The following is a 115,343-nucleotide window of genomic DNA, read 5'->3' as shown; positions in this document are numbered from 1 at the left end:
AGGATAATCCCAAACAGCAAATGCTCGATGGACTTGATAAGTCGCATGTGCTGGTACAGGAACTGTTTGGCGAATTCACCAATAACTGGGAGAAGAGAAAGGGTTACGATTCTACGCCATTTATCTGGAGTGTAGTGAATAATTTTGGCGAAAGACCAGGTTTGTACGGGAAGCTGCAACGTTTTGCCGATGAGGTAGACAGGATCAGAAAAGGCCCTTACAAGGATGTATTAAGCGGTGTAGGAATTATGCCTGAGGGACTGAATAACAACCCTCCGGTATATGACCTGATGTTGGAGCTGGGTTGGCGAAAAGACCATGTAGAGGTTAAAAACTGGTTGAGCGGTTATACCAAATATCGCTATGGAAACTCAAATGCCCATATTGATCAAGCCTGGCAGGGTTTTCTGGAAACCATTTACCAAAGCATACCCGGTTACCAGGAAGGTGCAAGTGAATCGGTGTTTTGTATCCGTCCGGCGCTTGATACGAAAGCCGTTTCCCGTTGGGGCACCCGGGTAAGAACCTATGATCTTCAGAAATTTAAAGAAGCAGCCCTTGAATTTGCAAAAGCGGCACCAGAATTTAAACATTCAGATACCTACCAGATCGACCTGATCAATATCTTAAGGCAGGTTTTGGCAAACGATGGCGAGGAGGTTTTTCAAACCATGGTTAAGGCATACCATGAGAAAAATACCGGGCAGTTTATCAAAGTGTCTGCTCAGTTTCTGGACATGATCCGTTTAACTGACGATCTGTTGTCTGCCCATCCTTATTACCAGTTAAATACTTACAAAACTCAGGCATTAAACCTGGGGAAAACAAACGAAGAGAAAAAGTTGAACATACGCAATGCGATGATGCTGATTACCTATTGGGGAGAGAATAATCCGGCCGAAGATAATCTGCATGATTATGCATATAAGGAATGGGGGGCTTGATGAAGGATTATTACCTGGTAAGGTGGGAGATGTATATCAAATATTTACAGAACCAGCTTCAGGGTAAAAACATGCAGGCTCCCGACTTTTTTTGGTGGGAGCGCGCATGGGTAGAGCAGAATATGGAGCTTAAAGGAGATGGACAGGTTAAGCCCCTATCTGAGGTAGTTGCTGAAATTCTAAAATTGAAAACAGGTGTTCAATAATCTGATGAGACTGATCGCTAACGATATTCCTGCTGTCTAAAATGGCAACAGGAATATTGTACTTTCTGAGCTGTTCAATCTGCTTTGAAGGTACTTTAGGTTTGCTAAGGGCAATCAGAATACCATCTACCCTCAGGTTCATCATGTTTTCGAGAATCTGTCTTTCCTGCTCCGGTTTCTTAAATGACTGACCAAAAATTACATTGTAATTTCTGTTATGAGAAAAGCGCTCGATTTTACTGAGGATGGAACAGTAAAGAGGCTCTGCAATGTCGGGCAGCACAACGCCAACCGTAAAGGTTTTTCCCTGTTTTAAGAATATTGCATTTTGATTGGGATGATAATTCAGCTCTTTCGCAATTTTATTGACCCTCATCGTAGTAACGAGGCCAATACTGGGGTGGCCTTTGAGTGCTCTTGATACCGTTGAAGGATTAATCTTCAGCCGTTTGGCTATATCTTTGATGGTAGGGATCTTTTCCATTTTTTTAGGCGGTTAGCGTAAAACTTTGAGTTGACGATTTTTAAGGTAGAGTGGGTATCCTGACCGCTGGATTTTTTCCAGGTCCCGAAATCAGTGATTGGACTGCCACTAATACTGTTCCAGATCCATTGTGGCTGTCCGGTGCTAAAATAGCTATTATGGTCAATGAGGTTATGACTTCCGGTTGTGGTGTATTTATGGACAAGAACATCTTGAGGTCCTGCATAAACGCGGTTGTATTTGATCACGTTACTATCGCAGTGTTCAGTCAGCCTGATTTCGCCCTCAATTTCTCCAAATGCTCCTAATACGCGGTTGTTCTGGAATAAAGTATTATTCAATATGGAGCAGTTTTTAGTTCCGGAGATGGTGTAATTTAAATAATCACCCAGGTAAATGCCGGTGCGGTAACAATTATAAACCAGGTTGTTTCTAACCGTGGTAGTTCTTGTAGGATAAATATTGCTTTCGCTAATCAGACCGATTCCTCTGTCGCTTTCATAAACGATATTTCTTTCGATCAGCGTATTGGCCCCACCGCAAACATAAATGGAGATTGCACCGTATCGATCGGGGCCCCATGTTTCAGGTGTTTTGGTCATGGTGTTATGGTGAAAAATATTATCGCTGATGACCCCGTTGCGGGCATAGTTGGTGGCTATAGCTCCATTAGGGTTAAGGCCGTCGCCACCAGCTACAATAATCCCAATGTTCTCGGTATCATATACTTTATTATTCCTGAAAATAAAGCCATCTATATTTCCGGCGAGGGTTACGTTTTCACTTGTTCCGGTTTGCGTATCGTGAATGGTACAACCGGTAATCGACAGGTTTGTGATGGGGGTATTGCTGTTCCCGATGGCGAGTATGGCATGTCCGCTTCTGCCCTGGGCAAGTGTCGTGGTGTTTTTGATGTTGTAAATGTTGCAGTTTTTAATAGCAATGTGCTGCCCGCTACCATAAATTGCAATACCTTGAGGATCTGTGTTGACCAAAGCACTGTGTAGGTTGCATATGTCAAAACCATCGATGGTTACCCAACTCATGTTATTGATCGTAACCAATGCCTGCCATCCGGTAACCGCGATTTTGCTGCCATCAATAATTGGTTTTTCTTTTGGACAGCTTTGAAGGCTGATAGGTTTGCCTGGTGCTCCTGATTTGGGGAATTTTACCTGCTGATGGTAAGTTCCGCCGCGCACCACTACCTGATCGCCGGGTGCAGCTTGGTTTAATGCAGCATTAATGGTTTGAAATGGAGCGCTAATGCTTCCGGCATTGGTATCTGAACCATTAACAGATACATAATATTTATGGGACTTCTTTTTAATTTGAAATGTAGCCGCAAATGTTTTATTAACACAGACCAGAGTCTGTGCTAATAAAAATAGGCCTAAAAAACAGTAAAATTTCATGTAATATTGAAATTAGGTCTTGGTTAAGTTATTCGGAAATGATTTTTCTGATCCTGTTGTTGTTTTTGTCCAGTACATAAACGGTTCCGTTCTTGTCTACTGCAACGCCGCCAGGTGCACTGAAAGAAGCCTGCAGGCCAGATCCATCTGTGTAGCCGGCCACATTGCTTCCGGCAAATGTGCTCACCTGATAAGTATTTGCCTGGATTAAGCGGATACTTTGATCAGGATTGCTGGTGCTACCACCGCCGGTTCCGTTGCCTGCGACGTAAATATTGTCGCTGCTATCAATGGCAATTCCCCATGGATAAGCGAATTGCGCCGATTTCGGTTCGCCGTTTAAATAACCTATTTTGTCCTGTTGCCCTGCAACAATGCTTCCCTGCCAGGTACTAGCATTAAATTTTCTGATGACCTGATCGCCATGCGCAGATACAAATAAATTACCTGCATGGTCGAATTTAATCCCTGCAGGATAATTGAGGCCCGAAACGACTTCCTTATTGATGCCCTGCGCATCGATCTGATAAACGCTTCCAGGACTGGAGCAGCTCGCGTAATAGACTTTACCACTGCTTTTGTCAAAAGCAATGCTCCAAGGTGCCTGACTGCCAAAACCCCATGTCTTGGCTTGTCCATCAGGGGTGATCATTCTGATGTCCCAGTTGCCAGGGTCTACGCAATACAGGTTTCCACTGCCATCAATGGCAAGGTCATAAGGCAACAAGAAATTTGCTGCGGCGCCTTTACCATCTGCATAACCAGCGAGAGCAGGATTACCTGCCAGGGTACTCACGTTTCCTTCCGGATCGATTTTACGGATACAATGGTTACCAGGATCAGCTACATAGACGTTGAGTTGGTCGTCTACCACGATGCCGGAACTTCTGTACCAGTTTTGACCGGAAAAGTTAAATGAGGCATCTGTTCCTTTGCCGTTAGCAAATCCGGCGTTACCAGAACCTGCAAGGGTTGTAACTGTCCGTGTGTATTCATAATTAAAAATGGCCTCGCTTGAAGTTTCATTGTTTTCTATCTTCACTTTTATTGGGCCCGATTTTGATTTTTTCGGCACCACTACCATGATCTGTGTAGCGCTGGCTCCAATTACTTTAAGCGGCAGGTCATTCAACACCACAGATATTTTGGAGAGATCAGTAGTAAAGTTGGTTCCGGTAATGAGTACTTCCGTGCCACCACCACCTTTTTTGGGAATAAAATCTGAAATAACGATCGGAGAGGACGGGTTATAACCGTCAGTTTTATCTTTTTTGCAGCCTGCGATCAGGAGCAACATGCAGATCGTGAAGCTGAACAGTCGCGGACGCTCTGCCATTATATTGATGAATCTTTTCATGTAATTCTTATTTAAATACATTATGATGCTTTAATTACCAACCTGGATTTTGTACCAGGGACCTGTCACGGTCGAGCTGGTATTGAGAAATAGGGAAGAGGTACATTTTGTTCTCCCATGCTCTTTTTTGAAATAATGTGCGCTTGTAAAAAGCCGTAAAACCAAATCCAAGTCCGCCGTCGTCTTCATTCACATTCATAGTGTAGATATTTTGATTTTCAGGCGCACCTAATAATAGCCTTCTGATCAGTGTATAATATCTATCACCTTCGAAGCATAACTCTACCTGTCTTTCTTTAAGAATGTATTTTCTCATCAGTTCCTTATTTCCAACTGCGTTAGGATAGACGGTTTCAATACCTGGTAGACCGGCCCTGGTCCTAACCAGGTTTAGGGTTTGTACAACTTCGGGATTGGCAGGGTCATACTCATTTAAAGCTTCAGCGTAATTGAGCAGGATTTCTGCATAACGCATGATGATGAAAGGCCTGTAATTGGTGACATCCTGCCTGATGTTATCAGCCGGGCTTATGTTTTTTAGAAAATTATAACCGGTGATGTTGTTGGTAATTCCCGTGGCTTTAGCGCCAGCTTTACCTGAATAATAAAATTCTATGCGACCAGTACCGTCCACATTGCCGGCTGAGGAATAATAATTCTTATCGTCAACGGTAGGAGCGGGCAATACCGGACGGCCATTGTATTGGATATACGCATAAAAACGGGCTTCCCTGTTGGCATACATGTTCCATTGTCCTTTTTTATGTCCCCAGGTCTGATCGCCATTATTTTCAGCAAAGCCGGTTTCGTTATACTGTGATAATGGATCATCAATCGCTCGGCCATTGTTCATATAGAAAGCATCTACAACATTTTGAGTGGCATTGTAGAGATTGATCCCTCCCGGATTGGGTGACGATGCTTTGGTGTAACCCCAATAGTTCCATGAGTTTCTGGAGAAGAGGATCTCGCTGTTCCAATTGGTTAGGAAAAGATCGCGTACTGAAAAATAGGGGTCAAACCTGGTTCCGCCGTTATCCAGATTGGTAAATAATTTATACGCATTAAGATTCATCACGGCTTTCGCAGCATCTGCGGCAATTTTCCATTTATTTGGATCAAATGATGTCGGAGCGAGCGCTTTTCCATCCTGATTTTTTAGCGAGTTGAATGCGGGATTTCCGTTCCAAAGTGGACTGGCCGCCCAAAGCGCAAGCTGCGATTTTACCGCCAGGCATGAGCCCTTTGATGGCCGTCCATAGTTGCTGGAAGAAGCCCAGCTTACCGGCAAATCAACGGCTGCTTCATCCATTAACTGGTTCACATAGTCTTTGCATTCGTCAAAAGTATTTCTAGGATATTTATTGAAATCTTCATTAAGGGCAAGGGCGCCCGTTAATTTTACCACTGGTCCGTATTGTTTGATCAGCTGCCAATAAAACCAACCCCTTAAGAACTTTGATTCAGCTTTATATTGAGCCTTTAATGCTGAACTCAGCTGCGACTCAGGTACGCTTCCGACATTGGCCTCAAAAATAAAAGTTGAGCGGATGCCGGTATAATAATGGTCCCAATGGTCGTAATAAGCATTTACCGGACTCCAGTTTCCTGCAACCATTTGTCTGATATTTGTACCTGGGATAGAAACAGATGCTTCATCGCTAATGCCGATATGGGCAAAGTCGATTTCGAGTACTGCACCATAAATGTTGTAGAGATAGGATTCTGCATTTGCCCGGTTGCTCCAAAGGATATCAGAAGTAAGGAGATTATCTGGTTTTTCATCCAGGTGTTTGCATGCAGATAGGATACCGGTTAAAAACAATGTTCCTACTGCTATAATGATTAAATATTTCGTTTTCATCATAATTTTTTTAATGCTTATAATTGATCAATACGTCTTTTTAAAGGGATGCTTTCAGTCCCAGGGCAAATGTTCTCAAAGGAGGGTATCCTGCCGCGTTGGCGCCAAGTTCCGGATCCCATAATTTAAATTTGGAGAAAGTAAGTAAGTTCTGACCTGTGAGATACAGGTACACTGACTTGATCGATGCCTTTGTTAGCAAAGCATCCGAAAACCGATAACCTAAGGTGGCTTGTTTTAAGCGAACAAAGCTGCCATCTTTAGACCACCAGGTGCTGGGCTGATAATTATTGCTGTTCTGATTGGAAATTCCCAGTCTGGGATAATACGCATCCTGTCGTGGGTTTTCAACAGTCCACCTGTTTTCCAAACTGGCCAGCATACCCGAAGGATACTGTCCCATGCCTGTAAAAGGTACAATACCGGCTCCAACCGCTCCTTCACCTGTTACAGCCGAACCATTAGCCATAAAAGAGACACCTGAAATGCCCTGGAAGAAGAGGGAAAGATCTACACCTTTATAACCTACCGTAAATCCGGCTCCATAAAGCATGGTTGGAACATCTGATTTTCCGGTATACACCCTGTCGAAGCTATTGATCACTCCATCACCGTTCATATCTTTGTACTTGATATCTCCTGGTTTTAAAATTGCACCAAATTGGCTCGCACTGGCCGCAATTTGTTGAGTAGAAGTAAACAGACCTTCAGCAATGTACATGAGGTTGTCTCCCAATTTCTGTCCGGTTGCTTGTTGATATGCATATAGCTGTTTAGGTTCATCCCGCTCGATGATTTTATTGTTGTTATAGGTGAAATTTCCATAAAGGCGAAGCGATACGTTTCCCATCTTTTCGTTGTATTCTACGTTGGCATCTACCCCCTGATTATTCATCTCCCCTAAATTGGCGAATACCGTTCCCGTTACACCTAAAATGCCTGAGAGTGAACTGCGGGCAATAAGGATGTTCTTTCTTCTTTCTTTATACAGGTCTACTGTGATATTGAGTTTATTAAACAAACCGATTTCTGTACCGAAATTGTCTTTGGTCGCTTTTTCCCAGGTCAGGTTTTCTACACCAAATACACTTTCTGTTACTCCATTAAATATCGTTCCATTAAAGCCTAAACCTATGGAGCTCCCTGAGCCATATTGGCTCAGATAAGGGAACCTTTTCAAGCCAATGCCACTAGTGCCGATCTGATCATTTCCTACAATTCCATGTGATCCTCTGATTTTGAGCAGGTTCACAGAAGTGGATAGGTTTTTGAAAAAGGGCTCGTTCGAAATCACCCAACCTGCCGAAACAGAAGGGAAAAATCCAAACCTTTTACCCGGTTCAAAGTTTTCTGAACCCGTGTAACCTGCATCAAATTCAAGCAGATAACGGTCTGCATAATCATAGGTGGCCCTTACAGCCATACCCTGGTTTTTGTAGGGGATAGAAGAAATCACATCTCCTGCAGAGCTAACTACCCTTGTGCGCATATTGTATAAAAATAAACCGCCAAAATGATGATTGCCAAACCTGCGGTCGTAAGTGACGTTGGTTTCCAGGTACATCTTTTTCTCTGCGCTTGATGATTGTGAGTAACCCAGAAACTGTTCTCCGATTCTTGATTGGTTAAGGATTAAGTTGCCATCAGCATCACGTGAGCTGGCCAGGAAAAGGTTGTTCCTACCTGTTCGCCTGTTGTCGTTTTCACTGTAAGAATCAAACGAGAATCTCGCCATCGCACTTAATCCTGGTACAAGGCGGTCAAGTTTCTGATTGATAGAGAAAATAGACTGTATAGTAGGGCGGAATTCTGTTGCATAACCCGAATTTTGGATATCATTGAGCGGATTGCTTCCTCCATTGTTAAACGGGCCAGCCCACGATCCGTCCGGGTACTGTATCGGAAAAGCGATAGGCGGGGTTAAATAGGCATTATACCAGATTTTGCTGGCTGATAAACCCGGGTACCTGCTGCTCACCAGCATGGCATCAAGGTTCATAGACAAAAGGGTGGTAGGGCTCAGGTCGATATCGAGGTTGGTCCTGAAATCATACCTTTTAAAATTTAAATTGGGGTTATAACCATTTTGTTTGGTCACTTTATAACTGCCATCCTGGTTGTAAAAAGAGGCCGAAACATAGTACCTCACGCTTTGGGAGCCTCCGCTTACATTTAAATTGGTGTTGAAGCCAGGAGCCCAGTTTTTATAAGTTGATTTGATCCAGTTTACATTAGGGTAGAGGTAAGGATCCAGGCCACTTGCCGTTTTCTGGATAATTTCTTCTGAATATATGGGCTGATTGCCATCGTTAATATTGGCTTCATTATAGAGCCTCATCCAGGAAACACCATCCAGCATTTGTGGTGTTTTAGTGAGGCCAGACATGGAGGCTTCGGTTTTTATTGAAATCAGTGGCTTCCCGGCAGTACCCCGTTTGGTATTGATGATCAGGACACCATTGGCACCCCTGGCACCATACACTGCAGTGGCTGAAGCATCTTTAAGTAAAGAAATACTTTGAATGTCTTCCGGGTCGATGTTGTTGTAAGAGCCTCCGAAAGAGCTATTTACATCGTCACGCTGTACGCCGTCAATAATAATCAGTGGTTCTGTATTGCCCGTGAAAGTTCCTATGCCCCGGATAGTAAAAGAGGCATTGTCGTATCCTGGTTCACCGCTTCGCTGCATAGAGATGACTCCAGCTACTTTACCGGCCAAAGAATTTGAAAGCGAACGGTTAGGAGTTTGCATATCCGACATATTGATGGTGCTTACGGCTCCGGTAATGGTTACCTTCTTTTGTTTACCATAACCAACTACTACTACATCCTCAAGAGATTTGTCTTCCTCTGTCAGGCTGATGCTGATTTCTGTCTGCTCGCCCAAAAGTATTTCTTTGGTGATGAAGCCTACGATCTGAATGACCAGCACATCATTTTTATCGGCCTGGATTTTAAAGTTTCCATAAGCATCTGTAGAAGTTGCTTTTTTAGAGCCTTTTACGGATACCGTTGCCCCTGGAATGGGGCTTCCTTTTAAATCGGTTACCTTACCCCGTATTTCCTGACTACTGAAAATGCTGCTCAGTTTATCAACGGCTTTGTCCAGAAGTGAAATTTCTTTTGCTTTGATCATAATGGTATTTCCATCGATAACATAGGTTAAGGGGAGGTTATCCAGGATTTTCTTTACTGTGGTTTCCAATTCTTCATTTTGGATAGAAATGCTAATTGGATTGATCCCGTTGAGAACTTTTCTGTCGAACAGAAAATTATATCCACTTTGATTATGGATCTTTTCTAATGCATTCTTTAATGAGATCCGATTTTCATTCAGGGTAATGCGTTGCCCGAAGGTGGCTGCACTTACCTGCATTAGCGTGAAAAGGAGTATGATGGTGGTCAGGCGCATAATCATCCATATTTTACGGATATAACGGTTTGTTATACCCGATTTGCTGGCATAAAATCTATACATTTTGTTATATTTGGTTTGTGCAGCGGCCGCTTAGGTCAATTTGAGGGCTACTGCAGGTTTTGGTTAGTAATTTTTTTATTAACTGGATGCCAGGTATTATCGGGGGTGTGTCCAGCACCCCTGGTGATTTGGCATGATGGGAAAGTAATTATTGCATCACTATCACCCTCCTTCCTTCTATTTTGAAACGGATATTACTAACAGTTTCTATCCACTTCAGTACTTCCGACAACTTACTTTTTCTCGACACTAATCCATCCAGAACAGGAGTTGTACTTGTTTTTAAGCCAGATTCATAAACAACATCCACATTGTACCATCTTGCAATCTTGCGCATGGCCGAATTCAGATCCTCTCCGTCGAAGATGAAGTTGTCATTTTTCCAACCCAACGTTTCTGCTGTATTCACCAAACGTAAGCTTATGGCACCTGCGGCATCAATGGAAGCTTGCTGATTAGGTTTTAACAGAACGGGCTTTTTATCCTGCGGATTTTTAAAACTCCGAATTTGCATACTTCCTTCAACCAGGGTAGTTTTGCTGAGTGGTTCGTCTGCATAGCTATTGATGTTGAAAGATGTTCCAAGGTCTTCGGCGATCTGGCCAGTACTCATTACCCGAAAGGGCTGTTTCGCATCGTGGATGACCTCGAAATAAGCTTCTCCTGTTAATTCTACCCGACGCTCTTTCTGGCCAGCGAAACTGGAAAGAAATTTTAATGAGGACGCGGCATTTAACCATACCCGGGTCCCATCAGAGAGCGTGATTTGGTACTGACCTCCCTTAGGTGTAGATAGTACCAGTTGCTGTGCTGTTCCTTTCATCGACCCGATTTCGCTGATATCCGTTCCGTCATTATATTCCAGTCCTGATTTATCAACTACTACACCCCCTGTTAAATTCTTTAAATCAAATTTTTGGCCATTTGCCAGGGTTACGGTTGCTTTATTGCTTCCAGGTTGAATGTCATGAAGCGCCAGATGGTAATCAATGGGCTGGGTATGCAGGTAAAAATAAAGTCCTGTACTCAGAATCACTAGCAGTGATGCTGCAATCGCCAGGCTTCGACTTGATATTTTGAATCTTCTTTCTGCAGGTAAGGTACTGGTCATCTTCTTGATCATGAGCAGGTCTTCAAACAGTTCTTCTTCGGTTAAGCCCAGGGGAAGATCTTTATTCCATTGTGCATACCAACTCTCTAAAAAGGCGATTTCTTCAGGTGTACAGTTACCTGCCTGTTTTTTTTGTAAAAGCTTGTTAATTTCCTCTTGTTGCATCATTCTTAGCGAGGGAAGGAGCGTACCTTCCGCATTCAGAAGTTAAAGACGGAGCAGAATAGCTTTGGGGGTAAAGGAATTTAAAAAAAAATCAGAAAGAGAGGAACATCATGGATCCAAGCCGGGTGCGTAATACCCTTAATGCATTGTTTATCGTAGTTTTTACAGTTTGTTCGGAAAGGTTGAGCGCTTTGGCGATTTCCTGATGGCTTAGGAAGTTTTTCCTGCTCAGTTCAAATATTTGGCGGGTCCGTGCCGGTAGGTTGGCAATTTCCTGGTCTATAATGGCCTTTAGCTGGTTTTGTCTCACGAGGTAATCGGTGGTAACAAAGCCTGTTTCAGCAAAATCTTGAATAGATTGGGTATATGATTTTTTCAACTTCTGCTTGGCCAGCAGGTCGAATATTTTGTTTCTAACTGATGTATAAAGATACCCGGAAAGGGTAGTCTTAAAAGTAGTTTCCGCTCGTTTAATCCATAAAGTGGTAAAGAGTTCATGAACCAAATCCCTGCACTCTTCTCTTAGTTGAAGTCGCTTAAATGCATGAATGTATAAAACAGCATGATAGCGGTGATAAATTTCAGCATACGCGAGCTGATCACCGGACTTGAGTAAGTCTGCTAACTCATGATCATTATATTGTTTATAGGGCATTCTGTTTGGAATGCACTAACATACATAAATAATGCATATAGTCAAAAACTATAATTTTGGATGACCACAGGCAATTCTGTGGCAGGAAGTATTATCATCCCGAGGCATTGTCAACGGTTAAATATTTTGATCGGCTGTGTCGGAATCTTCTGAGATATTAGGTGCTCCACAGGGCAAGCCCTTCCAGGCTCCGAAACTATGACTTCCATGCTTCGCCGCTCACTAAGTTCAAGATTAAGCTTATCGGTCTCAAGGTACTGGGTCTTCTCATCTCCAGTACTGTAAAAATGGAGCACCATCGAAGAAAAGCCTTCGGGGTGATGTGTCGGCAATTACCTGTACGAGGTGCAAAAGTACCCGTTTTTAAAAAATATTGAACCATTTTGTAAAACTGCCTGTCTATAATATGTAATTCTGGAAAGGTATCCAGACACTAATGTTACAATAATTTAAACCCTTTTATCTAACAATTATGGAATCGCAAAATGAATCTCACAACGAGGGAAAAGTAGCCCGTTTGATTGAGGAACAAACATCAAAACTGCCATCCGATACCTTTTTATGGGCTTCACTCGCCTCTATGGGTATTTCACTAACATTAAAATGTCTCGGCCATAGGCATAATGCACTATTTGTTGGTCAATGGGCTGCTCCATTTCTGCTATTGGGCATTTACAACAAAATTGTAAAAACCCAGGGCCACGATCAGCAGGACCCCCAACCGTAATTAATAAAACTGGCAAGCAGATGTTATCAATTCGGCTTTTATGCCGAACGTTTCTTGCCATGAGGACTTACTGTTTTTCTATTCACTATGAAATTAAAAGATCCGATACTCAATGTCCTTGGTAAGCAATATGAACCTTCATCATTGATTGAAACAAAATTCGGCAGGTATGACCTTGCCTTCAGGACTGATCATGAAGGCAGGCCTATTTTGTTGTTCATTGGAAAGAAGGCCGAAAATGGAAAGATTGCAGGAGAGCGCTATGCCAGACGACTAAAAATAGAAGGTGGCAAAACCTTAAAGGACCACTGGGAACATAAAGGAAAGGCTTCTTCTTAGCATATCATGATTTGTATGCATGCTTTTATATTTTTCACGGATTATTCAAATGATCTAAAGGTTTATGCCCTGCCACAAAGGGGTGCCCTCAGCAGAGCTTTTGTGGTTATTTGATCAGTGACTTTATCTTTGGTTGAAATTATTGTCGCGTTTCTTAGTCAGACCTCCGTCCAATATAAATCATATCCGAATGCCTTCTTGCGACCAGCGCTATTAAGTTGAAATCAGCTGACACACCTTGTTACATAGTACATCATAATCAAAAGGCTTGTACATCAGTACATCCGCGAGGTTCTTTTTAGTAAGCGCTTGTGCTTCCAACATGGCTGTGATCAATAAAATAGGAATGTCTTTGGTCTCTGGGTCATTCTTAAGTGAATTGCATAGTTCTCTGCCATCTCCCTGGTCAAGAAGAATATCCATCACAATAAGATCGGGTGCAAAGCTGTTAACGGTTGCATGCAGTGCTTCCGAATGATGGATGCATTCCACTTGAAATAATTGATCCTCTAATACCATCCGGATGGCATCGGCATTGCTAGGATCGTCGTCAAGTACTAGAATTTTGTTCATTTGCTTTCATTAGGTAAGTAAATTTAAAGATATTTTTACATAAGGAAAGGTTCGTTGTATGGGATGGCGTATATCTTGGCTAAGATTCCGTACCTGCATAACTTACCAGCCGTATAAGTACTATCCAGTCAGGGATTATACGTAGGAGCCTAATAGTTTTATTTATATAGCGATTTATGAACCGGATTTCACAGTAAACCTATAAGGTTGAGTTAATAAAGTCGAAATGGAGTTAATTAGGGTGTCTACTGCCTGTTCAATATTGCCACCTTTGGCCTGCCTGCTATTTCAATAAATTTATCGTTCATGGACTCCGTGATCAGCGTGTCGGCGGCAAATATGCAGATGGGTCGAAGCAGTTTAGAGTGAATTAAAAATACCGATGTAATCTTTTTGCTAAAATTTAGGAAAATATGCTGAAGTCAGAGGTGAACTTTTACAGTTCACCCTAGTTAAAATTCCTTTACCTATTTATTGCCCCATCATCAGACCTGGCATGTTTTGCTTCATTGGTCAACTGCCCGTTTCCGCATCTCCGCGGATGTCTTTAGGATCGTCCTTTTCAAGGATCGCCGTAAGGTCTGTGGCCTCGGAACCCTCGGTTTGGGCGACCGGACCATCCGAAGGCAGCGATGTGCTTTGATTTATACCGGCGGCTGTTTCGTCTTTTTCAGGTAAACCCATGTTCTTGCTGTTTTCGCTCTCGCCTGGGTTCGTCTGTTTGCTCTCCTGTGTCATCTAATCTGCGATTAAGGTTTGAGATCTCCGGGCTTTTCATCCAGGTATTTTTCCGCTTTTTCCTGCCATTGCTGTCCGTCATCGTCGGGGCTATTGTTCTCCGTAGTTTTAGATTCCAATAATTCAATGAGGGCTTTCGCAGTGGGGCCTGCAGAAAGTGGATTTTGCCCTGTGATGAACAGTCCATCTGTTTCTACGTGGGAAAGGAAGGGCAGGAGGGCTGTTTTAACTTCCGCTCCAAGTTCTTTCAAACGTGTTTGAAGCTCATACGGAACGTTTCCACTGCGTCCTACCAACGTTTCTTCTGTATTACTGAAAGCGGAGATAATCCTTCCTTTTAATAAGCCTGGTCTTTGTCTTTCCGCGCTGATGAGTGCTGCAGAACCGTGGCAAACTGCTGCAACAGGTTTTTCCTGCATCGAGGAAATCCAGGATCAGCAAGCCGCTGTTATTGTCCACCGCCAAATCCCATATCGGTCCATGTCCGCCAGGATAGAATACAGCATCGAAATCATAATGCCTGATCTGATCTAGAACGGTGGTCTGGCTCAAGGCCGCCCTTGCCTGTTCATCATCCTGAAACCTGCGGTTAGAGCCGGTAAGGTGTTCGGTCAATTCGCTCATCGGGTCAACAGGAGGCCTGCCGCCTTTAGGGCTTGCCAGGGTAACTGTATAACCTGCGTCAATGAATTCGTAATAAGGATCAGTAAATTCACCCAGCCATACGCCGGTTTTGCTTTCTGTATTTTCCATCGAACTGTGCGAGGTCAATACCATTAGAATCTTTTTCATATCGTTTTATTTGATATCATCTGGACCAACTTCATTGCCTTCCTCGTCAACTTGCTGGTGTTCGTCCCAGTTGGCATTTTCGCTCTTGCCGTTTTCATTGCCGGATGATTGCTCCTGGGCTGTATCCTCATGCCCTGCATGTTCGTTCTCATCTTTTTCTTTAGGGTCTTCCATCATATTTCTTTTATGTTTAAAGGATAACAAACCTGGCACCACAATGGTTCGAAAAAAAATCATGTAATACGGCAAGTAACATTTTAGGTTAATAGGGCTACTCAATTAAACAGCATGATAGAACTTACCTTTAACTTATTAAAGGATCTGCTTACAGGACAATGTTTGTAGATATTATGGGAGTAAGCATACCTTTAGAGCTTCTACCATTTTAGATAATGTCTTGTATGTTAAGACTACGTTTAACATACCCGGTCACCTGGTCTGCAGCATTGTTTTCTGCCAATCGGTCATGCAGGTGCTGTTCCCAATCTATGACTGCTTCATAGGCGGTGTCTCCACGTCCAAAAATCCCTTTGTGCGAGTCTGGGCCAAGGAAACAGCAGAATGCCTCTCCATCTTTGAACAAAGTTGGCTGGAGTTTTTGCGTTGCGCTGGTTAACGGCCAGTCCTGATAATCAATTTCGATCCTCATTTGCGGATCAATCTGCATCTGTTCCATAACATTGTGGTTATAAGTATAAAACACATTATGGGCCAATGAGGTTTTTGAAATTATTGATTAAATATCCCCTGGCGTTCAAAATACAGCATGTTTGTTATAAAAACCGTGGTGGTGTTCTTACCGATTATAGCCTGTAACGCAAAGCGACGTTTCGGGCTATTGCCTTAATTAAACCTTGCTCATCACTAACCGTGCGCTCCGCCGCATCCCATTCTCCGCGAATATTCCGGGATAAGGTCAGTTCTTCACCATTTAGGCTAATCTTGATTTCTGCAGTCTCTTTGTTGATCATCCTGGTCAGGATCGTGTAAGTGTAGTCTTCACCCTCAAAGGTGATGCGTAGTGGTAAACTCATTGCCCCAAAGATATTAATTTGAAAGATATTGTTAAAAAGAAACTGTTTATTAAAGCAGGGGTAAAGCTACCAGAAAAAGCTTAGGCTGTAAATTCCGGGATTTCGTAATATAAATCATAGCTATTGAAGGCAGGTAGATCGAAAGCGACAGGTATATGGAAAGGCGGATCGGATCTATGTAATAAGATTCGGGTTTTCAACACAAATTCTTTCTTTATGGTGTTATATGTCTGTATGCATAGTCAGAATAGCCCATTTTTAAAGAACAATAAATCTCTTATTTCCAGTGCCGTAATACCTTATTATCTGCGTATTGATCATTGGAATGATAAACAAAAAGCCATTTTACTTACCTCCATAATTGCGCTCGCCCAGTTTTTGCTCCACCTTGGTTCTATGAACAGATATGGTTTTCATCAGGATGAGCTGCTTTATATTACTTTAGGAGATCACCTTTCCTGGGGATATAGGGAAACGCCTCCCTTTATTGCTTTGATGAGCGTTCTGGGGGAAAGGCTTTTTGGTGATTCGATGATCGGTATGCGGCTTATTCCGGCTTTTTTCGCCGGGGCAATTGTTCATCTGACCGGGCTTATGGTGATCAGGCTAAAAGGTCGGTATTTTGCAGTGCTTGTCGCATGTTGTACTGTTGCCTTTTCCTCTGCTTTTCTTGCTACCGGGGCTCTTTTTATTCCCCAGGTTTTCGATGAGTTCTTCTGGCTGTTATGCTGTTATCTGGTGGTGTGTTACCTGCAGGATCCCAGGGATCATCTTCTTTATTTGCTGGGTCTTGTTATCGGGGTGGGTATATTGGTAAAATATACCATTTCTATTTATGTGGCTGGTATGGTTATCGGTTTGTTCCTGAACAGGGAAAGCCGGCGACTGCTGAATGTTAAAAGTTTTTTTGTCCCGTTTTTGATTGCGGTACTGATTATCTTCCCGCACCTGGTCTGGCAGTTTGAGAACGGTTTTCCGGCCTTTCTTCATCTTGACGAACTTAAAAAAAACCAGCTGGTGTATATTGGCCGTTTTGATTTTGTGCTCCAGCAGCTGCTTTCCAATGGTACAGGCCTGTTTGTCTGGTTGGCCGGTTTATACTATATTTTTACTGCTGATAAATTAAAGCGGTATATATTTTTTGTGTCAGGTTTTATGTTTGTGATGTTGGTACTGTTATTGTTCAGAGGGAAACCCTATTATGCTTTTGGCGCTTTTCCGCCGCTGTTTGCCCTTGGTGGGATTTTTTTTGAGAACTTCTTGCGTAAATACGGTAAAGCAGTGAAGATTGCTTTTACAGGAGTTCTTCTCGTTCCAAATCTTTTGCTATCGCTGGTAGTGCTGCCTTATCTGCCGATCGAAAAGACGTCTAAGGTTTTTGAATGGACTTATAGCCACTTTGGGCTGGATTTTCCTTTAAGATGGGAAGATCAAAAGGTGCATATGGTTAATCAGAACTATGCCGATATGATCGGCTGGGAAGAGCTTGCTATTAAAACATCCGCTTTTTATGGGAAGTTAAGCCCATCCCAGCAGCGGCAGACGGTTATTCTGGCAGAGGGTTATGGGGCTGCTGCCGCATTTACCTATTATTCGCGTAAATACCCTCTTCCAAAAGTGGTTTCGCTGAGCAGCAGTTTTGCAATGTGGGCACCTGATCGGATCACCGCTAAAAATCTTATTTTCTTTTCATCAGAACCCGCTCCGCTCTTGCCGGCGCATGTTTATACCAGGTTTGCCTCTATCGAAAATCCTTATTCGAGGGTGTATGGCAGGGGGATCTATTTGATTACAAATGTAAAAAGCGCTACCCTTAAATGGTATGCAAGCGAATGGTCGGAAAAACGTTTCCAGGATTTTGATTTCGGGCTTGAATAACAGATGGGCCAGGCAGGGAGATTTTTTGAATGGATTTAACAACTGTATTTTCGGGATATCGAAAGGTATTTTTCTGATTAATAAGAAAGTTCTTAATGTCTGGATTTGATTTTTTTTGTTAAAATATTAATTAACAGCTTCGAAGAAGCTTAAATGTAAGTGGTATGGAATCGGAAAAGATAAACAGGTTTTTGACTGCACAGAATCAGGCTTACCTAAAAGCCCTGGAAGAGATACGGGCAGGGAAGAAGGTGAGCCATTGGATGTGGTATATATTTCCGCAGTTGAAGGGGCTTGGCAAAAGTGAGATTTCTGAGTATTATGCGCTTGAGGGAATTCATGATGCTACGGATTATCTTAAGCACCCGGTTCTTGGCAGGCATTTGGTTGAGATATCCAATGCAGTTCTTTCGCTCACCGGCAGATCTGCCCATGAGATATTTGGCTCCCCTGATGACATGAAACTGCGTTCCTGTATGACCCTGTTCGCCCGGGCTAAAGATGCCGATCAGGTATTCAAAAAAGTATTAGATAAATATTTTGACGGACAGTTTGATAGCCTGACACTTGAACTTTTAGAGTAGCGGATATGATATCCCTATATGCCGGAATGCAACCGTTTTATATGCAGAGCATTCGGGCTCTGGTAAAGATTATCTTTAGATCCGCCTTCTGTAGGCATAACCAGATCAAGCTGTGAAAACGGGATCCATTCTTCTTTAGGTGTTCCGTCTGCCTTAAAGTGCCCGCATCGGGCGGATGAATCTGCGCCGTTAACTTCTTTAACTGCAGAACGGGCGTCGTTGTTGTTCCGCCCGTGCGGGATTCAGGTAATTTCACGTTTCATGGGGTATTATCAGTGCTTTAGTGCAACAAAGAGTGCGCCTGTTTTCTCCTTCTCCTGCGCAGTTTCAAAAGCTTCGTTAATTTGCTCGAGCGGAAACTGATGGGTAATCATTTTACGTGCATTTATTTTTCCCTTGGCCAATAGGTCGAGGCAGATCTTCATTTCTGGGTAAATATCGCGGAAAGCGTAACTTGCACTTAAAACCAGTTGGATCTGACCTTTTTGTAGCCGTTCCCAATCCAGTGTAATGGGGGTTTTTCCGGCTTCAAATCCGCCGACCACAATTACTTTTCCGCCAATCCTGGTCAAAGTGGTTGCCAGTTCGAGCGTCTCAGCCATGTGTTCTCCTCCTACGCATTCAAATGTTATATCTGCGCCCCGGCCATTGGTGAGCTCCAGTATCCGTGCATTAACATCTTCATTTTTAGAATTGATGACCGCGGTTGCACCAAGCGCTTTCGCAATCTCAAGGGAGGAATTTACAACATCAATAACAAATACGTCTGCTCCGGCTGTTCTGGCTAGTTGCAACTGGCCGATGCCGATAGGTCCGGCACCGACAACCACCACCTGATCATTCACCTGGATTCCGCTCTGGTGCTGAGCATGGAGGCAGACGGCAAAGGTATCGAGCACAGTCGCCTCTTCAAAGCTTACCTCGTCAGGCAGTAAATGGAACTTCGTTGCCGGCCCTGTAACATATTCGGCAAATGCACGGGAAACGGTTTCCATTCGTACCTTGTAGAGATTAGGGCAAAGGTTGTACTGTTGTACCCGGCACCACTCACAGCTACCATCTCCCAATAAGGTTTCGATTACCACGCGGTCGCCGGGTTTGACATTGGTTACCGCACTTCCCACCTCAACTACTTCTCCGGCCAGCTCGTGTCCCATTATTTTGCACTGTAGTTCTGGCTCATGTTTTTTCCAGTGGCGAAGGTCGGTTCCGCAGATACCCGATACTTTTACCCGGGCAAGCACCCAGTCATCGGCTGGGATGGTAACCCGTTCTACTTGTTTAACTTCAAACTTTCCATCAGCTGTTTTCAGTGCAGCAGTCATTAATTGTTCCATCGTTTCTGTTTAAATTATATTTAAGGTTTGCTTTTCCCGCCATTCTGTAATGCAGGTAGGGCAGGGCACCCGCAATTCTTCTTTTGTAAATTTCAATGTGCCATCGGATTGAAGCCCGAAGATCGAAATGTTATCGCTCTGTTCATTGGCCACAAGTAACAGCCCCTCTTGCTCACAGATGTGCAGTCCCCTTGGACTTAGCCCCGCTGCACCTATCCGCTGCAGAAAGAACAGCTGTCCGCTAATGCGCTCTATAGAAAATACTACGATTTCATTGGCGTTTCCGCGGTTGCTTGCATATAAATATGCCCCGTTTGGATGGACTTTAATGTCTGCTCCTTCGGTTTTTCCACTATATCCCTCCTGCAGCAACGATACTCTTTGCAACCAACCGGTCCCGAAATCACCAGTATTGAACATGTATATTTCTCCGGTGAGCTCGGTGATGAGGTAAAGGCGGTCTCCATTGGGGCTTAACGCGAGGTGCCTTGGACCGCTGCCTGCAGGGAGCTGCTGATATATCGATTGTTCGGGGGGAAGCGGGAGAGTAGCTTCCGGACGGTAAGAGAACCTGTACAGACGGTCAGATCCAAGATCGCTGCAATAGAGATAACGGTTATCTTTTGATGGCAGGGCTGCATGAAGATGAGGCTTCTCCTGGCGTTCGGCAACAGGCCCGCTTCCCTTAAACTCCAGCTGCTGTACCACCACTCCCTGCTCGTTTCCCTGAGGTAGCCTGATCACCGTTAAGCTGCCGCTTCCATAATTGGTGATGAACGCGTGCTTGCTGGTGGTATCTGTGCTGATATAACAGGAGCCCTGGCCGCTGAACCGAATGCGGGCAATCAGGTTAGTTTCTTCCTGCAATCCTGTCATTTGGTAGATATGAAGTTCCGAATCTTCCGTTTCTTTCTTTTCAGTAACCGCATAAATAAGTCCTTTTACAGCGTCAATACTCACAAAGGAAGGGTTTTCAATACCGGTTATATGGCCAATGTTTCCAAACCTGTTTTTATCATTATCCCAGCGGTACAGGTGAATGCCAGCATGGGTCTCTTTACTATAGCTTCCGACTACTATTACCATATTATATCAGTTGCAATTGAGGTTTAATCTGCATTCCAACCACTTCGCAGCCTGGTGGCTGAGACAGGCAGTAAGCTACTGCTTTCGCAATTGCTATGGCAGGTAGCATTTCCAAATCTTCTACCTGTCGATATTTTTCTTCGGTACTGTCCATTTGCATGTCGGTATCGACTGCGCCAGGCTCAATAAGTGTGACTTTGATTTTTTCGGGATTGAGTTCCTTTCTCAGTGCTTCGGAAAATCCCTGTATTGCTGATTTTGTAGCCACATACACAGAGCTGCCTTTCTCACGTACATCGGCACTCATGGAACCGATATTTACAATATGGCCTTCGCCCTGCTGCTGCATGCGCGCTATCGCATAATGTGAGCAGGCCAGATAAGCAATCAGGTTGGTCTGTATAATATAACTGATCTGATCATAACCACCCTCGGTAACGCTGCCAAAGCCAAGCGCTGCATTATTGATGAGTATATCGAGCCCACCCAACCGGGCATCCACTTCATCATATAAAACTTTGATCTCATCGCCATTAGCCAGCTCGGTAACCACGCCCTGGCAGGAGCCTGTTGAATCTCCATTTTTCGCTGCGGCAATAGTCTCATCAAGCTGCTCGCGATTTCTGCCACAGATGAGGCAATTGCCACCAAGGGAGGTTAACAAAATGGCGATCTCTCTACCTATCCCGGTTGTACCACCGGTGATTAAAATGCGTTTTCCGGATAAGGCTGTACTGCTACCCGTGTTGATCTCATTGAATCCCATAAATTAAAAATTAAGTTTTTATATATCCTTACTCAATCAACAATTTTAAATAAAAATGGTGTTGAGGCGCACCCCCATCTAGAGGCTTAAAACTGAATAAAATAGGTTCAAAGTGCTGTCTAAGCTGTTTTTGCCTTTTCACTGAGCGGTAGATCGGGTATAATTACTTTGTAAAACAGGTATCTATCGCCCGGCACAAATGCTTTGCCCTGAGCTTCCACCATTGGGCAAAGCCTGACCTGATCAGAAAAAGCATTGGGTTATGCGCTGTCTCGTTTTTGGACCGTAAGCAGGACGCTAACAATAAAGATAACCTGGGCCATGGCATCTGCCAGATAAATTTTGGATATGGTGCCATGGAGCGCATAATAGGTGTCGATGAGCAAAAAGGAAAGCGCTGTCATCACACTAAGCAGTTTCGGACCGGGGTTTTTCGAAAGCTGTAAGAGGAGCTGGATGCCAATCGTAGTGGATAAAAGAGCTACCATTTTGACCAGCCAGATATCGGTTTTATAACCGGTTACTGCCATGAAACTCCCGATATGGATAATTGGCCATATACCGGTGAGCAAATAGTAACTTCCCTGTGCAATAAACGTAGATTTTCTCAACATCTTTTTCTGGAGGTGGCGCATATACTCTATATTAAATAACAATGATGGCCTGTTCATTATACAAACAACTGTTTGAACAGGATGGTTTTATAGTATTGGTTTGCTTTCCTCGGGCGGATTTCCAAATGATGGGACTTGGCAGCTCTGAAGTGCAAGTGTCCCTGGACGTAGAATTACTTTTCAGGCAGCATGGATTACCTGTTTTAGCAATAGGTTAAACTTGAGAGGCTGAAGATTGTTTAATGCTTATGTAAGTGCCTAAGTTAAACAGCATGCGCCGGTTTTTCGCTTCATGGAAATCGGTTGCTTTAAATAGATAGGTTGCACTCTAATCAAACACCGATGAAAAAAAATCACAATACCCGCGCACATCTTAACGCTTGTTTATTAGCGGTATCCCTGTTATCCGCTTGTAGCCAAAAAGCCAGAGATCAGGCCATCAAAGCAGATCTGACAACTAAAGCTAAGGAGGATGTAAATTTTGCCGGCGCCCGTTTTTCAGTGGAAAAAGGTACGGTAACCCTTACCGGCAGTTGCCCCTCAGTAAAATCCAAGAATCTCTTGATGCAAAAGATTAAGACTATTCATATAATTGACAGCATAGATGACCGTTTGGTTATCAGACCGGTAACGATCGGTCCGTCCTTTTCGCTCAGTCAGCAGGTTGACAGTATACTCGCCGCATATCCCTCAGTCATTGCAACGGTATCTGACACAACTGTTGTGCTCACGGGAAAAGTACCGGCAACGGCGCTGGAGAAAATGGTGTCGGCTGTGGGGAAGGTATATCCGAATGTGAACACAGAGCAGTTGATTCCGGAAGTTAAATAAAGACTTGCCGCTGGATGAAAATAAGGAGCTCTAATGTCCCTTGGATCTTTACGCCGGCTATTGTTGTCTAAAATTCTACCATGTGGGCCTTACAGCACCAGATAAGCAGCTAAAGTGCCCAACAAGTCAGTTACAGTAGGCTCAATCAGATTAAGCGTCTTGAGTCTGTATCATAATATAGAATTGTCATCCTGAGCTTGTCGAAGGGCCTGCTTTAAATGTCTTACAAGGCGTTTCGACAGGCTCAACGTGACAAATTCGAAGTGAATTACAAATATGATACAGCCTCGGTTGATTAATGTTTTTCAATCAGGATTTCCATTTAATGGTCACTTTCTGATTGCCAGTCAGGCTATAAATGATGCTACCAGCTTCGGCCTGTTTACCTTTGATCGGCTCTTTATCTCTTGCTGTCCGGATTTCAAATTCCGGCAGTTTTGCCCGACTCTGTTTAATGATCCTCATTTCGCAACTTAATCTTTTATCGCCCAGAATGGTAAATTCAACTGATCTGTTTTTAACTATTTTGTAATTAATGAGGGGATAGTCAATATAGATCATAAAAGGCTGATCCGGAACTTTATAATACTGTCTGGGTACGATACCAAAGGCAATTCCGGAGCCATAAACTTCCTGACCAACTTCTCCTGATTTTTCCCAGCCATCGTGGATATCTTCAAGTGGAACCCACAGGTTGCGGTCCACTTCTCCGGTTTTGACCTGTTCTGACAGCATCTCTGCGGGTAGCCGGGGCGGATAATAGGAGGAGATTCTGGTTACGGTATAGCGCACGAATTCTGCAATCAACAATTGGATGGAAGGCAGTATTTCCACATCCTGCGCCTCAGCAAGGTATTCAAGTAATCCGGCGTGCACCTCCTGTTCCTCGTATGCTGCTGTGTAGGGCGCATCACTAAGCGGGAAAATGGCAAAGAAGGTCGGAAAATTTTTGCCGTATCCATAGTTACAGTCCCAAAGTTGCACATTTTTAAAAATGGAGGCGATAAATACATAGCTGACCTTCAGGTATTTCTCTTCTTTTGTTTCTTTGTATAATCTGAGCATTGCCTTTGCGGCAAAAGAGGTGTTGTTGGCCTGATAAAAAATTTCGAATCCCATGCCAATGAGTTTATCGGCAGCCGCCCTTGCTTCCTCGAAATAACGCTTTTCTCCGGTGAGTTTCCATACCTCGAGCATCAGGTGTGCGTAGGCTCCGGGCACATCTTTTTCTCCGCCTTCTCCTGGTTTAGTTTCTGCTTTTATTACTTCCAGGTTTTCCATCTTATAGAAAACCGGCCATTGGTAATCAAAATGCTGTGCCACTTTTATTGCGTAGTCGATCGAATCGAGCAACAGTTTTTTGGCATCCTCATCCCCGGTACCGGCAAGTCTGGTCAGGTTGAGTAAAGGGTGGTGCAGGTACCATGCGTCCATTACACCCTCTTGTTTCTGTTCTTCAGATCCATCGAGGTCACTTTTTTTCGCAGGTAACCACCGCACAACAGTTTTTAATTCTGTATCATAAAATGCCGGTACGCCATCTCTCATCTCCTGAACAATGGGGTGGGGGGCGTCCTTCCAGTGGCAATATTCCATTAAGGGAATCAGCACAGCCATCTGTACCATCAGTTCGGGCGGGGTTTTATAGTCGCAAACATATGCGTTGAGATATGGGTGTCCGCCGGCAAATGTCCAGCAGCCTTTGTGTGCCGCCAGCCCGTTTAATCCTTGCTCTGCTGTTGCAGGCCAGTCGTGATAAACGGCTTCCGGTTTTGGTATCAATAGATAAACGGCAGCGAGATATTCGAGGAACTGGCTGGTCACCTCAAAATTATCGTTTGGAACCACTTCGCTTAAGAGTACAAAAGCATCCGAAATGGTTAATTCTTTTTCTTCCGGCACCGGTGAGTCGATTGCAGGTGGAAGTGAAAATCCAAGTTCAGGCCATTTTCCTCCAACAAGTTCTCCTGCAGATGTTTTAGTTTCCTCGCAGTAGGAGGCTAGGGCGGTAAGGTTCTGAAAGTAAAATACCGAAGCTGAATGCGGTGCTGGCAGGCTGAAAAATAGGAGGCCTGACCTGGTGCCCACCTGCTGCATATGCACAGTACCTTCCCCGCTTATCTTTCCATCGCTGTTGAAAGGCAGAATATCTTTTGGCCAGAATGGGATAAGCATTGGTTGGTTGCAGACCATTGTGGTGGTATAACGGAAGATGGACTGCCGGGGATCAGGGAAATTGATTGTTGTCCGGAAAGTCGCCGTCAAGGTTTTGGCTGTAATCATCAGGCCATTTTCCTGCTCCTCTATGTTTTTCACTACCAATGGATCATTGGCAGTAAAAACCAGACGGAAACTGACGCTTTCTTTTTTTGGATAGGTGGCCACAAGCCATAGCGAATCGCCGGTGTTAAAAAGCTTGAAGCTGTAATTTAGGTACTTGAGCGTAGTAATCGGCGCTTGGTGATTCAAATCAGCTTGGGCAACGCTTGCCCATGTGGAGACTGGATTCATAGTTGTTTAATTAATTGGAAATTGATGCTTCAATTGAATAGCAAATGTCATCTTCTGCTATGCACGAGGTATTTCTATCAGGTCAGGTTTTAAGGTAGGCCCCGGGTTCTATAGCGTGTATCCTTGATGTATTTTAACTGGCATAGGGATCGGTTAGTATCATTTTTAGGCAAAGTGCCTTTTAAAATCTTCTTCATTTTATCGTCTAGGGTCATAATCAATAATATTCATCCACTAGGTAAACAGTTATGGGATTGCAATGGTTTATTCCCAGTTACTCGCCTTTTCATTTTAGGTATTAATCTGTTGATACCGGTATAAATACGCCTGGACCATTTATTTATAGAAGATGGCAAGTAAGGTTTTTGATCAATTTGCAGATTATTTTACGATTTCTAAACAGAAAAAAGGCCTTGGGTGAAGCCTCGCTTAACACTTGGGTGGATATTAGATTTTTCCGGAGGACCGAGTGTCCCGAATCCTATGTCAACATCGGATCAAAGCAAGAAAGGCCGGCCCATAACTATTCAATACTGCTTCTGTTGATAACCATCACCCATCACAATGATCAAAGGTCGGATCCGGCTTAGACTAACCGTTGTTCCACCAAGACTTTTATATAACATAGGGTCAGGGTCAGCTGAGATCTTTATGCTGCGACCGGGATAAAATTGCAGTGACCCAAGACGCCACTTGCGCTACTTACCTATGGTTTCTCCCACGCGGTCAATGAAGTTATGGATGTCAAATGGTTTTTTTATGAATCCGTTAGGTTTGCAGTTCATATGCACGTCAGAGAAAGATGCATGTGCCGACATGATCAATATTGGAATATGTGCGGTTTTATTATTGGCTTGTATTTCCCCGCAAAGCTCCAGTCCGTTCCCATCGGGTAGCATGACATCCATTATGATCAGGTCAGGGGAGCTTTTAGCGATCTCACCACGGAAAGTGGCCGCATCTGGGCAAAGCTTCACTTCGTATTCCTCCTCGCTTAATAAAATCTCGATAATTTCCCTGATGTCATCATTGTCCTCAACCACCATTACTATTTTGCTCATATATCCGGCATTTTTCTTAACAACCTAAAATTTAGTTTTTTGTTTGCCGGACCGCTTTACAAACTGAAAGAAAAACGCGTATACAGTTATGGAATGATATCGCGGATATCAGTTTTTGTAATCTGGTAGCCATGCATAAAGATTAAAACGTCTTTTTGTGGTGATGTAAGTCGGGCAATGAGACGGTATAAGTATATGCTTATTTCCTTTATTTGTCAGAGAATAAAGATTGTTGAGGACAAATGTCTTACCTGTGCCGGCAGATAAAAATTAATAATGGAAGCGATTGTCTGTTTTCAAAGCTGGTAATGTTGATTAGAAGGGGTGCTGTCCGAAAAGGCTATCAGATCTTTTTTATTCAGGCACCTGATCGGGAAGTCTTGCCTTGCAGCTGATTCAAAGATTTTTGTTTTCGGACAGCCCTAACCTATATCATTATCCGAGCTTACCTAATAGTGTTTGCCCACGTTCAGTGTGTTCCTGAATGGTAGCCAGCGCAAGTGCGGTAACGTGCTTTACATGTTTGTCTGCACTTGCATCCCTTAATGCAGACACCGCATCTTTTAGTTTTTTATGCGTATCAACCTGGGCCTGCATAAAAGCACGGTCGAAAGCTCCGCCGGATAGGGACTGTAGTTTGGACAATATTGCCTTTCCTTCTTCACTTGGGGCTGGAACCGGAGTACCCATGTCCTTTAGGATCGTGCCCATTGTCTCTTGTTCAGCTGCCTCAAACTTGGCAAAAAGTTTTACCTCGGCATTACTGGCCTTTGTTAATGCAAGTTTACTTGTCTGCAACGAGGCAGTCCCTAAAATTGCAATCCTGGTCTGTAGCGGTGCATCAGCTTTTTGTGCAATTGCTGCAATGGGATTTAATAGACTGCCAGCCATTGTGCCGCCGGCTCCGAGAACAATTGCGCTTTTGATTGTCGTAGTCAAAAAATGCCTACGGCCATTTAAGTTATTTGTTTTCATAAGTTTCGGTATAAGATGTAAATAACTTAATAAACAAGAGCCAGGATATAAAGGTTTAGTGGAAAAAAAGATTTACCGGCCTGCAACATGGAAAAAAAATGTAGCTTGAGTTGAAGATATCCAGGATACTTGTACCCGGTTATACGAAAAAATTATTACACCTGTCTGCATTTCGTTAACCGAATAACAGCAAGAATAAAAGGCCATAATCATTGGATATACAAGTTTATGCAAGCAATACATGAGGATTCTCATTGATATAGCGATGTATATGAAAATTTGACCGATGCTCTATTTCGGTCATCTAAATGCATATCCAAAGCGTTTATTAAACATTCGGGGTTTTTGAATGGTTTTATACGGTAGTTTGGGTTAAAAGGGATAATAGTATTAAAACAGTTATGAAAACGGAGTTTAATCTTACAAAGTTCTATCAACATGCCTATGATTGGGTGATCAGTTATGGTCCGCGGTTGATAATTGGGGTGACGATACTTTTCTTCGGCCTTTGGCTTATCCGCTGGGGACTGAACCGGGCTCGTATGGGCATGCGCCGGAAAGGTGTAGATCCGACAGTCAAGCCGTTTCTTTTAAGTCTGATTGGGGTAGCGCTCCGGGTACTTTTGATTATAGGAGTGATGCAGATCATGGGAATACAGTTAACGCTCTTTACAGCAATTATTGCATCGTTCGGTGTTGCCATAGGACTCGCCCTTTCCGGTACGCTTCAGAATTTTGCCAGCGGAATCATCATACTTTTGCTTAAGCCTTTCGTAGTAGGGGATAATATCATCACCCAGGGGCTAGAAGGAACCGTGACCGCTATTGAGGTATTTTACACTGTGGTCACAACTTTCGATAACCGGGTTGTAATTGTGCCTAATGGAAAGCTGTCAAACGAGGTAATTATAAATATCAGCCGTGAGGGGCGGCGCCGCCTTGATATCAATCTGAAAATGCCAAATGGGGTGAACGTTAAGGAAGCCAAACGGATAATCAATGGCTCAATTGATAAGGAGGCCAATATTCTTGCAACTCCGGAGCGCCGTATCGGTGTAGCCGAACTTCAGGCCGACGGATATCTGCTAAGCGTAAATGTATGGGTAAATGCGCACGGGTTTCAAGATACCAAGCTTTCTGTTCAGGAAACCATTCTTCAGGATTTAATCGATTCGGGACTTAAGCTTCCGGGAGTGTAACGCTACATTTCCGGACCGGGTAGCAGATGAGAAATTGCAGGTATTCGCTAATCACAAAACTTCGCCTGCTTCAAGGCTGTTTATTATATGGTTCCAACCGGCTAGCGCTGGTAAACGGAACTGAAACCATAGAACGAATTTAACTTTACCACATGACGATTGCTTATCATGCCTCACACGAACAGTTTGCACCCAGTAGCCTTTTGGAATACGTCAGGCTAGCAGAAAACGCCGGATTTGAGGCGATATCATCTTCAGATCATTTTCACCCCTGGAGCGAGAGGCAGGGGCAGAGTGGCTTTTCATTTGCCTGGCTTGGGGCTGCGCTACTGGCAACCGGTCTTCCTTATAGTATGGTCTGTGCACCAGGACAACGTTACCATCCGGCTATAGTAGCACAGGCGATTGCTACGCTGAATGAAATGTTTGATGGCCGGCTATCTGTAGCTTTAGGTAGCGGCGAGGCATTAAATGAACTTATTACCGGAGATAAGTGGCCTGAAAAACAGGTCAGGAATGCCCGGCTTTTGGAATGTCATCAGGTGATCAGTAGCCTTTTGAACGGGCAAACGGTTTCTCACCGTGGACTTGTTTCAATTGAGAATGCAAAACTCTATACCCTGCCCGGCAAAATGCCTATGTTGTTTTGTGCCGCAGTAAGTTTGGAAACCGCAAAATGGGCCGGAGAATGGGCCGATGGTCTGCTTACCACTCACCGCCCCAAGGCTGAAATGCAAAAAATTATTAATGCCTTCCGGGCAAACGGAGGCGAGGGAAAGCCGATCTACCTTAAGGTTCAACTGTCTTATGCAAGGAACCAGGAGGAAGCCGTTTCGGGCGCCTTTGATCAGTGGCGCGGAAATATTTTTCAGGGCAGTGTGTTGGGAGAACTGCCGACTGTTGCGCACTTTGACGCTGCAGCTGAACTGGTACAACAATCGCAAATGCATGATTATGTCAGGATTTCATCCGATCTGCTCGAACATCAACAGTGGATAGAAGAAGATATCAGCCTGGGTTTTGATCGTATTATCCTGCATAATGTAAACAGGAACCAAAAGGATTTTATTGAAGATTTTGGAAAACAGGTGTTGCCTCAGCTTAAAAATAAATAGCTGTTTTAAAGTCTTAATATTTTATCAAAGAATTACTAACTGGCTGGTTCGTGCAAGGCAAATGGAGAATGTCCTCCGCCTGGCAAATAAGCTGATCATGCCGCTATTTTTGGGTATGTAATTGCTAATCTACGTTGCATGAAGTGTGCGGTAGATGCGAACGTATTATCTTGTATAATAGGTCAATATCAAAGGGTTTTTCTATATAGCCGTCAAAGCCGTCTTTTGCGTATTTCTCCCTGATATTTACATTACAGCTTAAAGCAATTACCGGAAGATGGGGATATTTTGCTTTTATTTTTTGGCATATATCCACGCAGTCTTTGTTAGTGAGACGGATATCCAACAAAACTACATGAGGCCTGTTCTTATCAATCATATCAATGATGTCGTCATCACAATGTAGCATGGGGATGACCTTAAACCCTTCCATTTCAAGAGCTGTTTTAAGAACATCCAATATCGATTCGTCGGTGTCCTGCACCATTATAACTTCTTCCATACACTAATGCACCATTTTAGGGAGGCCTGATGCAGATATAAAAATAGAGATAATTAATAAAAAACAAGAAAAAACTACCGGTCAATATTTAATGAGTACGATTACTATTATGTTCAAGAGCTTTGTTCTCAAGACTGGAATAATTAGGCGTATAGAACAATAAATAAAGGTGCTTCCATTGATCCCGTTACTTTTCAGCAATAAGCCGACAGATACCGCCATGACAGCAATTGCCACAACAATAGAGATCAATATCAAACAATTGTTAAAGGAAACGGATGTTCCCGAGACCCCACAGCCAAATAGTTATTACTTAAATTAAACCTTCTGTGTCGACAGCGTGTGGATGCAAACATACCTATTGAAGAGGCTGCTGATCTGATCGCAGCAGGAAAGGTTTTACATTTTGGTCTGTCTGAAGCAAATATCACTGCCTTTTGTAAAGCTCATACCTAAGGTAGTTGCCGGGAAACATTCTATCAGTTTAGGTGTTTTACTTACATCCACTAACTTAAAATCTTAAAATGGGTATATTGAAAGATCAGCTATTCTGTGTAATGGGTGAGCGGGCAGATGACGGCTATGTAATCTATGATATCGAGCAAAATAAAATATTGTATCAAAATACAGCTTTTGAAGATATCCTGGGATCAACTGCAGATTTGATTAAAGCTGACCCTCGGCTCTTAATGAATTTCATTCATGCAGATGATAAAACCCATTTGAAAATGAAGTTGGCTAAATTAAGTCTCCAGGATTTTGTTAAGGTAGACTTTAGGGTAATCAACGAAGGTCAGGAACAGTTTTTCCGCACCTCAATAGCCATGGCAAAGTGGGCAGAAGGAAGGATAGCTTGCGTTATCGTTGAGGATTCTACGGTAGCCTATCACAATAAAATTCATATAGAGCAGATTAATGCGCGTAAAAATGTTACCCTGGAGGTACTCAGTCATGACATCAAGGAGCCCTTGGGTATGATAAAAATGATTGTCTCCTCGCTGGAGAAAGAGGTCACTCCAGGAGATATCAAGCTCGGGCAATCCTTACAGTTTATCAGGGAAATGTGCGAACGCAATCTGAAGCTGATCAGGAGCATGGTAAATCAGGAATTCCTCAAGTCGTCTGTTATTGAACTTCAAAAGAAACGAGCAGACCTTGTCTGGGAAATTCAGGATGTGATCAGGTTTTATAAACGTTCAAATCTTTCAGATTCAAGACAGTTTGACTTTAGCTCATCGCAGGATAAAATATATATCGCCATTGACAGTATGAAATTCATGCAGGTCATCAATAATCTGATTTCAAATGCGATTAAATTTACGAATTTTGGTGGACAGATAGCTGTGGAGCTTCTGGATAGAGGTGATTCGGTAAGGATATCTGTAAGTGATAATGGTATCGGTATTCCCGAGAGCATAAGATCTGGTATATTTTATGCGGATAAACAAGCTTTACGTGATGGATTGGATGGTCAGCCTTCCGGTGGACTTGGCCTGGGAATTGCGAAGAAAATAGTGGAACTCCACAACGGAACCATTTCGTTTGTAAGCGAAGTGGATGCAGGGACAACCTTTTTTATAGATCTTCCCAAAGAACTATCCTGATGATCCAGTATAAAAAATAAAGGAAAATAACAGTCTGAGCGTAGTCGAAGACTTCTTGAGGTTGATCAAACGCAAATAAATGCCTTTCGATTACGCTATCAATGACATATATTATATATATCTGATAATAAGTGTTTTATGTGTTTATCATTTAGGATCTATTACTTGTAAATTCAGTTCCAGCGCTAGCTTTTTTAGGTATTTTTCTTTTTGTTTGATCATTACCGCTTCGTAATTAGCTACGCCCTGATCAACAAACTCCTGCCCTTTAACCATCAACCTCCAGTACTGTACAGCGATTTTTCGGGCTACGGCCTTTATCGCAATCATTGGGCCCTTGCGTCCCTTAAGTCTTCGTCCAAAGGCCCCAAATGAAATCTTCTTGCTCTTTAGTAGGCTCTGGGCCAATAGCCTGAATATCTGGCCTGCGTTGGGACGTCCTTTTTTCTTAGGCCTTTTATTGGCTTTTCCCGAATGGTTCTGGCCAGGAGAAAGCCCGAGCCAGCTCGTGAAATGTTTTTCAGAAGGCCAACGCTCAAGGTCTGTTCCTGTTTCGCTGTAGATCTGCAGCCATGAATAATCGGTAATACCTGGCAGTACCGTTGCATCCCTGCCTCCGAACAGATCCAGCATGTGTCTGCCGAGTTCATCAATCTGTGGCTTATGGTGCCGTACCGGTTTGCGTGGCCCAGCTTCACGATGGTCTTTATCCTGATTGATCTTACACAGTATATCGTTAAGGGCAGCGTCACATTCTCTAATCTGCATCTGGTAAAACTGATAAGCCTGGTAGGCCTGCCTAAGGGCAAAAAGTCCGCGCTCAGTATAGAAGCCTTCAAGAGCGGCCAGAATCTCGGCTGACTTCTTTTTCAAGATACTCCCATGGCACAGTGAAAGCAGTCTGTGTGGATCACGTTCACCTTCTAATATAGCATGGATAATGGAAATGCCGCTAGCACCCTGTATCTGATCGAGCACTTCAGGCAAACGGATGTTCATTTCGATCATTGCTTTCTGCATATGGTTGATATGCATGGACGCACTGCGCAGATGGTCCTCGCGTAGACGCTGATAACCTCTTACTTCCTTCAGCTCGCCCTGGGCAACAAAGCATCGGTTCAGCAGACCATAGCTATGCAGCTGCTGGATCCACTGGCAGTCCTTAACATCGGTCTTGCGGCCGGGAACTTGGCGGGTCTGGCGCCCATCAACCAGCCATACATCAAATCCATGTTCTACAAGGATATCATATAAGATGACCCAATAGGAACCGGTGGCTTCCATGGCAATGGTCTGGGTACCCTTTTCTATCAGGTAGGACGCTGCTGCTCTAAAATCACCGGTAAAGGTGCCAAAAACCTTTACCTCAGAATAGCCGGGGCTGATGTAGATGTTCCTTGAACCGATATCGATCCCCGCGGAGTTGTTGTGGATAATTTCCATATCAATGACGATAAGTATATAAAACCTTATGCCCAACGGGATGAAAATACAAGGCAGGCTATCATGCGGGCAACCAATAATGGTGCTCCAAACTCCAATACCATCTCCGAAGGAACCATACTACCATGCAGGCAAAAAGCACTATACCGACAAACAGCCAAACTGCATAAGGCTTAATAAAGTTACGAATCTGTCATCAACCCTCCATTGTATTTGAAAAATTCTAACCTCTACCATTGACAGATTCCTATAGAAAGGTCGTCATTGCGAGGAGGAACGACGAAGCAATCTTTCCTGCTAGTAATCCTGCTATAAAGATTGTTTCCCCGAAATCGGGGCAGGCTGTCGGCTGAAAAGCCTTCTCGCAATGACGATAATCTGAGGATATTTATCTCCTTAAAATCTCATGTCATTTATATTGATTTTTATTAAATTATCCCTCAAGATGACATCTTTTTTCGATTTATCCTTTAACTTAAAGGCGATTTTGTGATTCCTAATGTTATTTAAATAGCCAAATATCCTAACAGACATCCCTATTTGCAGTTTCCCTATTAAGCAGTTCCTGTCGTTTGTCCTTAATATTTCTAATTGTTGATTGTCCTCCTCAACATCAATCTGGAAATTCTTTCCATTAAAAACGCGGCGGGCAGGAATATTATGTTAGCTTTATACAATACCAATTCAATATGTCTTCAACTAATCTATCTACCATTGCATCGGACAACTGATAAAACCGATTCAGAAGAACTGATCATCGCAAACAGGGAAATAGCTTTTCAGAACGAAGAGAAAGAGAACCGTGCAGCGGAACTTGCTATAGCCAACAAGGAGCTTGCCTTTCAACACGAGGAAAAAGAGAAAAGAGCCAGCGAACTCGTCATTGCAAATCAGGAACTGATTTACCAGAACCGGGAGAAGGAGGAACGTGCTGCGGAACTTGCAATAGCCAACAAGGAACTTGCCTTTCAGAACGAGGAAAAGGAGAAAAGAGCCAGTGAGCTCGTCATTGCAAACCAGGAACTGATTTACCAGAACCGGGAAAAGGAGGAGCGTGCAGCGGAGCTTGTTATCGCTAACAAAGAGCTGGCCTTCCAGAACGAGGAAAAAGAGAAAAGGGCCAAAGAACTTCTTACTGCCAACAGGGAACTACAAGAAGCGCAGGAAGATATCCGCATGCTGAATGAAGAACTGGAGCAGAAAGTTATTGAGCGTACTGCACAACTCGTGGAAGCGAACAAAGAACTGGAATCATTTTCTTATTCCGTTTCGCATGATCTTAGAGCACCCATCAGGGCGATCAATGGATATACAAAAATAATTGATGAAGATTATGGAGACCGATTCGATTTAGAGGGCAAACTTGTCCTGCAATCCATAATTGATAATTCAAAAAAAATGGGACGGTTGATTGATGACCTCCTTGCTTTTTCCAAACTCGGTAGAAAAGAGGTTGCATTTGCACAGCTTGACATGAATGACCTGCTGGAAACGGTACTTCGGGAACTCGTCCCGGTGGAGAACGAAAGTATGCCCAAATTTAATATCAGTCTATTACCTGAAGCCAAAGGGGATAAGTCACTGATTAAACAGGTGTGGATTAATTTAATCTCCAATGCCATTAAGTACTCTGGGCAAAAGAAAAACACAACTATCCAGATCGGGGCTACTTCAGAAAACAACATGGTTACTTATTATGTAAAAGATGAGGGTGCAGGCTTTGATATGCAGTACTACGACAAGCTTTTTGGTGTATTCCAGCGCCTGCACGCCCAGGAGGAATTCGAAGGTACGGGCATCGGTCTAGCGATAGTACAAAAAATAATATCCCGGCATAATGGAGCCACATGGGCCGAATCAATACTGAACGAAGGCAGCTGCTTCTATTTTAGCCTGCAAAAAGCCTCTTATATTTAAAACAATGAACTACGATAATATTGAAATACTATTTGTGGAAGACAGCAAGGACGATGCGAACCTAACCATACGCGCACTTAAGAAAAGTGGATTTACAAATAAGCTTCACCATTTAACGAATGGAGCGGAGGCGCTGGATTTCTTCTACTGTAAAGGGATTTACAGCAGCAGGAATCAGAACGATCTACCCAAATTAATCCTGTTAGATGTTAAAATGCCCAAAGTGTCAGGAATACAGGTTTTGGAAAAAATCAAGTCAGATCCGCACCTTAGGTCTATTCCCGTAGTTATGCTTACCTCCTCAAACGAAGGTCCGGATATAGAGAAATGCTTCGCGTTGGGTGCGAACAGTTATATTGTAAAACCCGTTGATAGTGACAATTTTTTTAACGCCATACGAGAGATTGGACTCTATTGGATGGTATTGAACAAGCTTCCAGGTTAATAAAAATGGCTGCCCCCTTAAAAATACTTATTGTTGAGGACAACAAAAGTGATGCTGACCTGATCTGCCGGGAAATCAAAAGATCCGGTATCTCATTCCATGTGGAAATTATACATACCAGACCAGCCTTCGAACACGCACTGCTGGTTTTTAACCCGGATCTGATTCTCTCCGACTTCTCTCTTCCTGCTTTTGATGCTGTCACGGCGTTCAGGATTAAACAGCGTGAATACGCCGATATCCCATTTATTATCATATCGGGTGTCATCGGCGAAGAAAATGCAGTCGAGCTCATTAAAGAGGGCGTAACTGATTACGTATCAAAGGAGAAGCTCTTTACCCTTCCGGTAAAGATAAAGCGTGCTTTACAAGATTCGCTTGAGCGAAAGGATAAACTGCTCACCTCCGAAAAATTACGGATCCAAACGCAGGAGTTGCTCATATCAAACGGGTTGCTGATCGCCGAACGCGAGAAGGTAGAATCGGTAAATCTTAAACTTTTCCAGCTGAACAGAGATCTTGAACTGCGTGTGGAAAAGCGTACCAAAGCGCTTGCCGAAAGTGAGCACCAGTTTAGGAGCATGATGGAAACGATTCCGCAGATCGCCTGGACAAATTCTCCCGAAGGAAAGGTGATTTACTTCAACAGCCGCTGGTCTGATTATACAGGTTTGTCTGAAAAAAGCAAAGGCGCGCTGAGGGTTAACAATCTCATTCACAAGGCAGATCTGAAAGTTAGTTTGGGCCTTTATAACCTAATTCTTGAAGGGAATGCGGGTGGAGAATTTCAGAGCCGAATCCTTCGCTCTGACGGGGAGTACAGATGGCACCTGGTAAGACTGATGCCGATCCTTAACGAAACAGAAAAAATTGTGATGTGGATAGGTACAGCTACAGATATTCATGAGCTAAGGCTTCTCCAGCAACAAAAAGACGATTTTATCAGCATTGCAAGTCATGAACTCAAAACGCCGATTACCGCTCTTAAATTATCCCTCCAGATTTTGGATAAGATCAAAAACGAACCTTCTTCACCACGCTTTCCTATGCTGATCGCACAGGCAAATAAAGGGCTGGAGAAGGTAAACGCACTGATCGAGGATCTTTTGAATACCGGGATGGCAAAGGACGGGCAGCTTCAAATCAACCAAAAAAGGTGTAGCCTCGCTGAATGTATCGATGACTCCTGTAACAATCTGATAAATGACCTGGTTTATTCAGTCGATGTACAGGGTGATACTACTATTGAAGTTTACGCCGACACCGTCAGGATAAGCCAGGTGGTGACTAATTTTATAAACAACGCTATAAAATATGCTTCAAAGTCCAGCAAAATAAAAATTCTAATCGAAAGACAATCTGATGTAGTTAGGTTATCGGTAATCGACAAGGGGCCAGGTATCAGACCTGAAAACCTCAGTTATTTGTTTGACAGATATTATAAGGTCGACAGTACTGGCGGTACCCATTCAGGACTTGGACTTGGGCTTTACATCTGCGAAGAAATCATCAAAAAACATGGTGGTCAGATCGGCGTGGACAGTGAACCTGGCGTAGGTACGGCGTTCTGGTTTACTTTGCCGGTTTTTGAAAATAAGCAAGAATTTACAGACAGTTTGCCGGATCGGGCATCGGTACATGCCCAGGCAATGCTTACGCCCAATGACTTGCAATTACGATCAAAGGGATGAACAAAATCATCAACAAGCCTTATGGCATTTATGAAGGTGACGGGTGTTTTAGAATCCATCACCTTTTGTTTTAAATAGTTTTTTTACCTGATTTATCCATTTACTAAAGGCATTACTTTTTTGCCTATCAATTGTATGGCACTGATCAGTTGTTGATGTGATAATCCGGCGTTATCCATCTGAAAGGTAAACCTGTCGATCCCACCCAGCGCCTCACTATGCCTGATCAATTTTTGGGCAACCTCTTCAGGACCGCCCACAACAAGTACTCCTTCATCACTAATGGCCTGGTTAAACCCGGCTCTCGTAACAGGTGGCCAGCCACGTTGTTTTCCGGCTTCGGTCCAAAGCTTGGCATAGCCAGGATAATATTCCTCAATTGCCAGTGATGTGTTTGCCGCAACATAACCGGGAGAATGTAGTCCCACCTTCAACTGTTCTGGTTTAAAGCCAGCATCTGCACCTGCCTTACGGTAGAGGTCTACCAATGGACGAAAACGTGCGGTCTCGCCCCCGATAACGGCAACCATTAATGGAAGCCCCAGGGTGCCAGCCCTGACAAATGATTCAGGCGTTCCGCCGACGCCTAACCAGATCGGGATGTTTTGCTGTAGGGCCCTTGGATAAATGGGTTGGTTGTTCAATGCGGGCCTGAACCGACCAGACCATGTTACAAATTCCTGGTCTCTGATTTTTAAAAGGAGATCTAGTTTCTCCCTGAACAAGGCATCATAGTCCTCCAGGTTGAAGCCGAAAAGGGGATAGGCATCAATGGCTGATCCTCTTCCAACCACTAATTCTGCCCTTCCTTTTGAGATGAGATCTAACGTAGCAAATGCCTGGTAAACGCGTACCGGATCCGACGTACTCAGCACTGTTACTGCACTGGAAAGGCGGATCCGTTTGGTCATTGCTGCAGCGGCTGCCAGGATTACTGCCGGGGCTGAGTCCAGAAATTCTTTTTTATGGTGTTCTCCAATGCCAAAAATATCCAGTCCTGCCTGATCGGCTACATTAATTCTCTCCAGCAACTGTTCCATTGCATCAACGCTGCTGAGCGCGTTGCTTCCGTACATTGCAGAGGCAAAACTATCAATTCCTATTTCCATGATGTTTGTTTCTTTTTATATTGATTTGACCATTTATGAATTCATACCAGATACCTCAGCTGATAAATAGTGCAACTGCGTAATTTCATTTTTGGAAATACTGCCGCTCTTTTTTCGTCATCGAAGCGATTGCCAGATGATAAGAATCTTTTACCATCAGTAGTATCTTCCCATCTGGCATATCTGTATCAAATTTTATACTGATCCATGATTTATGACTCAGGTTAATGGGTTTTTCAATCGCGGCATATCTTTCCTTTAGCTGCTCAATCCTTTCCGCTGCGCATCTGATCGTAATGCGGTCAAACGAGTCAATATCGAAAAGGCAGAACATTTTCTTACCGGCGTAAAATACCAGAATTGCTTTCGAATTTTTGAAGAAAGCATTAAAGGGCATCCCTTCCACAGACTGCTCAAATGACAAACAAAACTCACGAAATTGCTCAATGTTCATCCTAATCTATTCTCTATTCATGCCCGCGGGCATCATCTTCCAGGTCATGTATTTCGGCCTTGGTCAAAGAGGCTACCACCAGCTCATATGATTTTTTTAATAATGTTTTGATGAGTTTATCTGGCACATCTTTGTTAAAATGGACACTGATCCAATGTTTTTTATTCATATGGTAACCAGGGGTGATACCCTGGTATTTATCCTGGAGTATTTTTGACTCCTCAGGGTCACATTTTAAAGTGCAAAAATCAAACTCGTCTACATTGAAAAAACAGAACCATTTTTCTTTCACATAAAAAGCCAACAGGTTCCTGTCATATTCAGCACTTGCCTTTGTAAAAGCCATTTTATCGGTAACGCCCTCAAATGAAAGACAATATTCCCTTAAGGTTTCTGCATTCATATCATTTTAATTTTTAATTCCTAAATGCTAATCCGTTTTCCCCTTCATCGTATAATAACGGCCAAATGGTCGCCATTAATATGGGCTTATGCCCAGATACGGCATTAAGTTAAGGCTGCTCTTTTGATGTAAACCAACGATCTAATTTATGATCATTAATGGAATCAATTATTCCCGCTCTGCCATTATTTTAGATCATTAGGTATACTATGGTCTGGAATTTTCTCTTATACAATATTTTTTGCTTCATCGAATTTCTTATCCATCGGTCGGATAAAAGACCAGGTGGAATGAATTACCCGCCACTGTAAATCTACTTCTTTTTGATAAACTTCGATGCAGTTATATTCCATGTCTATGAGTGTGGTTTTTGCGAATACCTGAAAGGTAAGCACGGCCATGTCATGGCCCATTTGCACACGGGGACTACGAAAGTCAAAGCTGTCGGCAAACAGTTTGCCTTTAATCGTTTCCAGAAACCTGGTAATGGTAGAATGGTCGTCTACACGTTCGGTAACAACGGCGTCAAAATAAGTGAAGCTACGCTTGGACCACAGTTGTTCGTATCCAGAAGTGTCACCATTGAACCATTTGTCAAGTGCTGATTTTTCAAGGCCGATGATATGTTCAGCAAGCTTGCGTTCCTCTTCTGTATAATGTTGCTCGTAAGCAGGTTTTTCTGTTGTCATGGTCATTCTGTTTATCTACCTAATCAGTTTTACGAAAACGGATAATCTGTATATCCTTTTTCACCTCCACCATACATCGTCGCTGGGTCTGGCTGGTTCAGTGCTACATTTTGCTTAAATCTTTCAGGAAGGTCAGGGTTGGCAACAAAGGATGATCCATAGGAGATCATTTTGGCAATTCCCTTTTCCAGCTCTGCTTCGCCGGTTTCTCTATTATAGCCGGCATTTGCGATAACCAAATGATTACTTAATGTACCAAAGGTCTCAATCACGTTCTTAGGGTAGTGAGGATGGTTGTCAAGCGGAAACATCCCATTCATCAGATGGACATAGGCCAGCGGCAAGTCATTTAATGCTTCGATTAAAGGACTGAATTGTGCCACAGGGTCGCTGTTCTCAATATTGTTATAATAGATGGTTGGCGATAGTTTGATTCCCACCTTATCGCTGCCAGATGCACGGACCAGTTCCTGCATCACTTCGATTACAAAACGGTTCCTGTTTTCCACACTTCCACCATATTCATCATGGCGTTTGTTTGCACTTTCTGATAGAAACTGATTAGGCAGGTATCCGAATGCAGCGTGTAATTCTACGCCATCAAAACCGGCTTCCAGTGCATTAGTGGCCGCCTGTCCATACTCTTTTACAATCTCTTTAATCTCCTGGTTAGATAACTCGTACGGCGTTTCATAATCTTTCATCCCCTGGGAGGTAAAATGCTGCTGACCTTGTATACCGATTGCAGATGGTGCAATAGGAAGGTTCCCGTTTTTATCCACTGAATGTCCGACACGGCCGGTATGCCAAAGCTGAGCATAGATAATACCACCATGATCATGAACAGATTGGGTTACTTTCTTCCATGCTTCAATCTGCTCCTGGTTATATATCCCAGGTGTGTATGGACTACCGATTGCCTGTTCAGATATATTGATGGCTTCTGTAATGATCAGCCCTGCACCCACGCGTTGGGTATAATATAATACGGTTAGATCCTGTACAACACCTTCGCTATTTGCACGGCTCCGGGTCATCGGCGCCATTGCAATGGCATTTTTTAGGCTTTGCTGCCCTAAGACTACTTTTTCTAATAATTTCATGTTTTCTACTCGATTTTACTTAACGGTGCTAACACCAATGATTTATTTTAATATTTGATAATGTCCCTGCCTTAAATTAATCCACGATCCTGGCAGTAATGTTTTACGCTTTCTTCAACAGTTGGCAGTTCTCTGGAAAGTTCTTTTTGTCGTTGGGTGGTATTTCCCAGGTACCCGGTCAATGCCATTAAGTTAAGTGCCATTGTTGTTAGTCTGAGCTTGTCGAAGACCTTTTAAGTAATCGAAAAACAAAAAAAACTTTTGTCCTTCGACAGGCTCAGGATGACAATGTTTTTGTTTTCTCCTTAACTTAATGACATTGGGTATCCGGTAGCACCGGCCACCAGGACTTCCTTTTGATTGATTTTTTTTAAAATTATCAGCTACTTAATCAATCAAAAGGATGACCTTACCGTTTATGCCTCCCGCTGTTAAGAAATCCTGTGCATCAGCAGCTTCTGCAAGCTTAAATGTTTTAGAAACGATGGGTCTGAACTTTCCGGCCTTTAACAGTTCGATACCCTGTGCCAAGGTTTGAGCGGAAATGGTTGAAGCTACAAAACTTGCTTTCACCTGGTATTGGCCGGCAAGTTCCTGTGACGGTGGTACAACAATGCTCAGTAATGTTCCGCCTGGCTTTAATGCCTGAAAAAGCTTTGCCTGTGCTTCGCCACCCGCAGTATCTGCTACCAGATCCACATCCTTAACCACTTCCGTCACCTCCTGAAGTTTGTAATCGATCACCTCGTCTGCCCCAAGGCTTTGTGCCAACTCCACACCTTTTCCAGATGCGGTTGCAATCACATAAGCCCCGGCTGCTTTAGCCATCTGTACCATGGCACCACCGGCTGCACCGGCTCCGCCCTGAATCAATACGCTTTGCCCCTTTTTCAATTTCCCGGCTATAAATAGTACCGACTGTGCAGTGCCTATGTTTACTCCAATTGATGCGGCCTCCGCAAATGATAGTCCTTCAGGCTTTAGCAGTACAAAATTTTCATCTGCTTTCACATACTCCGCATAGCCATTTGCCTTAGCCAGCACGATGACTTCATCACCCACTTTAAATTTTGTTACATCCTTGCCAACGGCGGTTACTAATCCTGCTGCTTCACCACCAGGAATAAATGGCATTTCCACAGGGCGGATAGTCTTCATAAAGCCCATTCTGATCTTAATGTCTATTGGGTTTACAGCTGCTGCCTTAACCTGTACCAACACCTCATTTCCATTTTGGATTAATGGTGCCGGAACTTCAACCTGTTCAAGAACAGCTGAACTTCCGTAATCTCTGTATTGTATTGCTTTCATTATTTTGAATTATAATATGAATTAATCAGTATAGCCCTCAACACCGCTTGAGTAAAAGGTGCTGAAATCAACTTTATTTAATTTTATGTGTTTTTGGTGCGGCTAACAAAGTCCGGATTGGCGAGAAAGCCCCTTAACTGAATGAAAATCTTCGATCCGTTCTCATGAACAGGTGCAGTTACCTTTTTTCATGCGCATACTGTTCATCGTTGTATATTCCGGGAATACGCGGATAACCCAGGCCCTCGGGACTTGGTGAGGTGCCTTCGGTTACGATCATGCCACCTCCCGAACGCTGTGCATAGTATATGGCCATCAATTTATTCGGAAGGTTACCTATAATAGCCCTGCACCTGGTTATAGGTGCCATAACCAGGTGGTTTTTTAGCTTTAAGGAACCTTTCTTAAAAGGGATAAATAACTTTTTCATTTTTGCTATACTAACTATACAAACAAAAGTATAGGCTATTAACTGGGTAAAATAACCCTAAAAGGCGGAAGAATAGTCTTATCCGACGAGAAGTGAATTGAAATCGGATTGGTAACCGGCTAAGCTGTGTAAGAGAATTTTTTTGGTGTAATGCCATACTGCTTTTCAAACAGTCTGCTGAAATGGCTAAGGTTTGAAAATCCCAGTTCATAGCCAACCTGGGAAACTGAATGTCTGGCTTGCTTTAAAAGAAAAGCAGCCTCCTCCATTCTTGCCCTTTGGTAATAATTATAGATAGTATCTCCAAAAGTCTGCTTAAAGAGCTGCTTGAGTTTAGTCTCGCTCATCGAGGCAATATTAGCTAACTCACCGATAACCGGTGGAGTGCTGAGATCACTTAAGATTTCATTACGAATGAGCAAAAGTCTTTCTGCATCGCTGCTGTTGATGTTCTTAAATGTAGTGGCTTCCCTAAGCGACAGTTTGCTAAAAAGCAGGTACATTAATTCCTGTACCTTGATCTGTACATAAAAACCGTTTAAGATATTGTTCATGTCAACAGACACAATGTTTTTCAGCAGTAGTTGCATTTCGGGATCCAGGTTCTCGAAAAAGAGAAAGGAGGCTTCCTCTGCCATAATGGTCTGCAGTATATTATTGGGGCTTTGTATGGACAGGATAGCCCTGAGTCTGCTGGCTGTAATTCCAACAACCACATACTGGATGTTGCTGCCTGCTGGAAAGCGGATTTCTGTGCGCAGGTCATTGGTTGACAGGAGTATAGAGGAATCATTTTTTTGTGCAAAAGGTATGTTTTCCTCGTTATTATATTTTACCTCAAGGTCTTCCTTATTGTTATAAAAGAAAAGAGTACGCACATCATTGGCCTCGTTAGCAGGATTCCTCTTAATAATGAGATCTTCCTTCAGGATGTACCGATGAATGGTTAATTTAAAATCGTTTCCAAATCCGACCTTGCGCACATATCCTTCTCCCAATGCCTTGGGGATTTCCAGTAAACCGCCCCTAACGGGCACATTAATCTGTGCTGCAAACAATGTAATAAAGTCAAAACCTGGAGCGGCCGTAAATTCAAAAATCATAGTTAGAATAACCAATTATAGATTCGAGCTAGGGTAAAGCTATTAAAAATACATTGCTTTGTCTTAATATTTTAGTTTTTTGATTTCGATTAACCTCCATATAATGCGCAGATCAATCAGTTATTCACGACCGTATTGATAAATAATGCCGGTATTCAAAACTTGGTTGATATTTCAGATAAGAGTTTGATGTTTTAAACAAACTGGAGTGGTGATCTGTTGCTTGAAAACTTAAGATGAATAAGGGTGATGGGTGCTTGAAAATGGGGATGGCCATAAAGCCATGACCCCATTTATCTGAATTTATGCTGTTTCAGATACCTATCTGTTTGAGATGTTATGATGCAACAATATCACCTGTCTTTTGAAGATCTGCCATATTGATAATCGTTGGGCCTTGATCGATGCTCAGGTACTCAACTCTACTGCCCTGGAACGCCCAGTTTGCCAGATCTATCACCCGGATTGTGCGGTCTCCTTCGGTATGGAAATAAAATTTGGTTTCCACAAGGTCGCTTGCAACCGTCCACTCGGTATATTCTGCGGGGTTTTTACTTGTAGGATCAATGATAGTGCCCAATGGGATATCAAATGCATCAAGAATATGGAATGCCTGAAGTATGGCATCCTGATTGGTGTCTACCGGTGAGGAAAACTGCGAGTAGGCCACCGCGCGGATAAAACGTGATGGAGGAGTGTAATCTCCCGGAAGGCCGAGAAAACCAGATCCCTGTCCGGCGGGAAAGATCGAAACTGTTTTGGCCGGGTCGACAGCACTTTTAAGTTCCCATGATACGATGTCTGTCGCGCTGAGGTTTACATAGTTACTCAGGTTGGTCAGGTGCCAGTTGTAATCAGGTGAATTGGTGAGCACACCTACCGGGTTTTCAAGAACACTCAGGTTTCCCCCAACATATTCGATCACCAGCACATTGCCAAGCCGATCATGTACATTATAATGAAGGGGGAGAGCAGCACCCGTGCCGCTGGGGTTACTCGAGTTTATCTGGATCTGTGTTACCGCACTTTTTACTTCATCTACCGTGGTACAGGTCGATAATAGATAGGTAGGAAGATCGACAGAACACATGGAGTTAGCCGAATCTTCCGGAGCAACCTGCTGATAGCCTGCATAATTTACAAAGTAAAACGCGCCAACACACAGTCCTTCCGAATTGATTCCATCAATGATCCGCTCCAGTCCGAGCCCGTTCAGGCCGGTAATGGTATACAGTGAAGACCATGTTTTTCCAGGCAATCCCTGTACCCCGGTCCCGGTAAATTGAACCTGTTTTGGGATGACCAGTGCCTGTGACTGAAGTGGTGTTGCAAATTCCATTGTGCGGCCATAGATGGGCGCGCCGCTAGTTGTTCTAAGTTGAATTCCTGTGCACATAATTTTTATATATTTTTTAATACAAATACTGAATGTTTTATAATACGTTCAGGTAATGTAAAATACAATGTTTTTTGATAGAGAGCCATGTTTCTTTAATACAGAGAAGCATATTTCGGTATCATGCATACTTGAAAAGATTTAGCCTGTTCGCTTTTGGACATAGGTTATTACCCCCTTGCCCACATTAAGGTATGCTTATGGATTATTCATTGATATTCATTGGATCAATATCTATGTGATTCTTTTTATTCATTGTATGTTTCCCTTTGTATGTAGCTTTATTATTGCTGCCTCATTCTGCAATTCATTCGTTTCGGCTTTAAAAATTAAAGTAAGTTAATATAGTGTTTACATAGGGCGAGTAGCTTTGCCACCATTCTAAGGGACCAGGAATATAAACTAAAACGGTTTAATACCGATTACTAATTTTTAATTAACATGAAAAAACCTTTACTGCTTAAGCGGAAGTTTTTGCTATGCGCGTCATTGGCCAGTATTTTATCCGGTGCAACCTCAGTACCTGCAAATGCTGTGATTTATTGGGGTAATGCAATCCATTCCATAAAAAAGCAAGGCACAGGAACCATCAGTGGTAGGGTCGTTGATGAAAAGGGCGACCCGCTTCCAGGTGCGAGCATACTGATCAGGGAATTAAACAAAATTGTGCAGAGCAAACCCGATGGTAGCTTTAGCGTAAATGTTCCTGACGGAACCTACAATATTCAGGTAAGTTTCATTTCTTACACGGCTGTAAACCTGAATAAAGTTGTGGTGAAAAGCAACGAAACAATCACGCTGAATGTAACCCTTAAAGGGGAGACTGGAAGTTTAAACGAGGTGCTTGTTGTGGGATATGGTACACAGAAGAGGGAAAATGCAACCGGCGCTGTTGACCAGATTACGGCTAAGAGCATTGAGAACAGACCGATTACCAACCTTACACAGGGGCTTCAGGGACTTCTTCCTAATCTAAATCTGAAAATGATGGATGGTAAGCCCACACAGTCACCAAGCTACAATATCAGGGGTACAACTTCCATTGGCCAGGGTGGTAACGCGCTGATCCTGATCGATGGTTTTGAGGGAGACCCGAGTTTGCTTAACCCTAACGATGTTGAAAGTGTCTCTATTTTAAAGGATGCTGCCTCTGCGGCTATTTATGGTGCAAGAGGTGTTTTTGGGGTTGTGCTGATCACGACTAAAAAAGCTGAAAAAGGACGCACAAGTATTTCATATTCATCCAACTATGCTATTAAAAGCCCGCTACAGGTTCCAGATTATGTAACTGATGGTTACACCTGGGCAAAAATGTTTGCCGAAGCTTTTGTAAATGGCGATGGTGCTTTTCCACAGAATGCAAATAAAACCCAAAAATTCTCACAGGCATATTTGGATGAATTTAAGAAAAGAGTAGAATCTGGTCAGCCTTACAATCAGATTGAAGTTAACCCCACTACAGGAGAATACACTTATTATGGTAGCACCGATTATTATGCCGAATTGTATAAAAAGAATACTGCTGCCTTTGAAAATAACCTGTCGGTAAGTGGCGGTGGTGATAGAGCTTCATTTTTGGTTTCAGGTCGTTTCTTAAATCAGGGCGGTTTGTTTAGATACAACAGCGATGATTATGACATGAAAAATATCCGGGCAAGAGGTTCTGTTCAGGTTTTTCCCTGGCTGAGTATCGAAAACAATGCCGATTACTCTGTAATGAATTATCACAATCCAATTAACGTTGGTGAGGGTGGCGGTATATGGCGTAACATTGCCGATGAAGGAAAACCAACAATGCCTTTATTTAATCCAGATGGATCATTAACTTTTGCATCTGCCTATACCGTAGGTGATTTTATCTATGGCAAGAATGGGATTGACACCCGACGCCAGGTTTTTAGGAACATTACAGGCTTAAGGAGCAATTTTTTAAACAATAAATTAAGGGTTAATGCTGATTTTACCTTTCGTAATACCAATAACGATATCGACCAAAAAAGAGTGCAGGTGCCTTATAGCAATGTACGCGGGGTAACGGCCTACGTGGGTACAACCACTAACGATCTGTTGTTCGATAAGCGTGAAACCAATTACCTTGCCACTAATATTTATGCCGAGTTCGAAAACCGTTTCGGGGCTGATCATTATTTAAAAGTAATGGCAGGTTACAACTATGAGCAATCTACTTATAACCGTGTTGCCATTCAACGTAATGGGATTATTTTTGAAGATGCCACAGACCTCAACCTTGCTTTGGGTCAGTCAATTAATACGGAGGGGGGATACGAACAGTGGGCAATTTTGGGTGGTTTTTCCAGATTAAATTACGCTTTTAAAGATCGTTACCTGGTAGAGGTTAATGCACGCTATGATGGATCTTCGAAATTCCCTTCAAATCAGCGTTATGGATTTTTTCCATCAGTTTCAGCAGGATGGCGGATTAATAAAGAGCCTTTCTGGAAAGTATCCGATAAGTTTATTTCTGATTTAAAATTAAGGGCTTCTTATGGATCCCTTGGAAATGGTAATATTGCTTCTTATGCATTTCAGGAAATCTTCAATATCAGCCAATCTAATGTTATTCTGAATGGTGTAAAACCACAAACAACCAAAATTCCGGCAGTACTGCCAGATGGCTTAACCTGGGAAACCTCTACAACGACCAACTTCGGTTTGGATCTGACCATGCTTTCAGGACGTTTGACTTTTACAGGTGATGCTTATGTCCGTAAAACTACTGATATGTTTACTTTTGGCCTTACCCCACCTGCAGTGTTTGGTGCAGATGTTCCAAAAGGCAACTATGCAGATTTAACAACCAGGGGCTGGGAAGTTTCGGTAGGCTGGAATGATCGGATCGGAAGATCAGACAAGCCCTTTAGATATAATGTGAGGCTAACCCTTTCTGATAACAAGACTAAAATCGATAAATACAATAATCCGGATAAGTTACTGAGTGATTACTACGAAGGACAGACTTTGGGAGAAATTTGGGGCTATGAAACCGAAGGTTTCTTTATTGATGATGCGGATATAGCAGCTCACGCGAAACAGGATCCACAAATGAGGGCGTCTCCATCGGGCAAATGGTTCGCTGGCGATATCAAGCTTAAAGACCTGAATGGAGATGGTTTTATCAACGTAGGTGAGAACAAGGTAGGTAAATCTGGAGATAGAAAAATCATCGGAAACTCGGCGCCGCGATATCTTTATGGCATTAATCTGGGGGCAGATTGGCATAATATCTCATTTTCTGTGTTCTTTCAAGGGGTAGGCAAACAACAATGGTACCCAAGCACAGAAACTGAAATGTTCTGGGGGCAGTATAACAGGCCATATAACAATATACCAACTTTTCATTTGGGCAATATGTGGACACCACAGCATACTGATGCCTATTTCCCAAGAACAATGTCGAGGGCTGCATCAAGCAATACCAATCGTACACTTGGTGTGGCACAAACGAAGTACCTGCAAAATGTGGCTTATCTAAGGATGAAAAATCTTCAGGTGGGATATAACCTGCCAACCAAATGGATAAACAAGATCGGTGCACGCAGTGCGAAGGTGTTTTTCTCAGGCGAAAACCTATTTACTTATTCGCCGATGTACAAGATTGTAAAACATACCATCGATGTAGAAAACGCAGTGCCTTCTGATCAGGACCTGAATCCAAACAGTAAAAATGGTGATGGTTACAACTATCCTTTGATGAAGTCTTACTCTTTTGGATTAAACATTGGTTTTTAGGCGATTGATTACTAAATAATAGAAATGATGAAAAAACAATATATCTGGATTCTTTTGGCCTGCCTGGCTTTGGCGGCCTGCAAAAAGTTAGATCAGCAACCAGAATCTACAGCCTCTAAAAAAGCAGTTTTCGGGACAGAGAACGGGCTTAAATTATATACCAATTCCTTTTATGGTATGGATTTTCTTCCCAAAAATTCTACCAGCCAGGATGCCATGTCCGATTATCTTGCGGTGAAGTCTGTGCCTGACTTTATCCGGGAAGGTGGTTTTGCCGCCAATAATAGCTCTGGCTGGACCTGGAGGGATTTAAGGAACATTAATTATTTTATAGAAAACTGTAATGATCCAGCTGTATCGCCAACTGTTCGCAATAACTATCTGGGGATAGCACGTTATTTCCGTGCTTATTTTTATATGGAAAAAGTAAAGCGTTTTGGCGATGTGCCCTGGATTAACAAGCCCTTAGATATTGACGATCCGGCATTAAATGCAGGCAGAAATAAAAGAGAGCTGGTGATGGATTCAGTACTGGCCGACATCAATTTTGCCTGTGCAAACATTCTGGCTACCAATGATGCCAGTCGCACCACGATTACTAAATGGGTAGCTTATGCCTACAAATCCCGGATCTGCCTTTTTGAAGGTACATACAGGAAATACCATACCGAGCTAAGTTTGGATGCAACTGCAAACAAATGGCTGGAAGATGCTGCCTCAGCTGCCGATGAGATTATTAAAAAGGGTGGTTATTCACTCAATACGGCCGGAGGTGCTGGGGCATCTTACCGCCAGGTATTTACCAGCAATACGCCATTAACAAATGAAGTACTCCAGGCTGCTGTTGCAGATGTTAACCTTGGCGTATTGAATGAAGCCAATTGGTGGTGGACTAGTGGTACCTACGGTGCAAAAGCAAGTTTTACCCGTACCTTTATTAATACCTTTCTAAAACTGGATGGCACACCATATACCAATGATCCGGCATATCGTACAATGCTGTTTAAGGATGAGGTGAAAAATCGTGATTTAAGATTAAAACAAACCATCCGTTTAGGCGATTATAAAAGAATAAGTAGTGGACAACAGATACCTGCACCACCAGTTTTCTCTTATACCTTTACAGGTTATCAGCCGATTAAATACACCCTTGATGATACTTACTTTGATGCTGGAGCCTTAAATACCAATGCAATTGCATTATTTCGCTATGCAGAAGTGTTGCTCAATTACGCAGAGGCAAAAGCTGAGTTAGGCACGCTAACAGACGCTGAATGGGCTTTGACTATTGGTGTGCTACGATCGAGAGCCGGAATTACCGGAGGTTTAAGTATCAAACCAACCTTTGCCGACCCTTATTTAACGGCCAATTATTTTCCAGGGATTACTGATGCCACCTTACTGGAAATCAGGAGAGAACGTGGCATAGAGTTAAGCCTGGAAGGACTACGTTATGCTGATTTAATGAGGTGGAAAAGAGGCCCTTTGATGGAACAGGAATGGAACGGTTTCTACGTACCTGCTTTAAATACCCCTATGGATTTAAATGAAGATGGTATTCTGGATGTTGCGTTTTATCAGGGTACACGCCCAACACCTGGAGTAGCTAGCGTAACTTATGTTGATGTTTCTGCAACTATTGGTGCTGCTGCCAATTCGCAATTGTTAAAGAACGGCAGTTCAGGCGAACTCACCTGGATGAAAGAAATTCCACGGAAATGGAATGAGCGAAATTATTATTATCCAATTCCGTTAAGCGATCTTCAACGAAACCCTAACCTGAAACAAAACCCAGGATGGGAATAATGACTGATTTTACAGATAAATAAAGATGAAAATAAAATTATTATTAGCTGCAACCTTGTTATCCTTTACCACATTGATGGTGAAAGCGCAGCAGATTACCGTTGGTACCTTTAATATCCGTTACGATAATCCTGCCGATTCAGGTAACTTATGGGTAAATAGGGCACCTGTTGTTTCTAGCCTTATCCGCTTTCATAATTTCGATGTACTTGGAATTCAGGAAGGTTTAAAGAACCAGTTGGATGATATTTCTAACGCCCTTCCAGAATACGCCCGATATGGCAAGGGAAGAGATGATGGTAAGGATGGAGGCGAGCATTCTGCTATTTTTTATCGTAAAGACCGTTTTAACTTACTTAAAAGTGGTGATTTTTGGCTATCTGAAACTCCTGATCAACCTGGGAAAGGATGGGACGCCACCTGCTGCAATAGAATTTGCTCATGGGTGTTCCTTGAAGATGTACAAACCAAAAAGAAGTTTTACACCTTTAACGTGCATTATGATCACCAGGGGGGTATTGCCCGCAAAGAAAGCAGTAAACTGATATTAAAAAAGATTGCTGAAATTGCCGGCGCTGCACCAGCATTGTTAACCGGCGATTTAAATGGCGGGAGAGACAGCGAATGGTATCAAAGCATCGCGACTTCAGGTGTTTTATCAGATGTATATTCAAAAGTTAAGTTTCCCTATGCTAATAATTCATCCTCAAATGGGTTCCGTACTCCACGTGGGCAAAGTGTAATTGATCATATTTTTATGAGCAAGCAATTTACAGCAACCAGGTGGGGCATTTTGACTGATACTTATTTTGGTAAGTTTCCTTCAGATCATTTTCCGGTATTGGCAGAAGTTGAACTGAAATAGTAAAAACTTACTTGCCGTTGCATTGCGGTATACGAGTTAAAAGGAGGTTGTGTCATAATATAGTTTGTCATCCTGAGCTTGTCGAAGGACCTGTTAAATACGCTTTAAGGTGTTTCGACAAGCTCAACATGACAGCATCTGAGGTAAAACGCCTTTATGATACAAGCTCCTTTTTTTGTATGATCTTCTAGCCAAAATTTAACCGCTTTCCTTTATCTTTGCGCGAATTTAATATTCCCAATCGTGATTAATGTAAATAACATCTCCGTTTCATTTGGCGGAACCACCCTTTTTAGTGATGTAACCTTTTCGATAAACGAGAATGATAAAATCGCCCTGATGGGTAAAAATGGTGCAGGCAAGTCGACCATTCTAAAAATCATTGCCGATGTAGCTAAACCTACTTCTGGTAGCGTAACAGGTCCGAAAGAAGCTGTAATTGCGTATTTGCCGCAGCATTTACTCACGCACGATAATGTTACTGTTTTTGAGGAAACCATGAAAGCTTTTGCAGAGGTGAACCAGATGCAAAAAGAGCTTGACGAGCTGAATGAGCAACTTACTATCCGTACCGATTATGAAAGTGATGATTATATGAAGCTTATTGAGCGGGTATCGGAATTGAGTGAGCAGTTTTATTCGATTGAAGAAACCAATTATGATGCAGAGGTAGAGAAAGTGTTAAAAGGCTTGGGTTTCGAACGTAAAGACTTTACCCGTCAAACTTCAGAGTTTTCAGGTGGATGGCGCATGCGTATTGAATTAGCCAAAATTTTATTAAAAAAACCTGATCTTATCTTACTGGATGAGCCTACCAACCACATGGATATCGAAAGTATTCAATGGCTGGAAGATTTCCTGATCAATTCGGCAAAGGCCGTGATGGTAATCTCACACGATCGTACTTTTGTTGATAACATTACCAATCGCACCATTGAGGTAACCATGGGTAGGATTTATGATTATAAGGCCAAATACACCCATTACCTCCAACTGCGTGCCGAGCGCCGTGTACACCAATTGAAAGCATACGAAGAACAGCAACGTTTTATTGCAGATAACCAGGAATTTATCGATCGTTTTAGGGGAACCTATTCTAAAACCTTACAGGTACAATCGCGTGTAAAAATGCTCGAGAAACTCGAAGTAATTGAGATCGATGAAGTGGATACTTCAGCATTGCGGTTAAAATTTCCACCGTCGCCACGTTCAGGTCAGTATCCGGTAATGGTAGAAGAGCTTACCAAAACTTATGGCGATCATGTTGTTTTTGAAAAAGCATCTATAGTGATCGAACGGGGGGAAAAAGTAGCTTTTGTTGGTAAAAACGGCGAAGGTAAATCGACTATGATTAAAGCCATTATGGGTGAGATTGATTTTGAAGGTGGTTTAAAAGTAGGGCACAATGCTAAGATTGGCTATTTTGCGCAAAATCAGGCCGCATTGCTGGATGAAAACCTAACGGTATTCGAAACCATTGATCAAATTCCGTTAAGCGACGGCTCAATAAAAATAAAAGACCTTTTAGGCGCCTTTATGTTCAGTGGCGATGATACCACTAAAAAGGTTAAAGTACTTTCTGGTGGCGAGAAAACCCGTTTAGCCATGATTAAACTGTTGTTAGAACCTGTAAATGTATTGATCCTGGATGAGCCTACCAACCATTTGGACATGAAAACCAAAGACATTATTAAAGATGCATTGAAAGATTTTGATGGTACTTTGATTTTGGTATCGCATGACCGGGATTTCTTGGATGGATTGGCACAAAAAGTATTTGAATTTGGTAATAAACGTGTTCGCGAACACTTTGAAGATATAAAAGGATTTTTAGCCTATAAAAAAATGAATAGTCTGAAGGAAATTGAGCAAAGCTAAATAGGGTTTCAACACTGATTTTGAAGAGCCTATATCATAAGAAAGATCGTCATTGCGAGGAGGAACGACGAAGCAATCTTTCCTGCTAGTGATCCTGCTATAAAGATTGCTTCGTCGGCTGAAAAAAGCCTTCTCGCAATGACGTATCCCGAGGATGACAACCTGAGGGTTTTACAAACCTATCCTGATCTGAAAAAAGAGGACTGGATGATCGGAATAGAAGGAGGGGACTACATTTACAGTTTTGAGGGCAATTTTATTTTTATCACAGATGATATCTGGAGTTTTAATTTAGTCGCAACTCAGCCGGTATTGAAATTGTTGGCAGGAAGAATCAGAGCACTCAAACAATCAGGGCTTTGAAAAAGATAGAAGGATGAAGAAATTGACTAAGGGAAAAGAATCATTTAAGGATCTTTTCCCTTTTTATTGTAAGCTAAGGAACAAGCGCAACAATTTCTTCCTCAGTGGCTCCTACATGACTAACATCTGTTTGAGTGGCCGCAAAATGATCGATGGTTAAATTTGGTGCTTTGCCCATTACCAGCGTATGGCGATTGGTATTCCCTTTTAGTTTTAATGTACTATTATCGAGAATTTCAGTATATAAGCCCTCACTACTGGTGTTAATTTCAGCAAAGGCACTTCCCTTAAGAATGATCTGGAGAAATTTAGTGCTGAGCTTTGCTTGTGTTTTCACCACAGCATTTTGATCAGCCTCAATGCGGTAAATCTCGTTTACATAAACAATAAGTTTACATGTTTCTTTACTGAGCCCGGTAATGCGGAGCACTTCTCCCTGCTGGGTAACTTTCGTACTTCCTGCGTTATCATCTGCATAAGCTATTCCAACCGTTGGTCGCTGCACCAACATCAACTCCACATTTCCCTTTATCACAATTTTTCTAAAGTTTTGAATCTTATTATACATTGTTTCTGTTTTTTCTGTTGCCTTTAAGCTTGTTGGAAGGATAGCCATTAAGATAATTACGGCAGATGCCATGGCGATTAGTGTTTTAATTGAAGTTTTCATTGTCTTTTTTATTTAAATGTTAAATTCGTTAGGTTATAGTGGTGTGCTAATGAGAATCAGTTTGCACCAATATTATTCAGTTTCGTGGTTAACCAAGCTGGTGCCAAAAAGCAAATGTTCCCTTAATCGCTTTGTAATTGGTTATTTTTGTTTATTGTTGGTTGTGGCATGTTCATTTCCGAACAGTGCTTGTGCGGGAGCGAACAGTTTTTAGGGATGGAAAGTTGAATGGAAGTCGGGTTGCCTCAAAAAATCATTTATTCGGCGCAGTAAGTCAATCTGGAAAATAGCAGGTGCCATGCTATTTAAATCGTTAAGTACAAATAGATTGTATTCGTTATTTTATTAAAATTTAGGGTATATTGAGTTCGTAGTTTTGAATAAAAATCACGATGTCAGTAAAAATTAATCGCCAGACACAGCAGAAATTTCAACAATTATTCATCATTATCCTCGCCTGGATGATGACTGGGGTTATAATTGCTGTTTTTGAGGATCTTGTACTCCATACCCGAAATTCTTTAGGACCAGTGCCTGGTTATACCTTAATTTCATCGATTGTACTAAATGCAGTTATTGGTCTTTTTGGGGCACTGTTAGGTGGGAGTTTACTGGTATTCTTTATAAATGTAAAATACAACGATAAGCCTTATGGTTATACCCTTTTAATTGTAGCAGGATCGTTTTTAGGGATTATTTTAATCGTAAATGAGATACTGAGCCTCTATGAACTGGGCGATTCGAAAAGATTTTTAAAAAACGGATTGGTATGGGCCATTGTGGTTTCCATTACACAGTTACTGCTACAGATAAACAGTAAGTTTGGGCAAGGGATTTTCTGGGATATTATTAGGGGAAAGTACAATACACCTAAAGAAGAATCACGAATCTTTATGTTTCTCGACCTAAACTCATCAACCGCCATTGCCGAGAGTCTCGGCGATAAAAAATACCATGAATTACTAAAAGATATATTTATAGATATTACCAATCCTATTTTAGAAAATAGGGGAGAAATATACCAATATGTAGGTGATGAGGTGGTAATTGCATGGCGTTATGATGAAGGATTAAGGAACAATAAATGCATCAATTGTTTTTTCGATATTAAAGCACATCTATTTTTTCTGAAGGGTAAATACCACGAAAAATATGGCTTACTACCTTCTTTTAAAGCAGGTATTCACTGTGGAAAGATTATAGCAGGCGAAGTGGGGATTATAAAACGGGATATTACCTACTCCGGAGATGTGCTGAATACCACTTCCAGAATCCAGCATATGTGTAAGGAGTTTAACCAGGAGATGCTGGTATCGATAGTGCTAATTGAAGAACTCCAGTTAACAGACCGTTATACCACCCAAATGTTAGGTGCAATTAAACTCCGCGGCAAGGAAAAAGAAATGCAGCTCGTAGCTGTAAAGCCTGTTTATACACGCTAAGTTTAAAGTTGTAAATCCTCTTAACTACAGCGCTATAAATACTGTAATAATTTCTTTACTAAAGAAGCAGGACAGAGCAGGTCGCTTCTTTTTTTAAATTATTATAGATTGGCTTGATTAACCATTTATAAACCCCTATATGTTTTGTTCCCATTTAGGAGCAATGATATAGCTTGAGCCATCTATTATGTTTGTTTTTACCAATCTGATTAAAACTTCGGGATCTAAAATATTATTCCTTTGTTCTGCAATGTGCGCCGGAGTACCAGTTTTTGCTCAATATGTAGAACATAAGGGGAATGATGTTACCTCGCCGCTACATCTGTTAAAACCAGCCTATGTTACACCTTATGGTGAAACAAAAATGGCAGATATTAAAGTATCGCTGGATCGCGTTTTTAACTACCTGGATAAAACGACCCCTTTCGAACTGATAGATAAGGTTTCGGGAAAAGTGGTTTCGGATTTAAGGAAAGCAGATTCCACTTCGATATTTAAACCTGGAGACTATCGTTTAACGAGTTACGAATGGGGCGTTACCTATACCGGTATGTTAGAGGTTGCTACTGCCACAGGAGATCAAAAATTTAAGGAATATACCGTTAAGCGGGTGAATTTTTTGGCAGCCGTTGTTTCTGCCTATCAAAAATATTTAAAAACAAATAAAGGAGCGGTAACACCTATTCGTTCGGTCATAGATCCGCATGCATTAGACGATGCGGGTTCTATTGCGGCTGCAATGATTAAGACCCAACGAACAGGAGAAGTGAAAGCCGATCTCCGACCGGTTATAGATCATTATTTAAATTACATCATGACCAAAGAGTTCCGTTTGAAAGACGGTACACTGGCCAGGAACAGGCCACATCCCAATACACTATGGCTTGATGATCTTTATATGAGCCTCCCGGCCATTGCCCAAATGGGTGTGTTAACCGGAGAGGCTAAATATTTTGACGAAGCAGTGAAACAATACAGGTTATTTGCCGAACGGATGTTTAACCCGGAAAAAGGTTTGTATATGCACGGTTGGGTTCAGGATATGGACCCTCATCCCCAGTTTCATTGGGCGAGGGCCAACGGCTGGGCACTTATGACCAAGATAGAACTGCTGGATGCCTTGCCTGTAAACCATCCCGATAGACCTTACCTATTGAAAATGTTAAAAGCACATGTAAAAGGCCTGGCAGCTTTGCAGGATGGAACAGGTTTTTGGCATCAGCTTTTAGATCGTAACGATTCTTATTTAGAAACCTCAGCTACCGCTATTTATAGCTATTGCATTGCCCGTGCAGTAAACAAAGGCTGGCTTGATGCCAAAGCTTACGGCCCTATGGCGCTATTGGCCTGGAATGCCGTAAGCACTAAAATAAACGCAAACGGTCAGGTAGAAGGTACATGCGTAGGTACAGGGATGGGTTTCGATCCTGCGTTTTACTATTATAGACCTGTAAATGTTTTTGCTGCGCATAGTTATGGCCCGGTGCTTTTGGCGGGAGCAGAAACTTATCGGTTATTACAACAACACCCCTTCGTAATAAACGATAGTTCAGTACAGATGTATAAATAACAACACTACTTTTAATCAAAATAACGATGAAATATATATCCTGTTCATTTCTTTTTGCCGTTTTTACCTGCATGCTTGTGTTTAATCATCACCCTGGTTACGCACAGATAGGTAAACGTTTTCCTTCAGAAAGAAAAGTGCTCAAAGATCCCGTTACAGGTGTTGTGCTTACTTTTCTAACCACTACGCCTGCCGGAGATTCGAAGATTTATCAAACGCATAACCAGTGGACTGCTGATGGGCAATGGCTCATCTTCCGGTCGGGAAGGGTTAAAGGAGAGGCAATGGCAGTAAATGAGCAAACGGGAGATCTTATTCAGGTTACCGAAGGTGGATACACCGGGATGTTGAACGTAGCCAGAAAATCGATGAAGCTCTATTTTATGCGGAATATTGATTCGGGCAAACGCGTAGTGAAAATTATAGAGGTAGATCTGGCTAAGGTGTTTGCAGATAGTAAATCTGGAAAAATGAAACCCGTATCGGCTTATGAACGCATTTGTGGAACTACACCCGAAGAAATTGGTGCAGGTGGCGATATGGCACTTGATGGTGACGAAAACTGGGCTTATTTCAGGGTAGGTAAGGCAGAAGCGGCTAAACATCTTGCGGCAGGAACTAAACTCGAACCAAACTTTGGGCCACGGAAAATGGGCGCTGGCCCTTCGGGTATTGCAGGGATGAATATCCACACCGGCGAAATTAAATATGTAGTTTCCGTTCCTTTTCAGATAGGACATATACAAACCAATCCCTGGCTTGCCGGCGAAATTATTTTTTGCTGGGAAACCGGAGGGAAATCGCCACAACGAACCTGGACCGTATTGGCTGATGGAACAGGATTACGGCCGTTATATCCGGAGGCCGATTATGAATGGGTTACCCACGAAGCCGTAATTTCGCGAGATGAGGTAGCCATGGCCATTATGGGGCACAGGCCTATACCCAGAACAAGTGCGGTATCTGCGCCGCAAACTGGGGTAAATGGTGCTAATCCCGGACAAGAAAATGCCTGGGGACCATCGGGTACACGTGAAAAGCCTACCGGGCTGGCCATTGTAAATTTAAGAACAAGGGAAATGAGAATTGAAGGGCAAACGCCAACGGGTAGCGGGCTTTGGCATGTAAGCGGTTCGCCAGATGGCAAGTGGGCAGTTGGCGACGATTTTTCGAGAAGCATTTATCTCATTAACAGGAAAACACATGAAATGAAATTGCTTTCGGCAGGACATAAGCAAACAGCAGCAGATCATCCGCATCCTACCATGAGCCCCGATGGTAAAAAAATCGAAATTCAATCTGCGATGTTATCAAAAGATAATCGTTCTATGAATATCTGTGTAATTTCTATACCAGAAGCATGGATGGATACTAAAAAGCATTAAACAAAGCATCATTATTCTGGATAATATGCAACTACGAATTGCAGGATAGCCTTAATATGTTGTCTTATTTCTTGTACTATTAATATTTTTTTTGATTAGAAATGCCGCGACTAATTTTTTTTTAAAGGCGCTTAGTCTTGTTTAAAACGATTTACCTATACTGGATATGGATATAATCTTTTTATGATAATATTTTATAGTAAAAAGACAGGATAGTACAGGATGGAAATTTTGTTCCACCTTTATATATTTAAGAAATAATTCACTAACCAAATAACTTTTTAACCAACTATTTAATTAACGAACGTTAATACGATTCTATGCAATAAAAATCTACTCACCCCTTTAAGTCAGTTTACGCATTTTTAATTTCTAATTGATTTAGATCCATAGCTTTTTATTGCCCAGTATTTAATGGCCGTTTATCCAATGAAATTGCTATGAGTAAAATTTTACAAAAATTTTTAATCGTTAATTTAACGATTATATTCATTCTCAGCGCTTGCCGGAAAAAAGAATTTGATGAGTTCTATGGCCGTCCTGAAACATTAGCCGATCCAATTTATCAACAACTCCAGGCCAAAGGAAATTTTACCAGATTTTTAGATTGTATAGATAAATCGGGCTATAAAGAAACTTTAAGTACTGCAGGTTCTTGGACGGTTTTTGCACCAACAGATGCGGCTTTTACCACCTACATGTCTGAGAACAACTTAACCGAAATAAATGCCACGCTGGCTTCGGCAATTGTACGTTATTCAATGACTTACGATGGAGAGAAAGTAGAACGTTTAAGCGATAACTTAACGGCAAAAGGTTTTGTTAAAAATGTTGGTTTTAGGCGACGTACCGTTTATTACGATTTTGTTTACGATGGCGTAGACAACGATGGTAAAGCGATAAAGGTAATTGCGGGTAACCGTAACGGACCTTATTTACCAACCGATTTTAATAATAAAAACCTGCCCTTTTTTCTTAGTCCCTTCGTCACTTTTGCTGGCATTAGTGCTTTAGATTATAATTATTTTTATCCAAATACCGAGTATACCGGAAAAAATGTTGGCCCGGGAAAAATTATCGAACAAGATATTGTAGCCGAAAATGGCGTCATCCATATTGTAGATAAGGTGCTTACACCGCCACAAAGCATCGATCAGTATATCAGCACTAAGGCGCAGTATGGCGCTTTTAAATCCCTTTTGGATAAATATGTAAGCTATAACTTAAATACTGATATTACCCATCGCTACCAGGTGTTAACAGGTAAGAGCGATAATGTTTACGCTAAAAACTATAGTGTATTGCTTGGTTTTTCGCCTAATAACGAAAATTACCTAAAAGAAGATGCCAACGATGCACAGATTGGTATGTATACCATTTTTGCACCAACTGATGAAGCCGTAGAGGCTTATGCAAAGGTGCTGTTAAAATACTATGCAAAAAACAGGTTACAGCCCGGAAATTATAAAGCACAGCTGAACGAACTGTTTTCTTTAAGGTCCGATATCATCAGGGATTTTATCAATTCTCATTTATACAGAACTACCGTATGGCCAAGTAAGTTTAATACGGTTAACAGCTTTTTAGGCGAAGCCACTAAACTTACGCCTGCAAATGTGGTAGACAAACAATTTTTAAGTAATGGATTGTTTTATGGCGTAAATGCTGCCCAAAATGCCAATGTATTTTCGACGGTTTACGGAAAAGTAAATCTAGATCCTACCTATTACATTATGAAACAGGCGCTTGATGTATTGGGTTATGCCATTCCGATCAAAACAGCCTCTTTAAAATACATTGTTATTCCCATTCCTGATGCCACATTGGTCAGTTTAGGATTTTCATACGATCCCTTTTATCCTTCATCACCTATCAGGGGCGACCTGAATATTTTAAGGCGACTCTTGCAAACGCATATTATCCCATTGGGCGACCATGCGGTACCAAATTTTGCTACAACAGCTGGTATTCTGGAAACTCAGGGTGGCGAATACATTAAGTACAATAACGGTTTTTTCTCTTCAGCAGGTACAGAAGATCTGCCAGCAGTTGCAGATAAAAGTATTAAGATTGATTCGGTTGCCACAGCTGTTAATGGTGCTGATGCTTATGCCGCTAAAGTACTCATGTATACGGTACTCCCGGTAAGCAAGCATATCGAAAAATACGGTACTTTAACAACCGATCCTTATTATTCTTTCTTTCAATATCTTAAAAATAACGTAACGCTTTATACAGCGGTAACAGGTGCAATTCAGGGGGTTACCGATGGAAGCGCTTACACTGTTTTTATCCCAACCAATGCGGCTATGCAAGCTGCGGTAACCGCCGGATTATTGCCAAAACTAGCCAACGGAACACCAAACTATACGCCAACAGATGCCGCAGATATTAGCAAGGTGGCTAAATTTATTCAATACCATATTATTAAAAGTACGGTAGCAAGCGATGGACAGAAAACGGGTTCTTTTGAGAGTTTGCTTAAAAATGATTCGGGCGATGCGGCTAAGGTTACTGTATTTACCAATACCACCAATACACTCACACTAAGAGATGTAACCAATACTTCTGTTAATGTTTTGCTTGGTACAACCGATAGAAGCAACGTGTTATCTAACAGAACGGTGATTCACCAAATCAATTCTTATTTAAAATATCAATTCTAAACCGAGATGACTAAAAGATATAATTATAGTTTTTTTATTTTACTATGCTGTTTGTTGGTATCATCCCTAACCCATGCACAACAAATTAACTATGTAAAGGGTAAGGTTATTGATAAAAAAGATAAACAGCCTATTATAGGTGCATCTGTTGTAATTGTTGATAAAGATAAAAGGGTAATTAAAGGCGTTTCGACAGATATTGATGGAAATTATTCGTTGCCGGTAGCAGATAAAACCTATAGGATATCGGTTTCATATATTGGTTATAAGTCTTCGGCGCCAGTTAATATCGATAAGGCAGTGATCAATTTTCAATTGGAATCGGCCGATAACCAGATGGATGAAGTTCAGATTGTTTCGAGGGCAAAAACAAATAATGGAAGTGGTATGACGATTGATAAACGCGATCAGACTTCGGCTACAGTTACCATCGATGCCAAAGAACTTGAAGACCTCCAGTCAGCATCGATTGATCAGGCCCTGCAAGGCCGTATGGCTGGAGTTGATATTACCGCCAGTACGGGCGATCCGGGTGCGCCCATGCAGATCCGTATCAGGGGTACATCTTCCATCAACGGTGCTACCGATCCGTTAATTGTATTGGATGGTATGCCATACGATATTACCATTCCTTCTGATTTTAATTTTGCCACATCTGATGAGAACAATTATGGTCAGTTATTAAATATTGCCCCATCTGATATTAAAGAAATTAGTGTACTGAAAGATGCGGCAGCCACGGCAGTATGGGGATCGAGAGCAGCAAACGGGGTATTGATTATTACTACAAAAAGAGGTTCAATTGGTCCGCCAGCTATTTCCTATAACTTTAAAGGTTCATATTCTAAACAACCAAGTCCAATCCCAATGTTGAATGGTAACCAATATTCATCACTTGTTTTGGAAGAATATTATAATGCGGGCCGTCAGTTTTCTACTTCGGAATATGCAAAACAATTTCAATATGATCCAAACGATCCCTACAATTATTATAACTATAGCAACAATACCGATTGGCTATCAGCCATTACCAAGATAGGTTACCTGCAAGATCATAACCTCTCTATTTCTGGAGGTGGTGAAAAAGCCCGGTACCGTGCCTCAGTAAATTATTTTAACCAAACAGGTACTACCATTGGCACCGATTTAAACCGGGTTTCGGCAAGGGTAAACTTAGATTACATGGTATCGAACAAAATCAGGTTTAGTTCTGATATTTCTTATACACACATCGATCAGAACGGACTTTTTACACAAAATGTTAGAGATGTAGCTTATACCAAAATGCCTAACCAGAGCATTTACGAGTACGATGAGTATGGAAATTTAACTTCAAACTTCTTCAGCCCTGCGGCAACAGCACAAGGATCTTTCCTCTATAATTTTGACAATAAAAAAGTAACTGGAACTTTTAATCCATTGGCTATGGCTGCTGCAGGCAGTAACCACCAATTGGGTGAGCGTATTACACCAAAATTTAGTTTACAGTACGAAATTTTACCAAGTGTGCTGCGTTTAAACGGAAGTTTTATGGTGAACATTAACAACACCAAGGTAAAAACTTTCCTTCCTCAAATTGCAACAGGCCGCCCTTACACCGAATCGGTTGTGAATACAGCTTCAGATGCTGATGGCGATTCATTTACCATGAACACCAGTATGACATTGGCCTATACACCGAAATTGAACGATAGACACGATATCATAGGTTTTTTACGCTTCGATAGCGAAGATAGCCGCAGAACCGGGCAGTACTTGTTTTCTACCAATACGGCATCATCGTATTTATCCGACCCTTCGGTTGATAGCCGTACCAATTACACAGGTTCTGCAAGCTCATCACTAGGCCAAACCAGGTCGGTCGGCTTATTGGCTAACGTTCAATACAAATTTTTAGACCGTTACATCATCAACGGTAGTATCAGGGGCGACGGTAATTCCAGGTTTGGTGCCGCTAACCGATATGGTCTTTTTCCTTCAGTTTCTGGCCGTTGGCGGATCTCTGGCGAACCTTTTATGAAAAAGGCAAATAAATATGTCGATGATTTTAGTTTAAGGGCCAGTTACGGTAAAAGTGGTAACGTGCCGCGTAACGATTATTCTTACTTTAATATTTATCAGAATTACGGTTTTAGTTACCTGGATAATGCCGGGGTATACTCTACCAATATGGAATTAACCGATTTAAGATGGGAAACTGTTACTCAATCCAATCTAGGTATTACCTTGAATCTCTTTAAAAACTTAAATATCGATTTCGATTTATACCGTAAACGTACAACCGATCTGTTTTATCCGGGTTTACAGGTGCCGAGTTATAACGGTTATGGTGGGGTTGATATGAACGTGGGTACAATGGATAACCAGGGCTGGGAGGTAAACCTGAATGCCACCGTGATTAAAAAGAAAAAGATAAGATTAGACCTCTCTTTCAATATTGCGCATAATGAAAATGTGATCCGTGAGGTTTCACCTTTATATCCAAGAGAAAACAAAGCTAAAGTAACCAGCAACAATGTATACAAAGTATTTGTGCAGGAAAATAATCCTTTCGGGTCGTTTTATGGCTTCAAATTCAAAGGAGTATATCCTGATAAAAACGCAACAGTTGCATTGGATGAGAATGGAAACCAGATTGTTGGGCCGAACGGCGATAAAATTTATATGCGTTTTGCCTATCCATCAATCGATTATGTTTTCCAGCCGGGGGATGCCATGTATGAAGATATTAACCATGACGGGAACATCGATTATAAAGATATTGTGTACCTGGGTAACGGTAACCCGAAACTAACAGGCGGATTTGGATCTAACCTAACCATCAACGGAAACCTTCGTTTAGGCTTTAACTTCACTTTCCGTACCGGGTACGATATTATTAACGGCACTAAAATTAGCACCACCAATATGTATGGTTTTAATAACCAAAGTACAGCTGTATTGCGCAGGTGGAAAAAAGAAGGAGATGTTACCGATATGCCAAGGGCGATGTATGGTACAGGCTATAACTTTTTAGGTTCCGACCGATACATTGAAGATGGATCATTTTTAAGATTGAGCTCGGTGGTGTTAAGGTACGATTTTGGCAAAACCTTTATGAAGAGATTGGGTATGAAATCGCTTACCACCAATCTTACCGTTCAGAATATTTTAACATTTACCAAATATACTGGTCAGGACCCTGAAGTGCCAATTAAATTAAATGGATCGAACACGGTGATAGATAACTCTACTACACCGCCAATTAAGACAATTACTTTCGGTTTAACTGCTAACTTTTAATTCAAAACTGATGAAAAATATTTTATATAGCGCTTGTTTAGTAATGATGCTGGTGATGAGCAGCTCGTGTAACAAATGGCTCGATCTTCAACCCAGAGATGGGATTACAAGACAGGAATTCTGGAAAACGAAAGAAGATGTTTTAGCAGCAGTTTCTGGTTGTTACACCTCTTTACTGGCGCCTCCTCCGGGTATTGGTGATAAATCTTTATTGGAGTACATGTTTATGTATGGCGAGCTTAGGGCCGATATGATTGCTGGCGGACCTAGTATTACGACAGAAGAAACGGATATTATTAATGTAAATATTACCCAGGATAATACAACTGCAAGATGGGCAGCATTTTACCGTACCATTAACTATTGCAATACGGTGCTCGATTTTGCTCCTGGCGTTAAAGCTACCGACCCCACTTTTACTGATGCAGCATTAAACGGTTACGTGGCAGAAGCACTTACCTTAAGAAGCTTAATGTATTTTTACCTGTTACGTACTTTTAGAGATGTACCATTAAAATTAACCGCCACCGTAAAAGATACCGATTTACAGGATCTGCCAAAAACCAAACAGGCTGATATTTTAAAACAGATTGTTGCCGACTTAAAAAAAGCAGAACAAGGAGCGGTTACCACTTATGGTAGCACCAGGTTTGATAAGGGAAGGGTAACCAAATTTACCGTAAACGCTTTGTTAGCCGATGTGTACCTGTGGATGGAAGATTATCCGAACTGTATTACCGAGTGTAATAAAATCATCAGTTCGCAAAGATTTGCCTTGGTTGGCGCAGCTGGCTGGTACAATAATGTGTTTTTTAAAGGTTCATCCATCGAAACCATATTTGAATTTGACCAGGCGATAGAAAACCCATTTTATAATTTATTGGTAAATAGCAAACGACGTTTTATCGGTTCCCCATTTTTGAGTACCGAAATCTTTATTCCGGATGATGTTGATCCGGATAATAACTATGACATCCGACCAGGATCTTATTATAATTCGGCTTTTACCATCCAAAAATATGGCATAGAAAATCCATCTTATGTAAAATGGCAGGCTTATCGTTATTCCGATATCATGATGATTAAAGCCGAAGCATTGGCTTTAACCGGCGGCGGTGTAGAAGCTTTGGCATTGGTTGATGAACTGAGATTAAGACGTAACGCTGTAAATGCTACAAAATCTACTGTAGACCCTTCAGAAACAGAAGCTTTATGCGATTATATTTTGGCCGAACGTGCCAGAGAATTTGCTTTTGAAGGCAAAAGATGGTTCGATCTTTTACGCAATGCCAAACGCAATAACTATAGCCGCATTGATATTCTGTTAGATCTTGCAGCCAAAACAGTATCGCCTACACTTCAACAATCGGCCATTACCAAATTTAGAGATCCCAATAGCCATTACTTGCCGATTTATCAAAGTGAGTTATTTACAGATCCTAATCTTGTACAAAATCCATTTTATACTAAATAGAATAAGTGATATGAAAATGAAATTAGACATCCGGAAAATTACCTATTTGGTCATATTCAGCGCATTGATAATCTTCGTGATTAATGCCTGTAAAAGAGAAAGTTTAACATTAAGTACCACTGACGATGTAAACATTACCGGATTTTTGGAAAAAAACCCCGATAAATTTTCTTTGTTTACCCAAATTTTAGAAAGATCGGGTACAAAAGGATATTTGGCAGCTTATGGTAAATATACCATGTTTACGCCCGATAACAATGCAGTGAACGATTGGTTGAAAAGTTTAAATAAAACAACAGTCGATCAATTATCAGCCGCAGAGCTAAAAGACGTTGTTCGTTTCCACGTTTTACCAGATACCGTTGCCACAGGTAAATTTACCGATGGTAAGTTAACGCAGATTACCCTTTATGGTCAGTATCTGCAAACAGGCGTTACCTTTAAAGACGGCGTAAGTAGTTATATCATCAACAAACAGGCATTGATTACCCAGTCGAACGTTCGCGTAGGCAATGGAATTATCCACGTTATCGATCATGTGTTAATCCCTTCAACTAAAACACTGGCTTCAACCATCGAAGGCAATAACAGGTATAGCATTTTTACCCAGGCCTTAAAAGAAACCGGTTTTTACGACTCGTTAAACTATGTACAAGCTGTAATTCCCGACACTACACGTCGTTTTCAGACGGTAATTCTAGAATCCGATTCGGCATTACAAGCTGCAGGTTTTAACAATTACGCTGCTTTAAAAGCCAAACTTTCAAAAACAGGCAATCCGAAAAGCCATGCCGATAGTTTGTGGATGTATGTAGCTTACCATATTTCAACAGGGGCAAGTTATACACCAGATATTGTTTCTTCGCCTTCACTGGCAACATTAGTGCCTAGTGAAATTATAACCACAAAATTAGTGGGAACGAAAATCTTATTAAATGATGATGAATTTAACGGCGTAATTGAACCCGGCGTAGAAGTAAACAGAACTTTTAGTAATGTTACCACCTCAAATGGGGTTTTACACGAATCGAAAGGTTTTTACAAAATTAAACCAAGGGTACCTACAGGTGTTTTCTTCGATATTGGCGATCAGCCGGAACTAAAATTACTGGCTGCCTGGCGGGCACCCGGACAAACCATTCAGCTTTTACAAAATGGAAAGTTAATTACAGCAGGCATCAGGCTCGATGCTTACAGAGCAGGCACAATTGGTCCTGTTTATGCCGTATCGTCAACACCAATCGGTGCATCTGATGGTAGGAGTTATGCCAACAGAGATGTAATTCAGTTTAACCCAACCACCAGTAATACTTTACGTTCTATCTGGATGGAAATCAGAACTCCTATGCTGGTAAAAGGTAAATACAAAGTTTGGATCTGTTATACCTACAATGGCTCCGGACCGCTTACACAGGTTGGGGTAGATGTGGGCACAACACAAGAACAGTTACTGCCAAACCTGGTCGATTTTGCCCAAACATTAACCAGTTCTGGTGTGCCTACCGCCAATGCTGCTTTGCCTTCTGCAGATGGGTTAATGTTAACCAACGGTTTTAAACGCTACATGGCTACCACTGCCGAAGTAAGTAATGGTGTAAATGGTTTACAGCCCATCGCACAAAATAATTTATGGTCGGTTATGGTCGGGAAATTGGCTGGGGTAGTCGATATTAAAACAACAGATAAACACTGGGTAAGGTTTACTACGCTGCGTGGTAATGGAAGCGGGATTATGAATATGGATATGATTCACTTTATTCCAATTGACGATGATCAGAACTATCCAAGATTTAGTCCGTCGGGTCTGATTTATAAACGCCCATAACCAATTGAGCCATAGAACTAATAATATAAATAATGACTAGAAAATATATAATATACGTTGCCCTGCTCAGTATCAGTACAGTTTTATATTCCTGTAAAGATAACCTGGAACTGCATAACGAGCTTACCAATGTAGATAACAGTTTAGACCTTGCTCAAAAGCTCGATGCCCAGGCCAGCCTAAGCATTTTTAACGGTTATGTTAAAACTACAGGTTATGATAAGGTGCTTGCAGGTGCACAAAATTATACGGTTTGGGCACCAACCAATCAGGCTTTAGCCAATTTAGATGCTGCAATTGTTTCTGATCCCGTAAAATTGAAAGATTTTGTGGCCAACCATATTGCACTGTCTACTTATCCATTAAATAAAGAAGGCGATACCACAAGGTTAAAACTGCTTAATAATAAGTTTGGTGTTTTTACCAGCACTAAATTCGAAGAAGGCAGTGTTGCTGGCGCTGGCCAGTTTGTAAAAAACGGGGTATTGTATACCGTAGATCAAGCTGTTCCAACCAAACAGAATATTTGGGATTACATGCTGAGCAGTACTGATGGGGCTTTGCAAAAGAACTACATTAATAACCTGTCGGTTACCGTTATCGATACCGCAAACGCTATTGTTATTGGTTATAACGCATTAGGTAATCCAATTTTTGCACCTAATCCGCCAATGATATCCAGAAATACTTATTGGGTAAATGTAGCCGATTTGAGAGATGAAAGTCAGCAATACACTTATTTTATATTGCAGGATGCTGCTTTTACAGCCGAATCTTCAAAACTCGCTGCCTATTACCCAAGTGTAGATCCGAATTTAAATGCTTCGTTCTTTATGGTTAAAGATTTAACCATAAAGGGTGTTTATCCAATTGAAAAACTGCCAGATACACTTATTTCTTTAAAAGGTGTAAAAGTACCAATCAATAAAGCCAATATCATTCGCTCATACCGTGCAAGTAACGGGATGGTACATGTGGTAAATGCTTTGCCTTTCCGTTTAAAAGATAAAATACCTGAATTTAAAATCGAGGGCGAAAAACCACAGTTCATTAGTGCTGCACGAACACTTTTATACCGTACAAAGCTTGATAATTTAGGAAAAACCTTTAACGATATTGAGGTTTACGATCACAAGTATGCAGAGTTTGGGGTGTTCTATGTCAAAGCCAATTTACCAGTGGTAAAATACAAAGTTTACGCAAGGGCCATTTCTGGTTTGCCGGGCGATCCGCAGGTGGCGGCATTTACGCAGCGTTATTTCTTTTTTAACCCTGCCACAGTAAGTTATACGTTGTTTTATACCCATCTGGTAAATCCCTTAACCTATAACGAAACCTATTTAGGAGAATATACGCCAGCACAGTTTGGCAATTTTCAGGTGAGGTTAACCGCTGCAAACAGTACGAGTGTAAATGTAAGTACACTCATATTGGATTATCTCCGCTTCGAACCAGTTTTACCTTAATTATGAATCTTGCTTTCAAAAAAAATACTATGTATAATTTTACAACGATAAAAAAAGTTTGGGGCATATTAATTTGCTTACTGGTGTTTGGCTTAGCTGCACAGGCACAGGAAGTGGATTCGATGAAAACCGAAACAGATACCACTACCGTAAAAGTAAAAGTCCGGGCAGTAAAGGGCGAAAAGATCAGGGGAGTTGTGCTCGATGGGAATACCAATAAGCCTTTAGTGGGAATTAATATTACTGTTACTGGTTTCAACGCTGCCATTACCGACGAAAAAGGAAGGTTTACTGTAGTCGTACCCGATTATAAGGCCAGCATTATTATTTCAGGTAATGGTTTCCAGACTAAGGTGTTACCCGTTTACAAAGAAAAAGAAATCAGAACCAAACTTTACCCTTTGTCATTTACCTCGGTTTACAACGAAGTAGTTACCCCAATCGGCACAATTTCTCAGGCACGGGCAATCCCTGCCATCAGTAATGTCAGTTTGCAAGGCAACTGGGCCAGTAACTCTGAAAGTGTAATGAGTTACATTCAGGGCAGGGCAGCAGGAGTTAAAGTTACCAGGCGCTCCGGAACACCCGGTGTGGGTGCCGATGTGCTCATCAGAGGGTTTAACTCTTTGTATGCTACAAATCAGCCTTTATATGTGGTTGATGGAATGATTTTCGATACCAATAATTATGGCACTTCGCTTATTAAAGGTCATGTTAACAACCCGCTACAATTTATAGATGTCAGGGATATTGAAAACATCAGTATCATTAAAGATGCAGCTTCGGCGGCAACTTATGGCGTAAAGGCGGCAAATGGAGTGGTATTAATTACCACCAACCGTGCACACGACCTGGCCACCAATATCGATTTTTCTGGCTATGCAGGTTTCAATTTCAAACCTAAAAACCTGCCTGTAATGGGGGCTGCTGATTACAGGTTATACCTTTCAGATATCTTAAAAAGCCAGGGTTTGAGCAATAGCGCTATTGCCGCAAAGCCTTATATGAATGATAGTGCAACCAATCCCGATTATTTTAAATACCACAACGAAACCGATTGGCAGAATGAGGTATTAAAAAGCAGTTTCGACCAGAATTATTTTTTAAAGGTAACCGGGGGTGATAATATTGCCAAGTATGCTCTTTCTGCTGCTTATGCCAGAGATCGGGGCGTAATTGATAGTACCGATAATTTGAAATACAGCACACGCTTTAATAGTGATTTAAATCTGACTAAAAAATTGCAGGGAAGCACCAGTTTATCGTTTACCTACACCGAGCAGCGTTTAAAAGACCAGGGAATTGCTCCAGTAACCAATCCGCTGTTTTTAGCTTTGGTTAAATCGCCTTTTATGGCCAGGAATGAAATAAATTCAACCGGAGCCGTTTCACCAAATTTAGCCGATTACGATACCTTACAGGTGAGTAATCCGAGAGCTTTAATTGAGAAAGGACAAAATTTGAAAAAGGCTTACCGATTTTATGGTAACATCAATTTCGATTTTACTTTCAACAAAAACTTTAAATTATCTAACCTAAGTGGGGTAACTTACGATAAAACACAGGAAACGCTTTTTATTCCACGAAAAGGAGTAACCAACGATACGCTTTCCAATTATGTAGGCGATAGCCGTTTAGGTACACAAGTAGGCAGATTTTTTAATGTGTTTAACGATCTGCGCTTAACTTACGATCAATCTTTCGGTTTATACAGCAAACTACATGCAATTGTAGGAACACGTTACTCGCAGAGCGAAAGTGAACAGGATTATGCTTTGGGTTTTAACTCTGCAACAGATGAACTGATTAGTATTGGGAACAGTAATGCTGCTTTTAGAACATTTGGCGGTGATATTGGGAAATGGCGTACACTAAACAATTACCTGTCTGCAAATTATAGTTATGCCGACAAATACCTGGCTAATTTTTCGATGGCCGTTGATGGTTCTTCACGCTTTGGCACAAAGGCCGGTCAGGGTTTCTTAAACTTCGACGATGGTTTGAGGATTAATGGGAGTCGTTATGCCGTTTTACCCGCCATTGGTGCCGCCTGGATCATCTCTTCAGAGCAATTTATGCGAAATTTAAACCGGGTTGACCTCCTGAAATTAAGAATGAGCTATGGTTTAGTTGGAAATGATGATGTAGGAAATTATACTGCCAGAAAATATTATACCTCTCAGAATGTATTGGGTATTAGGGGGATCGTAACCGGCAATTTTGCCAATCCGAATCTCCAATGGGAAACCGTACGCAAGTTTAATACCGGTATAGATGGCTCCTTTTTTAGTGAGCGTCTGAGTATCAGTTTAGACTACTGGAGAAACAGCACGAAAAATATGTTAAGCTATCAGTTGCTGAGTGTTGTTACCGGTACAGCTTCCTTTATCAACAATAATGGTGGTATGCAGACGAATGGTTTAGATTTAGCCCTAAACGGCCGGATTTTAAATAAAGGATTAAAATGGGATGCGGGTTTAACCATTGGTACTTCGACCAATAAAATGACCAGTTTACCTGATGGGAATTCGGTTGTAACCAGTTATGCAGGTGGTGCTTATATCAGTCAGGTTGGTCAGTCGGCCAATCAGTTTTATGGCTATAAAACCAACGGGGTTTATACGACCAATGCAGAGGCCGCAGCCTCAGGTTTATCCAGCCGCAACAGTTTGGGGGCGCTGGTACCATTTACGGGAGGCGATGTTAGATTTACCGATAGCAATGGCGATAAAATAATTGATGATGCCGATCGTGCCGTTATTGGTAACCCAAATCCAGATTTATTTGGAAGCTTTAACAACACCTTCACCTACAAAAACTGGAGTTTAGATGCCTTGATCACTTTTGTTAGTGGTAACGATGTTTACAATTATACCAGAGCCCAGTTAGAATCTGGAAGCACTTATTACAATCAAACGCCAAACATTAATAACAGATGGAAAGGTGATGGACAGGTTACATCGGTACCGAAAGCGACCTATGGCGATCCGGTAGGGAATGCCCGTTTTTCTGACCGCTGGATAGAAGATGGCTCTTATTTACGTTTGAGAACCGTTAATGTAACCTATAATGTACCCTTAAAACTGAAAGCCATTAAGTACGCAAAAATTTATGCTACTGCTAATAACCTGTTTACCGTAACCAATTACTTAGGCTATGATCCGGAATTTAGCAACTCCGGAACTTTATTTAGTCAGGGCGTAGATACCACACTTGAACCTCAGTTCAGGTCGTTTCAACTAGGCGTTAGAGTTGGATTATAATTAAGAAAGATATACTCATGAAAATGAACATAAATAAAAAAATTGCATCCCTTTTGCTATTGGGTATTTTATCAGCAGGTTCGTGGTCTTGCAAAAAAATGCTTGATGTACCAACCGAAGATAAGTTAGATAGTGTAAATGCTTTTAAAACAGTATCTGATGCAGATGCTGCGGTTATCGGTATTTACGGTCAGTTTTTGGGGCTGGAAAAACTATATATCCTGCAGAATGAGTTGCGTGGCGATTTAATGGATGTTACCTCCAAATCAAGTACCGAATTGCAGGAACTGTCATCACATACGGAAACGAAAAACAATCAATATGTAGATCCAAGACCATATTATCAGGTAATTGTGAATTGTAACGATGTGCTCAAAAACTTTAAAATGATGGTCGATGATCGCCGGATGAGTGTTGATGATTACAACAAACGCTACTCAGATATTGCCACATTAAGAAGCTGGATTTACCTGCATTTAGGTATTCAATATGGTAGCATACCTTATATAACCGATGCAATCGAAACCGTAGATGATTTGAAGAACCTGGCCAATTACCCTAAAACACCATTTGATCAGCTATTGGATAAATTAATTGCCTTTAACGAAAGCCTGCCATATAAAGAAGCTTATGCTTATCCAACAGGAACTTCCCTGCTGGTTACCATTGATGCTAACAGCACGCAAAAGTTGTTTGCTTCAAAAGCCTTTTTGTTAGGTGATCTTTATTTGTGGAAAGGGAATTACATTAAAGCAGCAGAAAATTATGCCAGGCTGATGAATGCCGAAAACAATAACGGGAATGATAATTTTAGGTTTAATTTTTATAAGATCAATAACTCTGGAGATCCTGTCTATGCTAATTTAGCCATCTTATTTAGCAGAAGCGGACAAGATCCTACGAGTTTAATCAATAGTGTGGATGCAGGCTGGAGGGCTATTTTTGGCTTACCAACAACATCAAGTGCATGGAGTTCAGAATGGTTTTGGTCTATGCCTTACAATACAGCATTTAAGCCTGTAAATCCAATGATTGATTTATGTTCGCCACTAAAAAGTTATCAGATTAAGCCCTCACAGGCCATAAAAGATCTTTGGAACAACCAGATTACCACTGGCGGTATTCCATTCGATCCAAGAAGCAAATTATCGTTCAATACTTCTGCTATGGGTGATGAAATTACCAAACTCACCGATAATGGCGGTAAATGGGGCATTTACAGGGCACCTCTATTACATCTTCGTTTTTCGGAAGCAGCCAATAGAGATGGACAGACTAAATTAGGTTGGGCATTGTTAAACACTGGCATTAGGAATACTTATTATGTAGGTACGTTTACAGCTGGCGCGCAGGCACCTGTTTCAGTAGCCGAGTTAAATACCATGATTACGCCTTATCCGCAAACCTCTCCTTATTATTTCGATGCCAGAAAAAATAACGATGTTTCGGGTACCTGGTACCGTAACTGTGGCATTAGGGGTAGGGCCGTAGTAAATGCTATCGATGTGAGTTACCAGACAGATATGGTTGGCTTAGAAGGTAAATTAATTGATGAGGCTGCACTGGAGCTTGCTTTTGAAGGTAACCGCTGGCCAGATTTGGTTCGTATTGCCCGCAGACAGAACAATCCGGCATTTTTAGCTGATCGCATTTATCAAAAGCTGTTAAAAGCAGGCAACCCTAATGCAAGCCTTACCCGACAGAAATTAATGGATCCAGCCAATTGGGTCCTGCCTTTTGACTGGAAATAAAAAAAATATAAAAGGAGGTTGTATCATAATGGCGATTTCACCTCAAATGCTGTCATGTTGAGCTTGTCGAAACACCTCAAAGAGTACTTAACAGGCCCTTCGACAGGCTCAGGATGACAAATCTATATTATGGAAACAACCTCTTATTATTTTTAAATGACTTCGAGGCTCAAAATCTGAGCCTTGTACGCTGCCGGTAGAATCAGGTTTCTTAGCGGTTTGTTCAGCCTGAGCTTCCTGCTTATTTTGTATAAAGTAAGCACGGGTTTAATTGCTTTTCCATTCCCCAGCTTCAGCAATTCATTCACTTTAAGGGGAACGATGAGGACTTGTATTTTTCGCATTAATGAATATCTCAGAAAGCCCAGGTGTTTTTTGTACTGGTCATAAAGATCATGAGAAAAGCAGCTATAAATCAAATTTTCCTGTAGCTGTTGTTCGTGCATCATTAGCCATACTGCAAAATTAGTAGGGAGGCCATTTATTTCCATGCGATACCCAACTTGATAGAAAGTAGAAAATATTTCTTCTTTTTCTGTTAGTGTGAGTTTTCTTTCCAACACTTCAAAAGCGCTGATGGAATAGTTAATCAGCATAAATAGTACATCTCTATAGGCCCAATCTGGAATTTTAGCACTTCTTGCAGCTTCAACATGCTGATGGATTATGGTAATCTGATCTATCGCAGCGTTTGCTTCCGTTAAAGAGGAAAACACGATTTTTTGCGCATAGGCAACTGTAGAAAACAATCTTCCCAACGGATCTTTAGGTAGTTTACCCGTAAAATATAACCAATCAACAGCTTTATTCAGGCTAAATTCTGCCGCGGCGCCAGCAAAAATAAAAAGAACAACAACTGTATTGCCCCATATTTTCCTTACAATAGAATGTTTATCTACAAAGTCCATAATCCATAATGCTCTTCAAATATTTCAATTTTTTTGATGTTGATGCGGCATAGTATCAGTGGGATAATGCCGATGATGCCGAAAGAACAGTCTATTACTTGCCAAAATACTGGGATTTGACGAATGTTCCCGGCAATTAATGCCAATGGAATAATAGCGAAACAGCAGATAATACCAAAGTCGATTACCCATTTGTTTTTTACAGGGTCTTTTAATGGACCGATAAAAAGTATGGCCAACATGATATGGGCAAAAGCCAGCCAATCTGTACCATAACTTAAAAACGGATAACTAAGATTAGTTGTTTTAATGGCTTGATAAACCGTTCCAAGCCAGATTTGAAGGTTGATTGGTAAAACTTCGCGGTGTTTAACCAGATAAGCCATTTCTGTTTCTAAGGGGAAAGCGGTTAATCCGCTTATTGCCAGTCCGATAATAATCATACAGACATAGGTTTTTGAATGTAACCTTAATTTTTGTTCTTCGGTATTCATAATTGATTGCCGATTAAATAATGGTGATTTTCAAGTTATTATAAGCCCGATGAATAAATTGCTTCATATTTCTATGTTTTGTAAAGTGCTTTGTATTTCAAAGTAAATGCTAAAAATTGAATATTCCAAAAAAAGTTAAGATTTTGATAAGAACCTCGTTTCGATTATTAATATTCCTTTAAAGGTCTACTGAAGACATTTTTCGTTCATAGCCGTCACCCTGAATTTATTTCAGGGTCTATCTAGCAGGAAAGATGCTGATCCCGAAGCTTCGGGACAGCAAGACGATCGCGTTAGTTTCACAGGCTTAAAATTAGTCAGTATGAATAAATTTTAACCAAACTGAGGTTAAGAGGATTTTTTTGTCTTGTAATGAGATTGGAAATAGAAGATAGGTTGCACTTAAAGATTGTGGAATAGCAGGCTATTTGCATGGATTTGCACAAGATAACTTTATGTTTTAAAAAGCAAAAGAGCCAGCATCGCGCTGGCGCTCTTGTTATCATTAACTAAACTAAATCAACGCACTGCTTCGAGCAGCTGTTTCATTCGTTAAACAAATATCTGTCACATTGACAATTAAAACGAAGGCGTCTGCTAAATACGGAAAATGTCCTGTTGGGTAGGTTTTTGCGGAATTTAATTCTGTCGGTAGTTTTAATTATACTGTTTGCCAAAATTTTGTTCTTTTTTTTACGCTCCGCTTAAGGGTTTAATGAGAGAGTATTTATATATTTGAATATTCATTATAAACTAAGCCTAGAAAAGAAATAAATAGACTAACCACTATAATGGAATTATACACCCCTGACCAAACAGATAGAGATATTTTAACACTTTTACAAAAGGATGCAAGGCTAACCTATAAGGAACTGGCCGCTATGCTCCATCTTTCAAAATCGCCCATTCAGGAACGTGTAAAACGCTTAGAACGTTTAGGATTCATTTCTTCGGTAGTGGCATTAATTGATCCCAATAAATTCGAGAACTGTATGATATCCTATTTACAGGTTCAGCTTACCAATCACTCTGTTAATGCCTTCAGGTTATTTCAGCAGGAGGTAAGCAAACTGGATGAAGTACTGGAATGTTATCATACCACAGGAGGCTTTGATTTTATGTTAAAGGTTGTTGCAAGAAATATGATCGCTTATAATGATTTTCTAATCAACAAATTTGGTCGTTTGGATAATATCGGTACCCTCAATAGCTCACTTGTCATTACGCAGGCAAAACGCGAAACCGCTTTACCTGTATAACAAGATCATTAAATTTATAAACCAAAAAAGCACCCCGCGTTTAAATCGGAGTGCTTTTCTGCTTATTCCAGGTTATATTGCCACGTTGATCTGTACATTGATATTACCACGGGTAGCTTTAGAGTACGGACAGGTTTGATGCGCCACTTCAACTACTGTTTTTGCTTCTTCGTAGGTAAGTCCGGGTAAAATTACATTTAACCTTGCCTGAAGGCTAAAACCACTATCAGTCAAAGCCAGATCAACTTCTGCATCAATTGCAGCATCCGCAGGAAGTGCAATTTGAAGTTGAGGAGCATTATGTTTCATTGCGCCAATAAAACATGCAGCCCAGCCTGCAGCAAATAACTGTTCAGGATTTGTTCCTTTTCCAGCACTGCCAGGAGATGATAATGCGGTGTCAAGCGCTCCATCGCTACTTTTTGCAAAGCCCTCGCGGCCACCACTTACATGAACTTTTCCAGTATAAAGTACTTTGTTAATGACTACATTTAAAGTATTTGTTGATTCAATTGCATTTTGATTTTCCATTTTTTTTGAAATTTTATTGTGAATATTTGAATTTATGAGATGTTATTAAGCCATCATTGCCACCTGGATAATGGCGTCTGCAAATGCTTTAGGTGCTTCCTGCGGAAGATTATGCCCAATGCCACCACTTAAGTTGTAGTGTGCATATTTGCCTTTAAACTTAGCTGCATAATTATTTGGATTGCCGTGTGGAGCACCATTGGCATCACCTTCCAGTGTGATGGTCGGAATGGTTATTGCCGGAAATGTGGTCAGTATTTTTTCATATTTATCATATCGAGATTCTCCTTCTACCAGCCCTAATCTCCACCTGTAGTTATGGATTACAATGGAAACATGATCTGGATTATCCAATTCAACTGCTGACTTTTCGAAAACGGCATCAGTGAACTTCCATTCCGGAGAAGCGGTTTGCCAGATCAGTTTCGCAAAATCTTTTCGGTTAGCTTCATAACCTAAACAACCACGTTCTGTAGCAAAATAGAATTGATACCACCATGATAATTCTGCTTCTGGCAACAAAGGTTTTTGGTTTAGCTCCTGGCTTCCAATAAGGTATCCGCTTACCGAAACCATTGCTTTACAACGCTCAGGCCATAATGCAGCTATAATGTTGGCCGTTCTTGCTCCCCAATCAAACCCACCTATTACTGCTTTATCTATTTTTAAGGCATCCATCAAAGCAATAATATCTGCTGCAATAGCCGATTGTTGTCCATTTCTTGGCGTTTTTGCTGAGAGAAACTGCGTACTGCCATGGCCGCGAAAGTGTGGAACAATTACACGATATCCTTCTGCAGAAAGCAAAGCTGCTACATCAGCATAACTATGAATTGTATAGGGCCATCCGTGCAGTAGTATAACTGGTTCACCATCTGCGGGTCCGCTTTCTGCATAACCCATATTTAATACACCTGCATGAATTTGTTTTGTGGTATCGAAGGATGTATTGCTATGCGTGTAATTGTTGCTGGATTTGTTCTCCACATTTTCTTTTGCACTCAAAAGGTTTAATCCTCCAAGTTCGGCAACGGCAACAGTTAGTGCGGCTACACTTAAAAAGCGCCTGCGGCTATAATTATTTTGATTTTCCATAGTTCTAAATTTTGTTAACAATTAATGTTTTACTCCCTTAGGTATGTCAAAATTAATGCGGTTAGAAAGAGGGGATTAGCCTTTTCGGGATGAAATAGACAAATTAGGTTTTGACCTATACATTGTTAGCCCTGAGCAGGACTGGAATTGAATCCAAAGGCGTGGTTGCCCCGTGTAATATCAAGTTATTTATATGTTGTCAGTCTGAGCTTGTCGAAGACAAAAAATATTTGCCATTCTACAAGCTACCATTGGCGGGTTTAAATGAGGTGATCGTCTTCAGCGTAGGCGGGAATCTTAAAGCATTTGCACTACGATTATCTTCGATGAGCATTTCGTGGTTCCCAATCATTTACCAATGACAGATTCTAAAATTGGCGTCATCTCGACCGAAGCAAATGCGGAGTGGAGAGATCTTTGAACTATGTTTATTGGGAAGGTTAAAGATCTCTCCACTGCGGTCGAGATGACGATTTATCTTACCTGTCACCCAACTCCTTTTTTTTGCTAAAAAAACTGACCTCTGGGAATGACGACCCTCATAGCCTATCATTTGCAAAAAAAAACTGTCATTTATATTGATTTTTATGCAATAAATTAAGCCTCAGAATGACAGTGTGTTTTTTGTTTTCTCCTTAATTAAAAATCAGTTGCATAATTACTTTCTTACGGTTCAACATCAGTGTGTTAAAATCTTGAACTGTAATTTGGAATAACTGCTGGTATAATGGAGCCATAATTAATGGATAGGAAAGGAGCGAAAAAAGATTCATTAAGAAATGTGCCGGCTCTGTTTTTTCGATCGTACCTTTTTCCATTTCTTGCTGTACTTCTTTTAAAAATTGGTTAACCGGATTTGTTTGGATATTGCCCATAAGTTCTTTGCCCAAAGTATTAATTTCGGTTACCAGAAATGTTTCCTGATAGGGAAAAGCAATCATATCTTTCAAAAAAACAGTGATCAGGTGTTCAACTTTCTGCTTAAAAGGCATTTCAGATTCCATGCATTCGTTAAGGCGTTTACTTAGACCCTGCATCGTTTCCTGAAATACTGCTGCAATTAAGAGATCTCTTGAACGGAAATAATAGTGTAGTGCTGTTCTGTTTACACCAGCTGCGTCAGCTATTTCTTGCGTGGTCGCATGGAGCTTGCCTTCGGCAAACAATAACTTTTTAGCGGTATCTTTTATCAGTTGTTCTGTACCTGTATTTTTAAGTGGCATTTTTTATGAATGAAGGCTGTTTTTAATCATACTGATCTGGCTGTTTATGCCAATTTCTTTAATAAAGTGCTGATCATGCGAAATGACCAAAAGGGTGCCGTTAAAGTTTTTTACTGCTGAAGTTAATATTTTCAGACTCTGAATATCGAGGTTATTGGTGGGCTCATCGAGGATAAGCATATCAGGTGCTTGTTTACTTATTGCCAGGCAACATAAAGCCAGTTTCATTTTTTCGCCACCGCTTAATCCTATACATTTTCTATCAAACATTTCCCGGCTAAATTGTGAATAGATAAGCAACGATTTTAGTTCATGCTCCTGTAATCCATCATGATTATATTTTTGTACCTGTTCGTAAAGGCTGAGATCGGGCTTTATCATGGTATAATCCTGATCGAGATAAAGATATGAAAAATCCGGGCTCATATATTGACCTTCGGTAGGTTCTACAGCCCCGGTAATGATCTTGAGCAAAGTGGTTTTTCCTACACCATTATCTCCCTCAATATGCAAACGGTCTCCAGATCTTACCTGAAAAGTTAGCGCTTTCCATAAAGCGTTGCCATTATAACTGTAGTTAATGTTATTCGCATCAATCAGGATTTTACCGTGATGAAGATTGGAAGCAGCTATATTAATATGAAGTTGCTGGTATTGCTGTATTTGCGATCTGGTTTCCCTGATATGCTCAGCAAGATCTGATATTTTCTCGTGATGGGCATCCAATACCTTAGCTGTACTTTGCTGCGCTTTACTTTTAAGTCCACCAGCAACAATACGCGGCAACGAATTACTTAGTCCTTCACTTTTACCTTTTGCTTCCTTTTTTTGACGTTGTTCGGCCATATCTCGGGCTTTTTGCTGACTCTGCTTTAAAGTTTTAGCCTGCTCTTCTAGTTTTGCTTGTAAAGCATTTACTTTTTCCTGTCTTTGTTCCAGATAAAAGTCGAAATTACCACCAAAAACTTCTATTCCGGTTTGGCTAAGTACTAAAGTTTTGTTGAGGAGATTAAGCAGCGTTCTATCATGGCTAACGGCTAAAATTGTTGCTTTATGCTGTGTAATCAGATCGTATAACATGCCACGGCTGTTAGTATCCAGATGATTGGTAGGTTCGTCAAAAAGAATAATTCCGGGCTGATGAACCTCAATGCCTGCAAGAAAAACTTTTGTTTTTTGGCCACCGCTTAATGTTCCCATTAATCGATGCGCACTAAAATGCCCGATGCCCCATTTCGCCAGGGCCATTTCCAGTTTTTCTTCAACTTCCCAATCATCATCCAAATCTTCAAAATAACCTGCATCTACACTTCCATTAAGAATGGCCTGCATAGCATTGAGTTTTACATCTATCTTTAATGCTTCAGCGATAGATAAATGATCGTATTGGCCAAGGTGTTGGGGTACATACCAGGAACTTTCCGGGCGGATAATTTCTCCTGATGTGGGCAAACTTATACCTGCAATAAGCTGCAGCAAGGTCGATTTTCCCATGCCGTTAAGCCCAACCAAGGCTGCTTTTTCACCTTTACCTACTGTTAAATTTAATTCGTGGAAAAGCTTTTCTCTATCAGGATGGACATAACTAAGTGATCTGATGATTAAACTCATATTTTTTATTCTTGAATGCTAAAAACAAATTCGTTGCAAATATAATTATTTTAATATTTTTGTTTAACAAAATTGTTTAAATAAAAAATTAACTCTTCAACCTGATTTAAAACTAGTATTGTCTATTTCAGCGCCGAATCTGTCTGGTTCAGGCTTGAAATTGTTTCGCTACAAGATTTGCGTGATTACTTTAGGTAAAAAATGAAGAGGCGTATATGGTTTAGATTGGGATGCAGCCATCATATTCTTTTAAATTTAAGCGTAATAAATTATTATTTTTGATTATTCAGCCCACCTTAATTAGCCAGACTAAAAATTGATATGACTAAAAGCCCTTTAAAGATTTCACCTGCTATTATCTGGGTAAGTTCCATTTTTCTTGGGCTTTTATCTTCTGTTCCGCAAATAGCTGAGCATCATTTTAATGCTGCCGAAGCCGCTGTTAATGCTGGCATCACCTCAGTGTTTGCCTTGTTAATGTGGTATTTAAATATTTTTATGCTCTCGCGAAAGAGCAACAAGCCTGGCAAACAAGGAATTTCCTACTCCAGGTTATTTAAAAGTCTTTTAATTGGTATTGGGGTTATGCTTTGCCTGGCGTGGATTCAGCAATTGATCCTTTCGCACATTAATTTTGGTCCGGTGATGTTGATGGTCGAGGTAAGGGGGATATTGATCAATTTAATTTTTTATATGTTCCTCCATCTGTTACAGCAAAACTACGAAAATCAGCAGGTGAACATGGAATTGGAGAAAATCAAAAATGATAGTTTGGGCGCTCAGTACGAATTGCTTAAGCAACAAGTTAATCCTCATTTTCTTTTTAATAGCCTCAATACACTAAAGGCTATGGTCGAAACCGGTGATGAAGAAGCCGTTGATTTTATCCTTAAGCTCTCTAATTTCTATCGGTATACGCTTGAGAGCCGTAAATTAGACCTGATTCACGTTTCGGAAGAAGTGGAAATACTGAATGCTTATTTATTTTTACAAAAGGCAAGGTTTGATGGCGGCTTCACCTTTACTTCTACTTTAAATGAAGAAGTATTACACACCTTAATTCCACCCTTTACGCTGCAGCTGTTAATCGAAAACTGTATCAAACATAATGTAGTTTCGTTGGATAAACCTTTGCACATCAGTTTATATGCGCAGGAAGGGCAAATTGTTTTGGAAAACCCTATACATTTAAAAACAGCCGATAACAACTCATTGGGTGTAGGGCTGAAAAATATTACGTTGCGCTATCAACACCTTCTGGAAAAGCCAATTGAAATTAGTAATAATGGCCAAATTTTTAAAATTAAACTCCCATTAATTCATGAACATCATCATCATTGAGGATGAGCTGAAAACAGCTAAATCACTCGAAAATATAATTTTGAGCCTGAGGCCCGATGTTAAAATAGTAGGGCAGTACCAGAGTATTGAAGGATCTGTAAAAGCATTATCAGAACAGCCACAGCCCGATTTAATATTTATGGATATTCAATTGGCAGATGGATTATGTTTTGAAATATTTAAACAGGTCAAAGTAAATAGCCCCATTGTGTTCTGCACGGCCTTTGATGAATATTCGTTAGAAGCTTTTAAACGCAATGGGATAGACTATGTATTAAAACCATTTTCCAAAACAGATATTCAGGAGGCCTTTCAAAAGGTAGACGGTTTGCAGAATTTTTTTCAGCAAAAGGTAATCCCCGATTTAAGTAATTTATTGATAAAATTGAGCAGTCCAGCAGGAAAAGAGAGCTTTTTAGTGTTTAAAAACCAAAAATACACCACTGTTCAAACCGAGAATATTGCTTTCTTTTATATTAGGAATGATGCTTCGACCATTATGTGCTTCGATAAACAGGAGTTTGCATTAAGTCAATCTCTTGATCAGATTACGGCATTGGTATCGTCTAAACAATTCTTCAGGGTCAACCGTCAATATTTAGTGAACTTTAAAGCCATTAAGGAGATAGAACATTATTTCTTAAGGAAATTGTTTGTTAAACTGGTGATTGAAACTCCGGATAAGTTGCTGATTAATAAAGAAAAAACGCCTGCTTTTCTTTCCTGGATGGAAGATAGATAAGAAAAACCCATCTTTATTTGCTTTATGGTAACAAGCCTGGTCAGAAACGGATATCTGTTTTCTGGCCTTTTTATTTAGGAATATCCAGTCAGTACTTCTGTCTTACTTACCGGCTTCCTGTCTGGTTCTTCCGCTAATTTGTCTGCTTCAGCTATTTTTGGCTAATCTGAGCACGCACACCAGCTTATTTTTGATCAAAAAAGAATAAGAATTATGAAAACACTAAAAAGAATAGCGATCGTAAATGCGGTCATTGTAGCGGTAATAGCACTTAGCGCATTTATTTGGGCTGGATCTGCACAAGAAAAAAAAGTAGAACAGCCTTTTAACGGAAAAGGCTTTGCCGTTTTGGAATTATTTACGTCTGAAGGATGTTCGAGCTGTCCGCCAGCAGAAGAACTATTGGCCAAAATAGAGAAAGAATCTAATGGGAAACCAGTATATGTGCTCGGATACCATGTAGATTACTTCGATAATTTAGGTTGGAAGGATGTTTTTGGAAGCCCTGAAAATACAAAAAGGCAAAAAAAATATAGTGCCTGGCTAAATGCACAGGTTTATACGCCTCAATTGGTAATTAACGGTGCTCAAGAATTTATAGGATCAAATGAAAGTGACGTGAGAAACGCTATTAACAAACAGCTTCTGAATAAACCGCATACAGCCAGTTTAGCCTTCGATACCAAAAGAGATGGAGAGGTACTGACCATAAATTACGAAGCGAAAGATACCCAGGCTAGCGACGATCTCCTTTTTGCACTGGTACAAAAGAGCGGTAGCACCGATGTACAACGTGGGGAAAATGCAGGACTTAAATTATCCCACGTCCAAGTTGTACGAAAAACCTTAACACTGTCGCTAAAGGATGCAAAATCTGGAACGGCAGTATTCACTATCCCTAAAGGCAGCAGTGCCGAAAAATGGGAAGTAATCGGCATGGTTCAGGGTAGAACAACAGGCGTAATTTCAGCAGTAAACGCATCAGCAACTTTTTAGTCATACTTATCATCATGGAAAATCATCAAAATACCACAACCAACAGTTTACTGGTTGGATTGGCAACGTTAATGTCGACACTTTTTCTGGTTAGCCCTCCATTTGAAAAAAATCCACAACAATGTGAAATGGTGCAAAGCATCGGAAAGAAAAAGCAGAAAGGACTGGAGAATGAGCCAGTTGTATAACATCAAATCTAGTCACCATCCATAAACAATTTTATTAGCTAGGAGGTCGCCATATATTTGGCGACTTTTCTGTTTAAAAACAATACGCGCTGCGCTTTCGCCACAAGCACATAGAGTGACAGCGTGTTCACTGCCTTTGACGTTTAGCTTTTGTATGGATTAGAATTCTGTGCCAGGTGAAATTTCTTATACCTTAATTCGATAATTAAGCTGCTGAAAATGAAAGAGCGTGCTTCACACTGCTCTCAAAACCAACCTTCTGGTTAGTAATTACACTCCTTTTTCATCCTTGCGAGGAGAAACAACAAAGCGTAATTTGCTTATTAAACCAAAAATAATCGAATTTAGGTTATTAGGAAACGAGCGGCTTGTGGTTTTGGCAATTACAGCCCCGCTTTTGGTTCGAGTTCCGATGAAGGATCGGAAGCTCTTCCCGACAATCGGGTTTATTTAACCTGGACTACTGCAAGAAACTCAAATCTTTCATCAACCAGTAATAAAAATCGGCTATTGTAAACAAACCATTGTTAACTAAACCCGACAGTAGCGAGCATCCCAATTATTTCAATCGGGATAAAGCGAATGGCGGGGCTACAGCACCCATGAAATGTTGCCCTTTCATTTCCTGAAATTAGAAGGATCTATACTTAATAATTGAACTCGATGATTAGCTACTGAAAATGAACTATCGTGCTTCACGCTGTCCTCAAAAACCAGCCTTCAGGTTAGTTACGCTTCTTTTTTCGTTCTTGCGAGGAGGATCGACGAAGCGCAATCTCTTTCTGCAGCTGATAAAACCCATAAAAATAATCGAATTCAGGTTTATATAATAAAAAAGGCGCTACTTGCGCCCTTTTTATGTGAAAAACTGATTTAACTAGAATTTATTCAAACCTAAACAGCAGTTAAATTTGAATGTTGGGTAGGGTAAAGTTTTTGGAACATCAGGTAGGTTGTTGTAACTATAGCAAAGGCTATAATGGCATCGGTAGTGGCTAGAGGACCGATCACAATTAGTTTTGAGCAGAAAGCAAAAATGATATCAAAGAATATCCCTGCAAATACCCATTCTTTTAACCTTAACAATTTGTTGGGGATCAGTAGAACCGTAATTCCGGCTAATTTAGCAACACCAAGTACATAAATAAAGTACGCTGGATATCCCAGTTCTAATGTAATGTCCCAAACAATGGGGTTTTTTGTGAGTTCACAAATTCCGCTGGTGCCAAACCATAACGAAGTTAGTGAGGCGCCGATCCAATAAATGGTTTTTGTTGTTTTAAGTGTCATAATATTTTTTTTTAAGTGTTACCCAAAAATGTTGCATAAACATTCCAGAAACCAGTTGAATGGATCTGAACCAGACAAATTAAATCCTGAGTTAGACAATTGAACCAATTTTATCGCCCCACAACAGCAAAAAGTGTTGGGCCAACCATAAACAGTTTACGTACAGTGTGGTTTGCAATCGCATTTATTTCCATTGGGATGGAAGCTAAATTTTCCTCACTGGTAAAACTTCAGGGCGATTAACCCGCATTTACATTTGTTACAGCACAAATATTCAACATATTCAGGACCTTGTTATGGTCGTATATTTTATTGGGCGGATATCTATTTCCTATACCTGATTTTAAATAGGTGAGGAATTGGGTTAAGGAAATCTTTCTGTAGGCGTAGGGTCAATTTCATTAAATTATAAAGAAAACAAAGGCATTGTCATCCTGAGCTTGTCGAAGGACAAATATTTTTTGTTTTCGACCAGTAAAGGTCTTCAACAGGCCATCAATTACGTATTTACAAAATCGGTCGTCATTTCGACTGAAGCGCAGCGAAATGGAAAAATCTTTTAACATAGCTTAAAGATTTCTCCACTGCGGTCGAAATGACGATACTTCCAAACCCATTATTTAATTAAGCTTACTGTGTTTTATGGAATAAATTACTCTGCGATTGACAGATTTCTATACAGGGTTCGTCATTCCGCGCAGGCGGAAATCTTAAAGCGCTTGTATTAAGATTATCTGCGATGAGCACTTCGTGGTTCCCAACCGAGTTGGGAATGACGATACCCAGAGGCTATTCATTCCTTAAAACCATTTCATTTATATTGATTTTTATACAATAAATTAAGCCTCAGGATGACAACTTCTAATGATATAACTTCTCCCCGCAAAAAAAAAAGCGACATCACTGTCGCTTTTTAATTCTTTTTGTTTCATTATTTTATTTTGCCAATGCAACAGTTTGCAATGCATTTGTATCTGGGTTACTCATTTCTGTTGTGAGTGCAGCAAATCTGTCAAGATTTAATTTTGGTGTTTTACCCATTACCAAAGTATGTTTTTCAGTAGCACCGCTCAGTTTTAAATCGGCATTATTTTCGATTACAGTATATAAACTTTCTGTATCAGAATTGATTTCTGCAACCGCATTTCCACTTAAAAATACCTGAAGATATTTTAAATCCAATTTGCCAAGCGTTTTTATAACAGCATGATCAGATGCCTTAACCCTGTAGATATTATTAACATACAGGGTAATTTTGGCCACTTCTTTATCTTCTGAACTGATTTTTAATGCATATCCATCCTGGATTACTTTTACTTTGCCAGTATTGTCATCATTGTAGCTAATACCTTCTTTCTCTCTTTGAATTAAGGTAACTTCTACATTTCCGCTTACGATAACCTGGTTAATATTTTTAGGCGCAGAAACTTTGGTTGGTTGTTTCTCATCAGCCATTACGCTTGTAGAGAAAATAGCAGAACTTAAAACGATAGCTGCTAATACTGATTTTGTTAGGGTTTTGATTGAGGTTTTCATAATGCTGTTATTTATATATTTTCAATTAATATTTTGTGATTGTTTTGTAGATAAGACGCCCTTATCCCAAAAACGTTGCAGTAGAAATGCCGCTATTATACCAACACAGCTAAATTGTCGACGAACTGGATTTAAAAACTGCTCAATGGCCGATTTATTTTTGGATTCGATTGGCATGAGCTTCTGTTTATTCAGTTTTCCTCACCATCGCTGATTCTGTTAATACAAACTTAATGGTCAGATTTTATATTATCTTTAAACAAGAATTCTCAAATGCTCACCTGTAAGTTATTCAGTTAATTAGGAGAGAGGGAAATCTTAAAATTTAATTTTTTTGACCAAATGATTTGAATAATATGAGAAGTACAAAATCTAGCTACCTGGCTTTTTTTATTTGCCTGATTTATATCGGTTTTTGTGGTTTTATGTCTGATAAACAAGTATATCCACGTTTAGGTATTGTATCTGGTTTAACACAGGATAGTTTGGCTTATGCCTCAGGTTTTAAAATGATTGGCGAATCGGTTCCGAAGATGCTTTCACCTGCATTAACAGATGATCAGTTTAATGCTAATTTAAAAAAGATTAAAGCTGCAAAATGTAAAGTATTAACCTGTAACCTTTTTTATCCGGCAAGCATGAAAATAGCTGGACCCGATGTAGACGAGTCAAAGGTTTTAACCTATACTGAAACTGTTCTTTCAAGGGCTCAGCAGGCCGGAATTAAGTTTATTGTTTTGGGAAGCTCTGGTGCAAGGAGTATTCCGGCAGATTATAATATTGTAAAAGCAAAAACTGATTTTATTAGTTTATGCAAAAAACTGGGGCAAATTGCAGGTAAATACAAGGTTGTAATCCTGTTAGAAAACCTCGAGACTACAGAAACTAACTTCATCACTTCGTTAAAGTCGGCAGCGGAGATCGTAAGGGAGGTTGATCACCCAAATTTCAGGCTTAATGTTGATATATTTCATATGATGCGGGAAGGAGAATCACCAAATGAAATTGTTGCAGCTGGAGAACTGGTTGCATTTTCGGAGGTTGCCGAAAAACAAAACCGGTCATTACCTGGTGTTATGGGCGACGACTTTAGGCCCTATTTAAGAGCCTTGCATAAAATAAATTATAGAGGTTTCATTTTTATGGAAGGAAGCATCAAAAACGCTGCTACCGAAATGCCGCTTGCTTTCAAATATCTTTCTGCTCAGATTGCGGAAGTATATTCAGAAAAGAAAACAGATTAATTTATTTCTCATCCCTCTTAAATATAACCTGCTATTATTTAGATAATGACACCAGCGATTGCATGCTTAATTTTTCTGCAGTCTTATCAATATTTGGTAAACGCATTTTTGCCACGCTGGTTTCAACAGTTAAAGATGGGTTTTCATTTTTAGCAAGTGAAGCGATGTCTCTCACGGTGCTCGATAACATTTTAAGCGTAAGCATAAATTGACGGTCGATATTCCTGATTTTTTGAAGATCGACGTTTGGACTAAAGTGTTCTATATTTGAACGTTCACTTTGGTTGAATTGGATGCTATCTAAAAGAACCAGTTTGTCTGTAATTTGGGTCAATACTTCATCCGAAAGATTTAACCCCTGTATGCCTATTACCCTGTTGTTTTTTACATAATAATCTAAGCCATTAAAACTAATGAGGCTTAAGTTATTCCTGTTGATGATGTATTCTGCTTTTGGAAGGTTGTTTTTTGAACGATTTTATTAAATGCACTGCGCTGAGCAGCTAGTCGTTCAATCACATCGTTTCCATTCAATCTGTCTATATTCTCGAAAATATCAGGTTTTGTTTGTTTGTTTTGAGCAAGAACACCAATAGATAAGCAAGAAAATGAGGTGATTAAAAGAAATCCTAGAGCGGTTGATTTGGCACTTTTCATGCAACAAAGATACATTCATTATTGCTTAAGCTAAACTTTTTGTATGTTTAATATTACGTTTTTAGATGGTTTTTGAAATTTATTTGATGATAAAAGTCAATTTTTTATTTAACTGTTATTTAATACTTAAGAAATACACATAATTGTGTGGCTTTGCAGTTTGAAATTTTCTGAAGCCGAACTTGTAATTAAATTTTAATTCTACGTTTTTTTGTGCTTTGGAAATAGATCAATACTTTTGATTTTACGATATCTGGTATCGCCCCATTATTGATGATTCAACTCGACTTTTTCTTTAATCTGCCTAATGGCGATATCATGCATTTTCAGCTTATCCAGCTTTCCAGAGATGAGCCGTGGACTGTGCTCGACCAAAATCAGGTATTGGCAAGGATAGCAAAAGAAGAGGAGGGATGGAAACAATTGTCAGGTAAGGCCTTATCTGAAGAAATATTACAAAATATAGGACTGTTTATTGACCGGCAGCAGTATCAAAAATTGCCGAATGAGATTAAATTGAGATGGCCAAAGCTTGTTGAGGAAATTATAGTGAAGTCGGATTCTGAATATATGGTAATCTGCAAACCTTTTGTAAATTTCAGATCATTCGAAAAAATGTTTGAAAAATTTGTACCAGCCATGATAAAGGATGAGTGGGTAATCAATTTTAAAGTTTACAGTCATGATTTTGATGAGGATTTTTTTAAGCTACTTAGCCGCAAGGATGAAAAATCCAGTTATCAACCTATTCAAAAATGGTAATTATAATTTTCCTTTATTAGATTGGTATGGCCTAAGTTTTATAGGAGCGTTACTATAATGTTAATTCTGCACCGCTAACTATATGTATTTTTGTTGCGGCAAGTCCCCTTGCTGTAAGCTCGATTTCAAATGAAACTTCATCATTGAGCCTGATTTCTTCCTGGAGATCCAATAAAAAGAATTGAATTTCCTGCTCATTTTCATCTTTAATAATACCATGTCCACCATTTTGGTCTACACAACATATTTTACCCTTCCTCATCTTAATCTGTTTAGTAAAGATTTTACATAATTCATCAATGAAAAATTATGTAGTATTAGAACGGATATGTAGTAATAATATTGTTACATTTAATAAAAATAAGTAATAATTTTTTCTTATACGGAAAATTATGTTAAGGGGTGTTTTTATGTCAGACCAATTTGATTGTTAAACAGGGATAGTTTGTTCAGTTTTTTTATCTTCAGATTCTATTATTAATGCATTTAAGGAAATATTGATGCTTAAAGTATAAAAACCTTCTTCGTCAATTCCTGCGGTCATTTCGGCATTTTGATGGTAAGCATATTTTAGTCGGTTACTGATATTATCCATTCCTGAGCCAAAGCCTACCTTGCTTTTTATCGATCTCGGTAAATTACGGCTTTCGATACGCAGTTTGCCATCAAAAGTGTAAACATCTATAGTAGCCTTATTTTCTATATCATTAAGGTTTCCATGTTTAAACATATTTTCCAAAATAGTAAGTAAAACAAGTGGAATTAATTTAATTTCACCAAGATCAGGCCCGCTGGCAAGCTCAATATAAATTGCGCCTTGAGTAATACGATGCAAACCGATCAGGTTTTCGCACTGCGAAATTTCCTCACTCAGGTATACGTAGCCTTCATTGTGCTGAGTATTAGCGGCAAAACGCATCATATCAGAAAGATAAAGCATTACTTTGGCATCTTCAGGAGAGTAGGCACTTAGTTTTTGGTGTACAAACTCAAATGTATTAAAAAGCAGATGCGGATTAATCTGTGCTTTCATAAAAGCATTCTTAGACATCGCTAGTTCCTTATCCATTTTTTCCTTATCAATAAGCATTTGAAAACGCTGTTTTTCAATACGGGATTTCTCTGATTTTTCTCTGATGAACCGTTTTAAGAAATAATAACCTGTAGAAAAGATAAGGAAAAACGAACCTCTGTAAAGTACCCTAGATATTCTAATTCTGAGACTTGGCATTTTTCCTGGTAAAATATTGGTGTAAGTATTTAACAGAATGTCAACGCCAGTAACTACACCCAAATAAATCAAGATTGTCAAGATAACAACTAACGGAACCTTCCATACGGCTCTGTTAGGGAACGCTGTTGCTTTTTCTATCAGCAACGCATAGGTGTAAAATAAGGTGATATTAATAGCATAATGAATAGCATAGTTGCCGAATGTTCCTAAAATACCGGCAAAAAAAAGGACCATAAGAGTTTCCCAGATTATAAATACAGACCAGGCAATTAAGTGTATCCGGTAAGTAGACAACCAGTTCTGTAACATACTGTTACTCCATTTTAACCTATTCATAAAGACTTATTTACTATTTGTGTAACAACTAAAGTTATAGAGTGCTATCGCCGCTAGTTTTCGAAAAAAAAACAATTATGAAAACTCTAAAATTAGCTAAAAGAACACTTTTTGTATTTAAAAAACAATTTATTGGAAATGCCGGAAAAACTACAGTTACCTCAGACCCAACTACTTTAACAGTCACTGTAAGCACGGGCATAATTTAATATCTAGTGAATGTTTTCGTCAGTAGCCGTTATTTTTTACGGCTACTGATGATTAATCTTTCAGAAATAAAACTTTTAAATTCATTATAATAAATATCACCAACGGTAAAGCTAATGTGGTTGTTCATGGTAATTCGGTTACCATCCACATATAAAATCTTATCAATGGCAACAATATAACCACGGTGTAACTGTATAAAGCCATTTTTAATGCTAAGCTGTTCCCGAACATCTTTTAAGCTTAAGTAAGCAATAATTACTTTTTCTACGGTATGTATCTTGATGTAATTGTGAAAACTTTCAAAAGCAATAATATCTCCATATTTAACCATTACCGCACGGTGTTCCTCTTCTTTATTTTTAACCAGAAAGTAATCTTCGTTGGCACCACCGGTCATTTCCTGTCCAAAAAGACGGGTAATGGTGGTGGCAAATTTGGCGTAGCTGTATGGTTTAAGCAAATAAGCATCTCCTGCAGCTTCAAAAGCATCAAAAGCGTATTCCTGGTGAGAAGTAGTAAAGATAAGCTTTCTGGTTTTGGAACGGATGGCCTTGGCCAGTTCCAGGCCAGAAATCTGGGGCATTTCCACATCCATAAAAATTACATCGACCGTTTCTGAACTCGTTAAATCCCTTAAGGCAGTAATTGGATCAGTATACTGCTGGACCAGTCGCATATTTGGAGTATCCTCAATATATTTTTGTAGCCCCGTTAAGGAACTAAACTGGTCATCTATGGCTATGCACTTAATCATCTTCAAAAATCTGTTTCTCTTATAACGAAATTACGCCTTTTCGTACCGAAAAGGATACTATCTGTACGGATTAATTTTAAGTCTTTTCCTTATTTACTAATTTAAGGGAAATGTGTCAATTAAATTTACAAGATGCGGGCAATAGCTACAATCCATAAAAATACCTCAGAATACCTATAAAAAATATACTCCGCCTTTAATGGATTTGCTAATTAAATTATAAGTTTTAATCAAGCTAAGAGCGCAGATTTGTACGTTTTGTTACAGGAATATATATACTCCTACAGCCCTGTAGCGGGAGCTGTCTATTTAGCATTTTCATTTTTGCATAGCTACCTTACTACGCGCTGTACTGATTATGTTGGCTAAACGTCATTTATATTCATTTAAACAAGACTTGGTTTTATTAAAGATATTTTTGCAGCATAGATTTTATCCCTTTAATTTATGGCTGATCACTTATTGAAAAATGTACTTTATTCCGTTCTCGATCTTGCAACCGTTTTAGACGGTTTTACTGCTGCAGATACCTTTAAAACAAGTCTCGATTTAGCTAAACAGTCTGAAACTTTAGGTTATGCACGTTACTGGTTTGCCGAACACCATAACATGGCTGGTGTAGCCAGTTCGGCAACGGCGGTGCTTATTGGTTATATTGCTGGTGGCACCAATAGCATCCGTGTAGGCTCCGGAGGCATTATGCTGCCCAATCACGCACCCTTAATTGTTGCAGAACAATTTGGTACATTGGCTTCGCTTTATCCCAACCGTATCGATCTGGGCTTGGGCAGGGCACCTGGAACCGATCAGGTTACGGCAATGGCCATCCGCGGCGAAAACTTTAGTGCTGTTCATAGTTTCCCCAGGGATATTGACAAACTACAACAGTTTTTTTCGGCTGATAATAATCGTGCTAGCGTAAGAGCCATTCCGGGCGAAGGATTGGATATTCCGATCTGGATTTTGGGCTCGAGTACGGATAGTGCACGCTTGGCAGCAGAGAAAGGACTTCCTTATGCTTTTGCCAGCCATTTTGCACCGGCCTATTTTGAACAGGCAATTTCCATTTATAGAAATAACTTTAAACCCTCTGCATTTTTACAGGAGCCTTATGTAATGGCCTGTGTAAATGTGGTTGCTGCAGATACCGATGCAGAAGCAGAACGTTTATCAAGCTCAGTAAAGCGCATGTTCTTAGGTGTAATTACAGGCAAAAGAGAATTGTTAAAGCCTGCAGTTGATGATATTAATGCTTATTGGGATCAGTTGGAAAAAGAAGCTGTAGAACAGATGCTGTATTATTCTTTTATTGGTAGCGCCGAAACCATTAAGGAAAATTTAGAAAATTTTGTTGCAAAATATGGCGTAAACGAGGTTATGAGCACCTCGCATATTTACGATCATCAGGCAAAATTGGATTCGAATAAAATTTTTGCAGGGTTGTTTGGGTAATTGCAAGTCATATCAATCGCGTCATGTCCCGCTGATATCGCTGATTTACGCGGAACCTATTGCATTTTACCATTAAGCAATTAAGGACATTAAGACTCTATTGTAAATATCCGCGGCAACCTAATTAAATCTGCGGGAACTCAATCGCGTCATGTCCCGCTGATATCGCTGATGCGCGCAGAACTATTGCATTTACCATTAAGCGGTTAAGGACATTAAGACTCTATTGTAAATATCTGCGACAATCTTCTTAAATCTGCTGGAACTCAATCGCGTTTTGTCCCGCTGATATCGCTGATTTACGCAGAACCTATTGCATTTTATCATTAAGCAGTTAAGGACATTAAGACTCTTTTGTAAATCATCTGCGGCAATCTTATTAAATCTGCGGGAACTCAATCGCCATATGCTTCCCGCGGATATCGCTGGATTACGCAGAACCTATTGCATTTTACCATTAAGCAGTTAAGGACATTAAGACTCTATTGTAAATCATCTGCGAGAATCTTCTTAAATCTGCGGGAACTCAATTGCGTTTTGTCCCGCTGATATCGCTGATTTACGCAGAACCTATTGTATTTTACCATTAAGCAGTTAAGGACATTAAGACCCTATTGTAAATATCTGCGACAATCTTAAATCTGCGGGAACTCAATTGCGTTATGTCCTGCTGATATCGCTGATTTACGCAGAACCTATTGCATTTTACCATTAAGCAGTTAAGGACGTTAAGACTTTATTGTAAATCATCTGCGAGAATCTTCTTAAATCTGCGGGAACTCAATCGCGTCATGTTTCCCGTGGATATCGCTGATTTACGCAGAACTATTGTATTTTACCATTAAGCAGTTGAGGACATTAAGACTCTATTGTAAATCATCTGCGGCAATCTTTTTAAATCTGCGGGAAAATAATCATGTAATGTTTCCCGCTGATATAGCTAATGCGTGCAGAATCCTTTCCATTCTCCATCTTACATTTTCCATCCCTTATCATCTACTCTTTAAGATTTATTAATACTAAGGGAACATTGGGCTCTTAGCTTTGCCCTTATAAAGCGGCATCCCTTGAACAATTCATTATTTTCATCTTTACAGCTTGGAGACCATCAGGCCATGGAAGAAATTTACCAGAACTACTGGGAGGATGTTTTTGATACTGCCTTTAAAAAAACGGGGGATGAGGCACTTGCACAGGATATTACACAGGAAATTTTTATATCCCTTTGGGAGAACCGTGCAGCAATTAACCTAACTGGAAGTCTTGGAGCTTATCTGCATGGCGCTGTAAAATATAAAGTGATTAATTATTTCAGGTCGGGTAGCGTTAAGGAACAGCATCAAAGCTCACTTACAGCCCTAATGAATGAGCAATATCCTGCTGCAGCTGATGATAAACTGATTTTAAAAGAACTTCATTTAGAAGTTGATGCCGCCATTGCACTTTTACCAGAAAAAATGCAATTAGTATTCTCCATGAGCCGAAAGCAAGAAAAATCCATCAAAGAAATAGCTTCAGAACTTGATGTTTCTGTTCAAACCGTAAAAAACCAGATTTCTTCAGCGTTAAAATTGCTCAAAAAAAGTCTTTCCTATATACTATTCATTGCGGCTTTAATCGGCTTAACATAAAGTTAATTTATAGATAACATTTTTGGTTAGTACCGATCTGCTTTTCAACTGACATGTATTTAAATGACAGAAGAACAGGCAAAGGAGTTGCTGCAGAAATATCTCGATAAGCGAGTAAATCCGCAAGAGCTAAAAAAAGTTGAAGAGTGGTATGCCACGCTCAATCAGGAGCGTATTGAATTGGCAGCCGATCGGAAAGCAGCGATAGGGGAACAAACGCTTGTTCGCCTTCAGGCCGCTATGCGCCAAAAGCCAAAACATGATAAAGTATTCAAAATCCAGTCTTTTGTCAGAATTGCTGCCACTGTACTCCTCATCATTACACTGGGAATAAGCATTTGGAAACTCAATACCAAAGTGAAGCCTGAAAATCAGGTCACCGTAGTTACGGGAAATACAGACCGGAAGCGCATTACTTTATCAGATGGTTCAGTGGTTTTATTAGGTCCGTCTGCAAAACTTTGCTATCCAAAAGCATTTGCTTCAAACAACCGCCAGATCGCATTAAAAGAAGGCGAAGCTTTTTTTGAGATTGTTCATCAGGAAAAAAGGCCATTTACGGTACACACCACATCTGGGGTCGACATCAGTGTACTGGGTACTTCTTTCAGCGTTAAGTCGTATCGGGCCAGTAAACACATCGAAGTTGCGGTAGTTACCGGAAAAGTGGCTGTAAGCAACAAAAAAGGAAATCTGGGCACTTTGATCAAAGATGAGTTTTTAACCTATGATAAAAGTGCCGGTAGGGTTGCCATTGGCAAAACCAAAGCTATGACCTTTATCGAACTCGCTTTTGACGGTGCAAGCTTAGAACAAGTCATTAACAAACTCCAGTATGTGTACAGCATCAGGATTTCGCTGAGCGATAGTGCTTTGAGCAAACTTAAAAGTACAGCCGTTTTCAGTAGCAGGCAATCGCCGGAAGAGATTTTGGATATCATCTGCAGCTTGCATCACCTTAAATTCAACGGATCAAAAAATCATAAAACATTTAATATATACAGATGAGATGAGCAGGTAATATAGAGATACTTAACGGTACCAGTTAGACTGGCCACCGAAATCTTTCTTTCTGGCGAAAGAGCCAGTGTAATTAAAAGCTTTAAAAAAACAAATCAAACAAATGAAACCAACCTCCGCTAAGAGGATATCAGCTCTTTATAAGATCATGAAATACTCATGTTTAACATTTTCAATCCTCTGCATATTTTGCAGCTCAATCCTGGCCTCGGCAGGTATGGCGCAAAAGCTAGAGAAAACTACCGTCAGCATTACGATTAGCAAAGGCCGTAAGATGACCGAAATTATCAAAGAAATCGAGTCGCGCACCGGACTTAGCTTTGTGTACAATCCCGATCAGTTACAACAGAAAAACACATTTGTAAGCGGTGATTTTACCACAGAGCCTGTAAGGTCACTATTGGATAGGCTTGGATTACAGGTTTTAGAAAAAGGCGAATATGTTATTTTAAACAACGCCGTTCAGAATAAACCAGACCGGATTATCACCGGGATTGTGCGCGATTCAACAGGTTTAGTACTTCCTGGTGTTTCGGTGAAGGTACTGGGTACGCAAAGCGGAACAGTAACCGATGGCAATGGTGCTTATCGCATTGAAGTAGGTGCTGATGCGGTATTATCGTTCTCTATGATCGGTTACCGTACCAGAGAGGTGAAAGTTGCTGAAAATCAGATGATTAATATGGTGCTGAGCGAAGAACGTTCGATGCTTGCCGATGTGGTGGTGGTAGGTTATGGAACACAAAAGAAAGAAACCTTAACAGGTGCAATCAGCATTGTTGGACTGGATAAACTTTCTTCACGTTCACTGAATAGCGTAGGAGAGGTATTGGCCGGAAAATCTCCTGGGGTAATGGTAACTAACGAGGGTGGTGATCCAACTTCTGCTCCACGCATCAATATCCGCGGTGCGGGAGGTATTAACGGAGAAAACGTATTATACGTTATTGATGGATCTATATTTTCGGGCACACCACAGCTCAATCCTAATGATATTGAATCTATTTCGGTGTTAAAAGATGCATCTGCAGCCATTTATGGTGCCCGGGCATCAGGAGGAGTGGTATTGGTCACCACCAAAAAAGGGAAGAGCGGTAAAATGCAGATTAGTTTCGATGCCAAACTGGGACAACAAAGCGCATGGAAGAAATTAGAGCCATTAAATGCGCAGCAACGTGCACAGGTCGCCGCAACTGCAGCCAAAAACGGTGGTACAACTATATTGCCGGCTTTCGATCCTACGAAATATCCTGATGGGCAGATTACCCGCACCAATTGGATGGATGAAGTTTTTAGAGATGGAATGTTACAGGATTACAATGCCGCAATAAACGGTGGTAGCGAGAAATCTAATTATTACCTCAGTTTCAATTACCGTAATGCAGAAGGCATTGTGCTAAATACCAAAACCAAACGCTATAATTTTAGGATCAATACCGAGCATGAGGTAACCAATTGGTTAAAAGTTGGCGAAAACTTATCGTATAGCAGCACCAATGGAAATGGCGCAAATACGAGCAGCGATTATACGGGGGCCTTACTTTCGGCTATTTATTATCCAACCAACGGAACGCCATATAATGCCGATGGCAGCTTTGCCGGTTTACCTGGCGGACAATATGCAGGCGATTATGGCGATATTGTGAATCCGGTTGCCGATCTGCAACGTATTGATATCAACAATCCTGTAAATGTGCTTGTGGTTAATCCTTATGCCAACATTAAACTTGCAAAGGGTTTAACCTTCAGGTCTAACTTAAGCATAACTAAAACCGATGCTGCATTTAAAAGCTTTACACCAAAAAGGCCTGAGGTAGGAAAGCCGGTATTAAGCAATAGTTTACAGGAAAGCAGCAGTCGTGCCAACGATTTTCTTGCTGAGCAGGTTTTAAGTTATAAAGTAACCTTTGGAAGTCACCAATTAGATCTTACCGGTGGTTATTCTTTCCAGAAAACTAAAAGCAATAGCTTATCAGCTTCAGGAGCAGGTTTTGATGACGAATCGCCTCAATACAGGTACCTGGTTAACGCAACAGTTATTCAACCCTCTGTTAGCGGTATGTATGAACAGGCACTTTCTTCATTATTTTTAAGGGCCAATTATAATTACAAAGAAAAATATCTATTGTCTTTAATCGGCCGCCGTGATGGATCATCGCTGCTTAGCAAAAATAACAGGACGAAAAATTACGGGTCAGCTTCGCTCGGTTGGGTTGTAAGTAAAGAAGATTTTCTTAAAAACGCAACCTGGTTAAACGAACTGAAACTAAGGGGCAGTTACGGTATACTAGGTAATTTAGGATCGCTTAATGCTTCAGCAGTAAATCCATTGTTAAGTGCCACCCAAAGTTATTTCGGGCAAACACCAACTTTACAGAATGGTTATGTACAGACTGTTTTGGCTAACAAAGATTTAACATGGGCAGAATCAAAACAAACAAACTTTGGTCTTGATATGGCAGTTCTGGGCAGATTAAGCCTTAATGCTGATTATTTTATTAAAGAAACCAATAAGATGATCTTAACCAGGTCGCTACCTGGAACAGCGGGTTTAAATACGCAGACCATTAATGCAGGTATTGTAAAAGATAAAGGCATAGAACTGGGTTTAACTTATAATAGCGATAAAAATGCAGCATTTACCTATGGCGTAAACGCTACTTTAACCAAAATTAACAACAAAGTACAAGAACTGGCACCGGGATTGGAAAACATTGCTGTGGGTACCAACTTCCGTAACGAGCTTGCGCCGCTTACCATTAGGGTTGGCCAACCTTTGTACAGTTACTACGTGTTAAAAACGGATGGTCTTTTCCAGAGTCAGGCTGAAGCTGATAACTATAAAAATGCTAAAGGAACTAAGATTCAGCCGAATGCAAAAGCAGGCGATTTTAAGTTTGTTGATCTCAATGGCGATGGATCTATTGATGGCAAAGACCGTTATTTCGCTGGCAGTGCTTACCCTGATTTCTCTTACGGACTGAGCTTTAATGCAAGTTATAAAAACTTCGATTTCAACATTTTTGCGCAAGGTGTACAGGGTAATAAATTGTTTAATGCGGTAAAACGTACTACTTACAGTGCGAGTGGACCATCTTACAATAAACTTGTTGGGATCCTCGATGCCTGGTCACCAGAGAACCTAGGTGGTAAAGTGCCGATTATTTCAACAAGTGATGCCAATGGGAACTTTAATGCTTCCGATTTTTATATCGAAGATGGTTCTTACCTGCGTATCCGTAACGTAACCTTAGGTTACAGTTTGCCAAAAGCGCTGACTAATAAATTAAAAACCGGAGTGGTAAGAATTTATGCTACGGCAAACAATCTCTTTACCATTACTGATTATTCAGGCTTCGATCCGGAAATCGGAATGGATAACAACGGATTGGATGTTGGTCGTTATCCTCAGGCACGAAGCTTTATCCTTGGTTTAAGTGTTAATCTCTAATCACAAAACAACAATGAAAACAAATTTAAAATATATGGCATTTGCCGCACTTGCTTTTTTCTCTTCCTGTACAAAAGAGCTTGATATTGCACCAGAAGGATCTCCATCGGCACAAAATTTCTGGAAAACGAAAGAAGATGCCATAAAAGCAGAAGCTGGGATGTATGAAAATTATAATGCAGAAGACTTTTACGGTCGTGGGATGTTCTGGTTTATCAATGCCAGCGATGATATGGTTACCGGACGTAACAAACCAGAGGCTGATAATATCAAAAACTTTAACCGTACCTATGTTGGCGGAGGTTATACCGAAACCCAATGGAGCATGCGTTATGCCATCATCAAACGCGCCAACGATATCATTATCAATGTGCCCGCCATCCCAATGGATGAAGCCCTGAAAAAGCAGATTATTGGCGACGCTTATTTTAACGCCGGATTGGTTTACTTCCAGTTGGCCGCCAATTACGGTAACGATAAAGCTGGAGTGCCGATTGTAACACCAGAGAGTGATCCTTCCCAGCCCATTGCCCGTGCAAAAAATGTGAATGAAAACTATGATTATATCATTTCACTTTTATTAAAAGCTGCCGATAACCTTCCCTTATTTTCGGCAATGAAACCTGCCGATTATGGCAAAGCGCACAAAACTGCTGCATGGGCTTACCTGTCTAAAGTGTACCTGTACAAAAAAGATTATGCCAATGCCGCTAAATATGCTGATATGGTCATCACTTCAGGTCAGCACGATTTAGTGAACACAGGTTTTGCAGATGTATTCAAAGCAGCTAACAACTGGTCAAAGGAATATATCTGGTCGGTGGTGTGTACGCCAAGCGGTGGCGGAACAGGCTGGGGCAGTAAGCTCCCGGGCGTAATGTTAACCAATAAAGCCTGGGGTATTTACAATGGTTGGGGTTATTATCTGCCAACTAAAGAACTTTACGATTCTTATGAAACCAGCGATCAGCGCCGTGAAGCCACTATTTTAAAGCCTGGTGATAAATTTATGTTCTTTGGTGCTGAACGTAGCTTTACAAAAGATGCGGGAGCGACTTCAAACTACCAGTTTAAAAAATATATGGAGCCGTTTTCATACGCTAATCCAATTCCAACGCATGTTAATCCTAACGGCGACAATGGTACAACAGATTTAAATGTACCCTTAATGCGTTATGCTGAAGTATTGCTAATCAAAGCAGAAGCTGCAATTAGCCTGAGCGGTGCAGGTGCCGGCGATAGCGAACTGAACAAAATCAGACTACGTGCAGGTTTAGCCGCCAAAACAGGAATGACGATTGACGACCTTAAGCGCGAACGCCGTAATGAACTGGCCGGAGAATGGGCTGATCGTCACCGCGATTTGGTAAGATGGGGCGATGCACAGGCTGCTTATGCAAAACCTTTGCACGATTTTGATGGGAGCGTAATCTGGCCAGCCAGAACTTTCAACCCACAGGTACACAATGTATGGGCAGTACCGCAAAGAGAAATTGATAACAGTGCTGGTGTAATTAAACAGAATGAGGGATGGTAAAACCGAATAAACTGATCCTCTTTTTATTATTGGGTTTAGGTGTACATTCAGTTTCTGCGCAGCAGAAACTGAATGCCGGTAACGGACACAGTCATAATGATTATAAGCAGCAAATTCCTTTATTGGAGGCTTATTATGCTGGTATGGGATCTATCGAAGCAGATGTGTTTTATCGTAATGGAGAGTTGTTTGTTGCACACGACAGCAGCGAAATCACTTCAGGCAAAACATTGAAAAAATTATATATCGATCCATTGGTGGCATTTTTTAAAGATCATGCCAACCATCCTTATGCTGATCCGAAACAAAAACTTCAAGTGGTAATCGATATAAAGGAGGATTATGAACACGTCATTCCGAAATTACTGGCCGATTTAAAAGGTAATGAATTTGTTTTCGATCAACAGATCAATCCTTCAGCCATTAAAATTGTAATGAGTGGAGCCGTTCCACCCGCCGAAAAGTTTAAGGATTATCCATCACTCATCAGTTTCGATGGACGTCCTGCAAATCAATACACAAGTGAACAGTTAATGCACGTTGGGATGATCAGCGATGATATTTCCCATTATTCGGTATGGAACGGAAAAGGCACTCCAACACCAACCGATTTAGAAAAAATGAAAGCGGTAATTGCCAAAGTACATGCAATGGGTAAACCTTTCCGTTTTTGGGCAACCAAAGATAGCCCGAACAGCTGGAAAGAATTGGAACATATGGGCGTTGATTGGATCGGTACAGATCATCCGGTATTGCTAAAAGATTTTTATCAAAACAGGGCTAAGCTCGAGTACAGCAATCCGAAGGCATATCAGCCTTATCAGCCAACTTACAAAAGCGACGGATTAAAAACCAAAGCCAAAAATGTAATTCTTTTAATAGGAGATGGCATGGGGCTGGCACAGATTCAGGCAGGCTTGAGTGCTAATTTTGGTCAATCCAATATCATCACGATTAAACACCTGGGCCTTTCACGTACTGAAGCTTCCAATTCAGATTTTACTGATTCTGCAGCAGGTGCAACGGCTATGGCTACAGGGCATAAAACCAATAACCGCTACATCAGCGTCGATTCTACGGGTAAAGCACTTCAATCTATTCCTGATATTTTAGCTCTTTATGGTCTTACAAGTGGGATCATCAGCAGTGGCGATATTACCGATGCTACGCCTGCAGCATTTTATGCTCATCAGCTTGAACGATCCATGACGAAGGAAATTGCAGCCGATTTTCAGAACAGTCATGTTGATGTTTTAGTTGGTTCGAAACGCAAAAGTTTTACCGAGAATCCAGATCAAAAACTGATGGATAAAATTTCGGCCAGGGGTTATGCACTGCAGAAAGACCTAAAAAGTTTTGTTGCCTCAAATGCAGCTAAACAAGTAGTACTTTTAGACGATTCTGCTACCCGGAAAATATTGGAAGGCCGGGGAGAAATGCTGAAGACTTCGTTCTTAAAAACGGTTGAATTGCTCTCGAAAAATAAAAAAGGATTTTTTATCATGGCAGAAGGGGCACAAATCGATCACGGCGGGCATGCAAACGATTTGCCTTTCGCGGTAACCGAACAACAAGATTTCGACCGCCTGGTGGGTGAAGCCTTAAAGTTTGCCGATTTGGATGGGGAAACGTTGGTAATTGTAACTGCCGATCATGAAACCGGAGGACTGTCGCTCCTGGATGCCTCTTACAGAAAAGGAACCGTTCGGGGTAATTTCAGCACAGATGATCATACCAATATCATGGTGCCTGTATTTGCCTATGGTCCCGGTTCGGAAGCCTTTATGGGTGTATATCCTAACCATCAGATTTTTTATAAAATCATCGAAGCTTATCGTTTAAAGAAAACTCAATAATAAAAATGCAATAGGTTCTGCGTAGATCAGCGACATCAGCGGGAAACATGGAGCGATTGGTTTCCCGCAGATTTAAGAAGATTCTCGCAGATGATTTACAATAGAGTCTTAATGTCCTTAACTGCCTAATGGTAAAATGCAATAGGTTCTGCGTAAATCAGCGATATCAGCGGGACATGACGCGATTGAATTCCCGCAGATTTAAGAAGATTCTCGCAAATGATTTACAATAGAGTCTTAATACCCTTAATTCCTTAATGGTAAAAAATGCAATAGGTTCTGCGTAGATCAGCGACATCCGCGGGAAACATGGAGCGATTGGTTTCCCTCAGATTTAAGAAAATAATCGCAGATGATTGACATTCATGTCTTAATGTCCTTAATTACTTAATGGTAAAAATGCAATAGGTTCTGCGTAGATCAGCGATATCAGCGGGACATGGAGCGATTGGTTTCCCGCAGATTTAAGAAGATTCTCGCAGATGATTTACAATAGAGTCTTAATACCCTTAATTACTTAATGGTAAAAATGCAATAGGTTCTGCGTAGATCAGCGATATCAGCGGGACATGACGCGATTGAATTCCCGCAGATTTATGAAGATTCTCGCAGATGATTTACAATAGAGTCTTAATGTCCTTAACTGCTTAATGGTAAAATGCAATAGGTTCTGCGTAAATCAGCAATATCAGCGGGAAACACCGTGAGATTGCTGATTTTAATAAGATAGCCGCAAATGTTGTGTTACTGAATTTACCACGGAAAAGGTACACAAATTGATATACCGTCTGATTAGTATGCCCGTTATTACCGTAATTTTACCCTTTTTGCATCTGACAATAGGAATTGAGGCCTGCATTGTTAACATTTGTACAGCCTATCTTAATTTGCCTATGTATTACAGCTGTGCAATTGTTGATGATGAACAGCACGCGATTGATGTACTTCACGACTATATTGCAGGTATCCGTTTTTTAAAACTGTTTAGCGCCTTTAATAATCCCTTTGATGCCTTAAAAACAATTAGTGCCGGAGATAAAATCGATTTTCTTTTTTTAGATATAGATATGGATGGAATGAAGGGTACTGAACTATCCCAGCATCTCCGCTCGAAAGCCAGGTTTGTGATCTATGCATCCGCCCAACTCGAAAATGAAGTGAGAAAAATAGATTCTTGCTTTGAATGTTATCTTGGTAAACCGATTTCAATGAAACGTTTTGCTGATACCATTAATAAACTGATACGACTTAATAATTTGCCGATAAACAATTGAAAATAGCTTATGATCGAACTTACATACGTTTTTGAACAGGAATTTTTAGAAGATGCATCTTATCAGTTAATTCGGGCCAGCACGGAAGATCCATGGTTGGTGCTGTCTGGATGTAAAGTGCTGGGTATTATTGATGAAGTGGAGGGCAGCTGGACTCAGATAGTAGGTGGAGATATTCCCCCAGTGGCAATTGAAGGGATGGGGGATTTAATTAACATGCAGCAGTTTACCTGGTTGCCAAATCTGATTAAAAAACAGTGGCCAAAATATGTGCTTGATGTGGTCGTAGAGAATGTAGACCGTTATGAAATAATTTGCCATAAAGAAGCTTGTCCCAAACGTTTTCAACAACGCTTTATTTTAGGTATCCATGCCCTGGCTCAAAGAGAATCTGCCCTTGTTTTTAAAATACGGTGCTTTCAGAAATCAGATAGTTACGAGGTGGTTAAAGCTCCGTCAATTGATCGCTACGTTTAATTTCTTATCGTATTTGCAATTTAAGGATAAAACAATTTTCTAAAGTATCGGAATAGGTTGCGCTTCCGATACTAAAATCCTATTGAGTAAGTTTCTGGTTTCGTCAAAAGCAATCTGAACAATATTTGTATTAATTCTTGTTTGTTTTAAGGGTTGATGTCCATTAATATTTAAATTTGGTCCGACAAAACTCTTCCACAACATGACCTTTGTAGAAAAATTGCAGGCCTTACGCCAATTAATGGCTGCTCAAAAAGTAGATGCTTATATGATTACCTCGGCAGATCCTCACATCAGTGAATATTTACCAGCACATTATAAAGCTATTCCTTTTGCTTGTGGATTTACAGGCTCAGCTGGCACAGTGGTCATTACCCAGGATTTTGCTGGTCTGTGGACTGATTCGCGATATTTTACGCAGGCAGAAACACAATTAAACAATACTGGTTACGAATTGGTAAAATTGAAAGTGCCACATACGCCCGAATACATCGATTGGTTACTCGAAGTTTTGCCAAAGGGCGCAAAAATAGGCTTTAACCATCAGCTCATTACGGTGGCATTAGCCCTCGAGATGCAGAGTAGTTTAACTCAGCGTGAAATAGAAATCATTGACGTTGATTTTATCAGCACTATTTGGCTGGATAGGGTAGGGCTGCCACAAGCAAATGCCTTTTTAATTGATGAGGAAGCTGCGGGGTTTGCCATTTCTGCTAAAATAAAACAGGTAAGAGCTGCATTAAAAATAAGTGGGGCAGATTATCATTTAATTTCATCGCTCGATGACATTGCATGGCTTTTTAACCTAAGAGGAAAAGATGTAGACTATAATCCTGTAACTTTAAGTTTTGCTTTAATTGCACCTGCTGAGGTTAAACTCTTTATCAACAAACAAAAGTTAACGCAAATTGATATTGAAACCTTAAATAATCAAGGTGTTATTTTATTTCCCTATCAGGATGTAGCTCAAACGCTAAAAGATCTGCCGCAGGGTGCGCAAATTTTTATCGACCCAAAACGTACCTGCTTCGGCTTGTACCAGTGTTTGCCAAGTAGTTCCAAAATAATTTCAGGCATTAATCCAAGTACACATCTAAAGAGTTTAAATAATAATACTGAAATTAATCATATCCGCAAGGCGATGTTAAATGATGGGATAGCTTTAACGAGGTTCTTCAAGTGGATGGAAGATCATTTGGGAAAAGAAAAGATTACAGAATGGTCTGCAGCAGAGAAATTGGAAGCGTTTAGAGTAGAACAAACATCTTTTGTTGGTTTAAGTTTTAATACCATAGCTGGCTATAATGCAAACGGTGCATTGCCACATTATAGCGTAACAGCAGAAAGCAATCAGGAAATTTTAGGTGATGGTTTGTTTCTTGTCGATTCCGGAGGCCAGTATTTGTATGGTACAACCGATATTACCAGGGTAATTCCTATTGGTAATTGCTCATCAACCCAGGCCGATGATTACACCTTGGTGCTCAAAGGCCTGATTGAAGGTTCTAAACTGATTTTTCCAGAAGGTACCAAAGGTTATCAAATCGATTCCATCTGTAGAAAACCTTTGTGGGAACACGCCATAAATTTTGGTCATGGAACCGGTCATGGTATTGGTTTTTTTCTGAATGTACACGAAGGACCTCAGAATATTAGCCCGGCTAATGTAGATGTCGCCTTTAAACCAGGTATGGTAACCTCCATTGAGCCTGGAATTTATCGTCCGGGTAAACATGGTGTACGCCTAGAAAATCTGGTTTTATGTATCCCCCAGAGCAATAGTGAATTTGGTAATTTTCTCACTTTCGAAACCTTAACCTTATGTTTTATCGATACCCCGATTATCAATAAAACACTTTTGGCCCCAGATCAGATTGAGTGGTTAAATCAATATAATCAAATGGTGTTCGAGAAGCTTCAGCCCCTTTTATCTGATGAAGAAGCTGAATGGTTGAAAGTGAAATGTCAGCCTATTTAATCATTGCTATCCTGAGCTATAATTTATTTCATAAAATAATATAAATTACAGGGACGTTTTAAGAAGGTAATAGTCTCGAGGCATCGTCATTTCGACCGTAGTGGAGAAATCTTTTAAATTTTATTTAAATAATTTGGTTCAAAGATCTCTCCATTTCGCTGCGCTACAGTCGAGATGACGACTTTTCTATTGGTATCTGTCAATGGTACGGAGCTGAATTATTTGTCTCGTGAGCAGAATCGAAGGATAGGAAAGCAAATCCTGCATGTCAATCAGTGTCAGTCGCGCTTTCCGCTATAGCCCTCATTTCATTCGGGGCTGCCGCTGCAATCACGTTTAGGTATTCAGTGTAGTGCCAATGGGTTGGGTTTCCCTCAGTCGCATTAATTAAATCTGCGCGCTTTGCGTAATTACAAACTGATCGTCATACCTCACAGCCAAACTCCCCGTAAATACACCAATTCTTTACCGATTTTGCGCTATTTTTAAGTTCACTGCTTGCTTTATCTTTTAAATTTTATTTTTGATTTAACCACATCCCTAAATTTCCTTTGTTATCATGATTATCAAACTAAAAAAGAAGAGAATTTTATCCATAATAACTTTTAAAGCAATATTTTGCTGCATTTTATCTTTTCTAAATATTGAGGTAGTTCTGGCCCAATCGCCTTGGATTGCTTTAGGTAAAAAGCCATCCACTTTGGGTTTGGAAAATGGTTTTTCGACCTATAACGCCGGGGCATTTAATCTAAAGCTCGTTAAGTCGTCACAAACAGTGGCAGGTCTACAGCCTAAAATGGTTAAAGATTTCGATTTTGTACCCAGTGATAGTTTAAAAGTGCGCAGTTCAGATGGCTTGTACCATTTGGGCGATATCAATTTAAAATTACGTTATACTGGCGAGGAGGCCTGGAAAAGCTATAGCACAGCCGCAAAAAGAAGCCCTGTGAAGAATATTCCCATGGGTAAAAATGTGCTTGCCGCTGCTGATCTTGCTTCAACACTTCCGGCTGATATCCCTTTGCAGGTTAAACGGATTTGGGAGATGTTGAACGGAAAGCTGGTATTGCGCTTTGAACTGAAAAATAAGACGAATAAAAACGTAGAAATTGGTGCGCTGGGTATCCCGATGATTTTCGATAATATTTTAGAAGGCCGAACATTAGAGCAAACCCATGCTAAAAATGTTTTTTACGATCCCTACATCGGAAAAGATGCAGGTTACTTGCAGGTTACCCGGTTAAGTGGTCATGCACCTTCTTTGCTTGTTACGCCATTGGGGCATACACCATTTGAGGCTTACAACCCGCTTAATGATGACCGGACACCAAGAGGTATTGCCTTTGAAGGCTTTTACGAATGGATGGTGTACAGTAAAGCCTATGCCGAAAATGAATGGAAAAATGCCGAGCAATGGAATACACCAACTTCAACTTTTTTAAAGCCAGGCGAAAGCCGGAGTTATGCCCTTCAGTTTATCCTCTCAGGAGCAGCGAAAGATATCGAAAACAAGCTGATTGAAAATAAAAGGCCCGTAGCGATCTCAATTCCAGGTTATGTACTGCCGAAAGATGTAGAAGGGAAATTATTTATTAACTATCCTAAAAAGATTAAAACCATTCAGGTTCAACCCGAAAATGCCCTAAAAGTAATCGCATTAGGCTCGACCAAAAATGGTTGGAAAAGTTATACTGTAAAGGGAAATACCTGGGGCAGAGCAAGATTGTCTATTACCTATGAGGATGGTTTGGAGCAAACGATAAATTACAAGGTAATTGAAGCCGAAAGTAATGTGATCGCTAGTTATGGAAATTTTTTAACAACCAGACAATGGTTTAACCAGGCCGATCCTGTCTTTAAAAGAAGTCCTTCTGTGATTACTTATGATAATGAAAAACAGCAACAGGTAACACAAGACAATCGGGCTTGGATTGCTGGTTTAAGCGACGAAGGCGGGGCCGGATCGTGGCTTGGTGCAATAATGAAGCAATTGGTACAACCCAAAAAAGAAGAAGTTGATAAACTGAAACAATTTGTAGATAGTGTAATGTTTGGAGGAATACAGCTTAAAAGCGGTACCCAGAAATATGGTGTAAAAAAGAGCCTGTTCTACTATGCACCAGATTCGCTTCCTAAAGATACCTATGCCGCAAATATCAATTTTAAAACATGGTCTGCATGGCCAAAACAAGAAGCTGATAACCTTGGCCGGTCTTATAATTATCCGCATGTTGCGGCGGCGCATTGGGTAATGTACCGATTGGCGCGTAACTATAGCGGCCTTGTGGAGCAGCAGAGCTGGAAGCAACATCTTATTGATGCTGCTGAAACAGGTATGACTATGGTTAATATTGCCCCTTATTACGCGCAGTTTGGCCAAATGGAAGGTACAGTCTTTTATCTCATCTTAACCGACCTTAAAAATGAAGGATTAACAGAAGAAGCAACCAGGTTAGAAAATGAAATGAAAAAGCGCGCCAATCACTGGAGTACTTTACAATATCCCTTTGGTAGTGAAATGCCTTGGGACTCTACAGGTCAAGAAGAAGTTTATGTATGGTCGAGCTATTTTGGCTACCAGGATAAAGCAAATGTAACGCTTGATGCCATATTAGCTTACATGCCCGTGGTGCCGCATTGGGCCTATAATGGCAACGCCCGCCGATATTGGGATTTTCTTTATGGAGGTAAGCTTTCGCGTATTGAGCGGATGATCCATCATTACGGTTCAGCACTTAATGCGATTCCGGTATTAATGGATTATCGTAAACATCCGGATGATTTTTATCTTTTGCGTGCAGGATATGGTGGGTTGCTGGGATCGATCTCCAATATTACCCAGGAGGGTTTTGCACCGGCAGCATTCCATGCTTACCCATCAACCTTAAAAAATGATGGCATTACCGGCGATTACGGATCTGGTTTTTTTGGCTACGCGGTTAACACTTCATCCTATATATTACAGCATCCCGAATTTGGTTGGTTAGCTTTCGGTGGTAATTTGAATAAAACAGGCAATACCATCAGTGTTAAATTAACAACGGCAGCTAAATCGTCGGTTTACGTTGCATCTGCAGGGCTTTGGATTACCCTTGATGCCGGCACGATTGATGAAGTTGATTACAACGTTTCAAATGGCGAAATCCATTTAAAATTGAACAAAGCAAGTGATTATACACCCAATGCTGTGGTAAGATTGACTCAGACTGCAAAAGTTAATGGTGTGGGTATTTATTCGGTAAAAGGTACTAATAAGAAGGAGAGGGGAGCATATCAGTTTCCACTTGCAAAAGAACATATAACTGAAATTATACTTCAAAAATAATATCAATTCATTCCTGTCTAAGCCTCGTGAAATAAATTTTACGAGGCTTTTTATTGTTAATAGTTTTGATAATCAATTAGATGTATGTCTTATAAATATTGTAAATTGATATAAGATATTTATATTGATTGTATTCTAAATTATTAAAGTTAAATATTGAAGTTAATGGGAGTGTTTTATAGATCGAAAACCATTGACTTTGTTTTATTTATAGCTAGATAATTACTTTATATTAAGCAGTTTAAAATTTTGTATTTTAGTATAATATGAAATTAAATAGTAATATAGTCTATTTAAATTGTTGGATCATCCTCGTTCTTAGCGAAGATGCGGTGAGAAAGGATTTTATCGCCATCAACCTTGGAATTTGATTTTGCCACGAAAGCATAGATTAACACGGAATTTGGGAAATTGTCTTTCTGCGGCTGTGGCTAAAGTTGGTGATTTGTTTTAAAGATTCTTCGCTGCGCTCAGAATGACAAAGAAACTCCACAAATGTTCCCTGTCTTCCGTGTTTCCGTGGCTAAAAATTGTTAATGCTATCTATAAACTTTTTTAATCACCATTACAATGTTTAGATTTTACCCTTATTTTTCGCTAACCTGAAATTTATTGTGATTTTTGTGCCATAACCATAGCTTATTATTTGCAGATATGAACCATATTTTATCCATTCATTTTAATTCTAATGTAATGAATATGGCTTTTTGGATATTTGCTTAACACATGAAAAATATGTTTGAAAAGAAAGTTTACCTCCAACGAAGAGCGGCATTAAAATCAAAGATAAATTCGGGAGTATTACTCTTTTTGAGTAACGAAGAGAGTCCGATGAATTATAAAGACAATACCTACCATTTTAGGCAGGATAGTACCTTTTTATATTATTTTGGGATCAGTGAACCATCATTGGGTGCTATTATCGACCTTGATGAAGATCAGGTAATTCTTTTCGGTGATGAAATGGGAATTGATGATATCGTGTGGATGGGCAGACAGAAAACATTGGAAGAAAAAAGTTTGGATGCTGGCTTGACCGAAGTTCTGCTTTTAGCTCAGCTCGATACCTATCTTAAGCAATATCAAGAGCAAAAACGCAGCGTTCATTTCTTACCTCCTTACCGCTCAGAGAATAAAATTAAATTGGCCAGCTGGCTTAATTTGCCTGTTAATCAGCTTAAAGAAAAAGCATCACTTAGTTTTATTAAAGCGGTAGTGGCGCAACGGTCGGTCAAATCAGTTGAAGAAATTGAAGAGTTGGACCGTGCAGCAGCAATATCGGCCGATATTCATTTAATGGTGATGCAGCAGGCAAAACCCGGCATGTACGAACGCGAACTTGCCGCAAAAATTCAAGGCGCTGCATTGGCTTCGGGCGGTAACCTGGCTTACCCGGTTATTTTGACGGTTCGCGGCGAAATTTTGCACAACCATTATCACGGTAATCAGTTACAGGAAGGTCAACTGGTGCTAAACGACTCTGGGGTAGAAACTGCCTTAGGTTATGCAGGCGACCTTACGCGTACTTTTCCGGTAGGTAAAAAATTTAGTGCAGAGCAAAAAGATGTGTATGATATTGTACTGAATGCTTATACCCATGGCAAAAATATGTTGGCACCGGGTGTAAGGTATTTAGATGTGCATTTGGCTTCGTGTAAAATGCTGGCACAGGGTTTAAAAGATATTGGCCTGATGAAAGGTAATATAGACGATGCGGTGCAGGCCGGTGCGCATGCCATGTTCTTTCAATGTGGAACAGGCCATATGATGGGCTTGGATGTACACGATATGGAAGATTTAGGTGAGCAATATGTAGGTTATACCGATGAACTGACTAAAAACACCACCCAGTTCGGGTTAAAATCGTTAAGGTTAGGCAAAGCGCTCGAAGCAGGATATGTATTAACGGTAGAGCCAGGTGTTTATATTATTCCTGAACTGATAGACCGTTGGAAAGCCACCAACCAGTTTGCCGAATTTATTAATTACGATAAATTGGAGCAGTTCAGAAACTTTAGCGGCATCAGGGTAGAAGATGATTTCCTGGTTACCGAAAATGGAAGCCGGATGTTGGGAAAACATTTGGCTTTAAGTACCGAAGAAATTGAATCGATTAGAAGTGGGGCTTATTAGTAATAACCTTAGTTCAATTAACATTTACACATTGTGATCATTTTTTAACCTCTTTTTCCTAACTCGATCGTCATGCTGAACTTGTTTCAGCATCTTTTATAAAGGAAAGGTGAAAAAATAACATAGACCTTTAAACAACTGATATTTTCGTTTTGGAGCGCAGGGTTTTTCGATTTTTTTAAAGTGAACTCCTGCCATCCGCTTTATCCCGATGAAAAATCGGGATGCCCGCTTCTGTCAGGGCTAGAAAACTGGGGCAGAAGCGTTGAAACTGAAACCGGTAATGAGCAGGAACCAAGGTTAAATAAACCTGATAGAACGGATGCTCCCGATTTTACATCGGAGCAGGAGGGATAGCAGGACTGCCCTAACCGATGAAAAGCTGCAATTGCTTTTCAAATTAATAATACGCTATTGGATATGATAACCAGCAAAAGATGAGAAAATTAACACCTTTATCCTTAACAATGATTTTAGTATTGTTCAGTACAATACTTTTTGCGCAAAACCCCAAAAAGGTTTACACTTTGGCCGATACCTTAAGGGGAAGCCTAAATGCCGAACGTAACTGGTGGGATGTACAGCGTTACGAACTTTCTGTTAAACCCGATTATAATGATAAAAGTATAACAGGCTCGAATAAAATCGTATACAAAGTGGTGCAGCATAATAATGGCAGTACCCGTATGCAGATCGATTTGCAGGAGCCATTAATTATTGATAGTGTGCTATACAACGGAAGTTCAAAAGTAAAATTCGAACATGTTGGTAGTGTTTGGTATGTGCATGTTCCGGCGCAAAAATTATCGGCCCTGAATAATGTCCATATTTTTTACCATGGAAAGGTACATCAGGCCAAAAGAGCACCTTGGGATGGCGGTTTTATCTTCACCACCGATTCACTTTCGCGTCCGTGGATGACGGTGGCCTGTCAGGGCTTAGGTGCTTCCGTATGGTATCCGAATAAAGATCATCAAAGCGATGAACCTAATTTGGGTGCATCTTTAACGATGACCGTTCCTGATTCATTGGTAGCGGTAGGGAATGGACGTTTGGTGTTCAAGAAAGATAACCACGATGGCACCACAACCTATCAGTACAATGTTAAAAATCCGATCAGTAATTATTGCATCATCCCTTACATTGGCAAGTACGTTAATTTTAAAGAGAAATATGCGGGCGAAAAAGGGGCGTTAGATGTGAATTATTGGGTGCTCGATTACAATTATCCAAAGGCGAAGACCTACATGCCCGATCAGGTGCATAAAATGATGAAAAGTATGGAGCATTGGTTTGGTCCATATCCTTTTTACGAAGATGGTTACCAGCTGATCGATGCTTCGCACACCGGAATGGAACATCAATCGGCTGTGTCATATGGCAATGGTTATAAGTTTGGCTATAGAGGCAGAGATATGTCGGGCGATGGCTGGGGCTTGAAATGGGATTTTATCATTATTCACGAAAGCGGGCACGAATGGTTCGGCAATAACATTACCACCAACGATTTGGCCGATATGTGGGTGCATGAAGGATTTACCAACTATAGCGAAACACTTTTTGTAGATTACATTTTTGGCAATAAAGCCGGGAATGAATACAACTTTGGAATTAGAAAAGGCATCCGAAATGATAGCCCTATTATTCCCCCTTATGGTGTAAATGCACAGGGAAGTGGCGATATGTATCCAAAAGGAGGGAATATGCTGCACGCCATCAGGCACAGTTTAAATAACGACGAACTTTTCAGATCGATATTGCGTGGACTCAACCAAACCTTTTACCATCAAACGGTAAACACCGCTCAGATTGAAAATTATATTTCTAAAAAAGCAGGTTACAACTTTTCAAAGGTTTTTGATCAGTACCTGCGTACCGTGCAAGTTCCTGCATTCGAATATTA

The 115,343-nt window shown here is 40.8% G+C and carries 93 protein-coding genes and 1 pseudogene (2 of these 94 running past the window's edge); 47 read left to right on the top strand and 47 right to left on the bottom strand.

Translation table 11 applies throughout. From position 1 onward, the window contains the following. Positions 1-1,150 (top strand): annotated as a pseudogene (locus QF042_RS17225) (alpha-N-acetylglucosaminidase) (it extends 919 nt beyond the left edge of the window). Here QF042_RS17225 and QF042_RS17220 read toward each other — a convergent pair. The 7 genes from QF042_RS17220 to QF042_RS17190 all read right to left on the bottom strand — a co-directional run bounded on the left by QF042_RS17220 (position 1,092) and on the right by QF042_RS17190 (position 11,679). Beyond that, complete coding sequence (locus tag QF042_RS17220; RefSeq protein ID WP_307530612.1) at positions 1,092-1,634, bottom strand: LacI family DNA-binding transcriptional regulator; 543 nt, start codon at positions 1,632-1,634, stop codon at positions 1,092-1,094. The pseudogene QF042_RS17225 and the gene QF042_RS17220 sit on opposite strands and share 59 nt — an antisense overlap. Next, entirely contained in the window at positions 1,604-3,049 is a 1,446-nt protein-coding gene (locus QF042_RS17215; RefSeq protein WP_307530610.1) for a right-handed parallel beta-helix repeat-containing protein, read from the bottom strand. The genes QF042_RS17220 and QF042_RS17215 overlap by 31 nt, the downstream gene beginning before the upstream one ends. Before the next feature lie 28 nt (positions 3,050-3,077). After that, positions 3,078-4,406 carry an IPT/TIG domain-containing protein gene (locus QF042_RS17210; RefSeq protein WP_307530608.1) on the bottom strand — a complete coding sequence of 443 codons (1,329 nt, stop codon included), beginning with the start codon at positions 4,404-4,406 and terminating at the stop codon, positions 3,078-3,080. Between the two features lie 34 nt (positions 4,407-4,440). After that, complete coding sequence (locus tag QF042_RS17205) at positions 4,441-6,273, bottom strand: RagB/SusD family nutrient uptake outer membrane protein (protein ID WP_307530606.1); 1,833 nt, start codon at positions 6,271-6,273, stop codon at positions 4,441-4,443. A gap of 37 nt (positions 6,274-6,310) precedes the next feature. Next, complete coding sequence (locus QF042_RS17200) at positions 6,311-9,748, bottom strand: TonB-dependent receptor (RefSeq protein WP_307530604.1); 3,438 nt, start codon at positions 9,746-9,748, stop codon at positions 6,311-6,313. A gap of 148 nt (positions 9,749-9,896) precedes the next feature. Further along, on the bottom strand, positions 9,897-11,027 hold the full coding sequence (locus QF042_RS17195; RefSeq protein ID WP_307530602.1) for a FecR family protein: 1,131 nt from the start codon (positions 11,025-11,027) through the stop codon (positions 9,897-9,899). Positions 11,028-11,115: 88 nt separating this feature from the next. Then, complete coding sequence (locus QF042_RS17190; RefSeq protein ID WP_307530599.1) at positions 11,116-11,679, bottom strand: RNA polymerase sigma factor; 564 nt, start codon at positions 11,677-11,679, stop codon at positions 11,116-11,118. A 472-nt stretch (positions 11,680-12,151) separates the two neighbouring features. On the opposite strand from QF042_RS17190, the gene QF042_RS17185 reads away from it, so the two are divergent. Together QF042_RS17185 and QF042_RS17180 are read left to right on the top strand one after the other, a co-directional pair. Further along, positions 12,152-12,406, top strand: a complete 255-nt coding sequence (locus QF042_RS17185) for a hypothetical protein (protein ID WP_307530597.1) — start codon at positions 12,152-12,154, stop codon at positions 12,404-12,406. Between the two features lie 87 nt (positions 12,407-12,493). Next, positions 12,494-12,745, top strand: coding sequence for a hypothetical protein (locus QF042_RS17180; protein ID WP_307530595.1), 252 nt, complete (start codon positions 12,494-12,496; stop codon positions 12,743-12,745). A gap of 213 nt (positions 12,746-12,958) precedes the next feature. Here the strand turns inward: QF042_RS17180 and QF042_RS17175 are convergent, their stop codons facing one another. From QF042_RS17175 to QF042_RS17145, 7 genes are all read right to left on the bottom strand, one after another. After that, complete coding sequence (locus QF042_RS17175) at positions 12,959-13,318, bottom strand: PleD family two-component system response regulator (RefSeq protein WP_307530593.1); 360 nt, start codon at positions 13,316-13,318, stop codon at positions 12,959-12,961. Positions 13,319-13,831: 513 nt separating this feature from the next. Continuing rightward, complete coding sequence (locus QF042_RS17170; RefSeq protein ID WP_307530591.1) at positions 13,832-14,056, bottom strand: hypothetical protein; 225 nt, start codon at positions 14,054-14,056, stop codon at positions 13,832-13,834. Positions 14,057-14,067: 11 nt separating this feature from the next. Beyond that, positions 14,068-14,307, bottom strand: coding sequence for a hypothetical protein (locus QF042_RS17165; RefSeq protein ID WP_307530589.1), 240 nt, complete (start codon positions 14,305-14,307; stop codon positions 14,068-14,070). A gap of 58 nt (positions 14,308-14,365) precedes the next feature. Then, positions 14,366-14,848: a hypothetical protein gene (locus QF042_RS17160; RefSeq protein ID WP_307530586.1), complete on the bottom strand. Its 483-nt coding sequence runs from the start codon at positions 14,846-14,848 to the stop codon at positions 14,366-14,368. A gap of 6 nt (positions 14,849-14,854) precedes the next feature. Next, a complete protein-coding gene (locus QF042_RS17155; RefSeq protein WP_307530584.1) occupies positions 14,855-15,085 on the bottom strand; it encodes a hypothetical protein in 231 nt (76 codons plus the stop codon). 148 nt (positions 15,086-15,233) lie between these two features. Then, a complete protein-coding gene (locus tag QF042_RS17150; protein WP_307530582.1) occupies positions 15,234-15,524 on the bottom strand; it encodes a hypothetical protein in 291 nt (96 codons plus the stop codon). 127 nt (positions 15,525-15,651) lie between these two features. Continuing rightward, complete coding sequence (locus QF042_RS17145) at positions 15,652-15,819, bottom strand: hypothetical protein (RefSeq protein ID WP_307530580.1); 168 nt, start codon at positions 15,817-15,819, stop codon at positions 15,652-15,654. Positions 15,820-16,116: 297 nt separating this feature from the next. On the opposite strand from QF042_RS17145, the gene QF042_RS17140 reads away from it, so the two are divergent. Continuing rightward, on the top strand, positions 16,117-17,760 hold the full coding sequence (locus QF042_RS17140) for a glycosyltransferase family 39 protein (RefSeq protein WP_307530578.1): 1,644 nt from the start codon (positions 16,117-16,119) through the stop codon (positions 17,758-17,760). Between the two features lie 164 nt (positions 17,761-17,924). After that, positions 17,925-18,344, top strand: a complete 420-nt coding sequence (locus QF042_RS17135) for a DUF1810 domain-containing protein (RefSeq protein ID WP_307530576.1) — start codon at positions 17,925-17,927, stop codon at positions 18,342-18,344. Positions 18,345-18,616: 272 nt separating this feature from the next. On the opposite strand, the gene QF042_RS17130 is transcribed toward QF042_RS17135, so the two are convergent. The 4 genes from QF042_RS17130 to QF042_RS17115 form a co-directional block, all read right to left on the bottom strand. Then, positions 18,617-19,681, bottom strand: coding sequence for a zinc-binding dehydrogenase (locus tag QF042_RS17130; RefSeq protein WP_307530574.1), 1,065 nt, complete (start codon positions 19,679-19,681; stop codon positions 18,617-18,619). Positions 19,682-19,690: 9 nt separating this feature from the next. Next, complete coding sequence (locus tag QF042_RS17125; protein WP_307530572.1) at positions 19,691-20,767, bottom strand: lactonase family protein; 1,077 nt, start codon at positions 20,765-20,767, stop codon at positions 19,691-19,693. 1 nt (position 20,768) lies between these two features. Next, the gene (locus QF042_RS17120; protein WP_307530570.1) at positions 20,769-21,533 is read right to left on the bottom strand and encodes an SDR family oxidoreductase; all 765 of its coding nucleotides are present in this window, start codon (positions 21,531-21,533) and stop codon (positions 20,769-20,771) included. Positions 21,534-21,793: 260 nt separating this feature from the next. Next, entirely contained in the window at positions 21,794-22,204 is a 411-nt protein-coding gene (locus QF042_RS17115) for a hypothetical protein (protein WP_307530568.1), read from the bottom strand. A 285-nt stretch (positions 22,205-22,489) separates the two neighbouring features. On the opposite strand from QF042_RS17115, the gene QF042_RS17110 reads away from it, so the two are divergent. Continuing rightward, positions 22,490-22,978 carry a BON domain-containing protein gene (locus QF042_RS17110; RefSeq protein WP_307530566.1) on the top strand — a complete coding sequence of 163 codons (489 nt, stop codon included), beginning with the start codon at positions 22,490-22,492 and terminating at the stop codon, positions 22,976-22,978. Positions 22,979-23,287: 309 nt separating this feature from the next. On the opposite strand, the gene QF042_RS17105 is transcribed toward QF042_RS17110, so the two are convergent. The 3 genes from QF042_RS17105 to QF042_RS17095 all read right to left on the bottom strand — a co-directional run bounded on the left by QF042_RS17105 (position 23,288) and on the right by QF042_RS17095 (position 27,525). Beyond that, a complete protein-coding gene (locus QF042_RS17105) occupies positions 23,288-25,489 on the bottom strand; it encodes a hypothetical protein (RefSeq protein ID WP_307530564.1) in 2,202 nt (733 codons plus the stop codon). Between the two features lie 698 nt (positions 25,490-26,187). Then, a complete protein-coding gene (locus QF042_RS17100) occupies positions 26,188-26,550 on the bottom strand; it encodes a response regulator transcription factor (protein WP_307530562.1) in 363 nt (120 codons plus the stop codon). Positions 26,551-26,985: 435 nt separating this feature from the next. Next, positions 26,986-27,525, bottom strand: a complete 540-nt coding sequence (locus QF042_RS17095; protein WP_307530560.1) for a DUF4142 domain-containing protein — start codon at positions 27,523-27,525, stop codon at positions 26,986-26,988. Between the two features lie 485 nt (positions 27,526-28,010). On the opposite strand from QF042_RS17095, the gene QF042_RS17090 reads away from it, so the two are divergent. After that, positions 28,011-28,724: a mechanosensitive ion channel family protein gene (locus QF042_RS17090; protein ID WP_307530558.1), complete on the top strand. Its 714-nt coding sequence runs from the start codon at positions 28,011-28,013 to the stop codon at positions 28,722-28,724. 152 nt (positions 28,725-28,876) lie between these two features. After that, positions 28,877-29,839 (top strand): TIGR03885 family FMN-dependent LLM class oxidoreductase, encoded by a 963-nt coding sequence (locus tag QF042_RS17085; protein ID WP_307530556.1) that lies wholly within the window; start codon positions 28,877-28,879, stop codon positions 29,837-29,839. A 124-nt stretch (positions 29,840-29,963) separates the two neighbouring features. Here the strand turns inward: QF042_RS17085 and QF042_RS17080 are convergent, their stop codons facing one another. Then, positions 29,964-30,341, bottom strand: coding sequence for a response regulator (locus tag QF042_RS17080; protein ID WP_307530554.1), 378 nt, complete (start codon positions 30,339-30,341; stop codon positions 29,964-29,966). A 524-nt stretch (positions 30,342-30,865) separates the two neighbouring features. On the opposite strand from QF042_RS17080, the gene QF042_RS17075 reads away from it, so the two are divergent. Next, complete coding sequence (locus tag QF042_RS17075) at positions 30,866-31,945, top strand: PAS domain-containing sensor histidine kinase (protein WP_307530552.1); 1,080 nt, start codon at positions 30,866-30,868, stop codon at positions 31,943-31,945. A gap of 147 nt (positions 31,946-32,092) precedes the next feature. Here the strand turns inward: QF042_RS17075 and QF042_RS17070 are convergent, their stop codons facing one another. Next, positions 32,093-33,388: an IS110 family transposase gene (locus tag QF042_RS17070; RefSeq protein ID WP_307526004.1), complete on the bottom strand. Its 1,296-nt coding sequence runs from the start codon at positions 33,386-33,388 to the stop codon at positions 32,093-32,095. 591 nt (positions 33,389-33,979) lie between these two features. Between QF042_RS17070 and QF042_RS17065 the strand changes: the two genes are divergently transcribed. From QF042_RS17065 to QF042_RS17055, 3 genes are read left to right on the top strand one after another with little or no spacing between them, the layout of a single operon-like run. Next, on the top strand, positions 33,980-35,305 hold the full coding sequence (locus tag QF042_RS17065; protein ID WP_307530550.1) for an ATP-binding protein: 1,326 nt from the start codon (positions 33,980-33,982) through the stop codon (positions 35,303-35,305). 4 nt (positions 35,306-35,309) lie between these two features. Further along, complete coding sequence (locus QF042_RS17060) at positions 35,310-35,750, top strand: response regulator (protein WP_307530548.1); 441 nt, start codon at positions 35,310-35,312, stop codon at positions 35,748-35,750. 5 nt (positions 35,751-35,755) lie between these two features. After that, positions 35,756-37,441, top strand: coding sequence for an ATP-binding protein (locus QF042_RS17055; protein ID WP_307530546.1), 1,686 nt, complete (start codon positions 35,756-35,758; stop codon positions 37,439-37,441). A 92-nt stretch (positions 37,442-37,533) separates the two neighbouring features. Here QF042_RS17055 and QF042_RS17050 read toward each other — a convergent pair whose 3' ends face one another. The 10 genes from QF042_RS17050 to QF042_RS17005 form a co-directional block, all read right to left on the bottom strand. Continuing rightward, positions 37,534-38,550: an Atu2307/SP_0267 family LLM class monooxygenase gene (locus tag QF042_RS17050; RefSeq protein ID WP_307530543.1), complete on the bottom strand. Its 1,017-nt coding sequence runs from the start codon at positions 38,548-38,550 to the stop codon at positions 37,534-37,536. An 85-nt stretch (positions 38,551-38,635) separates the two neighbouring features. Then, on the bottom strand, positions 38,636-39,004 hold the full coding sequence (locus QF042_RS17045) for an MmcQ/YjbR family DNA-binding protein (RefSeq protein ID WP_307530542.1): 369 nt from the start codon (positions 39,002-39,004) through the stop codon (positions 38,636-38,638). A 13-nt stretch (positions 39,005-39,017) separates the two neighbouring features. After that, the gene (locus tag QF042_RS17040; RefSeq protein ID WP_307530540.1) at positions 39,018-39,407 is read right to left on the bottom strand and encodes an MmcQ/YjbR family DNA-binding protein; all 390 of its coding nucleotides are present in this window, start codon (positions 39,405-39,407) and stop codon (positions 39,018-39,020) included. Between the two features lie 227 nt (positions 39,408-39,634). Continuing rightward, positions 39,635-40,096, bottom strand: coding sequence for a hypothetical protein (locus QF042_RS17035; RefSeq protein WP_307530537.1), 462 nt, complete (start codon positions 40,094-40,096; stop codon positions 39,635-39,637). Between the two features lie 29 nt (positions 40,097-40,125). Further along, positions 40,126-41,199 carry an alkene reductase gene (locus QF042_RS17030; protein ID WP_307530535.1) on the bottom strand — a complete coding sequence of 358 codons (1,074 nt, stop codon included), beginning with the start codon at positions 41,197-41,199 and terminating at the stop codon, positions 40,126-40,128. A gap of 71 nt (positions 41,200-41,270) precedes the next feature. Next, positions 41,271-41,402 (bottom strand): hypothetical protein, encoded by a 132-nt coding sequence (locus tag QF042_RS17025; RefSeq protein WP_307530533.1) that lies wholly within the window; start codon positions 41,400-41,402, stop codon positions 41,271-41,273. Between the two features lie 184 nt (positions 41,403-41,586). Further along, positions 41,587-42,510 (bottom strand): NADP-dependent oxidoreductase, encoded by a 924-nt coding sequence (locus QF042_RS17020; protein ID WP_307530531.1) that lies wholly within the window; start codon positions 42,508-42,510, stop codon positions 41,587-41,589. A 178-nt stretch (positions 42,511-42,688) separates the two neighbouring features. Beyond that, a complete protein-coding gene (locus tag QF042_RS17015) occupies positions 42,689-42,940 on the bottom strand; it encodes a hypothetical protein (protein WP_307530529.1) in 252 nt (83 codons plus the stop codon). A 119-nt stretch (positions 42,941-43,059) separates the two neighbouring features. Continuing rightward, positions 43,060-44,043 (bottom strand): helix-turn-helix transcriptional regulator, encoded by a 984-nt coding sequence (locus QF042_RS17010; RefSeq protein ID WP_307530527.1) that lies wholly within the window; start codon positions 44,041-44,043, stop codon positions 43,060-43,062. A 337-nt stretch (positions 44,044-44,380) separates the two neighbouring features. Further along, entirely contained in the window at positions 44,381-45,439 is a 1,059-nt protein-coding gene (locus QF042_RS17005; protein WP_307530525.1) for a choloylglycine hydrolase family protein, read from the bottom strand. Between the two features lie 441 nt (positions 45,440-45,880). On the opposite strand from QF042_RS17005, the gene QF042_RS17000 reads away from it, so the two are divergent. From QF042_RS17000 to QF042_RS16980, 5 genes are all read left to right on the top strand, one after another. Continuing rightward, on the top strand, positions 45,881-49,189 hold the full coding sequence (locus tag QF042_RS17000) for a TonB-dependent receptor (RefSeq protein ID WP_307530523.1): 3,309 nt from the start codon (positions 45,881-45,883) through the stop codon (positions 49,187-49,189). A 24-nt stretch (positions 49,190-49,213) separates the two neighbouring features. Further along, positions 49,214-50,995, top strand: coding sequence for a RagB/SusD family nutrient uptake outer membrane protein (locus tag QF042_RS16995; RefSeq protein WP_307530521.1), 1,782 nt, complete (start codon positions 49,214-49,216; stop codon positions 50,993-50,995). A gap of 25 nt (positions 50,996-51,020) precedes the next feature. Continuing rightward, the gene (locus QF042_RS16990) at positions 51,021-51,860 is read left to right on the top strand and encodes an endonuclease/exonuclease/phosphatase family protein (RefSeq protein ID WP_307530519.1); all 840 of its coding nucleotides are present in this window, start codon (positions 51,021-51,023) and stop codon (positions 51,858-51,860) included. 243 nt (positions 51,861-52,103) lie between these two features. Next, on the top strand, positions 52,104-53,738 hold the full coding sequence (locus tag QF042_RS16985; protein WP_307530517.1) for an ABC-F family ATP-binding cassette domain-containing protein: 1,635 nt from the start codon (positions 52,104-52,106) through the stop codon (positions 53,736-53,738). A 138-nt stretch (positions 53,739-53,876) separates the two neighbouring features. Continuing rightward, complete coding sequence (locus tag QF042_RS16980; RefSeq protein WP_307530515.1) at positions 53,877-54,101, top strand: hypothetical protein; 225 nt, start codon at positions 53,877-53,879, stop codon at positions 54,099-54,101. 73 nt (positions 54,102-54,174) lie between these two features. Here the strand turns inward: QF042_RS16980 and QF042_RS16975 are convergent, their stop codons facing one another. Then, complete coding sequence (locus QF042_RS16975; RefSeq protein WP_307530513.1) at positions 54,175-54,771, bottom strand: GIN domain-containing protein; 597 nt, start codon at positions 54,769-54,771, stop codon at positions 54,175-54,177. Positions 54,772-55,163: 392 nt separating this feature from the next. On the opposite strand from QF042_RS16975, the gene QF042_RS16970 reads away from it, so the two are divergent. From QF042_RS16970 to QF042_RS16925, 10 genes are all read left to right on the top strand, one after another. Beyond that, a complete protein-coding gene (locus QF042_RS16970; protein WP_307530511.1) occupies positions 55,164-56,213 on the top strand; it encodes an adenylate/guanylate cyclase domain-containing protein in 1,050 nt (349 codons plus the stop codon). 187 nt (positions 56,214-56,400) lie between these two features. Beyond that, complete coding sequence (locus QF042_RS16965; protein ID WP_307530509.1) at positions 56,401-57,783, top strand: glycoside hydrolase family 105 protein; 1,383 nt, start codon at positions 56,401-56,403, stop codon at positions 57,781-57,783. 26 nt (positions 57,784-57,809) lie between these two features. After that, positions 57,810-59,168, top strand: a complete 1,359-nt coding sequence (locus tag QF042_RS16960) for a hypothetical protein (protein WP_307530507.1) — start codon at positions 57,810-57,812, stop codon at positions 59,166-59,168. Between the two features lie 440 nt (positions 59,169-59,608). After that, positions 59,609-61,834 carry a fasciclin domain-containing protein gene (locus tag QF042_RS16955; protein WP_307530506.1) on the top strand — a complete coding sequence of 742 codons (2,226 nt, stop codon included), beginning with the start codon at positions 59,609-59,611 and terminating at the stop codon, positions 61,832-61,834. A gap of 6 nt (positions 61,835-61,840) precedes the next feature. Then, complete coding sequence (locus tag QF042_RS16950) at positions 61,841-65,116, top strand: SusC/RagA family TonB-linked outer membrane protein (protein ID WP_307530505.1); 3,276 nt, start codon at positions 61,841-61,843, stop codon at positions 65,114-65,116. Between the two features lie 10 nt (positions 65,117-65,126). Then, a complete protein-coding gene (locus tag QF042_RS16945) occupies positions 65,127-66,590 on the top strand; it encodes a RagB/SusD family nutrient uptake outer membrane protein (RefSeq protein ID WP_307530503.1) in 1,464 nt (487 codons plus the stop codon). A 10-nt stretch (positions 66,591-66,600) separates the two neighbouring features. Next, entirely contained in the window at positions 66,601-68,415 is a 1,815-nt protein-coding gene (locus tag QF042_RS16940; protein ID WP_307530501.1) for a fasciclin domain-containing protein, read from the top strand. A gap of 32 nt (positions 68,416-68,447) precedes the next feature. Beyond that, positions 68,448-69,881, top strand: coding sequence for a fasciclin domain-containing protein (locus QF042_RS16935; RefSeq protein WP_307530499.1), 1,434 nt, complete (start codon positions 68,448-68,450; stop codon positions 69,879-69,881). 29 nt (positions 69,882-69,910) lie between these two features. After that, a complete protein-coding gene (locus QF042_RS16930; RefSeq protein ID WP_307530497.1) occupies positions 69,911-73,144 on the top strand; it encodes a SusC/RagA family TonB-linked outer membrane protein in 3,234 nt (1,077 codons plus the stop codon). 23 nt (positions 73,145-73,167) lie between these two features. Further along, a complete protein-coding gene (locus tag QF042_RS16925) occupies positions 73,168-74,895 on the top strand; it encodes a RagB/SusD family nutrient uptake outer membrane protein (RefSeq protein WP_307530495.1) in 1,728 nt (575 codons plus the stop codon). A gap of 152 nt (positions 74,896-75,047) precedes the next feature. Here the strand turns inward: QF042_RS16925 and QF042_RS16920 are convergent, their stop codons facing one another. Continuing rightward, positions 75,048-75,803: an oxygenase MpaB family protein gene (locus QF042_RS16920; RefSeq protein ID WP_307530493.1), complete on the bottom strand. Its 756-nt coding sequence runs from the start codon at positions 75,801-75,803 to the stop codon at positions 75,048-75,050. Beyond that, complete coding sequence (locus QF042_RS16915; protein ID WP_307530491.1) at positions 75,791-76,297, bottom strand: hypothetical protein; 507 nt, start codon at positions 76,295-76,297, stop codon at positions 75,791-75,793. Before QF042_RS16915 ends, QF042_RS16920 begins: the two co-directional genes overlap by 13 nt. Positions 76,298-77,088: 791 nt before the next feature. Between QF042_RS16915 and QF042_RS16910 the strand changes: the two genes are divergently transcribed. After that, a complete protein-coding gene (locus QF042_RS16910) occupies positions 77,089-77,556 on the top strand; it encodes an Lrp/AsnC family transcriptional regulator (protein WP_057934832.1) in 468 nt (155 codons plus the stop codon). A gap of 72 nt (positions 77,557-77,628) precedes the next feature. On the opposite strand, the gene QF042_RS16905 is transcribed toward QF042_RS16910, so the two are convergent. The 4 genes from QF042_RS16905 to QF042_RS16890 form a co-directional block, all read right to left on the bottom strand. Next, positions 77,629-78,087 carry an organic hydroperoxide resistance protein gene (locus tag QF042_RS16905; RefSeq protein WP_307530489.1) on the bottom strand — a complete coding sequence of 153 codons (459 nt, stop codon included), beginning with the start codon at positions 78,085-78,087 and terminating at the stop codon, positions 77,629-77,631. A gap of 45 nt (positions 78,088-78,132) precedes the next feature. Beyond that, a complete protein-coding gene (locus QF042_RS16900; RefSeq protein WP_307530488.1) occupies positions 78,133-79,182 on the bottom strand; it encodes an alpha/beta fold hydrolase in 1,050 nt (349 codons plus the stop codon). A 635-nt stretch (positions 79,183-79,817) separates the two neighbouring features. Beyond that, positions 79,818-80,405 (bottom strand): TetR/AcrR family transcriptional regulator, encoded by a 588-nt coding sequence (locus tag QF042_RS16895; RefSeq protein ID WP_307530487.1) that lies wholly within the window; start codon positions 80,403-80,405, stop codon positions 79,818-79,820. Positions 80,406-80,408: 3 nt separating this feature from the next. Then, positions 80,409-82,016, bottom strand: a complete 1,608-nt coding sequence (locus QF042_RS16890; protein ID WP_307530485.1) for an ABC-F family ATP-binding cassette domain-containing protein — start codon at positions 82,014-82,016, stop codon at positions 80,409-80,411. Between the two features lie 321 nt (positions 82,017-82,337). Here QF042_RS16890 and QF042_RS16885 point away from each other — a divergent pair, with 321 nt between their 5' ends. The 4 genes from QF042_RS16885 (at position 82,338) to QF042_RS16870 (ending at position 85,283) form a co-directional block, all read left to right on the top strand. Then, positions 82,338-83,357, top strand: coding sequence for a sensor histidine kinase (locus QF042_RS16885; RefSeq protein WP_307530482.1), 1,020 nt, complete (start codon positions 82,338-82,340; stop codon positions 83,355-83,357). Next, positions 83,338-84,099 (top strand): LytTR family DNA-binding domain-containing protein, encoded by a 762-nt coding sequence (locus QF042_RS16880; RefSeq protein ID WP_307530480.1) that lies wholly within the window; start codon positions 83,338-83,340, stop codon positions 84,097-84,099. Before QF042_RS16885 ends, QF042_RS16880 begins: the two co-directional genes overlap by 20 nt. A 213-nt stretch (positions 84,100-84,312) precedes the next feature. Next, positions 84,313-85,095, top strand: coding sequence for a thioredoxin family protein (locus tag QF042_RS16875; protein WP_307530478.1), 783 nt, complete (start codon positions 84,313-84,315; stop codon positions 85,093-85,095). Positions 85,096-85,109: 14 nt separating this feature from the next. Next, positions 85,110-85,283, top strand: coding sequence for a hypothetical protein (locus QF042_RS16870; RefSeq protein ID WP_307530476.1), 174 nt, complete (start codon positions 85,110-85,112; stop codon positions 85,281-85,283). An 894-nt stretch (positions 85,284-86,177) separates the two neighbouring features. On the opposite strand, the gene QF042_RS16865 is transcribed toward QF042_RS16870, so the two are convergent. Further along, positions 86,178-86,573 (bottom strand): DoxX family protein, encoded by a 396-nt coding sequence (locus QF042_RS16865; RefSeq protein WP_307530474.1) that lies wholly within the window; start codon positions 86,571-86,573, stop codon positions 86,178-86,180. Positions 86,574-87,509: 936 nt separating this feature from the next. Further along, complete coding sequence (locus QF042_RS16860; RefSeq protein ID WP_307530472.1) at positions 87,510-88,109, bottom strand: GIN domain-containing protein; 600 nt, start codon at positions 88,107-88,109, stop codon at positions 87,510-87,512. A 356-nt stretch (positions 88,110-88,465) separates the two neighbouring features. Between QF042_RS16860 and QF042_RS16855 the strand changes: the two genes are divergently transcribed. After that, on the top strand, positions 88,466-89,353 hold the full coding sequence (locus tag QF042_RS16855) for a sugar phosphate isomerase/epimerase (RefSeq protein ID WP_307530470.1): 888 nt from the start codon (positions 88,466-88,468) through the stop codon (positions 89,351-89,353). Between the two features lie 34 nt (positions 89,354-89,387). On the opposite strand, the gene QF042_RS16850 is transcribed toward QF042_RS16855, so the two are convergent. Both QF042_RS16850 and QF042_RS16845 read right to left on the bottom strand, forming a co-directional pair. After that, positions 89,388-89,687: a hypothetical protein gene (locus QF042_RS16850; protein WP_307530468.1), complete on the bottom strand. Its 300-nt coding sequence runs from the start codon at positions 89,685-89,687 to the stop codon at positions 89,388-89,390. An 86-nt stretch (positions 89,688-89,773) separates the two neighbouring features. Continuing rightward, positions 89,774-90,010, bottom strand: coding sequence for a hypothetical protein (locus QF042_RS16845; RefSeq protein ID WP_307530466.1), 237 nt, complete (start codon positions 90,008-90,010; stop codon positions 89,774-89,776). A 273-nt stretch (positions 90,011-90,283) separates the two neighbouring features. Between QF042_RS16845 and QF042_RS16840 the strand changes: the two genes are divergently transcribed. After that, a complete protein-coding gene (locus QF042_RS16840) occupies positions 90,284-90,772 on the top strand; it encodes a hypothetical protein (RefSeq protein ID WP_307530464.1) in 489 nt (162 codons plus the stop codon). Between the two features lie 52 nt (positions 90,773-90,824). Here QF042_RS16840 and QF042_RS16835 read toward each other — a convergent pair whose 3' ends face one another. Both QF042_RS16835 and QF042_RS16830 read right to left on the bottom strand, forming a co-directional pair. Further along, positions 90,825-91,034 carry a hypothetical protein gene (locus QF042_RS16835; protein ID WP_307530462.1) on the bottom strand — a complete coding sequence of 70 codons (210 nt, stop codon included), beginning with the start codon at positions 91,032-91,034 and terminating at the stop codon, positions 90,825-90,827. 168 nt (positions 91,035-91,202) lie between these two features. Continuing rightward, positions 91,203-92,342 (bottom strand): sensor histidine kinase, encoded by a 1,140-nt coding sequence (locus tag QF042_RS16830; RefSeq protein WP_307530461.1) that lies wholly within the window; start codon positions 92,340-92,342, stop codon positions 91,203-91,205. A gap of 77 nt (positions 92,343-92,419) precedes the next feature. Here QF042_RS16830 and QF042_RS16825 point away from each other — a divergent pair, with 77 nt between their 5' ends. Then, positions 92,420-92,551: a hypothetical protein gene (locus QF042_RS16825; RefSeq protein ID WP_307530459.1), complete on the top strand. Its 132-nt coding sequence runs from the start codon at positions 92,420-92,422 to the stop codon at positions 92,549-92,551. A gap of 29 nt (positions 92,552-92,580) precedes the next feature. Here the strand turns inward: QF042_RS16825 and QF042_RS16820 are convergent, their stop codons facing one another. After that, positions 92,581-93,306, bottom strand: a complete 726-nt coding sequence (locus QF042_RS16820) for a LytTR family DNA-binding domain-containing protein (RefSeq protein ID WP_307530457.1) — start codon at positions 93,304-93,306, stop codon at positions 92,581-92,583. Between the two features lie 447 nt (positions 93,307-93,753). Between QF042_RS16820 and QF042_RS16815 the strand changes: the two genes are divergently transcribed. The 12 genes from QF042_RS16815 to QF042_RS16760 all read left to right on the top strand — a co-directional run. Next, a complete protein-coding gene (locus QF042_RS16815) occupies positions 93,754-94,758 on the top strand; it encodes an LLM class flavin-dependent oxidoreductase (protein WP_307530455.1) in 1,005 nt (334 codons plus the stop codon). 1,067 nt (positions 94,759-95,825) lie between these two features. Next, positions 95,826-96,389, top strand: coding sequence for an RNA polymerase sigma factor (locus QF042_RS16810; RefSeq protein ID WP_307530453.1), 564 nt, complete (start codon positions 95,826-95,828; stop codon positions 96,387-96,389). Positions 96,390-96,452: 63 nt separating this feature from the next. Then, a complete protein-coding gene (locus QF042_RS16805) occupies positions 96,453-97,397 on the top strand; it encodes a FecR family protein (RefSeq protein ID WP_307530451.1) in 945 nt (314 codons plus the stop codon). Positions 97,398-97,557: 160 nt separating this feature from the next. After that, positions 97,558-100,860 (top strand): TonB-dependent receptor, encoded by a 3,303-nt coding sequence (locus QF042_RS16800; protein ID WP_307530449.1) that lies wholly within the window; start codon positions 97,558-97,560, stop codon positions 100,858-100,860. 13 nt (positions 100,861-100,873) lie between these two features. Further along, on the top strand, positions 100,874-102,397 hold the full coding sequence (locus QF042_RS16795) for a RagB/SusD family nutrient uptake outer membrane protein (protein WP_307530446.1): 1,524 nt from the start codon (positions 100,874-100,876) through the stop codon (positions 102,395-102,397). Then, the gene (locus QF042_RS16790) at positions 102,391-104,253 is read left to right on the top strand and encodes an alkaline phosphatase (RefSeq protein WP_307530445.1); all 1,863 of its coding nucleotides are present in this window, start codon (positions 102,391-102,393) and stop codon (positions 104,251-104,253) included. The genes QF042_RS16795 and QF042_RS16790 overlap by 7 nt, the downstream gene beginning before the upstream one ends. An 893-nt stretch (positions 104,254-105,146) precedes the next feature. After that, entirely contained in the window at positions 105,147-105,527 is a 381-nt protein-coding gene (locus QF042_RS16785) for a LytTR family DNA-binding domain-containing protein (RefSeq protein WP_307530444.1), read from the top strand. Between the two features lie 9 nt (positions 105,528-105,536). Continuing rightward, entirely contained in the window at positions 105,537-106,004 is a 468-nt protein-coding gene (locus tag QF042_RS16780) for a hypothetical protein (protein ID WP_307530442.1), read from the top strand. Between the two features lie 202 nt (positions 106,005-106,206). After that, complete coding sequence (locus tag QF042_RS16775) at positions 106,207-107,982, top strand: aminopeptidase P family protein (protein ID WP_307530440.1); 1,776 nt, start codon at positions 106,207-106,209, stop codon at positions 107,980-107,982. Positions 107,983-108,541: 559 nt separating this feature from the next. Then, on the top strand, positions 108,542-111,307 hold the full coding sequence (locus QF042_RS16770; protein ID WP_307530437.1) for a DUF5695 domain-containing protein: 2,766 nt from the start codon (positions 108,542-108,544) through the stop codon (positions 111,305-111,307). A gap of 726 nt (positions 111,308-112,033) precedes the next feature. Further along, positions 112,034-113,440, top strand: a complete 1,407-nt coding sequence (locus QF042_RS16765; protein ID WP_307530435.1) for an aminopeptidase P family protein — start codon at positions 112,034-112,036, stop codon at positions 113,438-113,440. A 437-nt stretch (positions 113,441-113,877) separates the two neighbouring features. Next, positions 113,878-115,343 carry the 5' portion of a M1 family metallopeptidase gene (locus QF042_RS16760; RefSeq protein ID WP_307530433.1) on the top strand. Its footprint extends 211 nt past the window's final position, so only the first 1,466 of its 1,677 coding nucleotides appear in the window; the start codon lies at positions 113,878-113,880; its stop codon lies off the right edge, out of view.

Origin of the sequence: Pedobacter sp. W3I1 (assembly GCF_030816015.1) — a bacterium.
Lineage (GTDB): Bacteria > Bacteroidota > Bacteroidia > Sphingobacteriales > Sphingobacteriaceae > Pedobacter.
Note: the sequence above shows the minus strand (reverse complement) of the source record. Positions and strands in the feature narration are given on the sequence as shown.

Coding starts and splice junctions, on each gene's coding strand:
- QF042_RS17220 (WP_307530612.1), bottom strand. CDS start 1,634: ATGGAAAAGATCCCTACCATCAAAGATATAGCCAAACGGCTGAAGATT.
- QF042_RS17215 (WP_307530610.1), bottom strand. CDS start 3,049: ATGAAATTTTACTGTTTTTTAGGCCTATTTTTATTAGCACAGACTCTG.
- QF042_RS17210 (WP_307530608.1), bottom strand. CDS start 4,406: ATGAAAAGATTCATCAATATAATGGCAGAGCGTCCGCGACTGTTCAGC.
- QF042_RS17205 (WP_307530606.1), bottom strand. CDS start 6,273: ATGATGAAAACGAAATATTTAATCATTATAGCAGTAGGAACATTGTTT.
- QF042_RS17200 (WP_307530604.1), bottom strand. CDS start 9,748: ATGTATAGATTTTATGCCAGCAAATCGGGTATAACAAACCGTTATATC.
- QF042_RS17195 (WP_307530602.1), bottom strand. CDS start 11,027: ATGATGCAACAAGAGGAAATTAACAAGCTTTTACAAAAAAAACAGGCA.
- QF042_RS17190 (WP_307530599.1), bottom strand. CDS start 11,679: ATGCCCTATAAACAATATAATGATCATGAGTTAGCAGACTTACTCAAG.
- QF042_RS17185 (WP_307530597.1), top strand. CDS start 12,152: ATGGAATCGCAAAATGAATCTCACAACGAGGGAAAAGTAGCCCGTTTG.
- QF042_RS17180 (WP_307530595.1), top strand. CDS start 12,494: ATGAAATTAAAAGATCCGATACTCAATGTCCTTGGTAAGCAATATGAA.
- QF042_RS17175 (WP_307530593.1), bottom strand. CDS start 13,318: ATGAACAAAATTCTAGTACTTGACGACGATCCTAGCAATGCCGATGCC.
- QF042_RS17170 (WP_307530591.1), bottom strand. CDS start 14,056: ATGACACAGGAGAGCAAACAGACGAACCCAGGCGAGAGCGAAAACAGC.
- QF042_RS17160 (WP_307530586.1), bottom strand. CDS start 14,848: ATGAAAAAGATTCTAATGGTATTGACCTCGCACAGTTCGATGGAAAAT.
- QF042_RS17155 (WP_307530584.1), bottom strand. CDS start 15,085: ATGATTTTTTTTCGAACCATTGTGGTGCCAGGTTTGTTATCCTTTAAA.
- QF042_RS17150 (WP_307530582.1), bottom strand. CDS start 15,524: ATGGAACAGATGCAGATTGATCCGCAAATGAGGATCGAAATTGATTAT.
- QF042_RS17145 (WP_307530580.1), bottom strand. CDS start 15,819: ATGATCAACAAAGAGACTGCAGAAATCAAGATTAGCCTAAATGGTGAA.
- QF042_RS17140 (WP_307530578.1), top strand. CDS start 16,117: ATGCATAGTCAGAATAGCCCATTTTTAAAGAACAATAAATCTCTTATT.
- QF042_RS17135 (WP_307530576.1), top strand. CDS start 17,925: ATGGAATCGGAAAAGATAAACAGGTTTTTGACTGCACAGAATCAGGCT.
- QF042_RS17130 (WP_307530574.1), bottom strand. CDS start 19,681: ATGGAACAATTAATGACTGCTGCACTGAAAACAGCTGATGGAAAGTTT.
- QF042_RS17125 (WP_307530572.1), bottom strand. CDS start 20,767: ATGGTAATAGTAGTCGGAAGCTATAGTAAAGAGACCCATGCTGGCATT.
- QF042_RS17120 (WP_307530570.1), bottom strand. CDS start 21,533: ATGGGATTCAATGAGATCAACACGGGTAGCAGTACAGCCTTATCCGGA.
- QF042_RS17115 (WP_307530568.1), bottom strand. CDS start 22,204: ATGAACAGGCCATCATTGTTATTTAATATAGAGTATATGCGCCACCTC.
- QF042_RS17110 (WP_307530566.1), top strand. CDS start 22,490: ATGAAAAAAAATCACAATACCCGCGCACATCTTAACGCTTGTTTATTA.
- QF042_RS17105 (WP_307530564.1), bottom strand. CDS start 25,489: ATGAATCCAGTCTCCACATGGGCAAGCGTTGCCCAAGCTGATTTGAAT.
- QF042_RS17100 (WP_307530562.1), bottom strand. CDS start 26,550: ATGAGCAAAATAGTAATGGTGGTTGAGGACAATGATGACATCAGGGAA.
- QF042_RS17095 (WP_307530560.1), bottom strand. CDS start 27,525: ATGAAAACAAATAACTTAAATGGCCGTAGGCATTTTTTGACTACGACA.
- QF042_RS17085 (WP_307530556.1), top strand. CDS start 28,877: ATGACGATTGCTTATCATGCCTCACACGAACAGTTTGCACCCAGTAGC.
- QF042_RS17080 (WP_307530554.1), bottom strand. CDS start 30,341: ATGGAAGAAGTTATAATGGTGCAGGACACCGACGAATCGATATTGGAT.
- QF042_RS17075 (WP_307530552.1), top strand. CDS start 30,866: ATGGGTATATTGAAAGATCAGCTATTCTGTGTAATGGGTGAGCGGGCA.
- QF042_RS17070 (WP_307526004.1), bottom strand. CDS start 33,388: ATGGAAATTATCCACAACAACTCCGCGGGGATCGATATCGGTTCAAGG.
- QF042_RS17060 (WP_307530548.1), top strand. CDS start 35,310: ATGAACTACGATAATATTGAAATACTATTTGTGGAAGACAGCAAGGAC.
- QF042_RS17055 (WP_307530546.1), top strand. CDS start 35,756: ATGGCTGCCCCCTTAAAAATACTTATTGTTGAGGACAACAAAAGTGAT.
- QF042_RS17050 (WP_307530543.1), bottom strand. CDS start 38,550: ATGGAAATAGGAATTGATAGTTTTGCCTCTGCAATGTACGGAAGCAAC.
- QF042_RS17045 (WP_307530542.1), bottom strand. CDS start 39,004: ATGAACATTGAGCAATTTCGTGAGTTTTGTTTGTCATTTGAGCAGTCT.
- QF042_RS17040 (WP_307530540.1), bottom strand. CDS start 39,407: ATGAATGCAGAAACCTTAAGGGAATATTGTCTTTCATTTGAGGGCGTT.
- QF042_RS17035 (WP_307530537.1), bottom strand. CDS start 40,096: ATGACAACAGAAAAACCTGCTTACGAGCAACATTATACAGAAGAGGAA.
- QF042_RS17030 (WP_307530535.1), bottom strand. CDS start 41,199: ATGAAATTATTAGAAAAAGTAGTCTTAGGGCAGCAAAGCCTAAAAAAT.
- QF042_RS17025 (WP_307530533.1), bottom strand. CDS start 41,402: ATGGCACTTAACTTAATGGCATTGACCGGGTACCTGGGAAATACCACC.
- QF042_RS17020 (WP_307530531.1), bottom strand. CDS start 42,510: ATGAAAGCAATACAATACAGAGATTACGGAAGTTCAGCTGTTCTTGAA.
- QF042_RS17015 (WP_307530529.1), bottom strand. CDS start 42,940: ATGAAAAAGTTATTTATCCCTTTTAAGAAAGGTTCCTTAAAGCTAAAA.
- QF042_RS17010 (WP_307530527.1), bottom strand. CDS start 44,043: ATGATTTTTGAATTTACGGCCGCTCCAGGTTTTGACTTTATTACATTG.
- QF042_RS17005 (WP_307530525.1), bottom strand. CDS start 45,439: ATGTGCACAGGAATTCAACTTAGAACAACTAGCGGCGCGCCCATCTAT.
- QF042_RS17000 (WP_307530523.1), top strand. CDS start 45,881: ATGAAAAAACCTTTACTGCTTAAGCGGAAGTTTTTGCTATGCGCGTCA.
- QF042_RS16995 (WP_307530521.1), top strand. CDS start 49,214: ATGATGAAAAAACAATATATCTGGATTCTTTTGGCCTGCCTGGCTTTG.
- QF042_RS16990 (WP_307530519.1), top strand. CDS start 51,021: ATGAAAATAAAATTATTATTAGCTGCAACCTTGTTATCCTTTACCACA.
- QF042_RS16980 (WP_307530515.1), top strand. CDS start 53,877: ATGACGTATCCCGAGGATGACAACCTGAGGGTTTTACAAACCTATCCT.
- QF042_RS16975 (WP_307530513.1), bottom strand. CDS start 54,771: ATGAAAACTTCAATTAAAACACTAATCGCCATGGCATCTGCCGTAATT.
- QF042_RS16970 (WP_307530511.1), top strand. CDS start 55,164: ATGTCAGTAAAAATTAATCGCCAGACACAGCAGAAATTTCAACAATTA.
- QF042_RS16965 (WP_307530509.1), top strand. CDS start 56,401: ATGTTTGTTTTTACCAATCTGATTAAAACTTCGGGATCTAAAATATTA.
- QF042_RS16960 (WP_307530507.1), top strand. CDS start 57,810: ATGAAATATATATCCTGTTCATTTCTTTTTGCCGTTTTTACCTGCATG.
- QF042_RS16955 (WP_307530506.1), top strand. CDS start 59,609: ATGAGTAAAATTTTACAAAAATTTTTAATCGTTAATTTAACGATTATA.
- QF042_RS16950 (WP_307530505.1), top strand. CDS start 61,841: ATGACTAAAAGATATAATTATAGTTTTTTTATTTTACTATGCTGTTTG.
- QF042_RS16945 (WP_307530503.1), top strand. CDS start 65,127: ATGAAAAATATTTTATATAGCGCTTGTTTAGTAATGATGCTGGTGATG.
- QF042_RS16940 (WP_307530501.1), top strand. CDS start 66,601: ATGAAAATGAAATTAGACATCCGGAAAATTACCTATTTGGTCATATTC.
- QF042_RS16935 (WP_307530499.1), top strand. CDS start 68,448: ATGACTAGAAAATATATAATATACGTTGCCCTGCTCAGTATCAGTACA.
- QF042_RS16930 (WP_307530497.1), top strand. CDS start 69,911: ATGTATAATTTTACAACGATAAAAAAAGTTTGGGGCATATTAATTTGC.
- QF042_RS16925 (WP_307530495.1), top strand. CDS start 73,168: ATGAACATAAATAAAAAAATTGCATCCCTTTTGCTATTGGGTATTTTA.
- QF042_RS16920 (WP_307530493.1), bottom strand. CDS start 75,803: ATGGACTTTGTAGATAAACATTCTATTGTAAGGAAAATATGGGGCAAT.
- QF042_RS16915 (WP_307530491.1), bottom strand. CDS start 76,297: ATGAATACCGAAGAACAAAAATTAAGGTTACATTCAAAAACCTATGTC.
- QF042_RS16910 (WP_057934832.1), top strand. CDS start 77,089: ATGGAATTATACACCCCTGACCAAACAGATAGAGATATTTTAACACTT.
- QF042_RS16905 (WP_307530489.1), bottom strand. CDS start 78,087: ATGGAAAATCAAAATGCAATTGAATCAACAAATACTTTAAATGTAGTC.
- QF042_RS16900 (WP_307530488.1), bottom strand. CDS start 79,182: ATGGAAAATCAAAATAATTATAGCCGCAGGCGCTTTTTAAGTGTAGCC.
- QF042_RS16895 (WP_307530487.1), bottom strand. CDS start 80,405: ATGCCACTTAAAAATACAGGTACAGAACAACTGATAAAAGATACCGCT.
- QF042_RS16890 (WP_307530485.1), bottom strand. CDS start 82,016: ATGAGTTTAATCATCAGATCACTTAGTTATGTCCATCCTGATAGAGAA.
- QF042_RS16885 (WP_307530482.1), top strand. CDS start 82,338: ATGACTAAAAGCCCTTTAAAGATTTCACCTGCTATTATCTGGGTAAGT.
- QF042_RS16880 (WP_307530480.1), top strand. CDS start 83,338: ATGAACATCATCATCATTGAGGATGAGCTGAAAACAGCTAAATCACTC.
- QF042_RS16875 (WP_307530478.1), top strand. CDS start 84,313: ATGAAAACACTAAAAAGAATAGCGATCGTAAATGCGGTCATTGTAGCG.
- QF042_RS16870 (WP_307530476.1), top strand. CDS start 85,110: ATGGAAAATCATCAAAATACCACAACCAACAGTTTACTGGTTGGATTG.
- QF042_RS16865 (WP_307530474.1), bottom strand. CDS start 86,573: ATGACACTTAAAACAACAAAAACCATTTATTGGATCGGCGCCTCACTA.
- QF042_RS16860 (WP_307530472.1), bottom strand. CDS start 88,109: ATGAAAACCTCAATCAAAACCCTAACAAAATCAGTATTAGCAGCTATC.
- QF042_RS16855 (WP_307530470.1), top strand. CDS start 88,466: ATGAGAAGTACAAAATCTAGCTACCTGGCTTTTTTTATTTGCCTGATT.
- QF042_RS16845 (WP_307530466.1), bottom strand. CDS start 90,010: ATGAAAAGTGCCAAATCAACCGCTCTAGGATTTCTTTTAATCACCTCA.
- QF042_RS16840 (WP_307530464.1), top strand. CDS start 90,284: ATGATTCAACTCGACTTTTTCTTTAATCTGCCTAATGGCGATATCATG.
- QF042_RS16835 (WP_307530462.1), bottom strand. CDS start 91,034: ATGAGGAAGGGTAAAATATGTTGTGTAGACCAAAATGGTGGACATGGT.
- QF042_RS16830 (WP_307530461.1), bottom strand. CDS start 92,342: ATGAATAGGTTAAAATGGAGTAACAGTATGTTACAGAACTGGTTGTCT.
- QF042_RS16825 (WP_307530459.1), top strand. CDS start 92,420: ATGAAAACTCTAAAATTAGCTAAAAGAACACTTTTTGTATTTAAAAAA.
- QF042_RS16820 (WP_307530457.1), bottom strand. CDS start 93,306: ATGATTAAGTGCATAGCCATAGATGACCAGTTTAGTTCCTTAACGGGG.
- QF042_RS16815 (WP_307530455.1), top strand. CDS start 93,754: ATGGCTGATCACTTATTGAAAAATGTACTTTATTCCGTTCTCGATCTT.
- QF042_RS16805 (WP_307530451.1), top strand. CDS start 96,453: ATGACAGAAGAACAGGCAAAGGAGTTGCTGCAGAAATATCTCGATAAG.
- QF042_RS16800 (WP_307530449.1), top strand. CDS start 97,558: ATGAAATACTCATGTTTAACATTTTCAATCCTCTGCATATTTTGCAGC.
- QF042_RS16795 (WP_307530446.1), top strand. CDS start 100,874: ATGAAAACAAATTTAAAATATATGGCATTTGCCGCACTTGCTTTTTTC.
- QF042_RS16790 (WP_307530445.1), top strand. CDS start 102,391: ATGGTAAAACCGAATAAACTGATCCTCTTTTTATTATTGGGTTTAGGT.
- QF042_RS16785 (WP_307530444.1), top strand. CDS start 105,147: ATGTATTACAGCTGTGCAATTGTTGATGATGAACAGCACGCGATTGAT.
- QF042_RS16780 (WP_307530442.1), top strand. CDS start 105,537: ATGATCGAACTTACATACGTTTTTGAACAGGAATTTTTAGAAGATGCA.
- QF042_RS16775 (WP_307530440.1), top strand. CDS start 106,207: ATGACCTTTGTAGAAAAATTGCAGGCCTTACGCCAATTAATGGCTGCT.
- QF042_RS16770 (WP_307530437.1), top strand. CDS start 108,542: ATGATTATCAAACTAAAAAAGAAGAGAATTTTATCCATAATAACTTTT.
- QF042_RS16765 (WP_307530435.1), top strand. CDS start 112,034: ATGAAAAATATGTTTGAAAAGAAAGTTTACCTCCAACGAAGAGCGGCA.